We start from the raw sequence: 115,343 nt of genomic DNA, 5'->3' as shown, positions 1-115,343 counted from the left end.
ACGGTTTAATAACCCAGCGGCTCGGCAAGCACATAACTCACCTTGGCATGTTCCCATGCCAACGCGAGTCCGACGCCGTAAATCAAGTAAGTTATTAACTGTTAATGAGTTAACAGCATAACGTACTTCACCTGCGGTAACCGCTTCACATTCACAAACAAGGCTCTTATCTAGTCTATCGGTAGTTAATATCGCGGTAGCACGGTCACCATGACGATAGACTGCAGAACCACGAATGGGGGCAGGAATTGAAATAACGTTACGCAGTGCCTCTTCAGCACTATGTTGCGACCCTGGTAAAGGGGCATCTGCTGTAGTGCATTTGGCGGTATGCCCTAATTTTTCACACACTTTATCTGTTGCCCATTCTGCCATGAGGCGATAAGTCATTAATTTACCACCAGTAATTGTGATAAAGTTTTCAAGGCCATCGCGTTTCGCATGGTCCAACAACACAATACCGCGACTCACATTACGTCCAGAAGGATCATCATCGCTGGCAACTAGTGGCCTAACCCCCGCATAAGCGCGCAATATGCGTGTTTTCGCTAATGCGGGTGAGAGCATTGAACCTTCGCGGATCAAAATATCGACCTCTTCCGGTGTCACATACATATTATCAATTTGATCATATTCGATGTGTGTCGATGTTGTGCCGATCAGTGAAATCGTATCTCCAGGTACCAAAATATCCGCATCAGCAGGCTTGCGGCAGCGGTTAATAACCATGTTATTTAATCGGTGGCCTAAGATCAGAAGCGCACCTTTTGCAGGGAACATTTTGATTTTCAGATCTGCGTATTCCGCAATTTTTTGTCCCCAAATCCCCCCAGCATTAACCACAATTTCAGCATAAATATCATATTGTTGTTTAGCTTGATGATCGTAAACTGTTACACCGCGTACTTTATCACCTTCTCGAATTAGTCCGATGACTTCATGATAAGTGAGCACTTTCGCACCATGTTCGCGAGCATCCAGCATATTAGCTGCGGTTAAACGAAAAGGATCAACAGTACCATCAGGCACTCTCACAGCACCGATCAATTGGGGATTGACTGACGGCTCAAGGCGGATCGCTTCTGCGGGGTCGAGAGCATGAGCATCAATACCTACCGCTTGGCAAGCTTGAATAAATTGCTGTTGGTATTCGAGAGAATCTTCAGGCAACGTAATAAATAAACCGTCAGTTTTCTCAATACAATGATGTGCAATACGTTTTAGTATCTTGTTTTCTTCAATACACTCTCTTGCTGATTCCCCGTCCGTGACAGCATAGCGAGCACCACTATGTAGCAAGCCGTGGTTGCGTCCTGTTGCGCCTGTTGCAATATCATGCCTTTCGAGTAAAACTGCTTTCAATCCTCGGCGGGCGCAATCACGAGCAACACCTGCACCTGTTGCGCCACCACCGATAATGATGACATCCGTTTCAGTCACAGATGAGCCATTCATGTCGCATTCCTCACATTAATCAACATTACTTTTAGTATGGTCTATTTTTATAATCTATAACTAAATATAGACAAGAAACGTGCTTGATGTTTGATAAGGAACAAAAACGAAAGCAATCAAACCAAAATTAGCGATAAAAAGACAAAATTCGTGATGTTAATCACAATAATTTCATCTGTTATGGTTTCTTTTCCTCCTTAAATGACTTTAACTATGCCTCCCATAAATAAAACAGATATTTGTGCAGTAGATTACAGATAGAATGTTTTTTTATGACTATCATAAGAGCACTTATGAAAGAAATTGCTCGAAATTAAATTCGAATACTTTCGTTTTTATCACTCTATCAAGAATAAACACTCACAGTCTTTTATATAGAAAATATAAGAGATAAGAGTAAATAACGATTAATAAGCCATCGGAGGCTATATGTTAAGCATTTTTAAGCCAGCACCTCATATATCGAGGTTGCCAGCAGAAAAGATAGATCCAGTCTATCGCCGACTACGCTGGCAAATCTTTATCGGGATCTTTTTGGGTTATGCTGCCTATTATTTGGTAAGAAAAAATTTTGCCCTTGCTATTCCTGCCTTAACCGAACAAGGTTTCACAAAAGGTGAGCTAGGTTTTGCCTTATCGGGAATTTCATTTGCCTATGGTATTTCTAAATTTATCATGGGGTCATTTTCTGACCGTGCAAACCCTCGTTACTTTTTGCCAGCAGGTTTGATACTAGCCGCTTCCGTAATGCTGATTATGGGCTTTGTACCATGGGCAACTTCTGGTGTTTGGATCATGTTTGGGCTGCTATTTATATGTGGCTGGTTCCAAGGTATGGGATGGCCACCTTGCGGTCGTACTATGGTGCACTGGTGGTCACAAAAAGAACGAGGTGGTATCGTTTCAGTTTGGAACTGTGCGCATAATGTTGGAGGCGGCATTCCAGCGTTGCTATTTATGTTAGGTATGGCATGGTTTAATGACTGGAAAGCGGCATTCTATATGCCAGCTTTCGCTGCCATCATCGTTGCACTAATAGCATTCGCACTCATGCGTGATACCCCACAATCTTGCGGTCTTCCCCCAATCGAAGAATACAAAAATGACTACCCTACAGATTATAAAGCATCTGATGAGCAAGAACTAACAGCAAAAGAAATTTTCATGAAGTATGTTTTCCCAAACAAACTGTTATGGATGATTGCTATTGCGAACGTATTTGTATACTTACTACGCTATGGAATTTTGGATTGGTCACCAAGCTATCTACAAGAAGCTAAGCATTTCAACATAAAAGAATTTTCTTGGGCTTACTTCTTATATGAATATGCAGGAATTCCAGGAACATTACTGTGTGGTTGGATGTCTGATAAAGTCTTCCGCGGTAACCGCGGAGCAACAGGCGTCTTCTTCATGCTCTTAGTTACAATTGCTACGATTGTATTCTGGTTGAACCCAGCCGGTAATCCAAACGTTGATATGGCTTGTATGATAATTATCGGTTTCTTAATCTACGGCCCTGTTATGTTGATTGGCCTGCATGCTCTTGAACTGGCACCAAAAAAAGCAGCGGGGACTGCGGCTGGCTTTACTGGATTGTTTGGTTACCTTGGAGGCTCTGCTCTAGCAAGCATTATTATCGGATATACTGTTGATACCTTCGGTTGGAACGGTGGCTTTGCCGTCATGATCGGTGGCTCTGCACTCGCTGTAGTTTTACTCTTTATTGTGATGATTAGCGAATCTAAACACAAACGTGAATTAGCGAAAATGAACTAACACTTCATTAAAGATTCACGTTAACGCACTAAGCTCTGGGCTATATCAAAAAACGATATAGCCCTTTTTTTACCAAAAAAGTGACAAGGAGATACAATCATGCACTTCCCATTAAAAACATTGGTGGCAAGTATGGTTTTAGTGATGTCAGCTTCAGCGGTGGCACAAGCCGCCGAGAAAGTCGTGATCGCACACCGTGGTGCCAGTGGTTATCTACCAGAACATACATTACCAGCAAAAGCGATGGCTTATGCGCAAGGCGCCGACTTTCTTGAACAAGATTTAGTCATGACTAAAGACAATGAGTTAGTGGTACTTCATGACCATTACCTTGATCGCGTGACAGACGTCGCTGAGCGTTTTCCTAATCGAGCACGTCAAGACGGCCGCTATTATGCTATCGACTTTACTCTTGATGAAATCAAATCATTAAAGTTCACTGAAGGGTTTGATATTGTCGATGGCAAGAAGGTTCAGAGCTACCCTAACCGCTTCCCCATGGGCAAATCTGATTTTCGGATCCATACCTTCCAAGAAGAAATCGAATTTGTTCAAGGTCTGAATAAATCGACAGGGAAAAATATTGGTATCTACCCTGAAATTAAAGCCCCTTGGTTCCACCAGCAAGAAGGCAAAGATATTACGAAAAAAACACTCGAAGTCTTGAAACAGTATGGTTATACCGATAAAAACTCGAATGTTTACCTTCAATGCTTTGATGCAAATGAACTCAAGCGTATTAAGAACACCTTAATGCCTGAAATGGGGATGAATTTAAAACTTATCCAGCTGATTGCCTACACTGACTGGAACGAAACACAAGAACAGAAACCAGATGGAACTTGGGTTAACTATAGTTATGATTGGATGTTTAAACCCGGCTCAATGAAGGAAGTCGCTAAATATGCAGATGGTATTGGTCCTGACTACCATATGTTGGTTAGTGAAGATTCAACACCTAACAATATTAAACTGACGGGTATGGTAAAAGATGCCCATGCCAATAATATGGCGGTACACCCTTATACTATCCGGGTCGATAAATTGCCAAAATACGCTAAGGATGGACAACAACTCTTTGATATTATCTACAATCAAGCTGACGTAGATGGTGCATTCACTGATTTCCCTGACTTAGGTGTACAGTTTCTCCAAAAACAGAAACAGCATCCATAATCACTAAAAAGCAGATTGCAGCCCTTTGGCTGCAATCTACACTGTTAAGCGATTGTGACAGGGAAAGCAATCACATCACTGATCTTTTCAGCCTTTAACGCAATCATAATCAAACGATCGACGCCAAGAGCCACACCAGAGCACTCAGGTAAGCCATGGGTTAGCGCAGCAAGCAAATGCTCATCAATTGGATGAACAGGCAACCCCAAGGCTGCACGTCGACGGTTATCTTGCTCAAAACGCTGGCGTTGCTCTTTCGCGTCGGTTAATTCACGAAAGCCATTCGCCAATTCCATACCTTTAAAATAAACTTCAAAACGTTCTGCAACACGATGATCTTCAGTACTAATTTCTGCTAAAGATGCTTGAGTTGCAGGAAAATGATACACCACAACTGGTTTTTCTTTACCGATATGAGGCTCTACGCCCATCGTAAATAACAGTTGCAACAGTGTATCTTTATCTTCTTCGTGCTCAGCGACATTACTCAAATCCAACCGAGCAGCGACTTCTTTTAACTCGCTTTTTTCTGCCGAGAGAGGGTCGATATCTAAATGACGTAAAAAGGCTTGTTGATAAGAAAGTAATTCAGCACTTTCACAATCCAGCACCTGTTGAAGCAAGTCATCCACTTCATTAATTAAACGGTACATATCATAATGTGGGCGATACCATTCAAGCATCGTGAACTCAGGGTTGTGGTGTCTCCCTGCTTCCTCATTACGAAAACTACGACAGAGTTGGTAGATTGGTCCACTGCCCGCTGCCAATAAACGTTTCATGTGGTATTCGGGGCTGGTCATCAAATAGAGATCGACCCCTTGTGCTGCACCGGGCCCCACAAAGCGGGTATTAAAAGGTACAAGGTGAATATCTGTGATGGTCGCCTGACTCATGGCAGGAGTTTCAACCTCAAGCACACAGCGCTCTGTAAAAAAACGTCTAATTTCAGCGATGATTTTTGCTCGCTGTAGTAGGTTAGCGATGGGTGCGCTTGGCTGCCAGTCCGCTACTTCACTCATTAATATAACTCCAAAATAAACACAGTCGTGCAGTTTACTCACCTCTTGCCTGACAAACAATCCATTCGCACTAATCAAATGTAATTGATGTATAAGCTGCCGTAATAATCGCTGTAGACAAACAAAAATATAGCAAGGTGAGCGAAATAATGCGTGATTATCCTCGGCTTCAATCGATTAAGCAAAAAAACGTTTTTATACCATTAATCCTTAAGTCAACTTGAGAAAGTAATCATGATTATTTCTAATATGATGTTAACCTGATGTTATAAATGACATTCATTATTAATAAACAAATAGGTTATTATTTCGTGAAAGGAAACGTCAGAAATAACAGCACAAACATACTGTATTTAATTTTTGTGTAAATCTTTAGGACAAAAAATACAAGCTAACAACATTTTTGTTATTATTCTCTTTAGGCCAGTCGATTCCCAATCGTACAAATAGATTTTCCCTCCATCCATTTTGCTAAAGATGATGGTAATTATTTGAATTTATGTTTTTTTTACTCATCACCATACTTAAAATGCCACGTATGAAAAAACAATTAATAAAAACTTGGCATAGATCACACTTTATAGGCTAAATCACCTAAAACCCCCCTCTATATCAAATTTATCATGAGGACTATTCGCTATAATTCAAAGCATGATAAGTCATTATTAGCTATTATATTATTTACTATTAAAAAAGAGAGTTTTTGCAGTATCACATTACGTGGCACTGACAAGCAGATAGCTAAGTATCAAAAGTATTTAAAAGAATTTATCAATTTACACTTGAACAATGGAGAAGCGCAGTGCAAACCTTCAATGCCGATCTAGCGATTATCGGGGCCGGGGGCGCAGGCTTACGTGCAGCGATTGCTGCCGCAGAAGCAAATCCCAACATCAAGATTGCTCTGATCTCAAAAGTTTACCCTATGCGTAGCCATACCGTGGCTGCCGAGGGGGGATCAGCCGCAGTAACTCAGGCCCATGACTCCTATGACTATCATTTTAATGATACGGTTGCTGGTGGAGACTGGCTGTGTGAGCAAGATGTCGTCGAATATTTCGTCGAACACTGCCCAACAGAAATGACTCAACTGGAACTATGGGGCTGTCCATGGAGCCGTAAACCAGATGGTTCAGTTAACGTCCGTCGTTTTGGCGGTATGAAAATTGAACGTACATGGTTTGCAGCCGATAAAACTGGCTTCCATATGCTCCATACTCTCTTCCAAACCTCATTAAAATATCCTCAAATTCAACGCTTTGACGAACATTTTGTCCTAGATATCATCGTCGATGAAGGCCAAGTTCGCGGTCTTGTCGCACTCAACATGATGGAAGGCACAAAGGTTCAAATCCGTGCCAATTCTATCGTCATGGCAACTGGCGGTGCTGGACGTGTTTACCGCTATAATACTAATGGTGGTATTGTAACTGGTGATGGTATGGGCATGGCTTTCCGACATGGCGTACCACTGCGTGATATGGAGTTTGTTCAATATCACCCAACTGGCCTACCTGGTTCTGGTATCTTAATGACAGAAGGTTGCCGCGGCGAAGGCGGTATTCTTGTCAATAAAGATGGCTATCGCTATCTACAGGATTACGGAATGGGCCCCGAAACGCCACTCGGTAAACCTGAAAACAAATATATGGAACTCGGTCCTCGTGACAAAGTTTCACAAGCGTTCTGGCATGAATGGCGTGCTGGCCGCACAATTAGTACCCATCGTGGTGATGTTGTCTATCTAGATTTACGTCATCTTGGTGCAGAAAAACTACATGAACGCCTACCTTTCATTTGCGAACTAGCAAAAGCTTATGTCGGTGTTGACCCAGTCACTGATCCAATTCCTGTTCGTCCGACCGCTCACTATACGATGGGGGGTATCGAAACAGATCAAAACTGTGAAACTCGCATCAAAGGCTTATTTGCTGTTGGCGAATGTTCTTCTGTCGGTCTCCACGGTGCAAACCGTTTAGGCTCTAACTCATTAGCTGAGCTTGTTGTATTCGGTCGCTTAGCGGGTGAGCAAGCCGCAAAACATGCAGCAGAAGCAACCCCAGCGAATGCAAATGCTATTGAAGCACGTACTCGTGATATCGAAGATAATCTGAACAAACTTCTCAACCAAAAAGGTAAAGAAAGTTGGGCGAAAATCCGTGATGAAATGGGTATGTCAATGGAAGAAGGCTGCGGTATTTACCGTACCCCTGAATTAATGCAAAAAACCATTGATAAGATTGCAGAGTTGAAAGAGCGCTTTAAACACGTTGAAATTACCGACCATAGCAGCGTTTTCAATACCGATCTGTTGTATACCATTGAGCTTGGATTTGGCTTAGATGTTGCCGAATGTATGGCACACTCCGCACTCAATCGAAAAGAGTCTCGTGGTGCACACCAACGTCTCGACGAAGGCTGCACTGAACGTGATGATGTGAATTTCTTAAAACACACATTGGCATTCTATAACCCAGAAGGCGCACCTCGTCTTGAATACAGTGATGTGAAGATTACTAAATCTCAGCCAGCAAAACGTGTTTATGGTGCAGAAGCTGAAGCTCAAGAGAAGGCAAACAAGGAGCAAGCTAATGGATGATATGAAACACTTAAAAATGGAGATCATGCGCTACAATCCTGAAACGGATAATGAGCCCCATTTAGTGGCATATGATGTCCCTTATGATGAGCAAACCTCATTGCTGGATGCTTTAGGTTATATCAAAGATAACCTTGCGCCTGATCTGTCTTATCGCTGGTCTTGCCGTATGGCGATTTGTGGTTCTTGCGGCATGATGGTTGATAATGTTCCCAAACTGGCGTGCAAAACTTTCCTACGTGACTACCCTGAAGGGTTGAAGGTAGAACCGCTAGGCAACTTCCCGATCGAGCGTGATCTGGTGGTTGATATGACTCACTTTATTGAGCGCTTAGAAGCTATCAAGCCTTATATCATTGGTAACGATCGTAAGCCTTCAGAAGGTCCGAATAAGCAGACTCCGGCACAGATGGCAAAATACCATCAGTTCTCTGGATGCATTAACTGTGGCTTGTGCTATGCCGCATGCCCACAGTTTGGTTTGAATCCTGAATTTGTTGGTCCTGCTGCAATTACCTTGGCTGAGCGCTACAACTTAGATAACCGTGACCACGGAGCAAAAGAACGCATGCCATTATTGAACGGTGATGATGGTGTCTGGAGCTGTACATTTGTAGGCTACTGCTCTGAAGTCTGTCCTAAGCATGTTGACCCAGCAGCTGCAATCCAGCAAGCGAAAGCAGCCAGCGCGCAAGACTTTATTATCGCCATGCTGAAGCCACGATAAGGAGAATTGAAGTCATGACTACAAAACGTAAACCCTATGTAAGGGAAATGAAGGGCGACTGGTGGCAAAAGTTAGGTTTCTACCGCTTTTACATCGTACGTGAAAGTACCTCCGTTCTTCAGCTATGGTTTAGCCTTTTAGTGTTATTCGGCGTATTCGCATTAAAAGGTGGTCCAGAATCTTGGGCAAGCTTTGTTGGATTTTTAAGTAATCCAATCGTCATTATTATCAACATTATTACACTGGCTGCGACGCTACTTCATACCACAACATGGTTTAATCTAGCTCCAAAAGCCGTCAGTATTATCGTTGGTGATAAAAAAATGTCACAAGAGCCAATTGTTAAAGGTTTTTGGGCATTAACGATCTTAGTTACGGCAGCGATTTTAGCGATCGCACTGCTATTTTAATCAACGGAGGATCTGATGAATCTAACGCCTAAACGTTCCGATGAACCGGTTTTCTGGGGATTATTTGGTGCCGGTGGTATGTGGAGTGCCATTGTTGGACCTGCTATCATCATTCTCTTGGGAATATTAATCCCATTAGGTGTTGCACCTGAAATGCTAAGCTATGAGCGTATTGTCGCATTCTGCCAAAGCTTTATCGGGCGTATTTTCTTACTGCTCATGATAATTCTACCAGTATGGTGTGCTATGCACCGTATTCACCACACACTGCACGACTTTAAAGTGCATGTCCCAGCATCAAAATGGGTATTTTATGGTGGTGCGGCGATTATTAGCGTGATCGCTATTATTGGTGTCATTGCTCTGTAACAGCTTTCCTGATCCCTCATATGCCTCACCGCTATGAGGGATTTTTCATTATACTGCCTCTCATCTCCCTTTCTATTTCCACGTTATTAAGCCGCTCTCTGGCTACTGTAATGACCGTTTCTTTATCAAAACTAGCGATTTCAATAAATCTGCTATGGCATGAATGATTACCCTACATGGTGCTATCCAAACTAGATTTGACGATACCTGTATTATCCACTATTGCGTAAATCAATATGTTCGACGCAACGGCTTAACCCAACACTAGGGTGTCCTATTGGCACTCAACATCTTGGGCTATTATTTTTCTCACCAATTCTCGGGAAATGGCCCAATAAATAAGAGCATCATCCTATTCTTTTGCTCCCTGTTACAGAGTCTCATTGATAACAGATGTAACAGCCTTCTCAACCTACTGAGAGATTTAATTAATAAGGTGCCGCATTCCTGTTAAGTTAATTGCTACATCTATTATCGGCAAGATTACCAGACAATATTCACCTTATTCACCGTTTATGATTATCCCCATTTTTATGCTTACTTTTTTATGTTTGACTTGTTGTCTTGAATCAGCGAAAAATCAATAAAGAAGAAAAATAACATATCTGAGATATCACGTTAGTGTATTTCCCTCAATGATAAAACTGCTTTGATTATTACTGGTTGTGTTTTTTATCATGTAATTAATGGGTCAATTTTAATTATTAAAAAATAGAGAGGGGATCCCAATTTTAGACATTGAGATCCCCTCTATTTCATCAATAGATTTTTAATCATTTAGCAAAATGATTTAATTATCTAAAAAGTCTTTTCTCATTGGTACGAATATATCTAAAATTTCACCATTAGATAAACATTCACAGCGATGTTTCTCATTTGAAGGAATATAAACAACATCACCTTCTCCAACTTCTTTAGTCACATGCCCCACTTGATATCTAAATTTCCCTTTGAGTATATAACTCATTTGTTCATGTGGATGAGCGTGTAAGTCACCTGATGTACCGGCTGTGAAAGATAATCTTGCTATCATCATATTTTCACTGCCAGGGAACAACTTACGTCGCGTACCTGAGGCAATGTTTTTTGCCTCTATTTCCTTATCGAAAATAAACATTATGACCTTAACTTTAAATAATATAGCTGTTTAATTTGATTTTTCTAACGATTCATTATCAGGCGTAATCGGCTTAATATTTCTTAACATCACTAAATAAACCAATGCCCCTATTGCACAAGCAATACCAGATACAATTAATGCCCAAATAAACGAACCGGTTGCTGCAATAATATATCCAGTCACAATAGGTCCTAAAATACCGCCACAGTTAGAAACAGCGCTTTGCATTCCACCTAAGACCGACGTCATATTTCGTGGTGCAACATCTCCTGGTAAAGACCATATTGCTGAGGCTGCAAATGCGAGTGCCGCATAAGATAAGCACAGTAAAAACATCATTAAAGTAACAGATTCAACTAACCCCGAAAATGCGATACTGGTTGCAATCAGCATGCCGCCCACAATCGGTAATTTACGAGCAAGGTTGATATTATTATATTTAATATACAGATAATCTGTCGTCCAACCACCCAGCCATTGACCTGCGATCCCACATAGTGGTGGTAACATGGCAGCAAATCCCATTTCTTCTAAACTCATGCCTCGTTCCATCATTAAATATGCAGGGAACCAAGTAATAAAGAAATAAATGGCGTAGTCCAACATAAAGAAGCCGATACACATAGCTTGTACATTGCGATAACGGATCAACTGATACCACTTCATCGGCTGGATATTATCAATACCATCTTTTTTAATTTGCCCATCACGAATATAAGCAAGTTCTTCAGCACTAATTTTTGGGTGTTGTTCAGGATCGTGATATACCTTTAACCATGCAAAAACCCAGAGAACCCCTAATGCGCCGCAAATAATAAATGCTGATTCCCAGCCCCATTTTGCAATGATCCACACCACTAAGGGCATTGCGAACGCTGTTCCAAACTTAGAGCCACTATCAAATAATGCCGTTATTCTGCCGCGTTCACGATCTGGAAACCATTTTGCCGCAATACCACTATTACATGGATATGCCCCCGCTTCCCCCATTCCCATTAGAATTCGCGTGGAAATAAAACTCAGTGGTGTTTTGGCTAATGCTGTGGCAGCCGTTGCTAATGACCACCACAACACAGACCCTGCCAACGTTTTTCTTTGACCATATTTATCCGCAATAAAACCCGCTGGTATTTGGCATAATGCATAACTCAAGAAAAACGCCGACATTATCCATCCCATCATCTCTGGCGAAATTTGCAGTTCTTCTGAGATAGTCGGTGCTGCTGCAGACATAACAGTTCTATCTAAGTAATTAATAACAATCGCAAGCGTCATTAATATCGCTATCGAAAACCTTATTTTTGTACCTTTGTTCTTATTTTTCATCGTAACCATACCTTTTAATAAGGAGAGGAAACCAGATAGTGTTGTCACTATCTGGCTTATGTATATGAAGTTACTTAAACAAACGCTCTGGATTAACTGTGAATTTCGCTAATTTATCGATGTCTAGCTCAATACCAAGCCCCGGTAATTTTGGGATCGTTAAATACCCTTGCTCATCCACTTTAAATGGTGTTTTAACAATGCCATCAATATATTGGCTACCACCGATAAACTCGACAAAATCCACTTGTGGGAAGGCTGCTGCCATTTGTAAGTCGGCCGCCAGCCCCATTGCGGTATTCCAACCGTGTCCAACATACTTAACACCAAACTCATCAGCCAGCCATGCGATTCGACGTTGCTCTGAAATGCCGCCCACTTTCGTCACGTCAGGTTGAACAATATCGAATGCCCCCTGAGAGAGCCATGGTAAGAAAGATTGACGACGGGTTAACACTTCACCACCCGCAATCGGCACTGGGCTTTCTTTACGCAGCACTTTAAAGTCCTCAAGGTCATCCGGACGTAACGCTTCTTCAAACCAACCAACTTGATATTCCGCTAACATATGCGATGTTTGGATTGCCCATTTCAAGCCATTTGGCCAATATGCATCACTTGCGCCTGCATCAACTAACAAGTGTGATTCGTAACCTGCCGCATCCCTTGCTGCCTCAACAATTGCTCTATCTAATTTGGCATCATTGTTACGTCCAAATGGGCCCCAACCAATTTTAAATGCTTTAAAACCAAGCTTTTTATAATCAGAGATCACGTTGAACATCGTCTCTGGTTCTTCCATGAGTAAAGAGCAATACGGCTGTACTTTGGAACGATAATTACCGCCAAGTAACGTACTTACGGGGAGTCCTGTTGCTTTACCTAAAATGTCCCACAATGCAATATCAATGCCGCTAATCGTATGTGTTAACGTTCCCCCGCGCCCCATCCAAAATGTATTTTGTCTAAGTTTTTCAGACACTCTTTCTGGCTGTAATGCACTTTCACCAATACATAAAGATGCTAGTACAGGGATGGCGGCTTCAACTAAGCGACCATCAGTGAATACGCTGCCGTACCCCGTGATGCCAGCATCAGTGTGCACCGCAATAATGGCGTGGATCGAATCTTCTGGTTTGATTTCATTGGACCATCCCCCTTTTGGGCTCTCCCCAAATAAAGGCACGGCAACAATTTCAGTAATTTTTATATCTTCAAGCATGTTGTTCATGTCTTTTCCTTCTCTTGCTTAACTGAATTTGAAGCATTTAACAACATTGTAAGATTGTATACAATATTCAATTGTTGAATATGTGATCCACTCTGGGTTTATCTCCCCCTCGAAAAAATATCGTAATAGTGGGTTTTTTATTGGTTTATTGCTGGCCAATGTGATAATTTTGATGCATTAAAGGCGCAATCAACTACCAATTAATTCTTTGATTAGTAACAAATTTAATAGGCTAAACATCATGACAGTTGGAAAAGGGCAACAATCGCAGAAAATCACCTCGCAAGAAGATTACTGGAAGCCAATCAAAGCAAGGACACTCACTGATGATGTGGTAGATAAAATTGTTGAGGCGGCAACCCGTGGATTTATCCTGCCAGGGGATCGTATTGTTGAAAAAGAAATTGCAGAAAAAATGAATGTCAGCCGTGTTCCTGTTAGAGAAGCCTTAAGAGTATTAGAAAGCCAAGGGATCGTGATTAATGAGCCATTTAAAGGCATTCGAATGGCCCCTGTTTCAGAAGAGAGGCTGGATGAACTGATCGAAGTCAGAATTCTATTAGAACGACAGGCTATTAAAACCTTTATCGCCAAAAATAAGCATTTAGATCCACAATCTATCGAACAGTTAAACCAGTGTATTGTGCAAATGGCGCGAGCAGCAAAATTAGCGGATAGCTATGAATTCTCGCTTTGTGACGTGAATTTCCACCGAACATTATGCCAATTAAGCGGTAACAATACCCTAACCGCATTATGGGAAAACGTCTCTAAGCAGTTGACCATTATCATTGGGATATCAACCTTTACCAAGCCTATGGAAGAAATTATTGATGAGCACAAAGTGCTATTAGATAAAATACGCTCAGGGGATCTCAATATTCTAGAAATTGAAATCAAAGAGCATATTCGCAATCAAAATAAAGAGATTAACTTCAATCAAGCTATTGATAAAAAAAGAGAACCCAAGTAAGTAAACCTAGCACAGCTTCCTGATAAAGAAACAGTGTTAATGAGCACACAAGTGAAAACACCTAGCACCTAACCCGAAAAAGAGCATGTTGACTAATGAATAAATGTCTCAGGGAAATTATTTCTACAGGATTTGGAAATATAACGGCGAATTTGGGATCTTCAACGTACTAAAGAACACAAACCTCTAGTCTATATTTTTCGGCACATTTTCACTGATTGAAACTTTATCATCTCCCGTCAATACGGGCGCCTATTTGCCCCCGTATTGACGAGCATATTTATTTTAGCTTGAAACTTTTAAGCCAATTAAACCAATAATAATTAACCCAAGGCTAAGTAAGCGGAATATATTGGCTGATTCACCCAAGAAAATAATCCCGACAATGGCCGTACCAACAGCGCCAATACCTGTCCATATCGCATAAGCGGTTCCTGCTGGCAAATCACGCATTGCGTAAGCTAATAGCCCCATACTCGCAATAATCGCGACGATTGTAATAATACTTGGGGTAAGACGTGTAAAACCGTGAGTGTATTTTAGGCCAACGGCCCAAACAACTTCTAATAAACCGGCAAATAAGAGGATGATCCAAGCCATTGCTTTTCTCCCGAATGTAACCGGGGTCGTCCCCATTATTTAATTAACGTGTGCACTCATCCATATTTGGCTTACAGTATTGTCGACTAAGCCCGATTGTATCGGTTTATATGCTTCTATTGTCGTTCTACTGCACTTCAAACGGTTTAGAGTACATATTCAGGTCGTCCTGAAAACGTGAAGTGAAATATCATTATAAATCCTCAATTTCCCCAACTCAAGTAATAAAAAATAACAAATTAGCTGCAATCAACAATAGAAATTTACATATTTGTACTGTATTAAAATTTCTATCGCGAAATTATACAACCAGAGGTAGAGTAGAAAGCTTCACTTACGACAGCCATTGAGAGTAGCATGAGCTTCAAAGATATATTACTCGCCCTGTGTGTGGTTATCATTTGGGGTGTTAACTTCGTGATCATTAAGCTCGGCGTTACCGCGCTTCCACCATTATTATTAGGGGCATTGCGTTTTATATTCGTGGCATTTCCCGCTATTTTTTTCTTTAAACGCCCAAAGATCCCCTTCAAATTATTACTCTTGTATGGGTTAACGATTAGCTTTGGTCAATTTGCTTTCCTCTTTTGTGCCATTCGTGTCGGTATGCCCGCTGGGGTCACATCCGTTATTTTACAATCCCAAGCCTTTTTCACCTTACTCTTAGGTGCCGTCATCTTAAAAGAATCTCTACAAGCCACCCATTTCATAGGAATGTTAATTGCCGTCGTTGGGCTAACAATATTGGCTAAAGGTGCAACAGCCGGCGGCTTGGATGATATTCCATTATTAGGATTAACTTTTACGCTAATCGCAGGGCTTTCATGGGCATGTGGTAATATCACCAATAGGATGATTATGCACAATCAGCAAGAGGAAAAATGCAGTGCACTCTCCTTGGTCAGTTGGAGTGCTCTTATCCCTATTATCCCTTTCTTAATAAGCTCATGGCTATTTGAAGGTGAAGAGGCCATTGTACAAGGCCTATCTGATTTTAATTGGTCAGTATTTGGCACCATCATTTACCTTGCTTATCTATCTACTTTTGTGGGTTATGGTTTGTGGGGTGTTCTATTAGGCCGCTATGAAGCTTGGCGGGTTGCTCCTTTTTCTCTGTTGGTGCCCGTATTCGGCCTAAGCAGCAGTGCATTATTCCTTGATGAGCATATAAATAGCATACAATTTGCTGGGTTGATACTCATCATGTTTGGGCTGATTATTACCTTATTTGGTAAAAAGCTCATCCAACGGATCAGAAGCCATTAAGCCAAACTAGGCAGGGTATAGACTTTCAAGCTCTGCCTATGATTTCGCTCTTTATATGCACCAACCACACCAGCGCATAATAGCAACATAAAGAAAATAAATAGCATTTCTCACAAATCAATCGCTTTCCCTCTAGCTGAAATCGAAATAAAATCCAGTTAACTGCTATTATTTAGTGATATTAATAACAGTTATGAAATTTATTTTTACTCACTGTTAGGTTTCACGTTTTAGCTATCTTGCCTTTCCGTTAACTCTAGCTATATGTGTCAGTAATCTGCAAATACAAAAATGCAAACGGCTTAATAATAAAACGGATGGGATGGCTATGGGTAAACAATTAATTTGGATTGTGCTAGCGATATTAGGCGCTTTTGCTCTCGGTTATATCGCATTAAATCGAGGCGAGCAAATTAATGCGCTATGGATCGTCGTTGCAGCGGTTTGTGTCTATTTAATCGCATATCGTTATTACGGACTGTTTATTGCTAAAAAGGTACTACAAGTCGATTCAACACGAATGACACCCTCTATCCGTCATAACGATGGCTTAGATTACGTTCCGACAGATAAAAAAATTCTCTTCGGTCACCATTTTGCAGCAATTGCAGGAGCAGGACCACTGGTAGGCCCGGTATTAGCCGCTCAAATGGGGTATCTGCCAGGCATGTTATGGCTGCTAGCAGGGGTCGTATTAGCGGGTGCGGTTCAAGATTTTATGGTGCTTTTTGTGTCGACTCGTCGAGATGGCCGCTCACTGGGTGAATTGGTCAAAGAAGAGATGGGGAATACTGCGGGCATCTTAGCCCTTATCGCTTGCTTTATGATTATGGTGATTATCCTTGCAGTGCTTGCGATGATCGTCGTCAAAGCCCTTACACACAGCCCATGGGGCACCTATACAGTCGCCTTTACCATTCCTCTTGCGATATTCATGGGAATATATACCCGTTATATTCGCCCTGGTCGTATTGGTGAAGTGTCTATTATTGGTCTGGTATTCCTTGTATTTGCAATTATTTCAGGTGGCTGGGTTGCCGAAAGTGAAACATGGGCACCGTATTTTGACTATACCGGTGTGCAACTGACATGGATGCTTGTTGGATATGGGTTTGTTGCCGCAGTTCTGCCTGTTTGGCTACTGCTGGCACCTCGCGATTACCTTTCTACCTTTTTAAAGATTGGTACCATCATCGGGTTAGCCATTGGTATTCTTATTTTAAACCCCAATTTAGAAATGCCAGCGCTGACCAAATATATTGATGGCACAGGCCCTGTCTGGGCAGGTGATCTGTTCCCGTTTTTATTTATTACTATTGCTTGTGGTGCTGTTTCTGGTTTCCATGCTTTAATTTCATCAGGAACAACCCCCAAAATGCTTGCGAATGAGAACCAAGCTTGCTTTATCGGCTATGGCGGCATGTTAATGGAATCGTTTGTCGCGATTATGGCATTGGTTGCCGCTTGTGTGATTGATCCCGGTGTCTATTTTGCCATGAACAGCCCTATGGCGATGTTAGCACCTGCAGGTACTGAAGATGTCGTCGCTTCGGCTGCGCAAGTTGTCAGTAGCTGGGGCTTCCAAATAACACCTGAGCAGCTAACAAATATCGCCAATGAGGTCGGTGAAAACAGCATTATTTCTCGAGCAGGTGGAGCTCCAACACTGGCGGTAGGCATGGCCTATATCTTACACGGCGCCCTCGGCGGTTTAATGAATGTGTCGTTTTGGTATCACTTCGCTATCTTGTTTGAAGCGCTGTTTATTTTAACGGCTGTCGATGCGGGAACCCGTGCGGCACGCTTTATGCTACAAGATTTATTAGGCGTGATCTCACCTTCTTTGAAACGAACCGACTCACTTCCTGCAAACCTAATTGCAACAGCATTATGTGTACTTGCATGGGGGTATTTCCTTCATCAAGGTGTTGTTGACCCACTCGGTGGTATCAATACACTCTGGCCACTTTTTGGTATCGCAAACCAAATGCTAGCAGGTATGGCCTTAATGCTCTGTGCTGTAGTCCTGTTCAAAATGAAGCGTCAACGCTACGCATGGGTTGCTTTAGTGCCTACTGCATGGTTGCTTATTTGTACAATGACCGCAGGATGGGAAAAAACATTCAGTGAAGATGCGCGCGTTGGTTTCCTCGCTGTAGCCAATAAATTCCAAGCAATGATTGATAGTGGAAATATCCCATCGCAATATACTGAGTCACAACTAACACAGTTGATTTTTAATAACCGTTTAGATGCTGGGTTAACAATTTTCTTTATGATCGTTGTCGTGCTACTCGCGATATTCTCAATCCGTACAGCATTAAAAGCATTGAAATCTTCTGAGCCAACAGCGAATGAAGTTCCATATGAACCAATGCCAGCTAACTATCAGGAAATTGTTGCGAATACACGCCATCACTAATTCATCGTGTATGGACAAGATACGCTTAGATTCAACGAAAACGAGCCACCTCATCCTATTTGTGGCTCGAGTTTTCAAATAACGCTCAAGCGCTCTAAAGTTAGAAGCGAAGTAAGGAGATTAAGATGTTTGGTTCACTCGGCAATGCGGCTCGTTACCTTGGGCAAGCAGCCAAAATGATGATTGGTGTGCCTGATTATGACAATTACGTTGCTCATATGCGACTTAATCATCCAGATCAAACACCAATGACATATGAAGAGTTCTTTAAAGAGCGCCAAGATGCTCGCTATGGTGGAAAAGGCGGGTTTAAGTGCTGTTAAATTCAGCTTCTCTTTTTGGGTAAAAAAAACCGTAATGTCTTACAACATTACGGTTTTTTAGCTTCAAGCAAACAGGTATTATTTCACGCGTGAAACGTATTCGCCTGAACGAGTATCAACTTTGATCACTTCACCAATCTGAACGAACAGAGGAACTTTAACCACTGCACCCGTGCTTAAAGTCGCTGGCTTACCGCCAGTACCCGCTGTATCACCTTTCAGACCTGGGTCAGTATCTGTGACTTCTAACTCAACAAAGTTAGGTGGAGTCACCGCGATTGGGCGGCCATTCCACAGAGTCAAGATACAATCAGCTTGGTCGATCAGCCATTTAGCGTTATCACCAACCGCTTTTTCGTCCGCTGCAAGCTGTTCGAAAGTTTCGTTGTTCATGAAATGCCAAAACTCACCGTCGTTATAAAGGTAAGTTAAGTTCATATCCATGACATCTGCGGCTTCGACAGAATCAGTAGACTTAAATGTTTTTTCCAACAGTTTGTTAGAAATCAGTTTACGAATACGAACACGTGCAAACGCTTGACCTTTACCCGGTTTAACGAATTCACTATCAAGAATTGCACAAGGTTCGCCATCTAACATGATTTTAAGACCTGAGCGGAATTCATTGGTACTATAAGTAGCCATGGAGATCCTCTAATTTATACACTAAAAATGGCATAGCCAAAAAATGGTCGATATTGTAACTCAAAATACCTCATCCAGAGAAGTCTGGATACAACAACTTGCTGAAGCAATCACTAATCCTGATGAATTGCTTCAAATACTGGGGCTAGAAAGCCATCAAGCATCGAAAGATGGCAACGACGCACGTAAATTATTTCCATTACGTGTACCAAGGCCGTTTATTTCGCGCATGAAAAAAGGCGATCCACAAGACCCTCTGCTATTGCAAGTATTAACTGCAAAAGCAGAATTTGATACCTATCCGGGGTTTTCTACAGATCCATTAGATGAACAAAATAATGCGATCCCCAGTTTACTCCACAAATATCACAACCGAGCATTGATGTTGGTGAAAGGGGGCTGTGCAGTAAACTGCCGTTACTGCTTCCGCCGACATTTTCCTTATGAAGATAATAAGGGAAACAAAAATAATTGGTTGATAGCTGTGGATTATATAAAAAACCACACTGAACTCAATGAAATCATCTTTTCAGGGGGTGATCCCTTGATGGCAAAAGACAGTGAACTGGATTGGTTAATTGGGCAACTCGAAGCGATCCCCCACATTAAGCGGCTGAGGATCCACTCTCGTTTACCTGTAGTGATCCCCGAACGCATTACCACTAACCTGTGTCAGCGACTTGCCCACTCACGTCTTCAAGTGATCATGGTAACGCATCTCAACCATGCTAATGAGATAGATGATCACTTTAAAGCCGCGATGCAAAAATTAAAAAATGCCGGCGTGACCTTACTCAATCAAAGCGTACTGTTACGTGGGGTGAACAATGATGCAGATACATTGGCGAATTTAAGTAATGCGCTATTTGATGCGGGTATCCTGCCGTATTACTTGCATGTTTTAGATAAGGTGCAAGGTGCTGCGCATTTCTTAGTGAGCGACCAAGAAGCTAGGTTGCTAATACAACAATTGCTTGGGAAGGTTTCTGGCTATTTGGTGCCAAAATTAGCACGGGAGATTGGCGGAGAGCCGAGTAAGACGTTACTCGACCTAAACCTAAGACAGTGCTGAAATAAAACGCCCGCATCGTCTATACGATCGGGCGTCAAATATTCATTTTAGGGGCACTTATAAACTTGGCCGACCATTTTACTATCAACTGGGATAAAACTAGAGAGGATAGTTTCACTTGGGCTAGTCGCACCAAAAATCACATTTCCGCCCATTGCGCCTGCTTTATTACGCAGATCATTTGCCGCGCCGCGCATAGAGCTTGATTCACTATTGACACCGCTCAACCAGTTGCTTTGAGTTCCTGTGACTTGACCAAGAAGCTGGCAATCACTTCCAGGTTGGTTTTCAACAAAACGAACTTGTGAGCCCGCCGCAGTTAAATTAGTTGTTGTCGAACAACCTGCTAAAAGTAGTAATGCAGCAGCACCAAGCAATACTTTAATACGCATGTTTTCCCTCATTTATCATAGTGTTTTTGCAGCTGGTTTGAGAACCACTCATTCCCTTCTTTGTTCAATATACCGTTGCTATTAACGGCATCATTGAATTGATCTTCATTAGCGCTACTAAATTATAGTCACTCGAGCGCCTATTTACAGCCAAAATTCGCCAGATCTATATTGAGAGATATGGATAACGGTTCAAAGTATCAACAAAGGCATGACCATAAAATTTGCCCACCCTCGTCAGCAAACAAAGCTTACCATAAAACGCGTATACTCTAAATAATTCGAAACATCACATGAAATATAAAGAGCCTATAACGCTTTCACCTTTGGTTACTCACCAAACCACCTTTTGCCTTACTCCAAATATAACCTGCCGCACGGTCTTTGCGCAAAAATAAATGCACAATTATACAATTAGCAAATTCAAGGGCTTTTACTCAAAATAAGTGTATCGAAATCTTTCGCGTCATTTTAGATTATCGATATTCTTCACTTTAGACATTCGGTCGGCCTACCATCAATCAACTCAAACATATTTATTCATATAAAAAACCGGTATTGTCGGTTAATACCAACAATACCGGTTAGAAGGCTTAACAGTTCTTATTGACTGTGTGAGCGTGATGCGGCCAATTGGCTTACATCATACCGCCCATTCCACCCATACCGCCCATGCCTGCAGCACCTAAGTCAGGGCCTTCATCTTTAGGCATTTCAGTAATCATCGCTTCAGTTGTGATCATCAGACCAGCGATAGATGCAGCGAATTGCAATGCAGAACGAGTTACTTTAGTTGGATCCAAGATACCCATCTCGATCATATCACCATAAGTGTCAGTTGCTGCGTTGTAGCCTTCGTTGCCTTGAACTGCTTTAACTTTGTTAACAACAACAGAAGCTTCTTCACCTGCGTTAGTGACGATTTGACGCATTGGTGCTTCCATCGCACGCAGTGCAACGCGGATACCCACGTTTTGCTCTTCATTATCGCCTTTCAGTGAAGCCAGTTTAGCGGCAACACGTACCAGTGCAGTACCACCACCAGCAACAACACCTTCTTCAACCGCTGCGCGAGTTGCGTGCAGCGCATCGTCGACGCGAGCACGTTTTTCTTTCATTTCAACTTCAGTTGCCGCACCAACTTTAATTACAGCAACACCGCCAGCTAATTTAGCAACGCGCTCTTGCAGTTTTTCACGGTCATAATCAGAAGTTGATTCTTCGATTTGTTGACGAATTTGTGCAACACGACCTGCGATAGCAGACTCTTCACCAACACCATCAATGATAGTTGTTGTGTCTTTGTTGATGACGATACGTTTTGCTTGACCCAGATCTTCTAATGTCGCTTTTTCAAGCTCCATACCGATCTCTTCAGAGATAACAGTACCGTTAGTCAGGATAGCGATATCTTGCAGCATTGCTTTACGGCGATCACCGAAACCAGGTGCTTTAACCGCAGCAACTTTCACGATACCACGCATGGTGTTAACAACCAGTGTCGCAAGTGCTTCGCCTTCAACATCTTCAGCGATGATCAGAAGTGGTTTGCTCGCTTTAGCAACGCCTTCTAATACTGGCAGCAGTTCACGGATGTTAGATACTTTTTTATCAACTAACAGGATGAATGGGTTTTCCAGTTCAACAACACCCGTTTCTGGCTTGTTGATGAAATAAGGAGACAGGTAACCACGATCGAACTGCATACCTTCAACAACATCCAGTTCGTCTTCCAGACCAGTACCTTCTTCAACAGTGATAACGCCTTCTTTGCCGACTTTATCCATTGCTTCTGCAATTAACTTACCAACGGTTTCGTCAGAGTTTGCAGAAATTGTACCAACCTGTGCGATAGATTTAGAGTCTGAACATGGAACAGACAGTGCTTTCAGCTCTTCTACAGCTGCAACTACTGCTTTATCGATACCACGTTTCAGATCCATCGGGTTCATACCCGCTGCAACGGCTTTCAGACCTTCAGTAACAATAGCTTGCGCCAGAACTGTTGCAGTTGTTGTACCATCACCCGCTGCATCGTTAGCTTTAGAAGCAACTTCTTTCACCATCTGTGCGCCCATGTTCTCGAATTTATCTTCTAATTCGATTTCACGTGCAACAGAAACACCATCTTTAGTGATAACTGGTGAACCAAATGATTTATCAAGAACCACATTACGGCCTTTAGGGCCCAAAGTTACTTTAACTGCATCTGCTAGAATATTCACACCACGAAGCATTTTTACGCGTGCGTCATTACCAAATTTAACGTCTTTAGCTGCCATTATTTCTTTCCTTTAAATTCTTTTCGTTAGTTGAGAAGATCTAAGTGAAAATTACGCTTCAACAATCGCGAGGATGTCACTTTCTGACATGATCAGCACTTCTTCGTTGTCGATTTTTTCAGCTTTCACGCCATAACCGTCGTTAAAAATAACGATGTCGCCGACTTTCACATCCAACGCTTTGATTTCACCATTTTCAAGGATGCGACCATTACCAACGGCGAGGACCTCACCACGCGTAGATTTACCTGCTGCAGTGCCAGTCAGAACGATACCGCCTGCAGATTTTGATTCAACTTCTTTACGCTTGACGATAACACGGTCATGCAATGGACGAATTTTCATTAATAGTTCTCCTATAAATAAAGTCCACACTAGGTAAAAGGACGATACCAGTATGCCTAAATAAACCAGTACCATGTTTCAGCAGATTGGGGCTAATTGGAGTGACTTCAAGGGGGGAAGATAAAATTTTTTTGTTTTTACCTTCCCTATTTTAATGGGGGCTCTTACTTATAGCGGTTATCTTTTTCTGATTCGTTAGAATCATCGGATTTATCGAGTTTATATGATGGATCATCCTGTTTACGTTGGAATTCCCCTTCAAATGTATCACCTTGTTGAAATGGGTTATTACGCCCTGCACTAAAACCATTTCCAGTTTGGGAAAAACGGATATGTGGAATCAAACGCATGACGAACAATTTTTGCACAGGAGGTAACAATAACAGCAAACCAATAAAGTCAGTAAAGAACCCTGGCAGGATTAATAAGAAGCCAGCAAGTACCAACGCAACACTTTTAATCATTTCTGCTGCGGGGCTTTCACCTGCTGCTATTTTTTGCTGGATCTGCATGACATTTTTCATTCCCTGATTTTTGACCAGAGAAATTCCCAAACAAGATGTCAACACAACCAGTATGAGTGTTGCCAATACCCCAATTTCTGAAGCAACACGAACGAATATGACGGACTCAATATAAATGAGAAGGCATATCAATATTAGCGGTAACCAGCGCACAAGTTCTCCTTTATTTCAATCAGCTATCTCCTTCGTTCTTCTTATTGCTCAAGTATCGACCACTCTCTATTCGAGTCATGTTCTCAGAGAGTTTGCCACCTATTCACACCCAGAAGTTCGTTGGATATAGGTTAGTTCTCGCCTCTTGGAAAACCTTTGTGAACTGTATCTAAGAGACAAACAACAACATTCGCTTTTTCACATAGTATAGACATAATGATGGAGGTCACTATAACGCTTTTCAACTCATGGAGATTTCTAATTTTTTTGGTTTCATCTGTGAGTATGTTCACATATTTTGAAATCTGTTTCATAAATCAAACTATATAGTGATCTAGGTTCAAGGTAATCATTAAAGAACCGCATATCATCTACTCATAAATCAGTAGATCATCATGCTGATAATGGAGTAACAGGTGTTTAACACCTAGAATGTTTTGTTTTACGGTATATATTTTTTAAAAGCGCATAATAGACAGTAACTGTAATCTAATTAAGAAGGTTCTCATGTCAAACAATACTCGTATCGAAGAAGACCTGTTAGGTCAGAAAGAAGTCCCATCTGATGCCTATTACGGTGTTCATACTCTGCGTGCGATTGAAAACTTTTATATCAGCGACCGCACCATTAACGACGTGCCCGAATTTATTCGCGGCATGGTAATGGTTAAAAAAGCGGCAGCAATGGCGAACAAAGAACTTCACACTATTCCACGTAACATTGCAGATACCATTATCAAAGCATGTGATGTTGTACTGGATACCGGTAAATGCATGGACCAGTTCCCTGTTGACGTATTCCAAGGTGGTGCAGGTACATCACTAAACATGAATACCAACGAAGTCCTTGCAAACATTGGTCTTGAACTGATGGGTCATAAAAAAGGTGAATATGAATACCTAAATCCTAATGACCACTTAAATAAAAGTCAGTCAACCAACGATGCCTATCCGACAGGTTTCCGTATCGCCGTATACAACTCCGTTGTAAAACTGATTGAATCGGTTGAATACCTGAAAAAAGGTTTTGAGAAAAAAGCAGAAGAATACAAAGACATTCTGAAAATGGGCCGTACCCAATTGCAGGATGCTGTACCAATGACCGTTGGTCAAGAATTCCATGCCTTTGCAACGCTCTTAAAAGAAGAAGAGAAAAACCTAAAACGTAGTATTGAATTACTGTTAGAAGTGAACTTAGGTGCAACGGCAATCGGTACAGGTTTGAATACTGCGCCGGGCTACCAAAAATTGGCTGTTGAGAAATTAGCAGAAGTGACTGGCTTACCTTGTGTACCAGCAGAAGACCTGATTGAAGCGACATCTGACTGTGGTGCATACATCACCGTTCACGCTGGCCTAAAACGCCTTGCCGTTAAGCTATCTAAAATTTGTAATGACTTGCGCTTACTGTCTTCTGGCCCACGTGCAGGCCTCAAAGAGATCAATCTGCCTGAATTACAAGCAGGTTCTTCAATTATGCCAGCAAAAGTTAACCCAGTTATTCCTGAAGTGGTTAACCAAGCTTGTTTCAAAGTTATCGGTAACGATGTTTGTGTTACAATGGCAGCTGAAGCGGGTCAGCTACAGTTGAACGTAATGGAGCCAGCTATCGGTCAAGCGATGTTTGAATCCATTTCTCTGATGAACAATGCGTGCCGTAACTTAGTTGAAAAATGCATTAACGGTATCACAGTGAACAAAGAAATCTGTGAAGCGTTTGTTTTTAACTCTATCGGTATTGTTACTTACCTGAACCCATTCATTGGTCACCATAATGGTGATATCGTAGGTAAGATCTGTGCTGAAACAGGCAAGAGTGTCCGTGAAGTCGTTCTGGAGCGCGGCCTACTGACCGAAGAGCAGCTGGATGATATTTTCTCTGTTGAGAACCTAAAACACCCAGCTTATAAAGCGAAAAGATTTGATGACTAATCGTTTATGCTAACCATAAATAACTCTTAAAAATCAAGGCACGCCTCTCCTTCGGAAAGCGTGCCTTTTTAGTTTTATGCACACACAAAAAATTAACACTACAGTTTCATATTTTTAATTTTAAATTTGTCGAGGAGTAAACACTATGTTAGCCGTAGAATTTATCATTGTTCTGCTGGCCATATTTTTGGGGGCCCGTCTCGGTGGGATAGGTATCGGCTTTGCCGGTGGCCTAGGTGTACTGGTACTCGCTGCTATTGGCGTAAAACCAGGTACTATACCATTTGACGTTATCTCTATTATTATGGCTGTGATCGCTGCCATTTCTGCAATGCAAATTGCAGGTGGACTTGATTACTTAGTCGATCAGACAGAAAAACTACTGCGTCGTAATCCTAAATACATCACCATCCTTGCACCAATCGTGACCTATTTCCTAACCTTATTTGCTGGTACAGGGAATATCTCTTTAGCAACTTTACCCGTCATTGCAGAAGTGGCAAAAGAACAAGGCGTCAAACCTTGCCGCCCACTTTCAACTGCGGTTGTTGCGGCTCAAATTGGTATTACAGCGTCCCCAATCTCAGCGGCAGTTGTGTATATGGCCTCTGTGATGGAAAACTCCGCCATGGTCGGTGCAGGTAACACTGTTAGCTATATTACGTTGCTCGCTATTTTACTGCCATCCACTTTCCTTGCTATCATTTTGATGTCATTCATCATCTCTTGGACGTTTAACTCGAAACTGTCTGATGATCCTGTTTACCAAAAACGTTTAGCAGAAGGCTTAGTTGAACTGCGTGGTAGCCAAGTTAAAGCTATCAAACCTGGTGCAAAATCATCTGTATTTTTGTTCTTGCTAGGCGTTGTCGGTGTTGTTGTCTACGCTATTATCAACAGCCCAAGCTTAGAAATAGTCAAAACACCATTGATGAACACCACTAATGCTATCTTAATCATTATGCTGAGTGTAGCGACCCTCATCACTATTTTATGCCGAGTCAATACAGACGCGATCCTTAACTCAAGTACCTTTAAAGCCGGTATGAGCGCATGTATCTGTATTTTAGGTGTTGCATGGTTAGGTGATACATTCGTACAACATAATATTGATTGGATTAAAGCAACAGCGGGTGACCTGATCCATGAACATTCATGGATGCTAGCCGTGATCTTCTTCTTCTGTTCAGCTCTACTGTACTCACAAGCTGCAACAGCAAAAGCGTTGATGCCTATGGCACTCGCGCTTCATGTTAGCCCACTGACAGCTATCGCATCATTCTCAGCAGTATCTGGTCTGTTTATTCTACCAACATACCCAACACTGGTTGCTGCTGTACAAATGGATGATACCGGAACCACACGCATTGGCCGTTTTGTCTTTAACCATCCATTCTTTATTCCGGGCACTATTGCCGTGATCTTAGCTGTTACCTTCGGTTTCCTATTCGGCGGTATGATCCTGTAGTTATTGGATATTCTACCCATACAAAAACCCGCAATATTTTGCGGGTTTTCTTTTAAAAAACTAAATAGCGTTGCACGGATAACCCAGACCGTATCCTACTAGCAGATTTATTCATACGCCATTGCACAGATAGCAGGGCATGTTTAGATTTGAATGTGCAGTCATCAAGCCATAAACCGCTATCATTCACCTCATAAAAGCAATTAAGTCATCAAAACAGCTATCCGTGATGAATTAACCTATCGTCGCGCGATTAAAGCTTCTGCCCTATTTTTAACACCTTCGCCACATTATAAGCAGTCTGCTGTAAATTAATGGCGCCTTCATTTAATGCTTCGTCGAGCGCGCACAAGCGAGGCAATATGCTAAAGAAAGCATCAATGCCTTCTTGATGTAAAGCGTCCACACCTTTCCCTAACACACCACTTAATGCTATCACTGGAACATGGTATTTTGCCGCCACTTTGGCAACACCAATCGGTGCTTTCCCCCCTGCGGTTTGCCCGTCCATACTCCCTTCACCAACGATCACTAAATCAGCATCCATCATCTCTTTTTCTAAATCGACCGCTTGAATCACAATATCGATGCCCGGTTTTAGTTGTGCTCCCAAAAAGGCGGCTGCGGCGACAGATATTCCTCCAGCCGCACCACCTCCTGCTAAGTGACGGTAATCTATACCTGTTGTGCTTTTTATTACATTTGCCAGTTGATTCAGCCCACGTTCTAACATGGCAACCATTTCAGGTGTTGCCCCTTTTTGAGGACCAAATACTGTAGCGGCACCACGCTCACCAACAAGAGGGTTGTCCACATCACACGCCACATCAATGTCACAATCTTTTAAACGAGGGTCGAGACCTGAAATATCAATACTGGCGATCTTATTGAGTACTTCCCCCCCTTGGCCTAGCCGTTGTTGCTGCTCATCATAAAAAACAGCCCCTAAGGCTTGCAGCATACCAACGCCACCATCAACCGTTGCACTGCCACCAATACCTAAAATAATCTGCTGTACGCCTTTATCTAAGGCATTTTTAATTAATTGACCTGTGCCATAACTGCTGGTTAGCATCGGGTTACGCTCTTTTGGCGGAACTAACATCAATCCACTTGCAGCAGCCATTTCAATCGCTGCTGTCGTTCCTTGATGAAGCAAACCATAAGCTGCTGTTATAGGTTTATTGAGTGGATCAAATACCTCAACAGATACTCTTTCTCCGCTCGCAGCGGCAATCAGCGCATCAACCGTACCTTCCCCACCATCTGCTATGGGTAGACTTAAAAACGTTGCATCAGGAAATACCGCTTGGAAGCCTTGTTTCACGGCATCGGCAGCAGATTCTGCACTCATGCTCTCTTTGAATGAATCTGGAGCTATAATAATTTTCATGATGAGTACCTATGAAAAACACGATAATTATTTAATCGTATCATGTTGATAGCTCTCATACTGCAAATTGTCTGACAGTTACCCTGATCACACCTTACCTATTTTTGTCATCAACAATATTGCTCACAAAGCAAACTGCTATAAATCAATAATGATCATTGTTATGATGGGAAGATGAGAACAATATTGTGATGGAGCTAACAATGTCAGTACAGCGCGAACAAATTTTAAGCCATGCTCTAAACCAGTTAGAAAAACAAGGCCTCTCTGCCTCTACCGAGCATCTTCTCCATGAGATAGCCCCTGATTTCAACATGATCCGCCAATTTTGGCCTGATGATGAGGCCTTAGTGTACGATTGCCTGCGTTATCATGGGCAACAGATTGAAATTTGGCAACGTCAAACACGGTTAGATGAGTCGTTAAGCCCCCAACAAAAACTTTCCGCACGCTACCAACAGCTGTACCAACGTGTTAGCGAAGGGCGTTTCCCTGGATGTTTATTTGTCTCAGCCTGTAATCACTATCCTGATCCACAGCACCCTATCCACCAACTAAGCCGAATACAAAAAGATAACTCTTTTCTATATACCAAAGAGTTATTAGATGAATTAGATATTGAAGACCCCGTGCTCGTGGCAAATCAAATGGAATTAGTTTTAGAGGGCTGTTTGAATCGTTTACTCATTCAAAGAGATATTAAAGATGTCGAAATTGCTCAGCATCTCTCAGAGGATATTTTAACTATTGCGTTATGCCGTAAAAAAGGAGCTTTAAGTTAATAAAACAGTAATCGCGCGTTAAACCAACAATTTTTGCTGAAAAAGAAAACACTCAGTTAAAAACTGCATTTTTTTAGCAAAAATTCGTTGACGCCAACCACCTAATACGGTTTAATGCGCCCCGTTGCCCGGATAGCTCAGTCGGTAGAGCAGGGGATTGAAAATCCCCGTGTCCTTGGTTCGATTCCGAGTCCGGGCACCACTTTCACTTCTACAGTGGTTTCCTCCAATCAAGTAATCCTATAGATATCATCTAATTATCTTAAATTATCACCTTAAAATTTAGCTAAGCCAGAACAAACCTCTTTCAACTGATCGTTTTTTTTGCAAAGCCTTTTAACTTTTTAATATCAGAAGATCCCATCACGCCATATTTAGCTTTCTAAGATAGTTATTCATCTCAGACCCACCGTTCTCTCAGAAAATACACTCAGCTAGACCGTTATCATGCCATTTGACTAGAGTTGCCGCATTTTTATTTTTGAGTAAAGACCAATTCTACATTCAATAAAATAGTCGTGTGATATAGTCATGACTATAGTTCTTAAAAAACGGATCAATGTGCTTCCCGCCCCTTACAGGCTTAACTTACTGTATTCCAGGGATTTACTACATATCATACCGTTTTAATTATCGGTTCCACTGCCGCAAGTACTTCGACAACCTCATCAAGGGTCACAATTAAATAATGCTCTATAATATCATCATGTATATTCTCACTTTGCTCATGAAACCATTCTAAATAGGATGAATTTTTAACTTTATAAACCCCAGTTGTCATCTGACCATTGAAATGGTCTAGCATTTTTAATAAATCCCCTTCATCTGTTACCCTAAAGGAATATATCCACTCAAATATTAAACTTAGTTCCTCATCGGGCTTAATTAATGAAAGTGATAGGACCGCTCGATCATATTTAATAGATCTTAATTGAATACCTGATAATGGCATATCGCCAAAAACCACTAATGATTCTTGCACCGCCCATCCCTCATTTATAAAGCTTTTCTATTTTTATACTCATTTTTACTGTATGCCCCCCATCTACTCTTTCATATGATTTGTTCAGCATGATATTTTTATATCTTATACCAGTGCCGTGGTTAATCTAGCGACATACATTCCAGATTTTTAGATGTACCATCTTTATCCCATAAGGCTGGTAGCCTACCGAAAGAAGGAAGTTAAGATGAACTACATTCTATTTAAAGTACAGATTTGATAATGCTATAAAGCATCATGAATTTTTTAAACCATCCTAAGACGGTTGTTCCATTTTCTTATGGGCCTATAATAGCCATTCTGTTCGTATAAAAGCTGTCTGCTAGCTCTTCACTTCATTCTATTATTTCTGATAATTTTTTTAAACTAAGGGGAGGTTTCATAATTTCAATCTTGGTGAAAGTAATAAATAATTAATTTTCCTAATATCTATTAGATTTATTATGTCATATATTGAATACGGTAGCTGTTAGATATCGCTGCCTGATAGGTAATACACCTTCACTCATAACAACTATAATCTTGCCCTGTCACAATACTACGTTTTTTTACTTAAATTTAGCTGCATAAACTTTTTTGCTTTTTTGTCATTTAATACTCCAAAAAATTGGATTATATTCCATTATTCCCCCTTGCTTGATTAAAATAAAAACAAGAAAATATCTAAAAGAGTAGGCTTATGAAGAAAATGACGATATTATTAATACGCAACAAGAGTGACTTGTAGCATTTCGTATAAAAAGAATTTATCGTACTAAAAATCTGTTGCTTTATTCCTTACTTTTAGTATTTAATTATCATCGTAATTTTAGGAAAACTTGGATATTTCTAGGACATATAAATGGGAATAATAACAGCACTTGGTAAATCTATAGAGAATAGTCAGTTACTGCGTCTATTGCATCAAGAAATAGAACGTAATGATGTGAAACTTGATTGCCGAGATGACTTAAATGATCAACTCTTAGATATTGCTCGTTATATGAGTGACGATGAATATCTATCTGTAGTGAAAATTAAGCGTAGGGTTAATATCCTTTCGGGAATAATGGCTTTACCTGTATTAATTTTAGCTATACTTTTATTTTCAACAAGATTAGATAAATGGTTTTCAACAAATATTAGTTACATTTCTGATACTGTTTTTGACTTTTTTGTTACAAATTACTGGCTAACTATTTTTTATTGTTTTTTAATGTTTTTGCCTATCTTTTATTTTTACTTTTTACAAAAAAAATCTGAAAAACTAGCTGGGAGATTGGTGGATAAGTTTATTTCCAGAGTAAAAAATGAGTCCTGATAGTATTAGTTATGAGTAAATTTACGACAATATATACCTAATGGCTCAATGTGACGCAAATCAATGTGGAGAGGATTACCTATGATTGCCGATAGTAATATCAAAGCCTCCTTTACCTGCATGATTGGTAGTCTCTGTACATCTCAGTTTTGCGAGCATTGAGACTCAAAGAGCCACAGCCCGCAAAACTGAGGCTTCCGCCTACACTGCTGCCGGTTTGCTTCGAATCGTGCTTGTTGCTCATTTGTTGGCTACTGACCGTTAAATTGCCGTCAACATCCGCTTTAACACTTTCACCACGGGTTTGCCCCCCGTGAGGTCGGTGCCTTTACCACTGTGTAGCGTTAATTGTTTACCAGAATTGACCTCACTATCCGTGTAAAACTGGCTATTGCCTTTCTCAAAACCTTTGCCTGGGTTCACACTCCCATTGGCACTGAAATCATCCGTACCAATTCCCACTCAAAATGAGCGGCTTTTGCTTTCACTCTTACCATTCTTAGTGATACTGGTCAGGTTAATATTCTTTTTTACGGTCAGTGTGATGTTTTTATTGGCATCCAGTTGCTGTTGTCTTTTTATCGGCTCTGGCGAGAAAAACTAAGGTAGAAAATAAAAACCATTTAAGAGGCGGCGAGGAAAGCCAAATTATATGCGGTAGGCTACACCTTCAACCGAGGTAACTCCAGCTCCAGCCAGCAATTCATCCTCTGAAGTAATTAGTTTATTAAGTTAATATTTTAGATGCTAAGCACTCCCTCTTCACTCACCAAGCTAAATAGTGGATTTTCCGGTTGAGTACTCGAAGAAGCGAGGTAGTTAGGTGAATATAGCTCCTTTAGTCGAGCTACATTTCCTATTGATTGCTCTTTATATTTATGGCTTAAAGTCTGGATCTTCATCATCATTATCCCAAAATTGGAGGGGCTCCATGTAATCGCCGTTTTCAATGACTGAACACCATCCAAAATCGCTATAAAAAACGAAGAGATCAACGACCCTATACACCCCTTTACTAACGCGGCTTAATGTTATCAAAGATGGTTCATTATAAATATAATTGCCTCCAGCTCTGGCTATAACTCTTTGTTCGAATAATGCCCTATTATATTCGCTCACTTCTCCAATAATTCTTGTTGATTCAATTTCAAAAATAATTTCAAATTTATTAGATATTTGTATATGACAAGGTATTTTTTTTTGCTGTTCTAGTTTACTTAAAAATAAATTATCTGGAAATTCGATTTGTAAAATCATGTCTGCCATCCTTCAGGAACAATCACTTCACCTATAAAGTTTTTTCAAACATAGTTACTGAACTAACATATTGTTCTTCCATAGATCTATTACTGCAACAATGGGGAGCAAGCCTACTAACCACATCAATAAAAAACTTTTTACCATTTTATCTATGGTTATAACAGCAATAATCCATCCATTAGAAATTTAGTGAGATAAATCACTAGCTATACGTTCAACCCAAGCACTTACCGCAACGCCTTCAGATTTTAGAATACTAGCTACTTGCATAAATGCTATCCCTCCCGGTATCGAAGGTGCTTTATTAATCAACCCCACCATTTTTAAATTTTCATTTCCTCCCTTAATGCAGCCTTTTCTATAGGCATCTATTTTTTTTATCATTACTAGGATGCAAAGGAGTTAAAATTGATGACATCGATCTTGCATGCATTGATGTTAAAACATCAGGCTAAGCGCATAATTGGATAAGATAATCAGAGATAACACCATTCTCAGGTGCAGGAACACTCCAACATGGCTAACCACGCAACTGATAGGAGTAGTCACCATGACTAAGCGCGGTTGTATTGTAGAAACACCGACGACTAAAGAAGTGGTTAAAACCAGACAGTATACAGTGGGGTAGGCCTCCAACAGCGGTAAACCCAACCCCAGAGCGCAACTCATCTTAATCGATAACTAACTGAAAGAGATGAGCTTTGAGGTGGGCAGCCACTACATCCTCACCCGCCAAGCCGGACAGTTGATAATCCGGCTGAGTGAGGAGTGATGCGGCTTATAAGCCCTATTCATGAGTAGGGCTTATATTTTAGTTAGTTATGTTTCAATTTTTTCAATATCCAAAGACCTACCGCACTTACACTACCACCTATTATGCTAAGTTTGATCAGGCTCCATAATTCATCAATATTAAAATCAAACTCTTTTCCGTTAATTATAAACAATATAATATCAATAATTACCGAAGAAACTAAACTTGCAACAAATATGACAAGTATAAATAACGGCAGAAAAATTAATAAAAATCGAAAATTATTCATTTTTATTTCCCTGTGTCATTCTTAATTTCATCATTAATTTTATTATTTTTTTCTGTTACTACTGAGCTGGTAATATTGCCGGCTATGCCAGGTCTTTGAGCTGGTGATAAATCTTTTGATAACCCTAATTGCCCTTTATTCGCATCACCTTGTAATTTAGGGTTATATTTAGGATCAAAACCATTAGTTTTATGAAATCCCCATTGATTACCACCCCACTTTATGAGACCACCTAGTCCATAACCAATTCCTGAACTAATTCCAGACGTTCCAGCGCCTAGCAATGGATCTTCACCTTTTAATTCACTTGAAACACCACCGCCTAAGGCATTCCACCCTATAACACCATAGACAGTAGAATTTTTAGTAATTCCACCGATGTGAGTAGCAATGAGTACATCGGTGTAGTTGACTGGTTTATCGCCAAATAACTGAATTAAATAATTAGCGCTTCCACCTATACCAGCAACAATAAGTCCTGTTCCTGAGTATAACCCCAATCCAGTAACGCCAGCGGCATGTCCCGATGTTTCAAAATTACCGTCATTAATACCTTTAGCAATTTCCGCTTTACAATTTTGATCGCAATCTTTTATATCAGCAAACCAGAAACCTAGATTTCCACCGAGCCCAGCACCAGACATTGAGTTATTCTCAACCGTCGTTTTGCCTGCCTGACCGGCATTCGCCGCACTTGACGTATCACCGCCAACTAAACCGCCCGCAATACCGGCTGCCAGACTCGCAAACGCACTCACCGTCGCCTTTTCCTCTTCGGTAAGCTGGCTAGCATCTTTCTTATACAGCTCTTTCGACAACATACCAACCGCTTCGGCGATCATCGTTCCTAACGATTGTGCTCCTGCATTTTCACCTTTTGCCAGCGCTAATGCAACATTCGCAATACCGTGGGCCGCAACTTTGGCTTTATCATCTTTTACCTGCTGACCAATATAGTTCGCAATATACGGCACACTGGCATTCGCCACCGCTTTGTTCACATCACCATTTACTAACTCTTGGATTAACGCCGTACCTGATTCGACTATGCGCCGTTTGTCTCCACCGACTTGCCAGCCAGAGTCGTTGATTTCAGCCTGAATAGCATCCTCTCGCGCTTTCCCCATCAAAGTAGGATGATTTTTATTCACCGCTTCTGCTCTTTTTCTTTGTTAAAAATCGTATTCAGCTTCTTATGGGTATTCACTGTCATTTAAAGAAAGCGAACATAAGCCGTAAAATGAACTGAAGTTTGAAACGTCAAACAGATAGATGAAGAAGAGTTAAAATCAGTGACATCGATTTTTGGATGCGTTGATTTTAAAACATCAGGCTAAGCGATTGATTGGATATGATAATTAGAGATAACACCATGCTCAGGTGTGGGAACACCCCAACATGGCTAACCACGCAATCAATAGGGGTAGTCACCATGGCTAAGCGCGATTATCGTGTAAAAATACCGACAGCTAAAGAAAAAGTGGTCAAAACCAGACAGTATACAGTGGGTTACGCCCCCAACCGCGGTAAACCCAACCCCACCCGCAACTCACGTTAAGTGGTAAGTGGCTGAAAGAGATGGAGTTTGAGGGGGGGAGCCTCTTTACCCTTACCCGCCAAATCGGACAGTTGATCATCTGGCTGACTGAGGAGTGAGCGAAGTAGCTAAGGAGATCCCAGTTTAGGCTGGGGTCTCTATTTTAATCATCTGTGACTATGAAACCTTCAGTCCAACCATCACGATTCAATTTGTGAGGAAAAATACTAAAATCATCTGGATAATCAATAAAACCAGGTTGGTTTTCAACTCGCTTCTTTGCTTCTTCTGCTAGTTCCATAGTCGTGTATATTCCTATTAGTTTTTCATCCTCTGAATTCTCGTCTTCACGAATATGATATAAAAGATAAACTGTTGTCATAAATATTCCCTCAAATTACTTAGGATCTACGAAAGCCCTATCGCCCCATTTTCTTATTTTATTAAATTCTGCATTTGGCCCTTTATCATAATTTCCTTTGCCATACTTATTGTCTAATAAACGCTCAGCGAACTTATTTCCATTCTCACCAACTTTAGGCCTTTCTCCTTTAGCCCATCTAGGGACTTCTTTAGAACCTTCCTTTCCACTTATACCTAGTTTAGGTACCTTTGATTTTTCTGACAAAAGAGCTATATCGTCTAACGTCGTATTATCCGGCAAGGGTGTTATATGGGTATTATCAATACGTTCAGGTATTTGATCTCCCCCAGTGTCAGTCCGTCCTTATTCAGGTATTTGGTTACCGCCAGTATGAGTTTTAACACCGATCCGGTCGCCCCACGTCTGACCACCAAACATTCCCCTCGATAGACCTTTACCACTGATAATCTGCTCATCAATGTAAGCCACTTCAAACGGCGATAGATTCTTCATTGCCGTAGTATCGCCATTTCTTGCGGCTATAGCGGCTTCTCTGACATTTTTGATTTGATCATTTGTCAGACCAAAATTAACGCCCAACTTAGCGATTTCATTCCGGCAGCTGGTATTTTTAACACATGCAGCATAGCCTTTTTCTAAGCCTTTAGTGACTACCTTACTGACAACACTGACACTGTTATTCTCAACAACAACTCATTCCATTGCAACCCAGCCAGATAAAACCACTTTTTCCTAGTGCACTCAGTCAGTTACAAGCCGATTTCCCCAGTGCATTTTGGCATTTGGATTCGAGCTCCCCGACGTTCGTTTTTCGCCCCGGTCATCACTTTTTATCTAAGATGCAGATACGTTGAAGCTCGAAGACCAAGATATGATTTGTCATTTTTTAGATATGACAATCGCCCAAGAGAAGATTAAACAGGTGATTGCCGTCATGAAGTAAGTTATTTAAACGCGGATAAAACAGGTTGCAACCTGCTTTACCCGCTAACCACAGCAACTATACGAGGTAGTCACCATGGCTAAGCGTGATTGTCGTGTAAAAACACCGACGACTAAAGAAGAAGTGGTCAAAATCAGACAGTATACAGTGGGTTACGCCCCCAACCGCGGTAAATCCAACCCCAGCCCACAACTGATCATCAGTGGTAAGTGGCTGAATGATTTGGGATTTACGGTGGACAGCAACGTCACTCTCACTCGCCAAGTCGGACAGTTGATAATCCGGCTGGCTGAGGGTGAATGAGATCGTTAAGGAAGATCCCGACCCTGTATGGATAGGGATCTCTATCTTAGCTGCTCATTAATCGCCTTAAAAAATCGCGAGCATCCCTTTTAGCTCTACCTTTTCCTCTTAAACTTGCTTCATAGTCTTCTACTGTCAATATTTCATTTTTACTAATAGAATGGTCTATAGTTGAAAGATCAAATTCAATGACATACTTTTTATTTATTAAATATCCGTAGATTTCAACATACTGATCAATTCCTTGATATAGAATATTTGCGGAATCAATATGCGTAAATTCATTAGCTAGAAATGGAAAAATAATATTTTTTTCTATTTCCTTAAACTTTATCAATTCATCATTATTTTCATTCTTCATGTTTAATCGATTACTCCAAGTGTAGCTGTTACTAAATTTCCATGCTTGTCGGTAAGAATAGTCATTGTATTTGTGGGTTTATTGCTAAACTTATCAATTCCAATAAGTTTATCCAACGTAACTACCCTTTGGTACAATATCTCTTTCTGTCCAGTTGCTTTATTATCTGATGTTTGTATCTTACTAATCGGAACCTTTGTAACATCAGGATTTTGAAGCAATGATTTAACTTCTGATTGACTAATCGTAAATTGGCTAGCATTAGGCTTACCAGAAAAATGGCGTTTAACTAAATGTTCCCATCCAGCTTTTGCATTACCATTTTGAATATTTATACGAGACTGTGAAATAGGGTTAGCCAATTGCTCTTTATCTATTGCATGTTGAGAACCATTTGTTACTTTCGGTTTCCATACCCCACCTTCATATACAGAACCATTAGCATCGTATATCGTTTTACCATCAAACTCAGAGTTACCTTTTCCAACATTCGTAACTGTTCCATTATCTTTCGGGGGGATTACCGCTGAAAGAGATGGGCTTTAAGGTGGGCAGCCACTATCCCCTCACTTGCCAAGCCGGGCAGTTGATTATCCGGCTGGCTGAGGAGTAAGATAGCCATACAAGACTCAGTGCGGCGCTAATTTCTTTCTTTGTAAAAATATTAGCGTCTTTTATGTTCAAGATAACTGACTAAGCAAGCTACTATACTAAAGAAAAAACCAAATCCTATTCCCAAACATACATAATCTATAATGTTCTCTTTAGTAATAGAAAAAAGACTATCTTCCATTGAGTAATAGTATATTAATTCTACTAGAGTTTTTATTATTAATAGAATAAAAAAAAACATAAAAGAGAATGCAACTAAAAGTAGAATGAAATATTTAAACAATCTCATTTTTGTTCCTTGCCATTCGATTTTTTTATTTTATCTGTAACTATTTTATTCGCACCTTCCGAACCCAGAGCACCAGCGCCACTTCCAACAATACTTGGTACTACTGATACAGTTGGTGGGGCTGATATTGATGGCATTTCAACTAAATATTTTTCTTTAAGTCCATTAGACCAAGGATTGAATTGGCTATTTAAAGTATTAGTTATTCCTATTGTTCCCCAATACCCAACTGTCGATCCTACAAATGCCCCGCCCATCGAAGGCCAAGGAGATTTACCATCAATTAAACTTGAGACTCCAGCTCCTGTTGTATTGGTTGTGACGGTCCCCCAATATCCCATTCCTGGTGTGATCCCCCCTGTTAATAATGACGTTCCGAAATTTGCGTAACTAAAATCAGTATTTTCAGGGTTTTTATAAATGTTATATCCCTGCATTCCTAAGTTTGCCGTGCCTGTGGTTGTTACCCCTATCACACGATTAGCGACAGAAGTACTTCCTAACCAACTCGATACATAGAGGCTAACCGCTTTACTCATCATTGGCAAACCTAATGTAATTGTTGCTATTGCAGCCCTAAGAATTTTATTTGTTCTTTCTAAATCACTATAATTATCAATGATTGTGGTCAATTGATTGATGCTTGTTTGTGCGATATAACGATAATCTGAATTGCAGTTGCCTGAATTTAACAATGCAGTGAGTTCATTCTTTTGTTGCTCTAAATAATCTTTAGAAATTTTTGTATCTAACGCTTTTTGTAACTGTTCTTTATCCACGTTTTCAGCCATTGCGATTAGTTTCTTTTTGTCCTCATCGGTGGATGCATTATCATACTTATCAACCCAAGATGTGATTTGTTTGGCACTCAGATAGTTATTCTCAACCGTCGTTTTGCCTGCCTGACCAGTATTCGCCGCACTTGACGTATCGCCGCCCGCTAAACTGCCCGCAATACCGGCTGCTAAGCTCGCAAACGCACTCACCGTCGCCTTTTCCTCTTCGGTAAGCTGGCTAGCATCTTTCTTATACCGCTCTTTCGACAACATGCCCACCGCTTCAGCAGTCATAGCACCGAGCGATTGCGCACCTGCATTTTCACCTTTTGCCAGCGCTAATGCAACATTGGCAATACCGTGTGCAGCAACGTTGGCTTTATCATCTTCGATGTGTTGACCGATGTAGTTCGCAATATACGGCGCACTCGCATTCGCTACGGCTTTACTCACATCACCACTGGCTAAGCCTTGAACTAACGCTGTACCTGCTTCGACTATGCGCCGTTTGTCTCCACCGACTTGCCAGCCAGAGTCGTTGATTTCAGCCTGAATGGTATCCTCTCGCGCTTTTCCCATCAAAGTAGGATGATTTTTATTCACCGCTTCTGTAGCGCGAATTTTCGCCCCCGTCAACGCCACATCCGTGATTTGCTGACCTATTTCCCCAATCAACTGATTCTGCTCTATCCGCTTCTGCTCTCTCTTTCTCAAAAATGATATTCAGTTTTTCATGGGCATTCACTGTCATTTAAAAAAAGCGAGTGTGAGCCGCAAAATGAACTGAAGTTTGAAGCGGTCAAACAGATAGACGAAGAAGAGTTAAAATCAGTGACATCGATTTTTGGATGCGTTGATTTTAAAACATCAGGCTAAGCGATTGATTGGATAAAATAATTAGAGATAACACCATGCTCAGGTGCGGGAACACCCCAACATGGCTAACCAGTGCAACTAAAGGAGTAGTCACCATGGCTAAGCGCGATTGTCGTGTAAAAACACCGACGGCTAAAGAAGAAGTGGTCAAAACCAGACAGTATACAGCGGGTTACGCCCCCAACCGCGGTAAACCCAACCCCAAACCGCAACTCATCTTAATCAATGAGTAACTGAAAGATAAGAGATTTACGGTGAACAGCAACGTCACTCTCACTCGCCAAGCCGGACAGTTGATTATCCCACTGGCAGAGGGGAGTAAAACTACGTCAATATCAAGTATAGCGTTCTTTAAGTCTCACCATAGAGCGTTCTATTGTCTCTTTATTTTCTGGATGCTCAGTTATATAACTATCCTTTATGACCCGCATTAACTCAACAAATTTCTGAGGTGAAAGCGTCGAACTTTCATAGTCACCAAGGATAAAACAAGCACCATCAAACTCGCTTGGATCATCTAAATCTTGATCTAATACATATACTAACCCTTCAGAGACAACACAGCCTATCCCTCTAGATGCATCATAAATAAATTGTTGAAAACTCATTTTTTGCTCACTTAGCATGGTTTCAAGTAAATAATATAAGTCTACTCCACCACTATCTATTACGTGCTTTTTCGTATTGATTAACCAATTTATATTTATACTACTCATTGGATACTCCTAAGTGGCATTGTTATAAATGAATTACTTATCTCTCCTGTTTTAGCATCTCTCGTAACCCTAAACCAGTAACCATCAACTTTAAAAGCGTGATTGTCGTGTAAAAACACCGACGACTAAAGAAGAAGTGGTCAAAACCAGACAGTATACAGTGGGTTACGCCCCCAACCGCGGTAAATCCAACCCCAGCCCACAACTGATCATCAGTGGTAAGTGGCTGAATGCAATCGGTTTTACGGTGGGCAATCACTTTACCCTCACTCGCCAAGCTGAACAGTTGATTATCCAGTTGGCTGAGGGGTGAAGTTAGTTAAATCACTTCATTAACTATTATCCTATTTATTGTACATAAAGTAGGTCACCACTCCTAGCATTGGGCTTAATACCAGTGCTAGCTTGCATGCTTTTTTTATGTACTCAAATGAAAATGTAAATTCTGTATTCATCAGTAGCCATGTATAACTTTCTGCAAAAAAATGAAAAGACCCCCATAGCAAAAATTACAATAGCCCACATTGAAGTTAAAAAAAGAAGAAAAAATCCTTTACTATTTCTGTGCTTCATTGGCATTTTCCTGCTCTTTTTTAATTGCTTCTTGGGCTTGGCTATTAGTGATTTCAGTCGTTAAAGATGAACCTACATTCTCTCCGATCCCAGGCAGTACTGCTGGTGATAAGTCTTTTGATAACCTCATAGCCCTTTATTCGCACCACCTTGTATTCTAGGGTTATATTTAGGATCAAAACCATTAGTTTTATGAAATCCCCATTGATTACCACCCCACTTTATGAGACCGCCTAGTCCATAACCAATTCCTGAACTAATTCCAGACGTTCCAGCGCCTAGCAATGGATCTTCACCTTTTAATTCACTTGAAAGGCCGCCACCGAAAACATTCCCCCTTACGACACCATAAAGATTAGAGTTTTTAGTAATTCCACCTATGTGAGTAGCAATGAGTACATCAGTGTAATTAATGGGTTTATCTCCAGATAACTGAATGAGGTAATTAGCACTTCCACCTATACCAGCAACAATAAGTCCTGTTCCTGAGTATAAGCCCAGACCAGTAACACCAGCAGCATATCCTGATGTTTCTAAATTACCATCATTAATTCCTTTAGCAATTCCGCTTTGCAATTTTGATCGCAATCTTTTATATCAGCAAGCCAGAACCCTAGATTTCCACCGAGCCCAACACCAGACATTGAGTTATTCTCAACCGTCGTTTTGCCTGCCTGACCGGCATTCGCCGCACTTGACGTATCGCCGCCAACCGCGGTAAATCCAACCCCAGCCCGCAACTCACGCTAAGCGGTAAGTGGCTGAAAGATATGGGGTTTGAGGTGGGGAGCCTCTTTACCCTTACTCGCCAACCCGGACAGTTGATTATCCGACAGGCTGAGGGGGGATTGAAGAGCTAAAGTGGCTAAATAGCTCCCTGAATACAAAAAGGGGAGCTATTGATCGATTTATAAGTATACATTAAACATCATTTAAGCCGCTTATGATTCTTGTAAACAATGAACATATGTACGCAGCCAGTGAACACTCCTAAAGCTACACCTAAAATTATTAATTCCTTAATAACAGGAATATCAATAACAAAAACATTTAATTTCATATATCTAATTACTTCGATAATGAGCTTAAGTAATAAAAACATAACAAAAGCACCAAATGAGTAGCACATAGATATAATTAAAAAGTAATTAATTACTTTCATTCCCATCCTTTGTCTGAAGTGGTATCGTTAATTTGGCCACCTTAATAGAGGTGTTACTATACACCTCATAACTTAACAATTGATAACAATGACAAAGCAAACTCGACGTAATTTCAGTGCGGAATTTAAACTTGAAGCGGCTCAACTTGTGCTTGGCCAGAACTATTCCGTGCTCGAAGCTGCTAACGCCATGGGCATAGGTAAATCCACCCTACTCTGGACAAATGGGTTCGGCAACTAAAACAAGAACGCAAAAGTATTTTACCAAAAACCTCACCGATGACACCAGAACAAGTCGAAATTCGTGAACTGAAAAAGAAAATTGCTCGCCTTGAAGAGCATAATGAGATCTTAAAGAAGGCTACCGCCATGTAATTGAAGCTCGACAGGAAGTTATTCATTATAGTATCTTACAGTCAACTTAGGCCGCATCAATATAATGGCGGTTTAACACCCAATGAATCGGAACGATTATTTTAGAAAAGCTCTAAAACCGTGGTCAGTTTTTATTGACCACTTCACACCATGCTCAATGTGCTTTCCAACATTGCTAGCCAAGCAACTAAAGAAAAAGTTGTCAAAATCAGATAGTATACTGTGAGTTACGTCCATTACCGAGGAAAACTCAACTGATTATTATCAGTAACAACATGATATATAACCCTTTATATAGGAAGTCACTACCCTCTCACTCGCCAAGCCAGACTGTTGATTATCCAGCAAACTGAATGGGAGTAAGATTTTAAGGAAAACTTTATCAGGGCTATCCTAATCTCATAGTGCATCATGAAGTTTTTTAAACCACTCCAATATAGTCAATCCATCTTCTGAGGGTATATAATAGCAATTGTGTTCATACAAATATTTTTCAGGTAACTCTTTTCCTGACTTTATTATTTCCGATAGTTCTTTTTTTAACTTCAAAATAGATTCAGATGTTTCTCTTCTTACAAAATTATTTAATGCCTCTATATCACTAGATGCTTCACAGTCCCAATCTTGATGAAAATAACAGCCTAATAAATAATTAATTCTTTCCATATTCATCATTTCCCTACACTAGTGAGGATACGCAGTTTGAATACGATAACCATTCGGTATTAGTGGATCTTTATCTATTACAATCACTATTTTATTTGAATCAATAGATTTCGTTTGTCCTCTATAGATAACTCTACCTATAGTCCACTCCCCATTGATTAAGACATCCTAAACTAGAGTTTTCTAACTGTTTACGATAAGCCTTCGGTGGGAGGTGATTTAAACTTTAATGCGTTCGGCTAAAGTTATAATCCTGCTGCCAATACCACGCTAATTCTTTAACTTGGCTCAACGATTCAAATAAATAAACATTCAAAAACTCACGGCGGAACGAACCATTAAAACGCTCGATAAAGCCATTTTACTGTAGCTTACCGAATTGAATATAGCATAACGCTATTTGATTATTTTCACAGTAGTTCAATAAATTAACAGCAATTAGCTCTGGAGCATTATCTATGCGAATTTGTTTCGGTAGCCCTCTGTCGACTCTCAAGCGTTCAAGCACTCTAATAACTCGTTCAGCAGGCAATGACGTATCCACTTCAATTGCCAGACACTCTCGCGTTCTTTCATCAATAATATTCAATGTTCGAAATCGGCTACCACAATATAAACCATCATGCATAAAATCCAATGCCCAATGAATATTCGGTGTTTTCTCAATTATTAGTGGTCTTTTTTCACTTACTGCTAGCTAATATCGTTAGCTTCCATGCCAGAATCAGTGAGTTTTAAAATATTAACGATTTGAGTTTCAGTAAAACGGGCTTTTTTCATCATGACCTCTGCAAATTTTAGGGCAGAAAATCTAATTATAGCTGTCTTATTTTAGGGAAAGTGGACATGAACAGTAGCCTACCGAAAGAAGAAAATTAAGATGAACCACGTTCTATAACTTAAAGTTGACATTTTTAAAACCGTCATCAAAGTCATGGATAGCGATTTTAGTGTTCGCTTATCAAAAAAGCGTAAAGCTGAGTTATTCAGGAAAAAATGGGGGTAGCTGATATTACTTATTTAAACCTAGTTACTAATGCTTATTCACGAAAAAAAATCGCTGGTTATCATTTAGATGGCAACATGAAAATGAATATGGTAAAGAAATTGTTACTTCGAATCTTAAAAAGACAAAGTTCAACAATCCCTATAATCCATCACTCAAATCGAGGGCTACAGTATTGTTCATCGAACTATCTGAAAATCCATAATAATATTCAATGCTCAATGAAAGACATTTTTCATTAAACTATAAACCGCCCAATCAAGTTCATCGAGCGTTTTATACCTGAAGAGTTGTCAACCTATATCAGGGCTATTCGTGAGGTAAATAAATTAAATTAACTCCATGTATAGTTAAGAATATTCTCTTATTTAATAAATTGTGTTCAATTGCCACTGCATTAAATAGGAAAACATCGTATTATATCCATCGTTTTTTGATTCTAATACAGATGGAGTAGTAATGGAAACTAAGCAATACCCTATAAAATGGCAAAAACGTTTTGCATTTTTTGATACATATGGAGCACCAAAAACCCCTGAACACAAAGCTGCCATAAAGCAGCAACCTTATTTTGCTCGCTTTCTTATTATGTTTAATTTTTTTGCTTACTTCTTTGGACCTATCTATTTTGCAATTGTAGGATTATGGAAAAAAGCTCTAATCTTGTTAGCTATAAGCTTATGTATCACCATGCTTTTTGCAACCATTGAACTTATTATAGGTAGAGAATTCCCCAGACCAGTTTGGACAGCTATATCTCTAGGGGTATCTTTCATGTGGGGATTTACTGCAAACTATGCTTATTACCTAAAAAAAGTCAAAGGCCTTGATGGCTGGAACCCATTTGAAGGATTCAGCTTATATTAAATCAATAAGTTATCCGCTTATAACCTACCTCCAATCCCAATAGGATTTTATTCCATACAATAATGCTGCATGTAAAATGCAGCATTATAACAATAAATAAACTTGAAGATTATTTTAGATGCTTGTGAGTATCGAAATGCAGCATAAATACTCTACAAATTGACTGTGTTATAAATGAGGTATTTACAAGAATATCGTAACGGTATTCCGCCCATTCATAACCCAGTGTGCTTTAGAAAATATCGACGGCGACAATGCGGTATTTATTGTCATAGTGATATGAATATCTATTTTTTCATGCCACAGAACATCGCCAATAAATACATAAGTAAAGATGAACATTTATTATAACCTACTGTAAATAGCAATTCCTCAATGATGAAAGGACACAAATATGCCCTTCATCTATGATCAACCTCAAAAAGCATTAATAATATTAAACTAAAGATGAAAACCCTTGTACCTGTCGCCGAATAACCTCATCACCAATACGTGTTTTATAAGATAATGCAAGTGGTCTTAACATGAATGGTAGATCTTTGGTGACTTTATTACCTGCAACGCCAGTATTGCATTCCTGTACTTCTTTGTTACCGCTATATAGCAAAACACCTTGGAATAATTTTTTCTCTTCATTCGTCAACTTAGCGCCTGGCTTACTCAAACTATAACCTTGATGATAATTGATAGCTTCCCGCTTGATTTCTGCGTCCAGCATACCTGTTCTATCTTTACCACTTTTGCAATTCCAGCAAGGCACTGCACCAATTTCGTAAGCTAACATCGCGATACGTTGTGCTATTTTATAAGGCTCATTACCATCATAACGATATGATTTTTTCTTCCATATTTCCTTTATCTGCTGACATAACTCTTCTACTTTATGCCTATTACTAGCATGAGGATGTTCAGATAAATAGTGACCTACCCATCCCCCCACTTCATTATTAATAAGATAGTTACACCCTAATATTTGGGCTAAAGCGGTTTTATTTAAATTATCATTTTGGCTGATCACCTTCGGGATGGAAAATGCCAGTTCATTAACGCCAAAGTTGAATATCGCAATATCCAGTTTAACTTTAACTTCTTGGGCTTCGCCTTTCTCATTTTTGATATTCAGTTTGATAACGCCATCGTTATTTAACATCTTCCAAGCAGCAACTTGATCATCAAGCATCCCTTTCTCTTTACCTAAATATGTTAGTAAAGAGGTTGAAGCGATCCGCAATGTCACCTCTTCATGATTTAATGCTCTCTTATACAATTCAGGCTTTGCAAACAGCGCAGCCATCACGACCTCTTTTGCTCTATTTTTAGCGCCTTGTAGACGTTCGGCACTGCGCTCAGGAAGGGCGTAAGGCGATAATACTCCGTGGCGGATCCCACTAAATAAAGTGGACTGATTATTATCTTTAACCTCTGAAAGCCATAAATTAACAGCGTGAGTCGTCTCTTCTGCTGATTTCGAACAAACACCTTTCCCTTTATAGCTGTTGTCACAAAATATCTCGTGATTATCACCACAATATTTCATTTGAGATGCGGGAGTTAAGATAAATGAATATTCGCTATTTCCATAACTCAATGCTGTTTCTATTGTATGCCAATCTTTATTATTAAGATGCCTACTTAGCTCTTTTTGAAAAAGTCTCCCAACATCTTTTAAAGAGATTCTATTATTACTATTGAGCATTTCATGATGAATAATTTTAATTAATTTTTCTTCGAATTTTTTAGCCTGCAACAATTCCCTTGATTGAATTAGTCTGTTTGGTTCACACGTTAACTGCTTTAATTTATCCGATATTGTAGCTAACACTTCCGTGGATAAATCAAGGTGTTTCAATATATTTTCTGCAGTACTGAGCAGCTCCTGCTGGAAACGAATAAGATCTTTTTTATCTTGAGTTACGTTAGTGAGGTTATTTTTTCTCTCCTCTGAACTTTGACCACGAGGTAGTGTTTTTATTGCCTCTCTAACAAGCTTTTGGCTTTTTATTGTGTTGTTAACTGAATCAATATTATAAGCAAATGTCTTACTTAACTGCTCCTGCCTTCTGGATGTGACATGAGAAATTAATGGTTGGGTTTCATCTGACTTTGTTATGCAACACACACGGCTTCTCCATTGAAATAAAAATACTATTCAATCGAGAAATACCTTATAAATATATAAAAAACCGATTGTTTATTTTATTCATCATCACAATTTAAAAATAAGCTCCATCAAATTATTTGAGAAAACTCAACAAAATCCCATCATTGTCTTTAGCCAAAAGCTTAGCTAGGCTTAAAAAAGATAAACGATTATACGATGGAGCATCAAATGCCAAATATTCAATCGGATCATCACAGCTTCTTTATCTTAGCGGATGATAAACAGACTCGCCTTGCTGAAATTACCTTTGTCTATACCGGAGACGAACTCGCTATTATTGACCATACCGTCGTTGATGAAAGCTTAAAAGGGCAAGGTATTGCCAAACAATTAGTCGCAAAAGTCGTTGAAAGAATGCGTTCTGAAAAGCGTAAAATTATTCCTCTTTGCCCATTCGCCAAAGCTATTTTTGATAAAACACCTGAATACCAAGATATTCGCCACTAACCTGTTTTATTGATAAGAGGTAAAAATGAGCATACCGACCCCGAAAAATAACCTAGATTTCCAGCACATTCATGCACGTATCAAAGATGTTGGTGGGATCCCTGTCGCAAGGGTATTACCAACAAAACAACGGCGTTTAATTGGTGCTTGGTGTTTTCTCGACCATGCGGGCCCGACTGTATTTAAAGGTGACTCTGCTGGTATGCGCGTCGCGCCTCACCCACATACTGCACTGCAAACCTTCACTTGGATGCTTGAAGGTGAAATTCTACATCGGGACAGTTTAGGCTACGAACAAGTGATCCGCCCGGGCCAAGTAAATTTAATGACTGCAGGTAAAGGAATTAGCCATTCCGAAGATACCTATGGAGAAAACCGTCATTTACATGCCGTACAACTATGGATAGCACTGCCAGAAGCCGTGAAAGATATGCCCCCTCGCTTTGATCATTACCCTATTTTACCCAAATGGTCAGTTGGAGATATCGAATATCAATTACTCATTGGGGAATATGATTCTTATAAAGCCCCCACATTATCGTTTTCTTCTTTATTAGGCTTAGATATCACCACCCGCAATAGTCACTCATTATCGCTAACGCTACGCCCTGAATTTGAATATGGCATTTTTGTTATCGAAGGGGATGCGATTATCGATTCACAGCGCAGTCATCACAATGAGTTGGTCTATTTAGGCCAAGGCTTGTCGCAAGTCTCACTACAACTTTCAGCCAATAGCCACATTCTATTATTAGGTGGTGAGCCTCTGAATGAATCTGTTTTGATGTGGTGGAATTTTATTGGTCGCACAAAAGCTGAAATTACCGCAGCCGTTGCAGAATGGAACCAAGGTAGCCCTCGGTTTGGTAAAGTTATCAATGATGAACGTACGCCGACACCATCCCCCTTAATGCCATAAATATGCCAACCAAGTCGGTAAAAATGTTTATTCAATAAGTTTGATATTTGTATTGAAGTTATATCCATCAAAGATAATAAAAAGGTAGCCAATGAAGTTGCGCTACCTTTTTCTTTAAAACAAGTTAGCTCGCGGGAGTAAAGTAAATCGGAGAACCAGGACCTACGGGTAGTCCGAGTACAAATACCCAAATCACAAAGAACAGTGACCAGCCAATAAGGAAAATGATTGAATAAGGCAACATCATAGAGACCAATGTACCAATCCCGGCATCTTTCTTATATTTCACAACGATAGCCATAATTAAACCAAAATAACTCATCATTGGAGTAATAATATTGGTTACCGAGTCACCAATACGGTATGCCGCTTGGATTGTCTCTGGTGCATAACCCGCTAACATTAACATTGGCACAAAAATAGGTGCAGTCACCGCCCACTGAGCAGAAGCAGAGCCTATCATTAAGTTGATAAAGGCACAGATAATAATAAATCCAATAAACAGCACACCACCATGTAAATCGATACTGTTTAAGAAATTGGCGCCTTTCACTGCGACCACTTGCCCGATATTTGTCCAACCAAAGAAGGCAACAAACTGTGCAGCAAAGAAAATAATAACTAAATATAATCCTAGAGTACTCATTGCGTTTGCCATGGCATCTACGACATCTTTATCAGAGCGCATGGTTTTAGCGACATAGCCATATACAATGCCTGGGATCGCAAAGAAGATAAAAATGAATACCACAATGGATTTCAAGAATGGTGAATTACTGACTAATCCGGTTTCTTGATTACGTAAAATACCATTTTCTGGCACGACCATAAGGGCAAGTATGGCGGCTAATCCCCAAAAGGTCACCGATGCCCAAAACAGCGCTTTTTTCTCAAGTGGGGTTACTTCAGCATCAGCACGTAATTTATCTTCATCTTCATCAACACCGCCACCTTGGTAAGGCCCTAATTGTGGTTCAACAATTTTTTCAGTGATGAAATAACCTAAAATAGTGATTAGGAATGTACTGGCAAACATAAAATACCAGTTCGCTTCTGCCCCGACTGTATAGGTTGGATCAATAATTTGCGCAGCCTGCTGGGTAATACCAGAAAGCAGTGGGTCGACAGTACCTAATAATAAGTTGGCAGAATACCCCCCCGAAACCCCTGCAAAGGCAGCGGCAAGACCTGCTAGCGGATGGCGACCAAGTGAATGGAAGATAATCGCAGCCAGTGGGATTAGTACTACATAGCCCAATTCGGCGGCGGTATTTGACATGATCCCCGCAAACACAATTGCCACTGTCGTTAGCTTACGCGGTGCTTTGATAACCACTAAACGCATCGCCGCAGATAAAAGCCCAGCTCGTTCGGCAATCCCAACCCCTAATAAGGCAACTAACACCGTGCCAAGAGGAGCAAAGCCCGTAAAGTTAGTAACAACATTAGAAAGGATTTTACGGATACCTTCAGCGTCTAATAGACTGACAACATGAATAACCCCATCCGCAGCACGCCCTTTTGCCCCCTCTGGACGTGGATCAGCAACGCTGACTCCAAAATATTGACCAATTGCTGAGGAGACCAATAAAATTGCAGTTAAAATAATGAATAAAATGACTGGGTGAGGTAAGGCATTGCCTAACCATTCCACCGTGCGTAACAAACGGCTCCCATCTTGTTTTTTTTGTTCCATATTTTCTCCTTATAAACAAGAGAAATGGACATTACACAATGTTTTGCCATTTAGCTATTTTCAAAAATATAACGCTGATTCAACAATTTATTTATTTTTAGATTGAAACCCCATCCCTATTAAAATTTAATCATAAAATATAGAATTAAAAGTCATCATGACTTAAATAAATAATTAATTTACCCTTTAAATAAAAAACACCGATAATTAATGAAAATGTGGTTCAGATAACAGTTTTTCACTATTTACTGAGTAATTTATTCTCTTTTTAAGCGTTAAATAGCCTGACTTTTGGTCTTTTTAGTAGAAAATCACCTCCAAATATCCGTATTCATGATTAGGTTTTCCCTACTAATTACACAAAGAATAATAAACCATGTAATATTTTTATTTCCCTATTTTAGCTATCTTTATGCCATCGCTGTTATAATCAGCTTATCCTTTTCAACTAAATAAACCATTATGTCTGTTATTGATGATTGGGCAGAACGCCATATTCAAGAAGCGTTAAATAAAGGTGAGCTAAAAAATCTGAAAGGCGAAGGACAACCGCTTTTACTTGATGACGATAGCCAAGTTCCACCTGAATTACGAGCGGGTTATCGTATTTTAAAAAACTCAGGGTATTTGCCCCCCGAATTACAGTACCGAAAAGATGCACTCACGTTGGTCGATATGCTAAAAGGGCTTGCTCATGATGATCCTAATTACCAGCCTCTAAGTAAGCAACTTTCTTTATTAGAGCTCAAACTTAAACAAGCGAATATCAATACTGATTTTTTACATGGTGAGTATGAAGCGCATATCCGCCAGCGTTTTAAACCTGAATAGATAACTTGATAGCTCCTGTTCGATATTCCATAGGAGTTTTACCATAGTATTGGCGGAATGCTTGGCTAAAAGCCGAGTGTGAATCATAGCCTACAGACAATGCAACTTGCTCGATTGAATTCGCCGTCATCAGCAAGCGGCAAGCCGCTTCCATGCGCCTTTGTACAAGTAATTGCATTGCGGTGAGTTGTGTCGCCGCTTTAATTTTCCGTTGTAGCGTACTTACTGACATACAAAACGCATTCGCCATATCTTGGCAACTGAGTGGAAGATGTAAGCGTGCATCAATCCATCGGGTCACCCCATCAATCCACTGCTCTTCAGGTTTCATTTGAGCAAGCAGCAATTTTGCAATGGTCGTATGTTGTTCGAGGGGTTGAGGAAACCGCTGCAACCAATTTAATAGCCCAATAGCAGCGGGAGTTAGCGAAAAAGACGTTGCTTTGTCATCAAGTGCCCATGGAGACGTGCTTGGCATCTCTAAAACATAATTTTGGTTGCCTGATAGACCGCTAAATGCATGACTTACACCAGGTGCAATGACCACACCATTTCCCGCCGCTAATAGAAAATGCTGCCGATGCATATTAATTTCCATGCCCCCCGATAACGCAAAGACAACCTGCCATTGCTCATCGTGTTGATGAGAAATCACATCTTCGGAATATTGGCGATAATGTAATTCAGGCAATAACAAAAGCGCACTCCTCTTTACTGGTAATAGGAGGAGTATAGCCCTTTTAGGGGGAAAAATGCACTTGATCACTTAGGCAAGTAATGCCCCGTTAGGCAACGGTAGATTAAATTCAGCAAGTACTATCGCCCCTTTTTCATCCGGTGCACCTGTGATCAAAACCTCTGATTTAATACCGGCAATACGTTTAGGCTCAAAATTACAAACACATAAAACTCGTTTGCCGATCAGCTCCTCAAGGGTGTAATTTACAGTGATCTGTGCACTTGAGCGCTTCACACCTAATTCACCCAGATCGACGTCCATCACGTAGGCGGGTTTTTTAGCTTTACTGTTCACTTCTGCTTTAATAATTGTGCCAACGCGCATTTCAACGCGAGTAAAATCATCCCATTCAATGAATTGCATAAACCTTACCTGAACTTAGTTATTAATAGACTTTTAGGCTAACACAAAATTGAAATAGGCTTTTATTGCTAAACACGCATTTTTTGTCGCCAAACTGTCATGGAAAATGATACAGATTGATTGGTCGATTTTATTTTAGTTATTCAGATAGTTATAAGTACTATAAACCGATAATAACCTGCCTGCTTTTGATTACCCGCTGTTTTTATATATCCAAAATTGGCTTTATAGAGTGATAAAGCGCTAAAATATATCAGCGAAGCATCCATTCACACTAGAGAAGGTTTAATTATGTCGAATCAATATAAAATTGGTGTCATCGTTGGCAGTCTACGCACAAACTCATACAACCGCCAAGTTGCAGAAGCCTTAGTGAAGCTTTTCCCTGATCATTTCACATTTAACTTTCTCGATATCAGTGAGCTTCCTTTATATAACCAAGATGCCGATAAACAGCTACCCAGCGTTGTCGCTAACTTTAAATCACAAATTGCCGAGTGTGATGGGATTATTTTTGTCACGCCTGAATACAACCGTTCAATCCCGGGTGTATTAAAGAATGCGATTGACCACGCATCGCGCCCTGCGGGGAATAATTCATGGAATGGTAAACCAGCAGGCATTTTAGGGGTATCAACAGGCAATATCAGTACTGCAATTGCGCAGCAGCACTTACGTATCTGTCTAGCATCTTTAAATATGCCAACCATGAATCAACCTGAATGTTATTTGAAATGGTTTGAAGGTATGGTTGATGAACAACATAATTTTGCGCCGAAAAGCCAAGCATTTATTCAGGCGTGGGTGGATACTTATTGCCAGTTTGTTATCCGAAATGTTGCCAACTAATTGAGTGATATAAGAATAAACAACATCTACTTTTATCGGCTATAATCCGTATTAACAACAAAAAAGCACCGTAATTATGAAGTACTCCCATAACGTTGGGGGCTTCATTACGGTGCCTTTTGGTTTGATTAACGTCCTGCTTTTAACTTCTGGAAATACTCTTCATAAATAATGTTGGTATTGCCAACATCACTTTGCCATTCCCCTTTTTGCAATACCTCTTCACTTGGATAAAGAGACGGGTCATTAGCAATTTCCGGTGGTAGCATTTTCTTCGCTTCAAGGTTTGGCGTTGGGTAACCAATAGATTCGGCAACTTGTGCTGCAATATCAGGACGTAATAAGAAGTTGATCAACTTATGTGCCCCTTCAGGGTTTTTCGCATTGGCTGGAATAGCTAAGCTATCCATCCAGAAAATTCCCCCTTCTTTTGGCCAAATCACTTCAATCGGTAAACCTGCTTGGCGAGCAACAAAGGCTGAGCCATTCCACAGCATGCCGACATCAACCTCACCTTCGATAAACGGCGTTGCTGGGTTATCAGAGTTAAATGCAAGGATATTTGGACGTAGTTTTTGTAACTCTTTATAAGCCTCTTCAATCTCTTTAGGATCGGTTGTGTTACCTGAATAACCGAGTTTTGTGAGTGCAACTTGGAATACTTCTCGTGCATCATCCATCATTAACAGGCTATTTTTATATTCAGGTTTCCAAAAATCGGCCCAAGAGGTGATTGAGCCTGGGTCAACGGCCTCACCATTAATACCGATCCCCGTCGCTCCCCAAATATAAGGAACGGAAAAATCATTTTGTGGATCGAACTCTTTATACAGTAAATTTGGATCTAGGTTTTTAAAATTACTTAGTTTTTGTTTATCGATTTTTTGTAGCATCCCCTCTTTACTCATTTTAGAAATAAAATAAGTAGAAGGAACGACCAAATCATAAGCCCCTTCTTTATAGGTCTTAAGCTTGGTGTACATACTTTCATTTGATTCGTAGGTGGAGTAAATCACCTTGATCCCAGTTTCTTTAGTAAATTGCTCTAATAAACCGGGGGGAACATATTCTGTCCAGTTATAGAAATACAGTACGTCTTTATTTTCGTCTGCGGCGGTTGCCGTGCCAATACTTGCAGCCATTAAGCCAGCCGCTAGTAGATAGGACCATTTTTTCATTACTGAGCATCCCTCAACAAAGTGTTTTCTTATACTCGCCATATTTCAAGTGACCATTAATGACTTTATTTAGCCGCTAATCGCTTGAATTATCTTGCGTATATATATCGTATAAGCTCATCTAGAGCTCACCCTCTTCGCCAAATGGCATTAAGTATGCGAGCTACCGAACCCAATAGCTCGCGACATTTACAACACAAAAAATTATTTGAGCTATTTCGAAAACTTATCTCTCATCACCCACTGGCTCAAACAGACTAATACTAGCGACATGATCAACAATACAGTCGCCAATGCGTTAACCTCTGGGGAAACGCCCACTTTTACCATCGAGTAGATTTTTAGCGGTAAAATTTCATAGCTAGGGCCTGTAACGAAGGAGGAGACCACAACGTCATCCATCGATAAGGTAAAGCTTAATAGCCAGCCTGCCACGACCGCAGGAAACGCTAACGGCAGGATAATTTTACGTAAAATAGTAAACTCACCCGCACCAAGGTCACGCGCTGCCTCTAGCATTTTCACATCAAAATCTTTCAGCCTCGCATAGACGGTAACCACCACGAAAGGTAGACAAAAAGTAATGTGTGAAAACAGTAGCGACCAAAAACCAAGCGAAACCCCTAAAAGCATAAACAATACCAGTAGAGAAATGGCCATAACGATATCCGGCGACATCATCACAACAAATAACATACCACCGACAAAGGGTTTCCCTCTAAAACGATAACGAAACAGTGCAACTGCCGTTAACGTACCGATAATTGTCGCAAACGTGGCAGAAATAATCGCCATCGTTAATGAATGTCCTGCCGCTTGCAACAAACTATCGTTGTTGATTAACAGCTCATACCATTTGGTTGAAAAACCTTGCCAACTGATCCCAAAACGCGATTCATTGAACGAGTTCACAATCAAAATGATAATTGGAATATAAAGATAAGCGTAGACGATGGCCATAAAGCCACCTCGTAACGTGCGACCGATCATTCTTCATATGCCTTTTTATTCAATAGCTTAGCAGCTCGGTAATACACATACAGCAACAGCCCCATCATCACCGTTAAGAAGATGCTGGTTGCCGCACCAAACGGCCAATCGCGAATATTTAGGAACTGGCTCTTAATAACGTTCCCTATCAAGAGGTTTTTCGCTCCCCCCATCAGATCCGCAACATAGAACAGCCCCATCGCTGGCAGTAAAACAAGTAAGCAGCCGGCGATAATCCCAGGCATAGTCAATGGAATAATTATCTTCACAAATGTCTGGAGTTTGTTAGCACCGAGATCTCTTGCGGCTTCTAAGTAAGACTTATCCAACTTTTCAATACTGGAATAAAGCGGCATGACCATAAAGGGTAATAAAATATAGATAAGCCCTAACACAACCGCTTCAGGTGTATACATCAGACGTATCGGCTTATCGATAAGCCCTATCCACAGCAAGAAATCATTCAAGTACCCTTTCGTACTCAAAAACACTTTTAGCCCATAAATGCGAATTAAAGAGTTAGTCCAGAAAGGCACTATCAACAAAAAGAGCATTAAAGGCTGTAGGCGTTTAGGTAATTTCGCCAAAATAAAGGCAAAAGGATAACCGATAACTAAGCAGAAGAAAGTGGCGATCAGCGCCATATTCAACGAGTGGAGCATCACCTCAGCATACATGGGATCAGACAAACGGATGTAGTTATCCCATGTAAAGATCATATCAACAAGATTGGTATCACTGCGTGTTAAAAAGCTCGTACCAATGATCATGATGTTAGGCAAAAATACAAAGAGTAATAGCCATGCCACCACGCCCGTGATAATGACATTTTGTAAGATCTTGTGTTTACGCCTGATCATCCAGTACCACCTCCCAGCTTTCAACCCAAGTTACAGCAACTTTTTGGTTTAAGGAGTGGTCTACATCTGGGTCATCTTCATTGAAGAATTCGCTGACCATGATGATTTTGCCATCTTCCATCTCTACCACAGAATCTAACGTCATTCCCTTATAGTTACGTTCACGCACATAACCGATTAAACCGGGATAGTTTTCTGCATCGTTCACCTCTTCTACGCGCAAATCTTCCGGGCGTAATAAAACATGAACCGATTGGCCTTCTTGGACAGGTAAAGTGGTAAAAATGTCACATTCATGCCCTTCAACATTGGCACGAATACGTTGTTCATCAATGCGATATAAGACTTTTGCATCAAAAATATTGATTTCACCAATAAATTGAGCCACAAAGAGGTTTTTAGGCTCTTCGTAAATTTCACGCGGCGAGCCATCTTGCTCAATTTTGCCTTCACGCATAACAATAATACGATCTGACATTGCAAGGGCTTCTTCTTGATCATGGGTAACGAAAATAAAGGTGATCCCCAATTTACGTTGCAGCGCTTTTAGCTCATTTTGCATCTGCTTACGTAGCTTATAATCAAGTGCGGATAAAGACTCATCCAGCAAAAGGACTTTTGGACGATTAACGACGGCACGGGCGATCGCAACGCGCTGTTGCTGCCCACCAGAGAGTTGATTTGGTCGACGTTGTGCAAAATCCTCCAACTGCACCATACGCAATGCTTGATCAACTCGCTTTTGGATCTCGTCAGCAGGGGTTTTCTGCATACGCAAACCAAAAGCAACGTTTTCAAAAACGGTCATATGCGGGAACAGAGCGTAGCTTTGGAATACCGTATTCACAAAACGCTGCTCAGCAGGGATATCTGTAATATCCTGACCATCAAGAATAATTTTGCCTTCATCAACATCTTCTAGGCCGGCAATTAAACGTAGAACCGTTGTTTTGCCACAGCCAGAAGGGCCTAAAATGGTCAAAAACTCACCATTTTGGATGGTTAAGTCAAGCTCGGATATAATTTGTTTGCCATCGAAAGCTTTATTAAGTGCTTTCAATTCGACGAGTGGTGTCAGAGAGGTTGTCTCAGTCATTTATGCTACACTCTATCCCTATGAATAATGCAGATAGAACCGCTACCGTTAAAGACTGTGTAAGCTTATCGGAGATTTACTCTTCATACTTCCCCAGCAAAGCCCAAAACCAGTAGCGCCATTTAAATTTCATTAAGTGGTGCATGATAAACACTGTTTGTGTAAATTGAAAGCCATTTTCAGTACTTTGTTTGCATTTCATTATGAAAACGCAATGAAAGAATTCCCTTTGTCATAAAAACAAGCCACTTAACCATAGTTACACTAAGCAATAAGCCATTGTAAAACAACATAAAGCCACACTTAAGTTAGCTTTTCATTGTTCATAACAGAAAGCAACAAAGTATTTGTTATAGTTCAATAAAATATAGGCTAGAACAATCGAAAACATCCAAACATTAAAAATAAAAATGATATCGATTTGGTCATATTCTCAATGCTATTTTTACAACTGAATGTCAAAAATAGATAGCCGATAATATTCATCACATATAACCAAAATAAACCGATGTTTATTATTCTGTGACCTTCGGCAAGTTTCTAACTTAAATCAAATGTAATATCGATAATATTAATCGAAATCATATTATTCACCACATCTCGTTGAATATAATCATCTTATCAAGATAGACACGCGATATTTATTATTTCTAATGTGTGCTTATTTTGGTCTTTAACAATTTATATAACGCTGAGGGCCGCTTTAAAGTGCATCTATAAAAATAAATATGCCCTCACTGAATCTATTAACGATATTCCATTGAATTGATATGTGAGTGAACAACATGCCTAATAAAGAGTTTTTCTACCAACCCCTTTATCCTTTATCTGAGGATAAGACTGAATATTACCAATTAACGGATAAATATGTTTCTGTAGAATCCTTCGCAGGTAAGGATATATTAAAAATTGAGCCAGAGGCATTAACCGTGCTTGCCCAACAGGCTATTCATGATTCTCAATTTTTCCTAAGAACTGCACACCAAAAACAAGTTGCCGCCATCTTGTCTGATCCTGAAGCGAGTGAAAATGACAAATACGTGGCTTTACAACTCTTACGTAACGCTGAAATCTCAGCGAAAGGTATTTTGCCAAACTGCCAAGATACTGGCACAACGACGATTGTTGCTAAAAAAGGCCAACAGGTTTGGACTGACTGTAATGATGCCGAGCTATTATCTCGTGGTGTTTATCATGTTTTCCGCCAAGAAAACTTACGCTTTTCACAAAATGCCGCCTTAGATATGTATACAGAAGTCAATACAGGTACTAACTTACCTGCTCAAATTGATATTTTTGCTACCGAGGGGGATGAATACCATTTCTTGTTTGTTAATAAAGGCGCAGGATCAGCCAATAAATCGGCACTATTTCAAGAAACCAAAACGATTTTAGAACCAAACAAGCTAACAGCATTTCTTATCGAAAAAATGAAGGCATTAGGAACCACTGCTTGCCCTCCATACCATATCGCCTTTGTGATTGGTGGTACTTCAGCAGAAGCAACATTAAAAGCAGCCAAGCTTGCTTCAACGAAATATTATGACAATCTGCCTACATCCGGTAATGAACACGGCCAAGCATTTCGAGACATTGAATTAGAAAACACCCTACTTGAAGCAACTCGTCATTTTGGTTTTGGTGCACAATTTGGTGGTAAATATTTTGCGCATGATGTCAGAGTCATACGCTTACCTCGTCATGGAGGCTCCTGCCCAATTGGCTTGGCCATTTCATGTTCTTCCGATCGTAATATCAAAGCCAAAATCAATAAACAGGGTTTATGGATTGAAAAAATGGAGCAGAACCCAGCCCAATATATCCCTGAATCTTTACGCCAACATAATGAAGCTAAAGTGGTTCACATCGACCTCAATCAACCGATGAAAGCTATCTTAGCAGAGCTCAGTAAGCACCCTGTTTCAACCCGTGTTTCACTCAGCGGCCCACTCATTATTGCTCGTGACATTGCCCATATGAAACTGAAAGAGCGCTTAGATAAGGGTGAAGAACTACCACAATATTTTAAAGATCATATGGTTTATTACGCGGGTCCTGCTAAAAAACCAGAAAGTAAAGTTTCTGGCTCTTTAGGCCCCACAACGGCGAATCGCATGGATCCGTATGTCGATTTATTCCAATCCCACGGTGGTAGCATGCTCATGCTGGCAAAAGGTAATCGCACCCAAGTGGTTACTGATGCTTGCAAAAAATACGGAGGATTCTATTTAGGCAGTATTGGTGGTTCAGCAGCAATTTTAGCGCAAGAGTATGTAAAAAGTTTAAGTTGCCTTGAATACCCTGAATTGGGAATGGAAGCCGTCTGGAAAATGGAAGTTGAAGGATTGCCAGCCTTTATTTTAGTTGATGATAAAGGCAATAATTTCTTCGAACAGGTACAAGACCAAACATGTAAAAAGTGTATTAAATAATCAAAAAAATAACGGCGACCTACTCTATGGTCGCCGTTTTTGATGCGATAAATAAACAGGTATCGTCGCTAATAATAATTTATTCGTACAACTGTTGAGGCATTAAATTTCCCCGTATTTACTGTTGGCGCAACTTTTTTAATTGATGCTGTATAATTACGTGTTACTGAAGTGCTACCTGTCGCTAACGTACCGAAAAACTGGAAATAGTTGAACTTCATTCGATTATTTTTATCGTCAAAGAGCGTTAAGTTTGTACCATTTTTCAAGTCAATCGCATATTCTCCATTAAGCTGTTCAGTCGTTTCAAAATTAATATTCATTGAGAAATTATCTAAACAACCTCTTTTCACCGCTTGTACTTGAAATTGTTTTTTAAATTCTTTCCCTTGGTTAAGATCCGTTACCATTAATTGCCCAAAATCAATTTGTTGTGATTCTGGAAACACTTTAATATCGGCTCTGCATTTCAAAAAACGGATCCCACGTAATCCTGAAATTGAATATCTTAGGTTTTTAGCTCCAGGCGTAGTATTAATCCCCCCACTGCCATCAAATTGGAAAACCGTAAATTGGTTATCCCCATTATAATTCCCCGATGGTGGAACGACCCCCGTCACTTTAATATACAGGGTGAAAGTCACAGTGACCGTCACACTTTGGCCTTTACGAATAGGATTTGTGCCTAAATTGACACGCTGCTGATTTCTTTCTAACTGTTCCCCCTTGTAATTCGCCCCCAACAATAGCCCTGCACCAATCTTTTGGGAGGTCGGGTTAAAATACATATGAACAACGTCAACCGCGTTACCTAATACGTTATTGCAATAAACGGTCACCGTCATTGGGTCTGATTGCCAGATAATAGTATTTGCTGGTGTATCTGCTGGAATGGCTAATTGTCCAACAGGAACCGGAGGTTTAATAACATCACCTGTACCATATTCCACGCAATCTAATGCAAATGCTTTTGTGCTAAAAAATACCAATAACAATAAAAGCGATAATCCACTGTGCTTAATAAATCTGTGTATCATGAGTTATACACCTTATTAAAGATAGGCAATGCTCAACATAATTTGTGCTTTGATATTACCTATGGTTAAGTCTTTCCGAGGAAGGTAGCTTTCTAACATTGAGTAAAGTGTAATTTGCTGATTATCATCGAAATAAATAGAGTAATTGCGATATTCTCCATTAGGTACAATATTGCCATTTTTATCCATTAATCGGATGCCATATCCTTCTAATATCGTCTTGCCGCCAAATAAATCACGGTCTGAGCTTTTTGTTGGCTCAGAAATAAACATTAGCCGAACAACCGGTTTTCTATCATCACGATTAAAAGAGGGAAAAATGCAATCATCAAATTTTAACTTGATCTCTTGCTTAGGGCTTCTATCCCCTATTTCATTAAAGAAATTCAGAGAAATTGGTCCTAAATCAATATTTTGATCCAATGAAGAAAAACTGATCTTACAAGGCAATGAAATGACTTGCCCCGTAAAATTAAGATCGCCCTTCATCATGCTGCTATCGGCATAAACCCAGCTACTTAGCAGCAAAGAAATACAAAGGCTTATTGATATATAACAATTTCTCATTGCCAGCACCTATTTACTTTCGTTAGCCAACTGACAAACAGACGCAGCACATTGGTAAGTCAACATTTTCATACCACCATAATCATCCATATAACCTGTATATAATTGCTTAAATGGCGTTGTAGGAACTGTGACACTTTCCTTTGACATTGGAGCAATCATAACGCTTTCAAAATCAGGAAAATTATTGGTCGTGTTGCTACTTAAATACCCCAAAGTCACATAATATTTAGTTGGGTTTTCAATCAATAAACGGTTACCGGAATGAGTATATTTCAATTCTTTCGCCCAAACTTTATCGCTATTATTTTCAATTTGAGCTGGTCGATAGAACATTTTTAAGCGACTTTGAATTGCAATTTGCACCACGTTTTCTTTATTTGAAACTGGCGGGATCTCTCGGACATTCAGATAAAATAGCGATTCTCTGTCTTGGGGCAATTTATCTATTGCCTCCGTTTTAATAATTTTTATTTGGTTTTTCGTATTTGGCTCAACTCGCTGCATCGGAGGCAGCACCGTAAAAGGCTCTGCAATCTTATTTCCCTTATCATCTTCCATCCATGACTGAGCAAGATAAGGTAATGTTTTACTTTGGTTATTAATAACTAAACTGACTGATTTATCCTGACCGGGAAAAATGATCCGTGTGCGATCGATATTGATTGCGGAAAATGCGGTTTGCACACTGATAAACACGAATGAAAGGCAAACAGTGCCTTTATATAATTTATTCATAACAATTTCCTTTAAAGGCAGGGGATCAAAACTTTACTTTGTTCTTTTCCAGAAAAATTGGTAAAACTTAATTGGCATTGTTCATTTCCACCCGCCCACTTAACGGTATATTTCTCAGTAGGAGTAATCCCTGTTAAATACACAATCCCATTATCAGCAATAATGCCGACCTCTCTCCCTGAGTTGGCTTCTATAACACTGGTGCCTAATGGCGGATATTTCCCATTTCCCATACGAATAATGGCTAATATACGTTTTCCCTGATTGGCTCGAATGGTTTGATAACCTATCGCGCCCTCCGTCAAAGTCTTACCAATAATGTTGTCGTTGACATCAACATCATCAGGTAACGTATTCATATCGATATACACATCTGAATTAGAGAAACTATTTAAATTAGTCGCGACACCGATACCAAAGCGATTAGTCACCGACTGGCCATTATCAATAGAAATTCCTGCAACATCACCACTATCAATGACTACCCGAGGTTCATTACTAGTACCATTACGATGAAGCGCCGCACCATATTTCGTGGCCGTCATGGAGCCGTACCAACTTCCGCCGAAGGCTCGATAAGCATTCACATTCTCAGTCGCATTGAGATTTAATACACCATAAGCCGATGAGTACTGATAACTACCACTGATACTAGGCTCCATTCGGCCAAGTTGACGTTTATCGCCCCCAGCACGTAAGCTCCAATAGTTGTTGTTAATGTTTTCACTGTAATACGCGACTGATTGATTTAACTCTTTGCCATCATTCGCATATTGCAGGTCATAGCTGATAGAGGCGCCACTTTCTAGCGGAATAGAGAGTGATAAATACGCTTGGTTATCATCCGTTTCTTGGTACTTTATTTTATTTAATGACAATGTTGCTGACATATTTCTGATATTACCAAGGTTAAATATTTTGCTCAGACTCATGCCAAATGTCGTAGTTGATTCACTATTCCAAAATTGGTGGTGAGACGCATTAAGATATAAGGTGGCATCCAATAAACTGATATATTGGTTAAAGGATGCGGTATACACATTTTTATCTCGCCTAAAATCCAACATGCCGTTTGCAGCATCAATGTATTGCGGCATGGTTAAAAATGCTTTATCCGAGAACTTATAACCCGCAAAGGTGATCTGTGAGTTAGTGGATTCAAATCGTTTAGAATAATTTAAGCGGTAGCTATTTCCTGAATAAGTTCCCAAATTATTTAACTTCGCCTTAGCGCGTGTAATATCAAATGAAAGAGCGCCGAACTGGTTCATGTTTTGACCAATACCAACGTTAATGGCTTGATATTCGTTGTTATTAAGTGTGGCAATCACTCCCCCGAATAAGGATGTACGACTAAAAAGGCCATAAGAGGCTTCACCTGCAATAAACCGCGGTTTAGTACGTTGTGAACGGCCAAATGGGCTAGATTCCCCCACTGAAAGCTTATATAAAAATTGCCCCTGCCGTGTTAAAAAAGGCAATGATGCCGCGGTGACTTGATACTGTGTTTGGCTGCCATCTTCCTCTTGAATGGTGACATCTAACGTACCTTGTACCGCCTCGGTGATGTCCTGAATATTAAAAGGCCCTGGTGCAACACGAGCTTGTTTAATCACACGCCCATTTTGAGTAATAGTGACCATTGCATTCGTTTTGGCAATTCCTGAAATTTGTGGTGCATAACCACGCATCGAAGGGGGTAACATGCGAGTATCACTAAAAATCGACGCGCCAACAAAACGAAAACTGTCAAAGAGCTCCGTTCTTAAATATGACTCTCCTAATAAAATTTTTGCCCCTAATTCAGGGAAGGCTCTAAAGGCATAAAATTGCGTCCAATCAAATCGTTGGTTTGTTTTACCTTGTGAGCGATTATATTGATATTGATAGTCAGCACGGAAACGCCACGCACCTAAATTCACCCCCGTTGTTCCGTTGCTACTGGCGCTAAAGGTTTCATTGCTATTTTTTGGCGCAGAATAGTTAGTAAATAGATTGTAGTCTATTAATAAACCTGCAATTCCATTATCCCATTGCGATGGTGGCACCCAGTAAGGGTCATCATATTCCAACCAAGCTTGAGGGATTGAAAATAGAATATTTTGGTTTGCTTTATCGAAAACATAATTTATGTTCATTGATTTAGGCAATTCAATACACTGATTACGCTTATCCTGTAATATTTTATTCCTAATGCTCGTTTTTAAGGAAAAAAGCTCTATCATTTCAGGCGTAATACAGAGTGCTGAAGTGTCTTTATTAACTTCAATAAACTTAATGAAATATTGTCCAGATAACTTACGACCATTTAATGTAATGTCTGTAAGATATTCACCTGCAGGTACAAAATCTGGATTGGAAAATTGACTGAGATCGATGTTGTCTCTATCTTTTGCATCAATAATATTCATATTAAACTCTATTGCATTAGATACACTTGATACCGACAGTGTAAGAAAAATAGAGAATAATAATTTATTCATATTTGGTTGAAGCGACAAAAACATGATAATCCCAGTCAAATAGATAAACTAATCAAAACAAGGGGAAAAGCAACAGGCAAATAAATGCCTGTTACTGATATGTACTCAAAATAATTCACATTTTATCTAAATAACAAACGGAATAGCTTTTACCACTATCAAGAGTAATAAAACTCATTAAGCCATTACATTCTTAATAAATAATAAAATAACTTTAAGTATAATGTGAAAAATTATAGGTAATTTAAGGCGTAAGTTGCTTGAGAAATAATACTACCTGTTTCTACCTTATTACCATTTGCTTCAACGCGTGCGCTAAATGTTAATTTATTCGCACCATTCACCAGTGGCATTTCAACGCTGGTATCCCCAACTTTCATGACTGCACCGTCTGCGTTAATTAGGCGAACGCCAACACCTTTCGATGTTCCCGTGTTAGCCAATAAATCCTTTTTCGTGGTATCTGGAGTACCAGAGAATGTCACTTTCACTTTACTGACCGCAGGGAAAAGCACTTTGTCGTCTGCACCCGTCACCGCAGCCAGATCACAATTCTCTAATGCAATAGTGTACTGAACGCTTTGGCTAAATTTATTGCCCGTTTCTAATACTTTATTCGCGACTTGACCTAAATCGACATTAACTGTTCCATCGCCAGGTAAACTGCACGGTGCATTAATGACTTTACCTGTAAAGTTAATGACACCACTTCCTTGGTCAATAGCTGCATTTGCAACTCCAGTAGCACATGAAGCAACAATAGTTGTAGCTAATATGGTTTTAACAAATTTCATTTCATTTTCCTATTTAAGACAAAAGACTAACGTACATAAACTCCCTAACGATAAAAATCGTTAGGCAGAAATTTATTATTATGTTGTGGCTGAGGAAGGCTATGAAGTAGTAATATGAAGTTTATAGATAATGATTAACTACCATATGATTCACAAGGTTATTTTTAATTTCATTGTCATTTATTAATTCAACACGACCTTCTATTGAAAAGATTTCATCGTTAAAAAAACAGATCAAATCGGTTTCAAGTGCTTTAGCCAAACTAAGAAGATTATCTAATGTAATATTACATTCACCCCTTTCATAGCGTGAAACTTGCTGTTGACTGATACCAACTAATCCAGCAAGTTCAGCACCTGAAAGCCCTAATTCTTTTCTTCTTTTGCGAATTTCTTTACCAACGATCTGGTTTACATTTTTCATTTATTAAGACCCGACCTAATTTAAAATAGTCAATAATGACATGGATAAAGCAATAAAAGCTCATTTGTTTATTATTATTATTTTAATTTATCCCTACTTAAGAAATAGAGATAATCGTAAAGGTCTAATTTGGAGTGATTATAGAACGCATTGCTCGAAAGTAAAACTGTTTGTAACGATCGATACGATCAATCAAATTAGACAAAACCTATCAAAAACATCTATTAAAAAAAAGAATAATGCCTCAATAAACCTATTCATATTTTATTATGTTTTTATTATCCTCCCCAAATAATAAATCTATTTTAAACGGATGATATTTAACATTAATTCATTTTACCCCCCACCGTTGTAAACATAGAAAAGAATAGAATATTAATAACGAATTAAGAGTATTAACCAACTATACTCAATAATGCTTTTTTATTGTTGAAATATAAGAATAATTTATAAAATATATTCAAAAATTCAAATTTAATCATTCTTTTTAGATTCTAATTATTTTACCATCGCCAGTGGTTTATTTATTTTATCTTATGTGAACAAGTAAAAAATTTAGTAGCAAAATCATACTCGGTATAGGAGTATAAAATATGTTAAACATCCGCTTTATTGCTCTTATTTGCATTTTAACTTCCTTTAGTAGGGGTTAGGTGGTTTTCAATCGTTACATTTGATACAAAGTAAACTTATTAGTAGTTTTTACTAATACCCTCTCTTGTGAAAAAATATATAACCCCTTATAATCAACAACATATAATTTTTACTAAGTGTAACAAAGTAATATTGAATGTTTCTATTTGCTGTAATAGCTATATTTGGCTGACGTTAAATAGCACAAAAAGACTATTCGTTATCAACCATCAATAAGCCAAAAAACGTTAATCCTGAGTTTATTAGATAGTTTGACTTAAAACCTAAAAATTGATAGAGAGAATAGAGAGATATAAAACAATCTATTCTTAAGCTAGCACTAATGCTAACGTTCTTTGAAATATTTTTTTATCGATGCCTTTACAGATAAAGCAACAAAAAATCCAATAGCTTTGGCCGTCTTATAGAGTGAAATACTATGCTTCTAAATAAGATTGGAGTAAAAATTGGCTGATCATTTTTCACTATCATGGAAAATAAATCGCTATTTTGTGCGGAAGCCATTTAATAACCATTGGTTATCGAATAAGAGAATATCTCATTATACCTAGCTCAAATTATATGGTGTTATCTACTCATCGTAAGAGAGGAGATACCCTATGTCGACACCAATTCGAGTCGCCACCGTACAATTCCAACATAAAGCCTCTGATAAGGCTTATAACCTAAAACAGATCCATGCATTTATCGATCAGGCCGCATCTCAAGATGTGCAAATACTTGTGCTGCCAGAAATGTGCATTACAGGTTATTGGCACGTGCCTAAGCTGCCTAGCGAAGCTGTCTATCAGCTCAGTGAAACTTTACATGATAGCCCATCATTAACACCTATCCGCCAACGTGCAAAAGAGCTTAATATGATCATTGGCGTGGGGTTAATTGAAAAAGGCTTAGATGATAAATGCTATAATACTTGGGTTGCTTGTATGCCTGATGGCACGTATCACGCCCATCGGAAATTACATGCCTTTGAGCATCCAAGTATTCATTCAGGCGATAGCTACACTGTGTTTGATACGCCGTGGGGAGTGAAAGCAGGGATCTTAATATGTTGGGATAATAATTTAGTCGAGAACCCACGAGCAACCGCATTAATGGGAGCTGATATTATTTTAGCACCACACCAAACGGGGGGAACTCATTCCCGTAGCCCATACAGCATGAAGCCAATTCCTCTTCCTTTATGGGAGAACCGAGAAAAAGATCCTGAAGCATTACGAGAAGCCTTTCAAGGGGAGCATGGTCGTGGCTGGTTAATGCGTTGGTTACCTGCTCGCGCCCATGATAATGGCGTCTTTTACATTTTCAGTAATGGCGTTGGTTTAGATGACGATGAAGTCCGTACAGGTAATGCCATGATCATCGACCCATATGGTCGTATTATCAACGAAAGCGATGCTATTGATAATGATATGGTGATCGCCGAGCTAGACTTAAGCTTACTTCCAATGTCAACTGGTCGCCGCTGGATGTCAGGCCGTCGCCCTGAGTTATATAATATTTTGACAAAAACAATGGGTTATGAGCGTGATGCGCGAAGTGTGCGATTTGCTGATAAGCCTGTCGCAATTTCAAAATAACAGCAGCACATTTCCTTAAATGGATAATATACTTGTAGAGACGCCATTCAGGGTCTCTACAAGTTAACATGACTGATAAATTTACTGATGAGGCGTAATGGATACCCGATTATTACGTGCTTTTGTTGTTTTAGCTGACACGGCAAACTACCATACGGCTGCATCCCAATTGTGTATCACCCAACCCGCACTAACGAAGCAGATTAAACTGTTAGAGCAACAGCTCTCAATAACGTTATTTGAACGAGGTCGACATGGTGCACAACTGACTGAAAATGGTCGTAAGCTGCTCCCTTTTGCGCAACAAGTATTATCTCAAGCTGAGCTACTTTTTAACCGAGCAAGCGAATTGAGTACCCAATTCCCGAAATCTATTCATGTTGGATTTGGCATATCAACGTTCCAAGAAGCCTCTTTTTTCGTTGCGCGTTTGCGAGAACATTTAAAACAGACAACGATTTACTTTGATGATATGCCGTCAGATATCATGTCGCAAAAATTAGAAAATCACCAATTACAGGTTGCATTTTTACGCCGTCCTGAAATTGCATTTTCTACAGATTTTACAGTGCACCCGTTAAAACAAGAGACCTTGGCTCTCGCCATTTCGACATCACAACTCAGTGATGACCCCGTGAAACAGCTATTAATAAAGCACCCTTATTTATCGCTGCGTAAAGAAAGAGGTAGCGGACTATCACATCAAATCGAACGGTTCCTGAGCCAACAGGGGATCTCATTAGAGCCGGTACAAGAGGCTAGCGATATTCAAACCATCATCGCACTGGTTGCCGCTGGTGTGGGAGTCAGTTTAGTTCCTTATAGTTCAAGGCATATTAGCCGCCACGATGTGGCTTTTATCCCCATTGAAGACAGCCCATCGGCTATGTGGAATATTGATGTAGTTTGGTCATTAGCACTGCCTAAGCCTTGGCAAAATACCATTATGACACTACTTAAAGAAACTATGCTTCGTTTCAATCATAGCCCGAGTCTAAAATAATACTATTTAGTGATTGCTATGGTCATGTCAGGCTTCTTAATCGTAATTCCATAAAGGAAAGCGCATTCGCTTTCCTTTATTATTCGTCGCTATGCTTACCTATCAACCACAATATTTTTATTGACGATATTATCACTGCGGTTCCCCACCATCTGAGCGAACTTTTCGATAGGATCTGTTTTTAGTGCATACAATCTTTTTAATGCCAATGGGTTATCCCCTAAGCGTACTTTGCCTTGTATAGTCGTTACAGCAAGGTGCATTCCTGCTTGTTTTGCTGCGTTCATTGCCGTTTGGTTAAAACCACCAAATGGATAGGCTAAATAACGTTGCTCACGGGTAAATGGTTGTAAAGCATGCATAGAGCGTTGGAAATCTAAGAAAATAGTATGCTCTTTGCGACTAAAAATAACAGGGTTTTTACGAGCATCTAGCTTATGTAAGAAATGCGTGTGTGACTGAATATTAAACACATCTTGGCTACTTTTAATTTCCTGCTTACTCATAAATTGCAAACCATCTGCCGACCACTTTTGCGGCACACTTTTAATACGCGAAGAAATAACGAACAATGTGGCCTGTTGATGGTTATTTTTTAAAATTGGATACGCGTAGCGATAAACCGATTTCAAGCCATCATCAAACGTCAACACCACCGATTTAGCAGGCAAATTAACCGATTTATCTAAATATCCCTCAAGATCAGATAATGACAGTGTTTGGTAACCCGCCTGCTTCAAGTAATCCATTTGGGCGCGAAATGCCTCGACAGAAGTGGTCGTCGATGTATGCTGAAATTTTTTATTCTCACTTTCTTTGAGTAAGTGATGATAAGTGAGAACCGGTATCCCTTTGTCTATCTCAACCTCATCTGATTTGATATACCCTAAGCGGTCACCTAAGCGAATAGTTAACCAAGCTGTTTTTTCACCATTTTTTTCTGTTTTGATCATCCGATCCAACACGGGATAACGCAAATTACCAAATAGCATCGCGATTGGCTGGCTGTTTGCTTTTGCTGAGCGATAGATTAATGTGTTTTGTGTCGTGATCAGATAATTGTAGATAGGGTTATTTAAGTCATTTAACCTATCGTCTTCCGGTTTTAAGCGTGGTTTTAAAGGTGATACTTCTTCTGTGTTCACATAAGCATAATCATTACCAAACTGCATAGGTCGATAATCACCAGCAGGCTCATACATATAGAAACCATGTTCAGAATAAAGCTCGGCGACGGCTTTCATTTCCCCAGCAATAGGCGCAAAAATCGTCTCATTCTGTTTAATCTGCATGAGTGTTGGTGGGGTATCAGCCAATTGCCAATCTTCTGTACTTTGTGGCGGTGTTAGAGCAAATGATTTTGGGATCAATAAAAAAATGAAAATAACAAATAATATCCACGACTGATTACGCATACTCTACCCATAATAACGACCAGAGAAAAAAACCGGCTTATTCTAAACCGACTCAATAGCTATTATCCCTATACTTTACAAAAAATAATTTATCTAAATAAGATGATGACGAGAGATAACACACCCAGTGTATTCTCGTCATTGTCTCAATTCGTATAACGAATAACCAATTTTTAGTGGAGGGGGCGGTAGTGGTGGGTCGTATTCGCTATGTTGATATAGCCCTTTCATTCAGGGCTATACCACAAATTTAATCATATTTAACGATAGAAAATCGCCTTTTCAGCCGCTTTCACATCAAGCGATTGCTGCCAATTCACTAACGTCAAATGGGCAAGTTCCGCGAGTCCGACATAGAAAGGAAAATGAGCATCTGCCTGCATTTTATTAAGATAGTGCACACCCCAAGGCAATATGTGTTGAGCCAACAGTTCATTGAGTTTGGCAGGGTTATTTTCTGCCACCCATGCGACCATCATTAATAATAAGCCAAAGTGATCTTCTGGTTCATTTTGCGTTAAACAAATATCAATCTGGTTATGTTGCATCCACTCGCGTAGTTGCAATGTTGATTCACCAAAAATCACATTCTCTTTATCGAGCCAAACAGATCCCCAAGGTGGTGCTGGTAACGCATATGGGCCTATAAATAGCCGCTGATATGCGTCATCCAATGTTTCATTATCTGTCTGTATTATTGCCATTTTATCGGCGATCGCCTGCTTTTGCTCCTCAGAGCCATACGGCCACTCTTCCGCCCATTGTGGCGTTGATAGCAATGCGATAATGTCTTGGATATCATTCGGTGCATAATAAAAGGCAGCACCGAGTACGCGTGCTGTCAAAGAGATAGAATTTAAAGTTTGTTCACTCATGGTGTATTTTATTCGCTTATTATTCGATACTTAACGGCTGTTTGCCTTGATTTAACCACAAATAGTTTAAAAGGCTTAGCAGTAAATCACTAAGCCTTCTTCTCAGTTTAATTAACCGCCATACCAACGGTCATATGTAGGCCGTAAAAAACACCACGCCCCACGATTTCACCTGCGAGCACGAATAAAAAACCGATCCCCATATTAATCACAGAAGGGTTACGTTTTGCCACTAATGGCATTATCCAACAACCTAACCCCATTGCAATGGCAACGATTTTAATATCCATGAGTATTCCATAATCTGGCACTAGGTCGACCGCTTTTTGTACGGGTGTTTCTATACTTGCCAAATCAAAGCCTTGGGTGATTGCCACACATACACTGACGAGTAATGCAACCACACTCAATGCAGGAATACGGCGAATACATTGCAAATCAAACCCAGCGATACGTAACAACAGTGCAGCTAATATTGGGCCACCAAGGAATGCCGTTAAGACAAAATTTAGGGTGGTATAGCTGTTATTCCAAGTTGGAACAGTATCAATCAGGTAAACGCGAGATGTTGCAACAATAAAGACTGCTGCCATGACCATCACGACTAATAGCCATAATTTGCCGAGTGCCGCTGGCATTTTATTAAGCACCGCCAGAAGCCAGTAAAAACCACCCAAAGCAAAAAACAGCGCCCCACTCGCTACCTCATTACTCAGTGATGATGCCCCTAAGCGATTAAATGAGTTGAAAGCGCGTAACGGTGTTCCCATATGTGTCGTGGATAATAGGAAGCCTATCCCCATCAATAGCCACAAACCAAACATGCTGTAATGCACTTTACGGTTAAGCTCTGTTGACAGTTTTCCACTGAGTATCACCGCTGCCATAAAAATAAAAGCACCCGCCACGCTTTGGCCTATCACCGTGAAAAACATCAATGGCCATTCATGAATTCCCGATCCCATATTATACCTCCTCCGGGTTAGCCAGATGCCCAGTGGTATCTCCGACAGGACGGCTATTGGCATTCAATTTTAAGACAATGTTTGGATGCGTATATTTTGCCGATGGCAATGGCGCGATTTCCGCTAAAGTCCCATATTTTTCACGTAGCTCTTCAATAGGCGCCATATCCAGTGCTCGTAATGGACAAGACTCAACGCAGATAGGTTTTTTACCTTCTGCCACTCGCTCATAACAGCCATCGCATTTTGTCATATGCCCCTTCACTTCATCGAATTGTGGAGCACCGTAAGGGCACGCCATACTACAGTAACGGCAACCGATACACACCTCTTCATCGACAACAACAAAGCCATCTTCACGTTTATGCATCGCGCCACTTGGGCATACTTTAGTACAAGCAGGATCATCACAGTGGTTACAAGATATTGACAGATAATAGACAAAGATATTCTGCCCAAATACACCATCCTGCTCGGTCCAATCTCCTCCTGCATATTCATAGATGCGGCGGAAGTTAACTTCCGGAGATAAGTTTTTAAAGTCTTTGCATGCTAGCTCACAGGTTTTGCAGCCAGTGCAACGACTTGAGTCGATATAAAAACCATATTGCGTTGACATAACTGACATCCTTAAGCTTTAACAACTTCAACAAGATTAGAATGTGATGGGTTCCCTTTCGCCAAAGGCGATGGGCGTTGGGTGGTTAACACGTTAATACTTCCAGCGTGATCCACACGGTTACCATCTGGGTCATACCAAGCCCCCTCACCCAAACCAACGACACCCGGAACAATACGTGGTGTGACTTTCACTTTCACACGTACCTCGCCTCGGTCATTAAAAACGCGGACTAAATCACCATGCTTAAGATCCCGTTTTGCGGCATCTTGTGGGTTGATCCACAACTCTTGTGGGCAGGCGGCTTTCAGAACATCCACGTTGCCATAAGTAGAGTGAGTACGTGATTTATAGTGGAAACCTGTTAACTGTAATGGGTACTTATCCATAAGTGGGTCGCCATATTGCTCAAAACCCGGTGAATAAACAGGTAATGGGTGGATCACATCTCCCTCGTCTAGCTCCCACGTTTTTTGCAATTCAGCTAATTGGGAAGAGTAGATCTCAATTTTACCTGACGGTGTCGTCAGTGGGTTCGCAACGGGGTCTTCACGGAAGTTACGATAGGCAACATGATGGCCTTTCGGATCCCGTTTTTTGAAAATACCTTGTGCGCGGAACTCTTCAAATGTTGGTAATTCAGGCAATGCTTCGCGAGATTGTTCGTATAAATGACGTAACCACTCCTCTTGGGTTCGATTCTCGGTGAACTGCTCACCAACGCCCATACGCTTAGCAATTTCGCTCGTCATTTCATAGATATTGCGGCTTTCAAAACGAGGTTTAATCGCCTGATCAGCAAAAATAACGTAAGACATGTTGCCCGCCGAGGCATCCATACAGAAATCCATCTGCTCCGATGCGGTACAATCAGGCAGCAAGATATCCGCATATTTTGCTGAGGCTGTCATGTGGTTATCAATCACCACAATCATTTCGCATTTAGATTCATCCTGTAAAATTTCATGAGTGCGGTTAATCTCTGAATGCTGATTCACTAAGCAGTTTCCTGCGTAGTTCCACACCATCTTAATCGGCACATCAAGCTTATCTTTACCACGGACGCCATCGCGGGTCGCTGTCATCTCAGTGCCACGTAATATGGCATCGGTCCACATAAACATTGAGATGCTGGTTTTGACTGGATTGGTTAAGGTCGGCATACGAACAAAGGGAATGCTGTACGACCCTTCCCGAGCACCAGTATTGCCACCATTAATCCCGATATTACCGGTTAAAATAGCGAGCATGGCGATCGCGCGAGAGGCTAATTCGCCGTTAGAGCGACGTTGAGGCCCCCAACCTTGAACGATATAAGCAGGCTTCGCCATGCCGATCTCGCGGGCGAGTTTCACGATACGTGCAGCAGGGATACCTGTAATAGGAGCTGCCCATTCAGGCGTTTTTGCTTGTCCATCGGGGCCGTCACCTAAAATATAGGCTTTATAATGTGCATTTTTCGGGGCCCCAGCTGGCATTGTCGTTTCGTCGTAGCCCACACAGTACTTATCAAGAAATGGCTGATCGACTAAGTTTTCTTTGATCATCACATAGGCAAGCGCACTCACTAACGCCGCGTCTGTTCCCGGTCGAATCGGGATCCATTCATCCTCACGTCCAGCGCCTGTATCGGTATAGCGGGGATCGATAATGATCATTTTTGCATTCGATTTTTCGCGAGCTTGTTCAACATAATAGGTTACCCCGCCGCCGCTCATACGCGTCTCACTCGGGTTGTTGCCAAACATCACGACCAATTTGGAATTTTCAATATCAGAAGGACTATTACCATCAGCCCAGCCGCCATAGGTATAGTTCAGCCCTGCGGCAATTTGCGCGGTACTATAGTCACCATAGTGATTTAAATAACCGCCACAGCAATTCATTAAACGAGCAATTAATGTTGCACCCGGTGGCCATGACTTTGTCATCGTGCCACCTAACGTACCTGTACCGTAGTTTAGGTAAATAGATTCGTTACCGTAGTCATTGATTAAGCGCTTCATGTTGTTAGCGATAACATCAAAAGCCTCATCCCAACTAATACGTTTGAATTTTCCTTCACCACGTTTACCAACACGCATCATGGGGTAGCGTAGGCGGTCTGGGTTATACACGCGACGTCGCATTGAGCGTCCACGTAAGCAAGCACGTACTTGATGCAGTTCTTCATATACATCATTACCCGTGTTATCGGTTTCGACGTATTTAATTTCACCATCAACGACGTGCATACGTAATGGGCAACGGCTTCCACAGTTTACAGTACATGCACTCCAAACTACTTTCTCTTCTCCGGTGGGCGTCGCTGTTTTTTGCTCTGCGGCAGCAGAGGCGCTGAAAGGCAGAGAGAACCCTCCAGCCGCTGCTGCCAAACCCGTGATAGTTCCGGCCTTAACAAAGCCACGACGGGTAAGAGGAGCAAAAACGGATGCTTTCTCTTTTATATTTGCCATACATAACTCACTCAATTAATTTGCTTTAAATGTTAAAAAGTAAACTTCCAACAAAACGGAATAAAATATATTTAAGGTGTGTACTGCCAGTAATAGACACGATTAATCACATGGGTGAAAAATAAGATTTTGATAATTTAATGATAACAACCCATCAAATTAAGAGATTGTTTTACATCAATAAACAGACTAATAACTCACGTTATTAACCAAACTAACCTATTGAAAATATAAATAATTTATAACATTACCGATATGTACAGCAGTATATACTGATGAATTTTTATGATAAATTGATAGATGAAATCAGAATTAAATATCGATAGCTTTATTTATCAAATAATATTTTTAGTGAATTATACCTAAAAACAAAACCTCTATATTAAGTTAAAGAATAATTAACAAAAAAAATTAAACTAATAATGTTAATAAAAATGCCGATTATTCATATTTATCATGATAAAATACATAATATAAACTTTATCAATAAACAATAAACTAAAATGATAATTATTAGTATTTATTTGAGTTTTCGATAAACCAACTCTATTTGACTGATGGTACATTGAATGCAAAATTCTAAAAAAAACATTTATTTCAATATATTATGATGTTTTTCGTATGCAGATTAGCTGTTTCAATAAAATAAAAAATTAAATGGCAATATCGAAACAGAACAGTGAATATTCAATAACTCCTCTCCTATCATCGATAATACATTTATTTTTTTAATCTAAATACGTTACTTTTTATATTTAAAATGACGCCTAATATGATATTTTTACGCATATTCTTAGCATGAAATTATTTTTATTTACGAGTATTCCGAATAAAGATAAAGCGCATGTAACAAATAAGCTAAAAAGTAAAAAAACTCATATAAAACACTCAGTTAGTTAAAACATTTAGTGTTGTTAGTTATCTAAAAATGACATGAAAAACAGGATATTGATCTCAATATTTAATTTATATTACCGTCAAATATTGACTCACTAAGTAAATACCGCTATTTGTTGAATTATTGTTAACTAATATTGCGGTGGTGATAAATTGGAAATATCTCAAGATAATGTAAAAAGAACGGATGCAACGCTAGATGCCAATGCAAGATCAAAATGCATTCGAGGAATTGTTGGAGCAGCTTCTGGTAACCTAGTGGAATGGTTTGATTTCTATATCTACGCTGTTTTTGCTGCCTATTTTACTAAAGCGCTTACTCCGCAAAATATGGATCCACTGACGCAATCTATCTATGTCTGGGGGGTGTTTGCTGCAAGTTTCTTTATGCGTCCAATTGGTAGTTGGCTATTTGGTCGGATTGCTGATCGCCATGGTCGAAAGCGTTCGATGGTCGCATCCATTTATTTAATGGGGTTTAGTTCTTTCTTGTTTGCCGCCTTGCCAACTTATGAGCAAGTCGGGATGTTTGCACCATTGTTATTGCTACTCGTGCGCTTGTTGCAAGGCTTATCTGTCGGTGGCGAATATGGTGCCGTCGCAACCTATATGAGTGAACTCGGCCTTAAAGGACAACGGGGCTTTTTTGCTTCATTCCAATATGTCACATTATCCGGAGGGCAGTTATTAGCAAGCTTGCTCAGTGTTATTTTATTAGCGTTTCTCACTGAACAACAGCTACAGGATGGTGCTTGGCGTATTCCTTTTGTCATTGGGGGGATTGCAGCGATAGTCTCATTAATTGCTCGAAAACGCCTTGATGAAACCTTAAGTAATGAAGCATCAGAAGCAAAAGAGTCAGGTTCTTTAATCGCTCTTCTAAAACAGCATTGGAAATCTTTCTTTTTAGTCGTTGGTTATACTGCCGCAGGTTCTCTCTGCTTTTATATTATAACCGTTTACTCAAAGACCTATCTCACAAACATCGGTATTGATAGCAAAGTGGTTGGTTACATTATGACCGTATCACTCTTTGTGTTCATGCTGTCTCAACCTGTGTTCGGCATTATTTCTGATAAAATTGGCCGCCGAGCAGCAATGATTACCTTCACGCTATCCATGCTGCTATTTATCTACCCAGTGATGGTGATTGGCATGCGTTATTTTGCTCAGTCTCCTATCATTATCGCCTTATTACTGATTTTCTTAATGATGCTGTTAAGTTTTTACACTTCTATTAGTGGGCTAGTAAAAGCTGAAATGTTCCCACCTCATTTACGAGCGTTAGGTGTTGGGGTCTCATATGCGATAGGGAATGCTATTTTTGGCGGCTCGGCTCCCTCTGTTGCACTACAATTTAAAGCCAGCGGCGCAGAAAACGCCTTTTTTATCTATGTCATGGTTGTATTGTGTATCTGCTTATTTTGCTGCTTCCAGCTGCCTAAAGAGCCTGAGTATTTAAATGACCGCCATTAATTAACTTATACAATCAAAAGACCCCCAATCATTGGGGGTCGCTTCAAATCCTTGACGTTTTTTACCTAAATCCATTACTGCCCTGGTAATGGCACTAAATCACTTTCAATATAACGTCTGACCAAGGTGGCTAATGCAACCAGTGAATCAACGTGCGTTCTTTCCCAACCATGTGAGCTATCCAGTGCAAAACAAGCCAATGCCACGCGGATATCCCACCCTGCATCGACGGCAGCGGCACTGTCTGAGCGGTAGTGCTTAAAGGTATCTCTCACATGAGGAATATCATACTGTTGGCACAGCTTAAGTAGGTGGCGTGTGATAGCTAAATCAAATGGACCTGTTCTATCACGAAATGCCAATGTTAACGCATCATCCCGCGTTGTTTGATCGGGAGCCGACACCGAGTTATCAATGGCTAACAGTTCTTGTACTTCAGCACCAAAGCCATGCGTTCCCCCAATACCGACTTCCTCTGAAATGGTAAACATGATTTGGCAAGCCACTTCAGGCAGTACTTTATCATCCACCAGCGATTTCAATGCAGCTAATAACACTGCACAGCCCGCTTTATCATCAAGATGGCGAGAGACGATAAAACCATTATCAATAAACTCAGGCTGTGCATCGACTGCAACCATATCCCCTACATTAAAGCCATGTGCTAATAAATCAGCATGGTTATAACAAGGTGCATCAAGGCGGATTTCAAGGTTATCCCAATCGGCAATCTGGGTATCCACTTCAGTATTAAAACGGTGCCCCGATGCTTTTAACGGCAGAATAGTTCCCCGATATTGGTTGTTGTCACAAAATACTGTGACTCTCGCTCCTTCAGCGAAACGTGCGGCCCATGTTCCCGTGTTACGTAGTGCCAATCGCCCATTCGGCTTTAATTGTGTCACCATTGCACCGAGAGTATCTAAGTGTGCCGCTAGTGCCCTTTTGGGCTCACCATTGCCTAACGTAATATGTAGCACACCTCGGCGGGTGTATTGCGGTTGAAAACCTAATTCTGCGAGCCATTGATGAGTCTGCGCTACGGCATTCTCTGTCATACCTACAGGGCTAGGCGTTTGTAATAGCGTCTTTAATACAGATTTAAGATAATCTTGATCAATCATGTCATTACCTGTCTTCACTTAAAAATCGTTCTTGTAAGGTTGCTTGCAAGGCCAGCATGGCTTGTTCCGCATACGCCATATGCGCTTCCATAATCGCTTTCACTCTAGGAGCATCTTTACGGCGCATGGCGTCAATAAGTTGATATTGATAGTCAATCCCTTGTCGACGATCGACAGGTTCAGGCTTTAAGTAGATATCTTTGCAAATCGCCAAATCCTTAAGCAACCGTTGAAGAAAATGACAGATAAACACTAAAAGTACGTTATCAGAGTAGCTCGCAACAACAGCGTGAAAATCCAATTCGGCCATCCGCTGCTGCCAACGTTCGGCTTCATCAACTGGCTCATGATCATAAATCGCTATCGTGTCATACAGTTTTTGAAAACCTTCATTATCCATATTGTCGATAGCGCTAACTGCCACCACAGGCTCTAATAATTTACGTAAGGTATAAATGTCTTTTATCGAAACATCCCGTGTAAACAAATAATTAGACAGTAAACTCATCGCTCGCGCTTCTGTCATAGAATCAATAAATGCACCGCCACCAGGCCCCGTTTTCGTTTTTATCAACCCTTGGACTTCTAGCGATTTTAAAGCTTCTCGAACGGTGCTTTTACTGGCGCTATAACGCTCTATCAGATCTTTCTCTTGTGGCAGTCGATCACCTGGCATTAAATTATCCGCCATGATCGATTCTTTAATCGCATTCACAATTTCATCCGTGCGTTTAATTCGTCCTGTTTCTGTCATCGGCTGTTTCTCTGTGTTCATATTTTTCTTCCGGCCGTCGTCTGTTGTTCTATTTTTCATCTCCACACTCGCCTTTTACTCAAAAGAGAGCCTTGGCGCGCTGGTCAATAAATTCTGGGTATAACTCTGTTCAGGGGCAGCAAATAAACGATGAGTTTCCTGACATTCTAGCAAATCACCTAAATAGAGCACGGCCACTCTGTCAGCAATTGATTCAACGACGGCTAAATCATGACTTATAAATAAGTAAGATAACGAAAATTGTGTTTTTAGCTCTTGTAGCAACAACAACACTTGCGCCTGTACCGAAACGTCCAATGCGCTAACAGGCTCATCGAGAACGAGGATCTGTGCATCGGCTGCCAATGCTCGTGCAATCGCTAAACGCTGAGCTTGCCCACCCGAAAACTCATGTGGATAGCATGCCAGCGCATCCAATGGCATACTTACGGCCTCGAGTAATTCATGTAATCTATGGGTTTGTTCAGATTTATTCATCTGCTTAAGGTACTTTAAAGGTACGGATAAGGTTTCTCCGATCGTTTTACGTGGGTTCAATGATGCAACAGGATCTTGGAAAACATATTGGATAGCTTGACCGAAGGCTCGTGCTCCTTGTTTTTGCCACTGAGAACGGTTTTTTCCCAATATGCGGATCTCCCCTGATGTTTCCTGCTCCAATCCAACTAAAATACGGGCAAGAGTACTTTTCCCCGAACCGCTTTCCCCAACGATCGCCAATGTTTCACCTTCATAAAGATCTATTGAGATGTTTTTTAGGGCTTTAACTTCTCTACTTGTTGGATGAAAAAGGTTAGGTGGGCGACCAAACGTTTTTACCAATTGATTGACTTCAATGACCTTATTCATGACACCTCCTGCACCGCGTCTGGCTTAGCGCTATAAATATCTGCAACATGGGTAAGAAATGCTTTTCCTTCTCCCAGTTTTGGCACACTGGCAATCAAGCGACGCGTATAAGGGTGCTGTGGCTGATGAAGTACCGTTTGTGTTGCGCCCGTTTCTACAATTTGGCCTTGCTGCATCACCGCCACCCGATCACAAATTTGGTTAATCACCGCAAAGTCATGGGTAATAAAAAGTAGCGCAACCCCTCTTTCACGACGTAACTTATTGAGTAATTCTAAAATGCGTGCCTGTACAGTGACATCCAGTGCCGTTGTCGGCTCATCGGCAATAATTAACACCGGATCATTCGCAAGAGCCATGGCAATCCCAACACGTTGGCGTTGCCCTCCAGAAAGTTGATGGGGATAAGCGTGATAACTCTCTTTTGCTGATGGAATACCAACACTCTCAAGTAACTCAATCGCCTTATTCTTCGCTTGTTGATCGGAAAGGGATTGGTGAGCGGTGATCGCCTCTTGTAATTGTGCACCTATCGAAAACTGTGGATGCAGTGTCGTCAACGGATCTTGAAAAATATAAGAGACTCTAGCGCCACGGCGTTGCTGTAGCGCCGATAGAGATAATGACAACATCTCTTCTTCATTAACATAGATCCCACCACCGGTGATCACCGCTGGCGGGGAAGCTAATAGCCCCATAATGGACAGTGCTGTAACACTTTTACCAGAGCCACTTTCCCCTATCAGCCCTAAACACTCACCACGCGCCACTGAAAAACTGATATTTTTAACCGTTGGGCGCAATAGAGGCCCTTGACGAAAACCAACACACAGTGACTTCACTTCTAACACCGCCTTGCTGCCTTCCGTACGTGCTGGAATATCAATACGTGCGGTTTCTGTCACTGGTTGCGAGCGATGCAAAGCCCCTGATTTGAGTCTTGGATCAAGTAAATCGCGAATGCCATCACCTAATAAATTAAAGCTAATGACGATAAGAAAAATCATAATGCCGGGCACTAATGCAACATGGGGCGCCACGAACATCTGTGCTCTACCTTGCCCTAGCATTGATCCTAAGTCGGCATTCGGCGGCTGTGTTCCTAACCCTAAAAACGACAACCCCGCCGTTTCCAAAATCATCCACCCTATCGTGGTTGACATAGTCACGACAATAATAGGCAATACATTCGGTAAAACTTCCGTTAATAGAACTTGAATATGGTTTTTACCTGATAACCTTGCCGCCTGAATAAAATCACGATCGCGCAAGCCTACTGTTAGCCCTCGAATATTACGTGCAAAGAAGGGAATATTAACCAAAGCTATCGCGTATAACGCATTAAGTAAGCCCGGCCCAAGTACAGCGACAATCGCCAATGCCAGTAAAATATAAGGAAAAGCCATTAACATATCGATGCAACGCATCAATAGGGTATCAGTTCGCTGCCCAACATAGCCGGCAATTAAGCCAATTAGCGTACCTAATACGGCTGCAATTAACGTCGCAGAGATCCCCACAAGCAGTGATACCCGTGTTCCCCATAATAACCGTGACAAGATATCACGCCCAAGATGGTCGGTTCCCAACACATGACCCGAAGAAAAAACAGGTAATAATCGATTAATGAGATCCGTATTATCGGGATCAGGCAGTGGCAGCCAAGGTGCTAGTAATGCTGACAACATGATGACCAATAAGATCGCTAGCCCTAATGCAGCTAAACGATTAGTCATTAACAAAGACCAAGCCGATTGGCGATAACGTGGCTGGATAACCGGTGTAGTAATTTGGCTCATGATTTTAACCTCGGATCCAAAAGTGCCTGCATCAAATCAGCAAACAAATTAATAAATACATAGGCTGCTGCTGCAATTAAAACACCGCCCTGCACTAAAAAGAGATCACGTGTCGCAACCGCTTTGACCAACATGGCACCTAGCCCCGGCCACTGGAATACGGTTTCGATATAGACAGCACCGCCTAGAACAAAACCAGCTTGAATCCCAATAACGGGGATCACTGACACGAGCGCCATACGAAAAGCATGACGAAAAATAACTTTGCGTTCGCTAAGTCCTTTTGCTCGAGCTGTACGAATAAAATCTAAGCGCAAGACCTCTAACATCGCAGTACGAGTTAATCGAGCAATGACCCCTGTCGCAACTAAAGAGAGCGTCACTGCTGGCAGAACAAGATGGTGCAATAAGTCGCCGAACCCACCGCCTTGCCAAATCGAATACATCCCTGACGCAGGAAACCATTGCAGTTGTACCGCAAACAGCATGATCATCAATAGGCCGATCCAAAACGATGGCATCGAAATGCCCAGTAACACGGCTAGCGTGATCATTTTGTCACTCCAGCTAAACTGACGGATCGCCGAAATAATGCCTGCCAGCAACCCTAAAACAGAGCTGAGCAACAGCGCACTGCCCCCAAGAATTAAGGTGGCTGAAAAACGTTCTAATACCTCGTCAGTGACAGGACGATTGAGTACGAATGAGCGCCCAAAATCCCCCTGCAATAAATTACTTATCCAGATAAAATATTGTTGATATAGCGGCTTATCTAAACCAAGTTCCTGTTTTACCCGCGCCACATTCTCTGGTGTTGCCCATGGCCCGAGCAGTGCTTGAGCGGGGTCACCAGGGATCAACGCCATGATGAAAAATACGATAAGCGTGAGCCCAATTAAAATGGGTATCGTCGCTAAAATTCGTTTAACACAATATAGCCACATAGGTTCTTCCCCAGTAAATCTTCCCGTCGTAACCGTTGTAATGCCGAGTAAAGGCTCGCTACTTTGTTATGCCGTGAAATTAAGCCAATTGATCCGTTAATCTTTATGAACGTCTTTAAGCAATAAATTAAAATTTGGCTGTAATTTAAAATTACTGATCCGCGCACTGGCGACCGCATTTTGCTTCCAATTTGCCACAAACAGCCATGGCGCATCTTGGTGAACTCTCTTTTGTACCTGCCGATAAAGCCGTGCCCTCTCAGCCATATCGTTTGTTACTCTTGCCTTATCTAATAAGCTATCGAGTTGTTTATTCGCGTAATAGCCAGAATTAAATCCCCCTTTCTCTGGCCATGATCCAGAGTGCAGCGTCAAAAAGGGTAAGGTGTCAGGATCGTTCGTCATCCATGCCATTTCCGCCATATGTGCTTGTTTAAGCCCTGAATTCACCTTTGATAAATAGGTATTCCACTCAAAAGTCTGTATTTCAACTGACAGCCCAACGGCCTTTAGGTCGGCCTGAATCGCTGTCGCCATCGGGATCGGATCCAACATGCCAGATCCTCCCTCTGTGACATAAAAAATAATTTTTTGCCCTTCTGCTCCCGCCGCTTTAATCAATTCACGCGCTTTTTGAGGATCGTAAGGGTAAGCCTCCGTTTCAGGATCAAACGCCCAATCGAAAGCTGAAGGGATTGGCCCCTGTGCAACATCTGCGGAGCCTTGAAGGATATATTTAACGATATTCTGTTTGTTGACTGCGTAATTCACGGCTTGCCTGACACGCACATCGTCAAATGGTGGACGTGATGCATTCAACATGCCATACCAAACATGCGGGCCTGTTGCTTGATACAAGTGAAAACGTTTATCAGAGGCAAACAGTGGTACATTATCCGCGGGCACTTCAACCATCGCATCAATCCCTCCCGACAGCATTTCAGCCACGCGAGTATTAGCGTCAGTTATTGGGCGAAAAACCACATATTGCAGTGACGGTCGCCCTCCCCAGTACTGATCATTGGCTTCCACAACAACACGCTGATTCGCCGTCCACTCGGTAAATTTAAAAGGCCCTGTCCCACTTGGATGGCGACCAAAATTTTTATCGTATTGTTTAACGGCGGTTGGCGAGACAATCAAACCTGCGGGGGTTGCAAGATTGGATAAAAAAGGAGCAAACGGCTCTTTTAACCGGAAGATCACCGTGGCGTTATCGGGCGTTTCAATGTTGTCGATAACAGAAAAGAAAAATGATAAAGGAAAAGGCCCTGTATGATAGTAAGGATGCTCACGATTAAGCATACGTTCGAACGTAAACTTAACCGCTTGTGCATCTAATGGTGATCCATCATGAAAGCGAACCCCTTTGCGTAAATGAAATGTGTAAGTCAGTCCATCCTCACTCACATTCCATGATTCGGCCAGTGCAGGCTCAAGCTTTAATGAACCATCAGAATTGCGCACCAACCCCTCATAAATATTCACCAAGATCCGTGAATCATTGGCAGCCGTCGCCACCTGAGGATCTAATGATTGCGGTTCAGCCACTTGCCCTAATAACAATACATGGCTGTTTTCATCGCCCCATAGCGGAAATGAAAAAGCGAAGAGAAGTGAAACTGTGGCTACCCATCTGCGTAAACACATGCCCATATTTGTTCTCCCTGGTGTGGTGACGATGCTGTGATATGTGTCAATTTTGTTAAAATTATTCTCTTTTTCTTTATTTATGATGATAAATTAACTTTCTCGCAATAATTTATAATGATAAATTTGATCGGTGTCTAATTTATGAGGTGTAAAATGACTTTTTCTATCGTCGCTCGTTGTGCAAAAACGGGGGAAATTGGAGCAATAACCGCAACAGGTGGTCCCGCAGTAGGGGCATTAGTTCTCCATGGAGCAAGTCATCATGGTGCGATTGCCACACAAGCCATGACCAACCCCATGGCGGGTATAACGGGAGTTGAATTCCTTCGAGAGGCTATGCCAGCTAAAACCTGTTTAGATGTTTTGCTTAAAAAAGATGCCGCCCCCACATTAAGGCAATTGATCATTATTGATAAACAAGGCACCAGTGCGCATTGGACTGGACAGGCATGTTTACCTTGGTGTGGTGGCTTATCTGAAACCAATTTAGCGATTGCAGGTAATATGCTCGCAGGAGAGCATGTTTTACACGCGCTATACGATACCTACCATAAATACTCAGAATTAGCGCTAGCAAATAGGCTATTAATGGCAATGAAAGCGGGTGAAAAAGCGGGAGGTGATTATCGAGGAATTCGTTCAGCGGCACTCAAAATATGGCACCGTCGCCAATATGCAGATATTGATATTCGCGCTGATTGGTCACAACAACCTTTATCTGACTTAAACGTTATTCTGCATCAAATATGCTCAAGCGACTACGCCGATTTCTTCGCACAAATTCCCACTGGAAATGAATAGTCAGCCTCACTTAACAGCAATCACGTAATTCAACTTAGGAAATTAATACTCATAATATGAAATTATCTCTAAAATAGCCGTCAAACCTTTGACAGAATGTAACAAAATGAAACATTTTAGGCGACAATTAACTATTTCAAATAGAACAAATTAGTAAACACATTTACTCTTTTTACGTCATAATTCGAAATATAAATAAAATAACCTTCTTAAAATGACGATGTTTTCATAGATTTAAGCTCTCAATTTTCCAAAAAATTACGTGAATACCAATAGTGTAAATCAGCATTTCCAATAAAAATAAACATAACAATAGTTATAAACTATCAAAAATCACTGTTTATTAGGTATAAACATTTTTACACCTACAGCAGACTCGTTATAGTAGCGCCCAAATAGAGGCGATGAGTAGAAAACTAAATAATGGAAGAAAACAAACTCAGTACACTATCGGGTTACTTTTTACGCAAGGCAAGAAAGGAGAAGAAAATCACGGGCAAAGAATTAGCCAAATTAATGGGGATCAGCCAGCAACAAATTTCTCGCTATGAAAACGGGATAACGCCACTCACAATTGATTTACTGTATAAATTTCTATTGATCTTGGAGATTGATGGCGCAAGTTTTATACAAAAAATTTTCCACGAATACGCGAACGGTAGCAATAATAAAGAGCCTGCTCCCGTCACACCACCATCACTCAGCCAATATATCAGACACTTTATTAAAGATAAAAATAGCGCAACACGCGATGAAATACGTTATTCCAATCACAATAGAAAAAATTTAGAGACCTATTCCGTCCAGCTCAAGCCACTCAATGGCGCCAAAATAAAGAGAGTTAATTCTAAAAAGGAATAAATCGCCCTATAATAAATTACACTCCAATAATAGAGGTTTATACTAAATAAGCACTTCTACCTAAGTGAATTAATTGTCATTTCCCACTGGGTTCGCCAAACTTTTAATCCATGATTTTTCTGGCATGATGATAATAAGCACAAACTATGTATGCCAATTGGTTAAAAAATAGATAACTCAAACTGTTGCCTAAATAAAAAACCTGATTTATTGTAAGGATTACTTATTTAGATAACACTTTAACCAGCTTAGTCGTATATTTTACTTTTACCACTATGTGTGACTAAAAAAATAAACAAATTTAGGATTATTATTAGTAACAGTCGTTATTGAAAGGGTTAAACTGGATAAGAATTCGTCTTTGACTATTTTATCAACAGACAAAGAGATAAACATATCTTCATGTTTTTTAATGATAAATCAGAGGTAAAATATATTCCTAATAGGCGTTTCAATAACAAAATATATTTTTTCAACTTTATTTTAAAATAGTGTAAACCTAAAAAGACGCCACGAATTTTCCTGTTACTGAAAAAATTGAGAATTTAGTTCAAAAAAACGACAATATAAAAAACACAAACATTTAGATATTTAATTAAATGTTTTTAAACTAATACGTATTTTATCTATTTAACCTTTCAAGAGTAAAAAGAAGGATAACCACCAACCCTCATAAAATCGGATATTTCATTCCCCTACCCTTATTAACCACACAATATAGCATTGTTTAACACTTGGCTCATTCTAGTATTTTTGCTAATTACTCACTCTACGAAACAAATATCCACCGCATCTAAGTTGATTAAAAAATCACTGTACACATTATCTGACATTTCACTTTATTTTCTGCCCTCTTAAAAAGATTGAATTTTATTAAAATAGCTCGCAAACCCCTTACAGGCTTGATTATTTCTGATTATGAATATTCACATTTCTCTTACTTTTGTTAACAAATATTAACCATAGTTAACAACATCATGAAATATGATAATATGATTATCTTAAATTGTAATTATTTACTATATAAAAACTAAGGTTATTATTGAGGTTATAGATGAAAATCTCGAGAAGAAAACTACTTTTAGGGGTCGGTGCTGCGGGTGTTCTCGCAGGTGGTGCTGCGGTTGTTCCAATGATCCGCAGAGAAGGTCGGTTTGAATCCACCAAATCTCGTGTTCCTGCTGTAGCAGGCACAGAAGGTGCATTACCAAAATCCGCTGATGCCGTTATTATCGGTGCAGGCCTTCAAGGTATTATGACTGCAATTAATCTCACCGAAAGGGGGATGAACGTTGTTATTTGTGAAAAAGGCGTTGTAGGCGGCGAACAATCAGGCCGTGCTTATAGCCAAATTATTAGCTACAAAACTTCCCCAGAAATTTTTCCATTACACCACTATGGAAAAATTTTATGGACTGGCATGAATGAAAAAATCGGTGCTGATACAAGTTACCGCATTCAAGGCCGTGTTGAAGTTCCTTCTAGCGAAAAAGATCTAGAACTCACCAGAGAGTGGATCAAAAAGACAGCAGAAAACCCAGGTTTTGATACACCTTTAAGAACTCGCATGATCGAAGGTGAAGAGCTGGCAAAACGCTTACCTAATGCACAAACTCCATGGAAAATCGGTGGATTTGAAGAAGACGCAGGTAGTCTCGACCCAGAAGTGGTTACACCAACCATGGCTAACTACGCCAAATCAATCGGGATCCGTATCTATACCAACTGTGCAGTAAGGGGCATAGAAACCGCTGGCGGTAAGATTTCCGACGTTGTGACCGAAAAAGGTTCCATCAAAACATCTAACGTAGTGCTGACTGGTGGTATCTGGTCTCGCCTATTTATGGGTAACCTAGGCGTTGATGTTCCTACACTGAACGTTTACCTATCTCAACAGCGTATTACTGGCGTGCCTGGTGCACCGAGAGGAAACGTGCATCTACCAAACGGTATTCACTTCCGTGAACAAGCTGATGGTACTTATGCGGTAGCACCACGTATCTTTACCAGTTCTATCGTTAAAGATAGCTTCCTGCTAGGCCCTCGCTTTTTACACCTACTCGGAGGCGGAGAGCTGCCATTAGAATTCTCAATCGGTAAAGATCTCTTTAACTCCTTCACCATGGCAACCTCATGGAAGCTGGATGAGAAAACGCCATTTGAAGAGTTCCGTACCGCAACTAACACACCAAACAATGAGCACTTGGATGGCGTTCTAGAAAGACTTAGAAATGAATTCCCTGTGTTTAAAGACTCTAAAGTGGTTGAGCGTTGGGGCGGCACTGTTAGCCCAACTGACGATGAGATCCCAATCATTTCGAAAATCGAACAATACCCTGGCCTTGTTATCAACACCGCAACAGGTTGGGGTATGACAGAAAGTCCTGCATCTGGACAGTTGACTGCTGATCTATTGATGGATACTAAGCCTATCATCGATCCACGTCCATACAGACTTTCTCGTTTTAGCGAGTAATATAAAACGCTTTTTACGCGGGATTTGGATGCACTCTTCACTTATGCTAATTAGGTGAAGAGTGATTGGAATGGCGCGTGAATGGTTTGTAGCTTTGCTACTGCGTTTGATATATAGCTCAATAAAATAGCCTCTATGCTAACAAGCAATAGAGGCTATTTTTTTATAAAAATAAAATGACTTCGTTTAGTAATACATCGCTATCAATTTATTATCGACAGATTTAATCTCAATAGGAGTATCAAAGATATCTTCGATGATATCGACCTTCATAATGTCATTAGGCGCCCCATGATAAACTAACTTCCCTGCTCGCATAGCGATAATATGGTCGGAGTAGACAGAGGCAAAATTGATATCGTGGATCACCAAAATAATCGTTTTGCCTAACTCGTCTGCCGCGCGACGCAGCAATTTCATCATAATGACCGCGTGCTTCATATCAAGGTTGTTGAGTGGTTCATCTAACAGCACATATTCAGTGTCTTGACATAAAACCATCGCCACATAGGCTCTTTGCCGTTGACCACCTGATAGCTCATCCAAATAACGATGACGCAAGTTAGATAAATTTAAGAATTCGAGTGACTCATCGATTTTCTTTTTGTCATCAAGGGTTAAACGCCCTTTTGTATAAGGATAGCGACCAAAACCAACTAACTCTTCAACGGTTAATCGACTTGCGAACTGGTTTTCTTGTCGCAACACTGACAAATAAGTCGCTAGCTTATCACTTGGCGTTTTTACAACATCTAGCTCATTAACCTTCACATGCCCAGAATCGGCCATTAATAAGCGCCCAATGATTGATAAAAGCGTCGACTTACCTGCTCCATTAGGCCCAATAATCGATGTAATACCACTATTTTTAATCGTTGTTGTGATGTTATCTAAGACCTTAGTATCCTGATAACTTTTCGATATCTGATTAATTTCAATCATACTAAAACCTTCTTAACACCATATAAATAAAGAATATGCCGCCGATAAACTCAATCACAACAGATAGCGTACCCGCCATGTTCAAGCCGTAATCAAGGATCAATTGCCCTCCAATAAGCGCAATCACTCCTAATAAGAAAGAGACGGGCAACAGATAACGGTGCTGACTACTACCACTAATAAAATAAGCAAGGTTCGCCACCATTAACCCTAAGAAAGTTAATGGCCCTACTAATGCTGTCGATACCGCCACTAATATCGATATCAGTAATAAAATCACCGTCACTTTATGGCGATAGTTAATTCCTAAATTGATCGCATTTGCCTGACCGAGAGCTAAAACATCGAAACAATAGCGCATACGCCACAGCAAAATACCAACGACTAGCGTAATTGCTAAAGTAAAGAAGATCAGCTCAGGGGTCGCTCGTGTAAAAGTCGCAAACATACGACTTTGTAGAATTGAGAATTCATTCGGATCCATCAACCGCTGTAGTAACGTCGCCGTACTTTTAAATAACGTACCAAGAATAATACCAACCATCAAAACGAGGTTGATATTCAACTTAGCTGAAACAAATAACCAGCGATAAAGTAATACGGAGAATAGAACGAGTAGCGATGACTCTAGCAAAAACTTCCCAATATTGAGTAACCAAGACGCAGGGAAGCTATCGGTATAAAACACAAAGATTGACTGTAATAAAATAAATAACGCCTCTAAACCCATAATAGAGGGCGTCAATATCTTATTATTGGCTATGGTCTGAAAAAGAACGGTCGAGACCCCAGAAGCAAAAGCGACCAGAATCATCGTCAGCACCATATAACCTCGGTGTGGCAAAATATAAGCAAGGTTATTGCCAAGATTGATAGTCATAAAAAGTGTAATAGCTATAACCGACAGCCCCAGTAATAGCCATATTCTTTGTAATGGTGTCATCCCTTTTTTGGGTAACACCACTGATGCATTAACTTTTTGCATAACGCTGCTGCTTCAACAGTAAAAAAAGGAAAATAATGGCGCCAATAACACCTAAAATCACACTTGCAGGTATTTCGAATGGATAACGGACTAAGCGACCGACAATATCACAGAGTAAAACTAACCCTCCGCCAGCAATACAGATCCATGGCAGCGTTTTACGAATATTGTCTCCCATAATTAAACTAATGAGATTCGGGATAATCAGTCCTAAGAATGGCAATGCCCCGACAACGACAACAACAACCCCGCTTATCAGTGCAATAATCGATAAACCAATTGTCATTACCTTACGGTAATTTAGCCCCACGTTGATGGCAAACTCACGACCCATACCCGCAACCGTGAAACTATCCGCAATCCAACAAGCAAGTAATGTGAGTAAACCGACTAGCCATAAAAGCTCATAACGCCCCTGAATGATGCTAGAAAAATCCCCGCTCATCCAAGCACTTAATGACTGTAGCAGGTCAAATGAATACGCGGTAAAGATTGTCAGTGCGCTAATAACGGCTCCTAACATTATGCCGACCAGCGGCACAATCAGCGCTGATTTTAAGATAACCCTGCGCAACAGCATCATAAACAGCATTGTACCCAGCAATGCAAACCCGCTTGCCACTACCATTTTGGTCATAATATCGGCGGTAGGGAACAGTATCATCACAAATAATAAACCCAAACTCGCTGACTGTGTTGTTCCCGCCAACGAGGGTTCAACAAAACGGTTTTGGGTTAGAAGTTGCATGATAAGCCCAGCAACACTCATAGCGCTGCCTGCTAGGATCAAGGAAATAGTTCGAGGAATACGACTGATAAAAAAGATGTCTTGCATCTCTGGATCGGTGAAAAGTGAAACGGGTGACACGTCACCCGCTCCAATAAACAAACTCATCACCGCTAATACCAATAAGGCGATAATTCCAAAAAAAAGATAAAGCGTTTTCATTGATTAGTTTGTTTGGTTTTTTTCTAATGCGTTATTAACATCATCCATTAACTGAGAATAAGTTTGAATGCCACCAGCGATGTAAACGGCAGACGGATCAAGATAAGTCACTTGTTGTTTATTCCATGCCGATGTTTTTCTTACTAACGCATTGTCTAAAACTTGGGCTGCTGGCTGAGCATCTGTGCGGCCAATTGCGCTATCACGGTCAATGACAAACAACCAATCTGGATTCAGTTTGACTAGCAATTCTGCGTTAACAATGTTGCCATGTCTGCCTGTATCTTCAGTGAAGACATAAGCAGGCTCAAAGCCCAATTCATCAAAGATGAAGCCAAAACGTGAGCCTGGACCATAAGCAGAGATCTTACCGCCACTCACTAAGATCACCATCGCTTTACCTGCGGTTGGTGTTTTTTGTTTGATTTGAGCAATTTTTTCTTTGAAATCAGAAACCAGCTTTTTAGCTTGTTCTTCCTTACCGAATAGCATACCTAATTCAGTTGTGCGTTCAGTTAAGCTATCAATAAAGCGTTTATTATCAATATCCATTGAGATAGTTGGCGCAACAGCACTGAGTTTGTCGTATGCGTCGCGAGCGCGGCTACCAGCTAAAATTAAGTCAGGTTGTGCATTGCTCAGCACTTCATAAGCAGGTTCAAATAGTGTGCCTGCGTTGATGTAATCCGGAGAGTTATACTTAGATAAAAATTCAGGTAATTGAACGTTTGTTTTTGGTAGGCCAGCGACTGGGGCGCCTAAGGCATCCATAATATCCAGTGTTTCCATACTCATAACAAACACTTTTTCAGGATGGCGAGGAACTTCTGTTTTACCTTGAGCGTGCTCGATAGTGATCGTTTGTTTCTCTGCCGGTGCAGAAGTTTCTGCCTTTTCTTTAGATTGATCACAACCAGCCAATACTAAGGCTGACACTAAGACGAGCCCTGAAGTTAGTGATTTTACAAACATCCAATTTCCTCCATCTATCTCTAAATAATGTGAGTTGTCGCTTTAAGCCCGATAAATCTACCCGATTTGGTAAACGCATCAATGCTCAGCGCGGCTAGCAGCTTCTAAAAAGAACCCATAGCGCTGCCACCGACTCCACCCATAGCACAAATAATAGCGCTATCTTACCTTGTACTTAGTACAAATGATATTAGTTTACATTTGCATTCAAAAGAAATGGTAGCAAACGCACAAATTCCTAAAATAGATCTTGCCCCCTAGCACGCAAAGGCTTTCATGCTATTGTGTTTGGTTTTACCATCATAAGATACGAAAGAAGAGAGGAACCTAAGAGAAACAGGCATATTGGGTAGTGCACTAATGCCACCACAGACACCACAGACACCACAGAAATAGCACCCAGCAAAGTCGTTAGCTAGAAAAGATAAAAATTATGTTACTCATTCGTTTAAAAGTGCATTTTCCCTAGCAGAAACAAACGCCAAATAGCAATAATCGCAAATAAACATTCAAACATTGTAAAATGTGTTATTGGCAGTGCCTATTGCTGATTTTTTCAAACCCAAAACACGGAAATAGGTACCGCGCTATTATTAGACCGTGCAAAAGCCTACCGCCCTCACGTTATTCAGTTGGTCAACTCGCTTCTCATTCAGTGTGCCACTACAATATATCTCCGCATTAATTTGTTTTTAGGATAACGCTTTCAAAAGGAATAAAAATGCCCGTAACCAACCCAGACGTTTTGAAGCTCCGTTTATTAGGTGAAATGTATGATGACAGCTATTTTCCTGATCATCTGGTGAAGCAGGGTGAGGCCATTCTTCTGCGATTGTGTGAGGCACTGGAAAACAATCCACCGAACGGACTGGCGGAGTTGTATGTGCTGACACAGCAGTCAACGGAAGAATTTAACGATTTGCAAGATGCCTTTGAAGAGGCGGGCAGTGAGATTGAAACGGTTGCCCGTGATGCTATCGGCGAATCATTTTACCTGATTGCTCGGGCATACGGCTTTTTAGATGCAGATCCGGAGGAGCTGATTGCAACACGGGAGTGGTAATTAAATAACAATCATACCGTGGCCAACTAATATTGGTCACCGCATTAGGCTGTTCATAGAGCAGCCGCCCTGCTCCATAGACTCTTCTTGGCTCTCGCCAAGTAAAAATGGCTAAATGAAAGTGAAGAAGCGATAAAACGCCACATGAGAAACTTGTAGTGTTTTACATAAAAAGGATTATAGGAATCTGATTTATATGAAATACATATATAATACAATAATTATCATTTATATGTTTTTCTTATGCATGATGATAACGGTTTTTTCTATATCCGATTATGAATGGATGATTGGGGAGAGTGAAATAACAAACTTATGTCAGTTACCCATGGGAGGAAGATATACACTAGAGCCAATGTTGGTTATTTTACCGTTGCTAGTGCCATTATTTATAATTAGAAATAAGAAAATACGCTATTTATGTATTTTGATTGCTGGCTTTTATATCTATTGGTCCTTTTTCCTGAGATTTAATCTCTGCATGCCATTTTAGGTACCGTTAAACATTGTATATACGATATGGGTACTGCCTGTTTACCCTCGCCATACCCATTATATTAAAAAATGAGTTAATTGACTAAAACAGCCCGCCGCTCCCAACCTAAGCTCATCAGAGCCATGCTCAGGCACAATCACCCAGTCACCCTGAAAATTCCTATTCCTTTGGGTTTGTTTTTAACATTTCTTTTTTAAATCCCAAAATATGGTTACGTCTTAAAAACACTCAATGCTTTATAAGATAATGGCGTATGAAAATACAAAAAATTCAACTTCGAAACAGAGATGCGTAAATGGAAAAGACGTAATCAAATTGTAAAAAGGAAAAAAGCTCAAAAAACATAATACTTCATCAAAGTGATAGCATCATCCTTTTTCTTCTCTCCATGAGCGGTTATTAAGCTATCACTTCTTAGGTTGTTAATTTTACTAAGCTTGAATTTCTATCGATGGTGTAATCCAAAGGTGCTGTATCCGTTGATTGATTCTCTTATGTGATATATCGCAAATAACCACTATATTCGGTTCATTCTTTCATAAATAGCCATGTAAGATATGGTGTTAAATAACAAGTGCATTTGGAAATCACTATGACCAATTATCGTCATATACTGCTTTGTATCCTATCGGCCAGCCTATTTTCCCCAATCGGCCTTGCCAATACCCACACAGTCACAGTATTCCAGTGTGTGAATAAAAACCAAAAAAAAGTTAATATCAGCCTAGTAAATGGTCAGTACATTTATCAATTCGGCAAACTTAATCAAAAACCTGATATCACTATGGTAAGAAAGCCTGAACAATTAGCTGCACGTTATCTCACCCCTAAGGGAGATAGATTCAATGGAAAAATCTATGAGGTTGATTTTCGAAATGGCGACTATACCTATACCGTTTCCTCTTCCTATTTAGACTAAAAGCATATCGCTCATGTGGATGTATATCAAAAAGATAAATTACTTACTTCTATCTCTTGTTTGCCAAATACCATTGTTGATAACCTTCATGAACATATTTTCGATTTGCCAAGTGATGATTAAATAATGGCTCACACTATGCCAATAATAAAACACCTCGATCAACAAAGTTTTACAGAAGCGCTTTTTAATCCAGAACAACAAGGGCAGATAGCTATTATTTATTTTTCTGCCTCTTGGTGCCAGCCTTGTAAAAATATGCAACCGATCTTTGAGCAACTCCCTCTATATTTGGATAGCTCAGCCATTAATTTTGGCATCGTTGACATCGCTCAATCACCTACTCTAGCACCGATGTATGGTATTAAATCGGTGCCTTCAATCGCATTATTTAACGACTCACGTTTGGTTGCTATCGTGGCTGGGGAAGTCTCACTACAGCATGCCATAACAAAGATACGGTCTGCTCTCCCCATTGATTAATTACCTCCCCTAAGGCCCCACGATACATTAATGAAGTTCTGATTGAACATGCCGTAAACTACGTACCCACGGCTTATCACGTTGAATTGCCGAGGGTAAATTTTTCAATGCTCGTTTTGCAGAAGCTATATTAGAGAATTCACCATAAACCAATACATACCATTGGCGACCATGACGAACGGTTTCATACACTAAATAATTTGACAATTTATGGCGGCGCGCATGTTCATAGAGACCAGCTGGTGAACTGGCACTACCAATCTGCAATGTGTAATGCCGAGGGGATGCAGTGCGAGGATCGCCCCCTAAATTATACATAGGTTTCATGTCTGACGAAGGCTTCTTGGCTACTTCAACCGTTTTCTCCATTCCAGATGCCGCCTCCTCTTTAACCACGGTTTCCTTCAGTTCAATTCTAAAATGGAATATTCCATCCTTAGGCAAATTAGATAGCGTAGACGCCAACTGAGTTAGCTTTGTATCAACCCTTTTTTCAGAAACTTCAGAATTCAATGAATCAGCAACTTTCTCTTTAACGTTTGCTGATCCTTCTATTGATGGAGCCATTGGTACAGTTGCATGTTTGGCAAGCTCACCTTGTTGCTCAGGTGATAACGGGATAGCCGATGTAACTTGTTCTGTTTTTTCAGGGGAGTGATTAACAATACCAACTGGGTTTATTTGTTCTACTGACACCTGATTATTAACAAGCAGCTCCCTCCCTTTTCCCTGATTATTTAAAATATGGCGTGAAAGTAATATCCATTTCTTTGATAAGCCATTCAGTGCGTCATCATAGATTTCAATACTGCTACGAATAACATGGCTTAAGCTAGGAATAGCTGCAATTTTTGTCTGAAATTGGTTCCTTTTTAACGATTGGATAGTAGGGTCAAATATGGGCACTGAAATGATAGCCTTTTGCAGTAATACAAGATCAATTTTCGATTCTGGCTTTGGCTCTAACTTAAAGGGATGCACTCCAATATGGTCATTTGCTATTTTAGGTAACTGCTGACACAGCTTTTGATCTGGCACTGTCATGAGCACACGAGACGATGACATTGCAGTTTCTTTTTGAATGTCAGAAAGAAAATCCTTTGCAATGTCATGCACTTCCCCTTCCGCCTGTAATGCTTTTTCTAACCACCATTGCGCGCAAGCGGTATTTTGTACGCCGCCATCACCAAAATAAAATAAAATCCCTAGATGAAGCTGCCCGAGGGGATATCCTCGTATAGCTGATTGATGGATATAATAACGGCCTTTAATTAAATCGACCGGAACGCCATCACCGTTAATTAATTGCACGCCCATATCATGAATAATTTCAACGGGTGTACGCTGTGCTTGTGCAACAGACTGACACACTACTGCTCCTGCAAAAACAGTAGATAGAATAGCGAATTTAGCGATACTACAATGATGCTGTGATATAAACATGAAATAATTCCAAATAGGTAATATAAAAATAAATGGAATGCACTTTGATAATAAAATTAAGTACTATCTTTCAAATCTAAGGCCGGTCTGGTAAATAAGGGGAATTTAAAACCAATTTATACCAAACACCATTTGTACGTTTCATTGTTAATACACCAAAAAATAATGCCAGTTAATCGCAGTGAGTAGACTCAATGGATTATTCCTCGTTAATTTAAATTTTTTAAGTCACCCATGGTTAAAAATCACTGTCTAAGCTTGAGTCAGTGTTAAATTAATAATGATCAGATCGCTCAATTTTGGCAAACACTGGCAGATATCATGTTCTAATTCATTATTCCTTTTTAATCCGTTACAGCGGGGAGACTGAACTCGTTCCTAGCCCGCATAAATAAGCATTTTACCATCATGAGAGTATCCACTTCGATTATATCCTTACTAATAACCTTCAACCCATACTGGAGCAGTATTTAATAAACACCGAGCTAGTTACCACTTTCTCTAGTCCATCCCACTCGATACTTTCATATCCTAGTCTACTATCTAAGGAAATACCAAATAATATCTATTATCGTAACCCTTGTTTATTTCCTACTTAATTACCCGCTATTTTAAAATATTCATAATGCCTTATGCGTAATACGCCTCATTTAAAATGGAAGGAAGATGTGTATATTTCTCATATCATAACCCTATAACATAAAATAATTTGTCAGCATTAAAACAGTCACTCCAATTTAATAATTATGCGTTTATTTAGCAAAATCGATTTTTCTAACCATTTAAATTCATCTTAAAAATTCTTATTTCTCGCCCCCGAAACTTAAATAAAATGAATACCCTTATTTTTATTAAGTAAAAATACCAATATTTGAAATATAATATAAAAACCCTAGGTAAACCCACTAATCGATGATGATTATGTGTGATTAAAAAACGCTGTGTTTTGACATATCAAACACAGCGAAGATTGTAATATTAACGAACTAATGTCTCTGATTGCGCTAACCACTCATATTGGCCAAAAACGTCGCGCCCCTTGAGCCAACGTTGCAACATATCCAACATTAACATCACACTGACATCTTGTTTGACCTTAGTACTGTGATTACTTGGCATATAACGTACACGCTGGGCATAGCTTTTTTCGGATGTATATAATGCTAATGATAGACAGCCATCGTTAGCGCCTCCAACCGCTAAACCAATATGTGCTTTTTCTTGTTTAGCGACCTCACTAGCATGGCCTATCAGTGCTAATAAACTCTGGTCTTCTTGTTGGTTTATCACTTTACAGCCATTGAGTGGGGCCGATACTGCATTTAAAGTCCAATTGAGTAAACCTGCGCTAAACTCTTCACAAATAGCAACCCTAAGCTGTTTTTCATTTAACTCACGGCATATCACGCTAGGTAAGCCTTCAATACCCTCAAAAACTACATTTTCACCAACACCTTCTTTGATCACTTGCCATTGCGCTAACATTTCCTCTTTCAATGTTGCAGGTCCTGTGAGTTTCAATTCAATAATAGGCATAGAGGAACGGTATCCAAGTACACAACCTTCCGGAAGAGCGAGTGAATCAAATTGCTTAGCTAAACTACTCTCACTTCGTCCAAAACTGGCTAAACGTAGGCATAACGGGGGTTCGTTCAATGGATATCGTTGGCGTAATCTTGGCAAAATTTGATCATGTACCATCACTTTAAACTCTGAAGGTACGCCAGGCGTAAAAAATAACCAACAACCATTGAGCTCCATGGCAAAACCACATGCCGTACCAATCGGGTTATCCACCAATTCGGCACCTTCCGGTAACAGCGCTTGCTTACGATTCGTTTCTGGCATTACCCATTCTCTGGAAGCAAAATAGCGTTCCATAACCGTAATCCATTCAGCATGCTCAACTAAGGGCACCCCAGCAGCCGTTGCTGCCGCCAAAGTACTTAAATCATCACGAGTTGGTCCTAGTCCACCATTAACGATCAGAATATCTGCATGTTGACTTCGCGCTTGTAAAGTGTGTACTAGGTCGTTCAGATTATCACCAACTGTCGTTCGCCCACTCAGTGGGAAGCCTTCTTGAAAAAAGCAATCAGATAACCAAGCTGCGTTAGTATCAATAATTTGCCCATGCAGTACCTCATCTCCGGTACTTAACATCTCTACAATTAGCATCCATAAGCTCCAGTTTGCGAATGTTTAATGATTTTCCATTAAGCTACCCTATATTGGCATTCGCTAAAATAAATATTTGAGATAACTTCGTTAAATTTACTCATTCCTCTATTTTTCTTTGGTATGACTTTTTATTACTCACTCATGGAGGCGCTAACTAACTGCTATACAATGCATTTAATAGATGAATTTATCTAAAATTTTTGTATGTTAACTAAGTGAAATTAAGGAATTTAACGTTGTTATTAAAAAAGGATATACTTATATGAATCCACCTAAAAGCCGCCTCACTCATTTACTCATTTGCATCGGAGCATTTGTCGCTTGGTTTTTTTCTTCATTCATTATACTGTTGATGCCTAATGCACTTTTGTTACTGCAATCCCAATATGCTATCCCCGCTATATCATTGCTATTACTGTTGCCTTGCGCCTTAGTTTGTTGGTTTTTTTACCAAAATAGCTTCAAACTTATGCCTATCGGTAAAACCAATTTAAATGAATTAAAACTCCCCATCTTGGCTATATTTGGCTTAATATTTCTCAATATGCTATTGGGAGCACAAGAAGAATGGCTTGAAAGTATCAGTCACATGACTGGCTTTGCCTTTTTTCTCTATGTAATAACGATTATTATCGCAGCCCCGATTAGCGAAGAAATTATATTTAGAGGCTTTTTACTTAATGCGGGCATGTGGTATGGCACGGCTGGAAAATGGATAGCCATTATCGCTTCTTCATTTTTATTTGCTTCAATACACTCACAGTATCAATCTGTAAATACCCTTATTACTATCTTTATAATGGGCGCTATTTTATGCCATGTAAGGATCAGCACTCGCTCATTAATTGCACCAATATTACTCCACGCTTTAAATAACACGATTGCGACTATATTCATATTTGCAATGTCATTTTAGTAGTGGTAATTCGCCAGCGCTTCCGGTAAAGTTTGCCGCCTTTTCGGCGAGTAATTAACGCATTGGGGGCAAAATGTTTATTGGTTTTGACTACGGAACATCAAACTGCGCGGTCGCAATTATGGATAAGGGAAAGCCTACACTGTTACCATTAGAAGGTGATAGTGCTTATATTCCGTCAACCCTTTGCGCGCCAACTCGAGAATCTGTTTCTGAACATTTATTCCGTCATCTTAATATATTACCGTCAGATGAAGTGGGCGAACAAATACTGAGGCGTTCCATCGCATATAACCGTGAAGAAGGGATTGAACTACTTCCTGAGGATATTGTTTTTGGCCAAGCAGCATTAGAGCTATACCTAAAAGATCCTCGCGATGTCTATTATGTCAAGTCACCAAAATCCTTTCTTGGTGCTTCAGGCCTTCACGAAGTGCAACTCAGTTTCTTTGAAGATTTAGTGTGCGCCATGATGGCGAATATTAAACAAAAAGCCGAACTGCATTTACAACACACAATTACTGATACAGTCATTGGCCGCCCAATTAACTTTCATGGCCGTGGCGGTGAATTAGCTAATCAGCAAGCTGAAGCTATTCTTATTAAAGCCGCAAAACGCGCTGGGTTTAAAAATATTGCCTTTCAATTTGAGCCAGTTGCCGCTGGGCTTGAATATGAAGCGGCTTTAACGCAAGACCAAACTATATTAGTTGTCGATATCGGTGGAGGCACAACCGACTGTTCACTGATCAATATGGGGCCAAGTTATCAAGGTAAAACCGACCGAACAGCAAGTCTATTAGCTCACACTGGTCAACGTATTGGTGGTAACGACCTTGATATTTATTTGGCTTTAAAACAATTAATGGACTCATTTGGTATGAGCAGCCAAACAGTATCTGGAATTAAAATGCCGATAAGCCAGTTTTGGAATCCTATCGCGATTAATAATGTGGAAGCACAAAAAGAATTTTATGCAAAACAGAATTTAACAGCGCTCAATCGATTACGCCAAGAGGCACAAGAGCCTGAAAAATTGCTGCGTCTTATTGAGGTTTATAATGAAACCCTTGGCTATCGCTTAGTGCGCCGCGCTGAAGAAGCGAAAATTGCTTTATCAGACAGTGAAAATTACTTGGCTCATATTGAATTAATGAATGAGACTCTCGAAATTAATATTCACCGTGACCAGATGGTAGAGGCTATCGAATCACCAAAAAGTAAAATGATAGAGCTGGTTAAAGAAGCCGTGACACAAGGTGGTGTGCAACCAAACGCGATATTTATGACAGGAGGCTCTGCCCAATCCCCCGTCCTATGTCAGGCCATAAAACAAGAATTATCCAATATTCCTATTGTCCGAGGCAATGATTTTGGCTCAGTCACCGCTGGCCTCACCCGTTGGGCTGAGATCTGCTTTAGATAATCGATGCAAACGCCGTATGCCATACGGCGTTTTTTCTTTGTATAATAACTTAGATTACGTTTGGTTATCTTGGTGAACCGCTACATACCGCTGATAACGAGAAGGTTTCAACTTCGTCAAATCCACCAATACCAAGCCATCAATACAATTGTTGAAAGCAGGGTCGGTTCCAAAATCAATAAACTGTACGCCACCCGGCTCACATAGCTCGGTGTATTGCTTATATAAGGTTGGAATCGAACAGCCAATATTATTCAACAGACTTTTTAGCTTAACTAAATCTTCGTGATAATTATTCCCCGAAAACTGTGCTAATACCTGTGGTAATGAGGCAGGATACGGCTGGCGAGACTGTGCCAACGAATGATCCGCTGAGAAATAGAGGCGATAAAACGTAATTAATAGATCACGAGCGGCAATTGGCATCGTACCCGATATCGAAACAGGCCCAAATAAGTAACGATATTGCGGGTATTTTGCAAGATAAGCGCCAATACCTAACCAAAGATAGTCAAGACCACGCTTACCCCAATAAGTAGGTTGAATAAAACTACGGCCTAATTCAATCCCTTGCTCAAGTATCGGTAGCATCTCTTTATCGTAATGAAATAACGTATAACTGTAGATACTTTCGATGCCCTTTTTCTTCAACTGCTCGGCAGTAGGAATAAATCGATAAGCGCCAACAATTTCTAATGCATCTTCATCCCATAAAACGAGATGATAATAGTCATCATCATAGCTATCTAAGTCGCGCCGCCTTCCTGAACCCTCACCGACAGCACGAAAAGCAATTTCACGTAATCGACCTAATTCACGTAAGATAGGCGTTCTATCCTCATCTTTTCTACGATACAGAAAAATCGCCTTACCATCTGGGGCTGTGCCTAACCGCTCACACGCCATCAATGCTTTTTTCAATTCTAAGCGATCTTCCGGTAATGCAATGGCAGATTCACTGGTAAAAAGCCCTTTTTTTCCTTGCCCAAGAAGATAAACATGGCGGCGAAAACGTTCTGCGAGATCATGCGATCGAGTATGCCCATCATGCCAATGAGTAAATGGGATACGGCCACCAATTCGAATTTTTATTCTGCCATCACGCTGCTTAAACATTTCTCGTACGAGCAATAATGTCGATAATGGACGGTATATTAATGAGGTTAAATAAAATAGAGGGCTATTACGACCAGTAACGTGAATAGGTACAATTGGCGCACGAGCTTTGGCCGCTAAACGTAAAAAACCAGTATGCCAATGACCATCCCGGATCCCTTTCGCACTTAATCGGGAAACTTCACCAGCAGGAAATAAAATCAAAGCCCCTTGCTTATTTAAATGCTCTTGCATTGCCTCAATTTGTTTGCGGCTAGTGCGATTCCCCATATTATCAACAGGAACAAATAAGCTACTCAGTGGCTCAATATAATTCAAAAACTGATTTGCTACGATTTTAACATCTGGGCGAATTGTCGCGACCGTACGTAATATTGCTAAACCATCCAAAGAGCCTATCGGGTGATTAGCAACTAATACAAGAGGACCTTGAGAGGGAATATTTTCTAAATCGCCATCAACTAACTCACAACGAATATTAAAGTACTCGACGATTTGCTCAACCAGATCTAAACCTTTTAGGTGAGGATAATTTTCAGAAAATTGTTTAAATTCTTTTTCAAATAGCAGGAACTTTAGTAAATTCCGTTTCCAAGCGGGAGGCGCTCGGTCTGGAAATACATCTTGTAGCAAAGCATCCAAACTAAACATCTTAATTGTCTCCTAGTTTAGCTATTGCAAACCTAAGCTAGAACAATGGCAGTAGCGTGTCAATTTAATGACAAAACGGTTAAACTCATCCAATAATGACAATATCCCTATCTTATGAGTTACAAATAAAAAACATAATATATTCAATTAATTAATATTCTATAAATACAACACAGCTCAATTATGGATAAACCTTGATCCTACCACAACTATATATAGCTTAACCCTACGTTTTATGACCTTTTTAATCTATTTTGATATTTTTATTATCATACTCAATCAAAAATATTCACTCGTCATATTCTGATAATGAACTAATTTGATTAGTTTATCCTTGATTAAAAATTTACAGAGTGTTTTTTATAAAAATAAAGTAGATTACGCTATAAGATGAGGATGAAAAATAGTATTAATTTACCGCTGTTATTAGTAAACGACAAATAACAGCGATTTTATTGTTGGCAGTAACTTTACTTAGCAAATAATTCAATCAGGCAAAAGTCACTCTTTGGTTGAGTGACAAGGTTATATTGCAAAGAATTTCCATCATTTTCCACCAATAATGTTTCAAATTCTTTTAAAGTATGCGAGTTCAAACCAATAGTAACGCCAAGCTCGCCACCCGCATTAAATATTAATACCCTGTCAGCATCACTTATCCACTGCGTCACATTGTGTGTATTGAACCATTGCAGACGAGCGATGTACTTATCAGGGTTATAGATAAGATTGAAATCGCGAATAGCCTCACCTAATAGCTCAGCATACACATCACTTTCACCATGAAATGCAAAAAATTGTTTTTGACGGAGTGTTACAGGAGAATTTTTATCCACCTGCAAGGTTAGCCCTTCTCCGCCATCTAATACACCAATAATCCGTTTCCTACTCGGAAAATAAGAAAAGGCTCCAGCCGCTTTCACATCAGCAATAGAAACTCGCCAATCAAAATCGGTTAATCCTACACCGTGACTACGCGCAATTTCTAAAGTAAAACCTTGCCCATTTTTCCATGGCATTTTTTGGTAGTTTTTCGCTGTTAACACTCGGATCATGGTTTAAATCAACCTTTAAGTAATCGTGTCAGTTTAGTCAGTAAACATATACTAAAAGGCAAAACTCCTCCAGTATCAGAGTCAAAAATCATATCGTGTTAACCGACTTATCGGAGATGAGCGAAAAAGCCTCCTTGCTTAATTGAAATACCATGACTGACTTCATTATCACTGACTCATTTTAGGGAGAGTGGATATTTTTACGCGATAACAAAGCCACAACTTAATGTAGCACCTTCAATTTTTCCACATATCGTCCAACGAACAACCCAATAAACATGATCCCCAAAGCGATCAAAAACGTAGTGATAAATAATACCCACAAATTCTGATACACATAAGGTTGCACAATCCCATAAGCAAAGATTAGCAAAGGGAAATGCAGAATATAGATCGTATAAGAGCTCGGCGTTAATTGTTTACCAGGTAAATAAAACCGAACACGGTGAAAACTCATCAAATAAAATAAATAGCAGAAACTAATGCCACACAAAGTGCCATACAACGCCAACAAATATTTTTGCTTGTCGAAACTGAATGGAAAATAAAAAACGCCAACCACAGCTAATGTCAATAGTGTTAAAGCAATCAAGCTAAAACTGGTAATGAGCGTTTTCCGTTTTAATTGATACTGATGATTATGAAGCAGCGCAGCAATCACACCACAACACCAAATTAAAGCATACAAGAAAAAAGTATAATTCAATACACTAAGAGTGAGTAATAATAGAATACCGATAATCGTACACCAACGCTGGTTAGGCATCATAAATAAGGCAAACAGTGTATAGAACCAAACCTCAAATGGTAATGACCAAAATGCAAAGTTACTTGGTGGAGTATCTGTAATAAAGCCGTTGATAAACAACAATACTCCCACAAAGCTCTTAACATCCAGCGCCATTCTCGCCTGAGTCATCGTATCGCTAATAATATTAATGTCACGGCTACCACTAGCAAAAAAATAGGGAGAGATAAAATATAAAAGTAGTAAGACAAGACAGCCTAAATAAAAAGGCGGCAAAATACGATTTAACCGTGAAGTTGCATAGCGCCTTACTTTAAAGTAAGTATTTCGTTGAATATTGTAGCTAACCGACTTACAAATCAAAAAACCACTTAACGCAAAAAAAGCCATGACACAGCTATGACCAAATAAATATAGCGGCAGCATCACGATAGGCCATACTGGATATAAAAAGACTAAATATGCATGCCCAAATAATACTGTCGCGGTACAAAATCCCCTTAACATATCCAATTGTTCAGAAACATTTGGGTCAATCGGTGCAAAACGTTGGAATAATTTATTAGAGATCATCGGTATTAATGCGCCTGTGTTGAAAGTGAGCGAGGCACAAACTGCAACACGTTATCGCTGTACCACTGGGATTGCCCTTCCGGACTAAAAGGAAGGTTTTGATATTTTCCTTTCAACCAATCCTCAATATTATCGGCATAATGACGACTTGCAGGATTGGCAGACTGCCCCGCATTATTCATTACCCATACTGGATCTTGTTGGCTGAAATCAACAATTAAGCGCATTGCAGGGATCAACAAAGTATCAAAATTATCGCCCATACTATAGCTGGAAATATTGATCGTATTGAGATTTCCACCCGCTGGATAAGGGCCTCGATTCAAATAGCTATCGAGTCGTTCAATCGTCCTACGTTGTTCTTTTGGAAGATATTCCGCCATTTGTGATGACAAGCTATTCCATTGATAGCGGTGTAATTTTCCCCACTGCCAACGTGAATAATTTTTGCCAAATTGCTTTTCACCTTGTTGGTTAGCCAGTGCTAATGAATAGGCAATGATTTTCGCTTTACCGCTACGAGCCGGGTCCGATTTTTGCCAAAAAGGACTCGCATTGGCACTTTTGTCATCTTGCCAAAGCAGATGCTCAGCTTGCGCTGAATAAGACTTGGAGCTTTCAACAAACGCCTTCCACGCCTGCGGTGAATCGACGAAGCGATCTGCAAATAGTTGCTGGCTGAACTGAGCTAAAAATAAGTTATACAGCGCCGCACCGGCACTATCGGCATGCAGGTAACCATCAAATGCCAACAAGCGTTGTTGAGCTAGCCTCGCTTGTTGTTGTTCTGATTGTGGGAGTTGAGCGATCGCGTTTTGTAATGCAGGGTCTCTGAGATAAACCTGTAACTTCGTCACCATAGGATCGAATTGATCATACTGCATCTGCTGCATGCTATCTAAATTATGTCGATCCGTTGCATTCAATAGCGCTGAAATTCGTTCAAAACGTTCTGGGTGCGCCCATGTTTGAGAAAAATTAACAGGATAGCCCTTCTCTACAACTCGCTGATTTGCAGTCGCCAACCAACCTTTTCGAGTTTTAATTGAGGTTGGATAATGCTGATTAGACACCCTGCCTATCCAATCATATTCCCCTTCCCATGCCGGAGAGGGAAATAACCCAAGCCCTTTTTTGCGCAATGGATAACTTCCCGTTAATTGCCAGCCAATTTGTTGCTTATCGGCGAACAGCATATTAACGGAGATCACGCTAATTTCTTTTGCTAATTTAATGGCTTGGGAAACACTCTTTTGTTTAGGTAGATCCATTAACGCATCGATACTAATATCATCGGTAGCGGGCAGCAGGCTACTAAAGGCGATCCCGTATTGCGTTCTGACCTCAAGGGGTTGCAGCAAATAACTGCGCTCTTTCAGCGACTCATTTAGCAACACACCATGTTGCGTATGATAGACATTTTCGACTCTATCGGGGCGACCTTTTACATGAAACACGGTTTGAGTTTGCTTTACCGGATACCATTGCTGTTGATAGAGATATTCAAATCCATTGTCCGTTTCTCTGATCTGCTCCAAAAATAGATCCTGATTATCCGCCATCACCATGGTATATCCCCACGCCAGATCAGGGGTTGCACCTAATACAATCGCGGGGATCCCTGAGATCGCCGCGCCAGCCATAGATAGCTCAGGAGTTTCAATCTGAATAAAACTCCATAAAGAAGGTAAGCCGATTGGAAGGTGGGTATCATTAGCCAGTAATGTACCATTGTGTTGTGTGAGATCTGCGGTTACAGCCCAGTTATTGGATGCCATAACATCATGTAAATGAATATTTTTTAGAGATTGGCTAGCAAGTGTTAACTGGTCGATGTCTTGTTTAAACGGTTCTAAATTTAGCCCTTGCAATTTCTTTGCTTCTTGGTGAGGAAGAGGCTCATCAGGATAAGTTGGAAATAGCCAAGGTAGCATATCCGCCCCCAACTGCTGAGCAACGATTAAGCTATCAATCTCTTCATGCAGGTTTCCCGCCAAGCCGAAATTAGCGAGAGATAGAATTAAAATTGCATCATCGGGGCGCCATTTCGGAACAACATAATCTGCCGCTGATAAATCCATTGGTAGTTTATCTTGATGATTATCTAACCAAAGATTGACACCATTGGCATAAGCTTCAAGATAACGACGATTTTGTGGACTGACATTTCGATATAAAATAGTCGTCGCTTCACGAAAACCCATTTTGCGCATAAAACTATCAATGCCAATGGCCGGTTCGCCGAGGTATTCTGCTAAACGACCTTCTGCCGTGAGGCGCATCAGCTCCATATGGCTAATGCGTTCTGATGCATGAATATAACCCCATGTTAAATAAACGTCTTCAAGGTTTTGCCCTTTGATTAAAGGGACGCCCATTTGGTTATAACGTACAGTAGTGGGGGCTTTTAACCCTGCAAGAACCACTTGTCCTTCTGTTTTAGGGAGGGTATCAGCATAGTAGTTATTGAGTAAGCTGTGACAGCCAGATAGCAATAGTACCCCGCTGATAATACAAGATAAAAACAGTCCTTTGCGTTCCATCTATTGCCCCATATATCAGAACTACCACCAAAGAATTTCTCATTATAGGCATGACCTAAAGTTAAATTAAATAAGGGGATTCTTATCGTGGTATAGGGGGATTTATCTTCCACTAGCTTCAATGATGATGAATAACGTTTTATCTATTTTTGCTGATATACAGATAAGTTAAGGACGTTGAGTAATGGATATGTATAGACAACGAATGGAAAATTGAAACTTTCACAACAATACTCGAAAAAATATGTTTGCTTCGTTTAATATGACGCTAAACACGTTACCCGCACACGAGTATCTTACTTGCTAACCACAGAATGTTGGTTAGTTCTGACCTATCAGTTAATTTTACAATTATTATTAGCTTCTACGACCTTACACAATATTTACACTGGAATTTTTGAATTCTGAAAACGTTGTCAATGCTTATCAGCTGACTTAATTTTCCGTATAATCCGTTGTTTTTCTTTGCTTATTTTCTTAAAACGATTTGGCGATTACCAATAATCCATACAAATATCGTCAAATTAAATTTTTGTCGTCTTACAAACCATTTTTCTATAGCGAATTTGCAAAATAAGGTAAATAGATGGAAACTAGCTGTAAGCTGCTGCATCTGTTTGCTCAAATAAACGGTAATAACTCTAATCTGCTGAAAATAAAATAACTATGTATACTTCCAGTGCGCTACAGAATGATATTTCTAACTTGACGATATGGCGTAAAGGCGATCAAAGAGCCCCTCATAAGCCGCTATTGCTTTTATTGGTACTTTCAGAATATCGAAAGGGGCATCCCCGTCTATTTAATTATGGAAATGAAATTCACCAACAGCTATTAGAGTTGCTTATTAGTTTTGGCCCATATCGCCGAGAATACTATCCAAATATGCCTTTTTGGCGATTAAAACGGGATGGTTTTTGGGATTTACAAAATACAGAAGAATACGAACTGAAAAAAGGGAATAAGCAGCCCTCTAAAAATGAATTAATTCAGCAAAATATATTTGGCGGGTTTAATGAAGAAAGCTACCAACTTCTTCTAAAAAGGCCTACTTTGATAGATAAGTTAGCCCAACAGATTTTAAATGAGCATTTTCCTGAAAATGTACAAGATATTATCGCTAGCCGTCTCGACTTTCCACTCCATGAAATCCGCAAGGCCCGAGACCCCGCGTTTAGGCAAAATATTTTACGAGCTTACAATTATCAATGTGCTATATGCGGTTACAATTTACGTTATGATAGTGCTGTTGTTGGTTTAGAAGCCGCTCATATTAAGTGGAAACAGTTTGGTGGTCCATGCACGATTAATAATGGGATTGCTTTATGTTCACTGCATCATTCCGCTTTTGATATGGGCGCTATCGGCCTTGATGAGAATATGAAATTACTGGTCTCTAAAGGGGTTAATGGTAACCAGATGGTAGAAAAGTTATTCTGGAATTTTGCAGGTAAATTAATCTATTTGCCTAAAGATACGATGGAATACCCAAAAGATATATTTATTAATTGGCATCGTGAACAAGTTTTCAAACAATAAGAGTTGTTTTTATTGTTCAGCTCAATGTGAAAAAATATCAGATACCTAGTAGGCATTAGATATTATGCATGACACCTTATATTGTGATAACCATCTAAGGTACTGAGCGTTATTCACTCAAATACCCATAATTAAAATCGACACCCTATTAGCCAGATAACATGTAAGAACATATGTTCGAAAGTGTACAATACAAGGAGGATTGTCCAAGAAATTCACGTGGCTAATAGCCCCGAGCTAATTTCAATTAATTTATTGAACTACTGCGAAAATGATCAAATTGAGTTATACCATATTTAACCCAATAAGCCACAGTGAAATAGCGTTATCGAGCAATTCAATGAGCCGTTTCATCGTGAATGTTTAAATACCTATTTATTTGAATCAGTTAGTTAAATTCTAAGTTGGCCTGTCTCAAATAATGAGAAATGGACAACCCCAGTAACTAGATAGTGAAAATCACTACTTCAAATATGACGAAGCCTTTAACTATGCCAAAGTGGATTTGCCAGAAACAGGGGCGCAGGCAGTTTTGGAACGAGTGTAGTTATTAAATAATGAGTAATAAACATTATCGGAACAACAGATATACTCACAAAAAAGATGGTGTGGATTGGATTATATTGATATGGATTGACTGAAACATGAGGAAGGCCTTGTAAACTTAAGATTTCAGACATAAAAAAGGCGCCTTTAGTATCTTAATTTTCACTTTAGCGGAGGTAGTACTCGCACATAACACTTAACCTCGTGATCTAAATTAAAATATGAAGGTATAAATTTATTTATACCAACAGGTGAAATTCTTACTTTTTCTGATAGCTGTCTAATACAAGTAATCGCGATGCAGGTGGAACAATACATGCTTATAAGTTATCAGATAACCGACACCGTTCTAGACCCCCTATCAAAACTTAAAATCAAGTTAAATTTTATATTGAAGTTATCCTGTGAGTATGGAGAATAACGCTCTATATATAAATTTATCTTATTATAGTCAATTAAATATTATTATTTTTAGGACAGGAAATGGATGATAACTATCTAAAATTAGCCGCTTATTGGCGAAATTCACTAGCTGATGCGGAGTCAGGAAAAGGGGCTCTAGAAAAACGAGACACGAATAATTTGATTAAATGGGAAAGTGTTTCATCAGGTCGCCTTGATAGCATTATTACTGAGCGTTTTTTTTCCGATGAAAAAGATGATGTAAACACAGTAGATGTCATTTTACGCCCAAAAGTTTTTATACGGCTAATACAACATGGAAAAGAACGCCTTGCTGGCAGTCCAACATATGTCACCCCGCTTGTGACACTAGCAAAAATAAATCGAGAAGGTTTTTTATTTCCAACATCAACTACCGTCATTCCTAGAGATCTACTTGAACCGCTGTCTCATGGTTCATTCTCTATTGGTGAAATATCTGAGTACGATAAATATAAAACGACGAATACATCATCATCTATGCATTATGATGAATCTCATTTAGAAACTGAAGAAACTGAAGAAGAAAAAGAGAAAAGATATGAAGGCTATTTCCAAGGGTGGGGGTCATATTTAGATGATTCATATAAACTATTAAATAGTATCGCTGAATCTTGGATAAACACTCACGAACAGTATGAACTTGCCGATTACGGATATATACTAAAAAAAGTAGAACCTAAAGGTGCTAGTACTCATATTCTTTCTCTTTATGACCACTTACTTGTAAATAAGAAAAAAGTCCCATTATTTGAGCGGTTCGCTAACTTCACTTCTCCTGAAATCGAGCCACTAATTTCAACTGAAGATTCCTTTGTTTATCGATTAGGTCATTCTGGGGATAGGTTTCCTTTAGCGCTGGCTCAGCGAGATGCACTAGGTCATTTTCTTAATGCCAATGACGGCGATATTTTAGCAGTCAACGGCCCTCCTGGCACAGGAAAAACGACTTTACTTTTATCCATTATTGCAACGCTTTGGGCTAAAGCCGCGCTCGAACAAACAAATCCGCCAATTGTACTTGCGACTTCAACCAATAACCAAGCCGTCACTAATATCATCGAAGCATTTGGAAAGGACTTTTCCGAAGGAAATGGCGCTATGTCAGGTCGCTGGCTGCCAAATATTAAAAGTTTTGGTGCTTATTTCCCTTCAAGTACCAAGAAAGCAGAAGCAATCAAAAAGTACCAGACTGACGAGTTTTTTAAAGAAATAGAATCTAAAGAATATATTGAAAGCGCACTAGATTTTTATTTAAATAAAGCCAAATTGGCATTCCCCAATAAAGATTGTTCATCCCCTGAAAAAATTATTGCGTTATTGCATGAACAACTCTCCGAGCAGTCCAATAAGTTAGTTGAGATAAAGCAAACTTGGGATTCTCTACAAGAAATTCGAGGGAAAATCGCCCAAGTATCCGATGATATAAATTCTTATCTTAATGACCAGACCGTATTACTATCAAAAACACAATCTAAAATAGATAGGTTAAAAATTGCTTCAGTAGAATGGGATAAATATAGAGCGAATGAATCTCTATTTATTTCATTATTTTCATGGCTTCCACCAGTCGGAAAAAAGCGTTACTACCAAGTTAAGCTGTTCCTTGCTGATAAATTAGATGGCTTCGACATTGAAAAAGAACCAACTGAAATCAATGTTATTGATAGTTTAATTAAAAAATTGCTCGATAGTGAAGAGCGAAAACAAGAGGATTATCAACAACAAATTAATTATATACATCAAATAACCCAACAAGAAAAAGAGATATTGGCAAAGTGGCTCACCATTGCTTCTGAACTTGGATATAAACAGGGTGAAGAACCAAACTTGTTGCAAATTGATGAACTGGCTGACACACAAATCAGATTTCCTCTATTTTTGCTAACCACTCATTATTGGGAAGGCCGTTGGCTCATTGATGTACTCAATATTGATGATCTTAACAAGGAGAAAGGAAAAAACGGGCTTAAAACAGTAGAACGTCACTGGCAACGTAAAATGATGTTAACGCCATGTGTGGTAATGACTTGCTATATGTTACCTAACTATATGCTTTTACCCGCAAATAAAGGGCAAAAAAAGCATGAAAGAGGCTATGCATATAATATTGCTGATTTACTCATTGTCGATGAGGCCGGTCAAGTACTACCTGAAGTTGCTGCGGCCTCCTTCGCATTTGCTAAAAAAGCACTTGTTATTGGCGATACTGCACAAATACCTCCAATATGGAATATCACTCGAGCCATTGACTCCGGAAACATGTTGGAAGAAAAAATTCTGAGCGAAAATACACAAGAACAAATCAATGCAGAATATGACTCAATCACCGAACTCGGAAAGTGTTCAGCTTCTGGCAGTGTAATGAAAATTGCACAATTGTCTTCACGCTACCATTATGACTCTGATTTAGAGAGAGGTATGTATCTTTACGAGCATCGACGCTGCTTTGATAACATCATCGGGTACTGTAATGAGCTTTGCTATCAAGGAAAATTACTACCAAAAAGAGGAGATAGTGACAACCTTTTATTCCCTGCAATGGGCTATCTCCATATCGATGGAAAAGGTGAGCAAAGAAATACAGGAAGCCGTTTCAATCGATTAGAAGCAGAAATCATTTCAGCTTGGTTAATAGAAAATCGACAACGTATCGAAAATCACTATGGGAAACCTATTCAGCAAATAGTTGGAATAGTAACGCCATTCAGTGCTCAAGTTTCAACTATTAAAGATGCTCTTAGTAAACAAGGAATTACTGCTGAAACTAGTGAAAATACACTAACTGTCGGTACTGTTCACTCACTTCAAGGCGCAGAAAGAGCGATTGTTATATTTTCCCCTGTATATTCAAAACATGAAGATGGCGGTTTTATCGATAGTGATAACAGCATGCTGAATGTTGCTGTATCACGCGCTAAGGATAGTTTTCTTGTTTTTGGAGATATGGATTTATTTGAAATCCAACCCCCTTCTTCACCAAGGGGATTGCTTGCCAAATACTTATTCTTAGAGGAAAGGAATGCCTTACATTTCGAATACAAAGAAAGGCAAGACTTACAAAAATCGAATACTCAAATATACACGCTTCACGGTGTGAAAGAGCACGATGACTTTTTAAATCAAACAATTAGTAACACTGAAAAACATATTACCATTATATCCCCTTGGTTAAATTTGCAAAAACTTGAACAAGCTGGATTCATTGATTCCATGGCTCAAGCAACAGCTAAGGGTATCCAAGTAAAAGTGATCACCGATAGAAATTACAATATCCAACACTCTGATCCTGAAAAACGTAAAGAAAGAGAAGTCAATCTTCATAATGCCTTGGAACAATTAGATTCTTATGGCATTGCTACAAAGCTAGTGCGACGAGTTCATAGTAAAATTGTTATCGGAGATGATAATTTACTCTGCATTGGCTCATTCAATTGGTTTAGTGCATCTCGTGAAGCCAAGTATGAACGATATGATACCTCTATGGTTTATTGTGGTGGAAGTTTGAAAGAAGAAATTCAAGCTATCCACAACAACCTTGAACGACGGTAACATTATATATTAGCTCAGACTTGAACTGTCAGGGTTTATTGTAGAACACTATTAAACCTGACAGTCTGGTCTGAGCGAGGAGCAGACGTTTTATTTTGCAGGATGTAGTAAAGATTGTTCTTTTTTGGTGCTAAGTATT

General features: G+C 40.1%; 106 protein-coding genes, 1 tRNA gene and 4 pseudogenes (1 of these 111 running past the window's edge). 45 read left to right on the top strand and 66 right to left on the bottom strand.

Annotation, left to right across the window (positions count from 1 at the left end):
• Positions 1-1,455: the 5' portion of an anaerobic glycerol-3-phosphate dehydrogenase subunit A gene (glpA, locus tag PSF11_RS15615; protein WP_072502747.1), read on the bottom strand. Its footprint begins 201 nt before the window's first position; 1,455 of the gene's 1,656 nt are visible here — the first part of the coding sequence; it begins with the start codon at positions 1,453-1,455; its stop codon lies off the left edge, out of view.
• 429 nt (positions 1,456-1,884) lie between these two features.
• On the opposite strand from glpA, the gene glpT reads away from it, so the two are divergent.
• Together glpT and glpQ are read left to right on the top strand one after the other, a co-directional pair.
• Positions 1,885-3,234 (top strand): glycerol-3-phosphate transporter, encoded by a 1,350-nt coding sequence (gene glpT, locus PSF11_RS15610; RefSeq protein ID WP_072502746.1) that lies wholly within the window; start codon positions 1,885-1,887, stop codon positions 3,232-3,234.
• A 99-nt stretch (positions 3,235-3,333) separates the two neighbouring features.
• A complete protein-coding gene (gene glpQ, locus PSF11_RS15605) occupies positions 3,334-4,410 on the top strand; it encodes a glycerophosphodiester phosphodiesterase (protein WP_036942962.1) in 1,077 nt (358 codons plus the stop codon).
• A gap of 44 nt (positions 4,411-4,454) precedes the next feature.
• Here the strand turns inward: glpQ and epmA are convergent, their stop codons facing one another.
• On the bottom strand, positions 4,455-5,432 hold the full coding sequence (gene epmA, locus PSF11_RS15600; protein ID WP_072502745.1) for an elongation factor P--(R)-beta-lysine ligase: 978 nt from the start codon (positions 5,430-5,432) through the stop codon (positions 4,455-4,457).
• Positions 5,433-6,234: 802 nt separating this feature from the next.
• On the opposite strand from epmA, the gene frdA reads away from it, so the two are divergent.
• The 4 genes from frdA to frdD are packed head-to-tail and all read left to right on the top strand — an operon-like array spanning position 6,235 to position 9,537.
• The gene (gene frdA / locus PSF11_RS15595; RefSeq protein ID WP_004925792.1) at positions 6,235-8,031 is read left to right on the top strand and encodes a fumarate reductase (quinol) flavoprotein subunit; all 1,797 of its coding nucleotides are present in this window, start codon (positions 6,235-6,237) and stop codon (positions 8,029-8,031) included.
• Entirely contained in the window at positions 8,024-8,758 is a 735-nt protein-coding gene (locus PSF11_RS15590; protein WP_004925796.1) for a succinate dehydrogenase/fumarate reductase iron-sulfur subunit, read from the top strand. The genes frdA and PSF11_RS15590 overlap by 8 nt, the downstream gene beginning before the upstream one ends.
• Before the next feature lie 14 nt (positions 8,759-8,772).
• Positions 8,773-9,168, top strand: coding sequence for a fumarate reductase subunit FrdC (frdC, locus tag PSF11_RS15585; protein ID WP_004925800.1), 396 nt, complete (start codon positions 8,773-8,775; stop codon positions 9,166-9,168).
• A gap of 15 nt (positions 9,169-9,183) precedes the next feature.
• Entirely contained in the window at positions 9,184-9,537 is a 354-nt protein-coding gene (gene frdD, locus PSF11_RS15580; protein ID WP_004925804.1) for a fumarate reductase subunit FrdD, read from the top strand.
• 790 nt (positions 9,538-10,327) lie between these two features.
• Here the strand turns inward: frdD and PSF11_RS15575 are convergent.
• The 3 genes from PSF11_RS15575 to PSF11_RS15565 form a co-directional block, all read right to left on the bottom strand.
• Positions 10,328-10,654: a cupin domain-containing protein gene (locus PSF11_RS15575; protein ID WP_014657514.1), complete on the bottom strand. Its 327-nt coding sequence runs from the start codon at positions 10,652-10,654 to the stop codon at positions 10,328-10,330.
• A 30-nt stretch (positions 10,655-10,684) separates the two neighbouring features.
• Positions 10,685-11,983 (bottom strand): MFS transporter, encoded by a 1,299-nt coding sequence (locus PSF11_RS15570; protein WP_014657513.1) that lies wholly within the window; start codon positions 11,981-11,983, stop codon positions 10,685-10,687.
• A 70-nt stretch (positions 11,984-12,053) separates the two neighbouring features.
• Positions 12,054-13,214, bottom strand: a complete 1,161-nt coding sequence (locus tag PSF11_RS15565; protein WP_004925816.1) for a mandelate racemase/muconate lactonizing enzyme family protein — start codon at positions 13,212-13,214, stop codon at positions 12,054-12,056.
• 241 nt (positions 13,215-13,455) lie between these two features.
• Here PSF11_RS15565 and PSF11_RS15560 point away from each other — a divergent pair, with 241 nt between their 5' ends.
• Complete coding sequence (locus PSF11_RS15560) at positions 13,456-14,187, top strand: GntR family transcriptional regulator (RefSeq protein ID WP_004925825.1); 732 nt, start codon at positions 13,456-13,458, stop codon at positions 14,185-14,187.
• 285 nt (positions 14,188-14,472) lie between these two features.
• Here the strand turns inward: PSF11_RS15560 and sugE are convergent, their stop codons facing one another.
• Positions 14,473-14,787 carry a quaternary ammonium compound efflux SMR transporter SugE gene (gene sugE / locus PSF11_RS15555; RefSeq protein WP_014657512.1) on the bottom strand — a complete coding sequence of 105 codons (315 nt, stop codon included), beginning with the start codon at positions 14,785-14,787 and terminating at the stop codon, positions 14,473-14,475.
• Positions 14,788-15,144: 357 nt separating this feature from the next.
• Between sugE and PSF11_RS15550 the strand changes: the two genes are divergently transcribed.
• The 3 genes from PSF11_RS15550 (at position 15,145) to PSF11_RS15540 (ending at position 18,798) form a co-directional block, all read left to right on the top strand.
• The gene (locus tag PSF11_RS15550; RefSeq protein WP_014657511.1) at positions 15,145-16,053 is read left to right on the top strand and encodes an EamA family transporter; all 909 of its coding nucleotides are present in this window, start codon (positions 15,145-15,147) and stop codon (positions 16,051-16,053) included.
• A 328-nt stretch (positions 16,054-16,381) separates the two neighbouring features.
• Entirely contained in the window at positions 16,382-18,475 is a 2,094-nt protein-coding gene (cstA, locus tag PSF11_RS15545; protein ID WP_014657510.1) for a pyruvate/proton symporter CstA, read from the top strand.
• Positions 18,476-18,600: 125 nt separating this feature from the next.
• Positions 18,601-18,798 (top strand): YbdD/YjiX family protein, encoded by a 198-nt coding sequence (locus PSF11_RS15540; protein WP_004925837.1) that lies wholly within the window; start codon positions 18,601-18,603, stop codon positions 18,796-18,798.
• A 78-nt stretch (positions 18,799-18,876) separates the two neighbouring features.
• On the opposite strand, the gene efp is transcribed toward PSF11_RS15540, so the two are convergent.
• Positions 18,877-19,443, bottom strand: a complete 567-nt coding sequence (gene efp / locus PSF11_RS15535; RefSeq protein WP_004925840.1) for an elongation factor P — start codon at positions 19,441-19,443, stop codon at positions 18,877-18,879.
• A 43-nt stretch (positions 19,444-19,486) separates the two neighbouring features.
• On the opposite strand from efp, the gene epmB reads away from it, so the two are divergent.
• Positions 19,487-20,515 carry an EF-P beta-lysylation protein EpmB gene (epmB, locus tag PSF11_RS15530; RefSeq protein ID WP_004925842.1) on the top strand — a complete coding sequence of 343 codons (1,029 nt, stop codon included), beginning with the start codon at positions 19,487-19,489 and terminating at the stop codon, positions 20,513-20,515.
• A 47-nt stretch (positions 20,516-20,562) separates the two neighbouring features.
• Here the strand turns inward: epmB and PSF11_RS15525 are convergent, their stop codons facing one another.
• The 4 genes from PSF11_RS15525 to PSF11_RS15510 form a co-directional block, all read right to left on the bottom strand.
• On the bottom strand, positions 20,563-20,907 hold the full coding sequence (locus PSF11_RS15525; RefSeq protein WP_014657509.1) for a DUF4156 domain-containing protein: 345 nt from the start codon (positions 20,905-20,907) through the stop codon (positions 20,563-20,565).
• 638 nt (positions 20,908-21,545) lie between these two features.
• Entirely contained in the window at positions 21,546-23,189 is a 1,644-nt protein-coding gene (gene groL / locus PSF11_RS15520; RefSeq protein ID WP_004925846.1) for a chaperonin GroEL, read from the bottom strand.
• 51 nt (positions 23,190-23,240) lie between these two features.
• Entirely contained in the window at positions 23,241-23,534 is a 294-nt protein-coding gene (locus PSF11_RS15515) for a co-chaperone GroES (RefSeq protein WP_008914587.1), read from the bottom strand.
• Positions 23,535-23,698: 164 nt separating this feature from the next.
• Positions 23,699-24,211, bottom strand: a complete 513-nt coding sequence (locus PSF11_RS15510; protein ID WP_072502744.1) for an FxsA family protein — start codon at positions 24,209-24,211, stop codon at positions 23,699-23,701.
• Between the two features lie 507 nt (positions 24,212-24,718).
• Between PSF11_RS15510 and aspA the strand changes: the two genes are divergently transcribed.
• Both aspA and PSF11_RS15500 read left to right on the top strand, forming a co-directional pair.
• The gene (gene aspA, locus PSF11_RS15505) at positions 24,719-26,143 is read left to right on the top strand and encodes an aspartate ammonia-lyase (protein ID WP_004925857.1); all 1,425 of its coding nucleotides are present in this window, start codon (positions 24,719-24,721) and stop codon (positions 26,141-26,143) included.
• A gap of 145 nt (positions 26,144-26,288) precedes the next feature.
• The gene (locus PSF11_RS15500) at positions 26,289-27,611 is read left to right on the top strand and encodes an anaerobic C4-dicarboxylate transporter (protein ID WP_004925858.1); all 1,323 of its coding nucleotides are present in this window, start codon (positions 26,289-26,291) and stop codon (positions 27,609-27,611) included.
• A 253-nt stretch (positions 27,612-27,864) separates the two neighbouring features.
• On the opposite strand, the gene PSF11_RS15495 is transcribed toward PSF11_RS15500, so the two are convergent.
• On the bottom strand, positions 27,865-29,004 hold the full coding sequence (locus PSF11_RS15495; RefSeq protein WP_072502743.1) for a glycerate kinase: 1,140 nt from the start codon (positions 29,002-29,004) through the stop codon (positions 27,865-27,867).
• A 203-nt stretch (positions 29,005-29,207) separates the two neighbouring features.
• Here PSF11_RS15495 and dicD point away from each other — a divergent pair, with 203 nt between their 5' ends.
• Both dicD and PSF11_RS15485 read left to right on the top strand, forming a co-directional pair.
• The gene (dicD, locus tag PSF11_RS15490) at positions 29,208-29,786 is read left to right on the top strand and encodes a division control transcriptional repressor DicD (protein WP_036942948.1); all 579 of its coding nucleotides are present in this window, start codon (positions 29,208-29,210) and stop codon (positions 29,784-29,786) included.
• A gap of 126 nt (positions 29,787-29,912) precedes the next feature.
• A tRNA-Phe gene (locus PSF11_RS15485) sits at positions 29,913-29,988 on the top strand.
• A 414-nt stretch (positions 29,989-30,402) separates the two neighbouring features.
• Here PSF11_RS15485 and PSF11_RS15480 read toward each other — a convergent pair.
• Positions 30,403-30,768, bottom strand: a complete 366-nt coding sequence (locus PSF11_RS15480) for a hypothetical protein (protein ID WP_195848403.1) — start codon at positions 30,766-30,768, stop codon at positions 30,403-30,405.
• Positions 30,769-31,630: 862 nt separating this feature from the next.
• Here PSF11_RS15480 and PSF11_RS15475 point away from each other — a divergent pair.
• Positions 31,631-32,089, top strand: coding sequence for a DUF6097 family protein (locus PSF11_RS15475; RefSeq protein WP_072502742.1), 459 nt, complete (start codon positions 31,631-31,633; stop codon positions 32,087-32,089).
• A gap of 261 nt (positions 32,090-32,350) precedes the next feature.
• On the opposite strand, the gene PSF11_RS15470 is transcribed toward PSF11_RS15475, so the two are convergent.
• From PSF11_RS15470 to PSF11_RS15450, 5 genes are all read right to left on the bottom strand, one after another.
• On the bottom strand, positions 32,351-32,551 hold the full coding sequence (locus PSF11_RS15470; RefSeq protein ID WP_072502741.1) for a hemagglutinin repeat-containing protein: 201 nt from the start codon (positions 32,549-32,551) through the stop codon (positions 32,351-32,353).
• Between the two features lie 414 nt (positions 32,552-32,965).
• Positions 32,966-33,346 carry a hypothetical protein gene (locus PSF11_RS15465; protein WP_072502740.1) on the bottom strand — a complete coding sequence of 127 codons (381 nt, stop codon included), beginning with the start codon at positions 33,344-33,346 and terminating at the stop codon, positions 32,966-32,968.
• Positions 33,347-33,535: 189 nt separating this feature from the next.
• Positions 33,536-33,733, bottom strand: a complete 198-nt coding sequence (locus tag PSF11_RS15460; protein ID WP_040132480.1) for a hypothetical protein — start codon at positions 33,731-33,733, stop codon at positions 33,536-33,538.
• 431 nt (positions 33,734-34,164) lie between these two features.
• Positions 34,165-34,392 (bottom strand): hypothetical protein, encoded by a 228-nt coding sequence (locus tag PSF11_RS15455; RefSeq protein ID WP_014657423.1) that lies wholly within the window; start codon positions 34,390-34,392, stop codon positions 34,165-34,167.
• Positions 34,393-34,394: 2 nt separating this feature from the next.
• Positions 34,395-35,543 (bottom strand): VENN motif pre-toxin domain-containing protein, encoded by a 1,149-nt coding sequence (locus tag PSF11_RS15450; protein WP_145928229.1) that lies wholly within the window; start codon positions 35,541-35,543, stop codon positions 34,395-34,397.
• 281 nt (positions 35,544-35,824) lie between these two features.
• Between PSF11_RS15450 and PSF11_RS15445 the strand changes: the two genes are divergently transcribed.
• The gene (locus PSF11_RS15445) at positions 35,825-35,950 is read left to right on the top strand and encodes a type I toxin-antitoxin system SymE family toxin (protein ID WP_225829604.1); all 126 of its coding nucleotides are present in this window, start codon (positions 35,825-35,827) and stop codon (positions 35,948-35,950) included.
• 142 nt (positions 35,951-36,092) lie between these two features.
• Here the strand turns inward: PSF11_RS15445 and PSF11_RS15440 are convergent, their stop codons facing one another.
• The 3 genes from PSF11_RS15440 to PSF11_RS15430 form a co-directional block, all read right to left on the bottom strand.
• Positions 36,093-36,311: a DUF7336 domain-containing protein gene (locus PSF11_RS15440; protein WP_036942883.1), complete on the bottom strand. Its 219-nt coding sequence runs from the start codon at positions 36,309-36,311 to the stop codon at positions 36,093-36,095.
• A 15-nt stretch (positions 36,312-36,326) separates the two neighbouring features.
• Positions 36,327-36,557, bottom strand: a complete 231-nt coding sequence (locus PSF11_RS15435; RefSeq protein ID WP_052127989.1) for a hypothetical protein — start codon at positions 36,555-36,557, stop codon at positions 36,327-36,329.
• A gap of 99 nt (positions 36,558-36,656) precedes the next feature.
• Complete coding sequence (locus tag PSF11_RS15430) at positions 36,657-36,893, bottom strand: hypothetical protein (RefSeq protein ID WP_036942880.1); 237 nt, start codon at positions 36,891-36,893, stop codon at positions 36,657-36,659.
• A gap of 439 nt (positions 36,894-37,332) precedes the next feature.
• On the opposite strand from PSF11_RS15430, the gene PSF11_RS15425 reads away from it, so the two are divergent.
• Entirely contained in the window at positions 37,333-37,560 is a 228-nt protein-coding gene (locus PSF11_RS15425) for a SymE family type I addiction module toxin (protein ID WP_036942877.1), read from the top strand.
• A 46-nt stretch (positions 37,561-37,606) separates the two neighbouring features.
• Here the strand turns inward: PSF11_RS15425 and PSF11_RS15420 are convergent, their stop codons facing one another.
• From PSF11_RS15420 to PSF11_RS15410, 3 genes are all read right to left on the bottom strand, one after another.
• Positions 37,607-37,921: a hypothetical protein gene (locus tag PSF11_RS15420; protein ID WP_036942875.1), complete on the bottom strand. Its 315-nt coding sequence runs from the start codon at positions 37,919-37,921 to the stop codon at positions 37,607-37,609.
• 2 nt (positions 37,922-37,923) lie between these two features.
• A complete protein-coding gene (locus PSF11_RS15415) occupies positions 37,924-38,283 on the bottom strand; it encodes a hypothetical protein (protein ID WP_196712842.1) in 360 nt (119 codons plus the stop codon).
• Positions 38,284-38,818: 535 nt separating this feature from the next.
• Positions 38,819-40,312, bottom strand: a complete 1,494-nt coding sequence (locus tag PSF11_RS15410) for a VENN motif pre-toxin domain-containing protein (RefSeq protein ID WP_225829605.1) — start codon at positions 40,310-40,312, stop codon at positions 38,819-38,821.
• Between the two features lie 30 nt (positions 40,313-40,342).
• Here PSF11_RS15410 and PSF11_RS21200 point away from each other — a divergent pair.
• Together PSF11_RS21200 and PSF11_RS15405 are read left to right on the top strand one after the other, a co-directional pair.
• Positions 40,343-40,490: pseudogene (locus PSF11_RS21200) on the top strand (helix-turn-helix domain-containing protein); the annotation flags it as partial.
• Between the two features lie 79 nt (positions 40,491-40,569).
• Positions 40,570-40,707, top strand: coding sequence for a type I toxin-antitoxin system SymE family toxin (locus PSF11_RS15405; protein ID WP_145928228.1), 138 nt, complete (start codon positions 40,570-40,572; stop codon positions 40,705-40,707).
• A 102-nt stretch (positions 40,708-40,809) separates the two neighbouring features.
• Here the strand turns inward: PSF11_RS15405 and PSF11_RS15400 are convergent, their stop codons facing one another.
• The gene (locus PSF11_RS15400; protein ID WP_072502737.1) at positions 40,810-41,190 is read right to left on the bottom strand and encodes a hypothetical protein; all 381 of its coding nucleotides are present in this window, start codon (positions 41,188-41,190) and stop codon (positions 40,810-40,812) included.
• 136 nt (positions 41,191-41,326) lie between these two features.
• On the opposite strand from PSF11_RS15400, the gene PSF11_RS15395 reads away from it, so the two are divergent.
• Entirely contained in the window at positions 41,327-41,503 is a 177-nt protein-coding gene (locus PSF11_RS15395) for a SymE family type I addiction module toxin (RefSeq protein ID WP_072197233.1), read from the top strand.
• Between the two features lie 243 nt (positions 41,504-41,746).
• Here the strand turns inward: PSF11_RS15395 and PSF11_RS15390 are convergent, their stop codons facing one another.
• The 3 genes from PSF11_RS15390 to PSF11_RS21355 are packed head-to-tail and all read right to left on the bottom strand — an operon-like array spanning position 41,747 to position 42,503.
• Complete coding sequence (locus tag PSF11_RS15390; RefSeq protein WP_158514050.1) at positions 41,747-41,893, bottom strand: hypothetical protein; 147 nt, start codon at positions 41,891-41,893, stop codon at positions 41,747-41,749.
• Entirely contained in the window at positions 41,890-42,339 is a 450-nt protein-coding gene (locus PSF11_RS15385) for a hypothetical protein (RefSeq protein ID WP_072502736.1), read from the bottom strand. Before PSF11_RS15385 ends, PSF11_RS15390 begins: the two co-directional genes overlap by 4 nt.
• Entirely contained in the window at positions 42,297-42,503 is a 207-nt protein-coding gene (locus tag PSF11_RS21355; RefSeq protein WP_072502735.1) for a VENN motif pre-toxin domain-containing protein, read from the bottom strand. Before PSF11_RS21355 ends, PSF11_RS15385 begins: the two co-directional genes overlap by 43 nt.
• On the opposite strand from PSF11_RS21355, the gene PSF11_RS15380 reads away from it, so the two are divergent.
• Both PSF11_RS15380 and PSF11_RS15375 read left to right on the top strand, forming a co-directional pair.
• The gene (locus PSF11_RS15380; protein ID WP_105874310.1) at positions 42,465-42,623 is read left to right on the top strand and encodes a SymE family type I addiction module toxin; all 159 of its coding nucleotides are present in this window, start codon (positions 42,465-42,467) and stop codon (positions 42,621-42,623) included. The genes PSF11_RS21355 and PSF11_RS15380 overlap by 39 nt on opposite strands.
• Positions 42,624-43,013: 390 nt before the next feature.
• Positions 43,014-43,285: pseudogene (locus PSF11_RS15375) on the top strand (transposase); the annotation flags it as partial.
• Between the two features lie 414 nt (positions 43,286-43,699).
• Here the strand turns inward: PSF11_RS15375 and PSF11_RS15370 are convergent.
• From PSF11_RS15370 to PSF11_RS15365, 3 genes and pseudogenes are all read right to left on the bottom strand, one after another.
• Entirely contained in the window at positions 43,700-43,966 is a 267-nt protein-coding gene (locus PSF11_RS15370) for a contact-dependent growth inhibition system immunity protein (RefSeq protein ID WP_127891332.1), read from the bottom strand.
• An 18-nt stretch (positions 43,967-43,984) separates the two neighbouring features.
• Positions 43,985-44,107: an RNase A-like domain-containing protein gene (locus PSF11_RS21350; RefSeq protein WP_223854879.1), complete on the bottom strand. Its 123-nt coding sequence runs from the start codon at positions 44,105-44,107 to the stop codon at positions 43,985-43,987.
• A pseudogene (locus tag PSF11_RS15365) lies at positions 44,100-44,651 on the bottom strand (integrase core domain-containing protein); the annotation flags it as partial. The gene PSF11_RS21350 and the pseudogene PSF11_RS15365, both read right to left, overlap by 8 nt.
• A 780-nt stretch (positions 44,652-45,431) precedes the next feature.
• On the opposite strand from PSF11_RS15365, the gene PSF11_RS15360 reads away from it, so the two are divergent.
• Positions 45,432-45,839 carry a DUF2628 domain-containing protein gene (locus PSF11_RS15360; protein ID WP_004917310.1) on the top strand — a complete coding sequence of 136 codons (408 nt, stop codon included), beginning with the start codon at positions 45,432-45,434 and terminating at the stop codon, positions 45,837-45,839.
• 436 nt (positions 45,840-46,275) lie between these two features.
• Here the strand turns inward: PSF11_RS15360 and PSF11_RS15355 are convergent, their stop codons facing one another.
• Positions 46,276-47,958 (bottom strand): inositol phosphate phosphatase SopB, encoded by a 1,683-nt coding sequence (locus PSF11_RS15355; protein ID WP_072502734.1) that lies wholly within the window; start codon positions 47,956-47,958, stop codon positions 46,276-46,278.
• A gap of 198 nt (positions 47,959-48,156) precedes the next feature.
• Here PSF11_RS15355 and PSF11_RS15350 point away from each other — a divergent pair, with 198 nt between their 5' ends.
• Both PSF11_RS15350 and PSF11_RS15345 read left to right on the top strand, forming a co-directional pair.
• Positions 48,157-48,447, top strand: a complete 291-nt coding sequence (locus tag PSF11_RS15350) for a GNAT family N-acetyltransferase (protein ID WP_004917316.1) — start codon at positions 48,157-48,159, stop codon at positions 48,445-48,447.
• A gap of 25 nt (positions 48,448-48,472) precedes the next feature.
• Entirely contained in the window at positions 48,473-49,366 is an 894-nt protein-coding gene (locus PSF11_RS15345) for a pirin family protein (RefSeq protein WP_004917318.1), read from the top strand.
• Between the two features lie 124 nt (positions 49,367-49,490).
• Here PSF11_RS15345 and PSF11_RS15340 read toward each other — a convergent pair whose 3' ends face one another.
• Entirely contained in the window at positions 49,491-51,062 is a 1,572-nt protein-coding gene (locus PSF11_RS15340; RefSeq protein ID WP_004917320.1) for an AbgT family transporter, read from the bottom strand.
• Positions 51,063-51,524: 462 nt separating this feature from the next.
• On the opposite strand from PSF11_RS15340, the gene PSF11_RS15335 reads away from it, so the two are divergent.
• Positions 51,525-51,893 carry a DUF1992 domain-containing protein gene (locus PSF11_RS15335; RefSeq protein ID WP_004917323.1) on the top strand — a complete coding sequence of 123 codons (369 nt, stop codon included), beginning with the start codon at positions 51,525-51,527 and terminating at the stop codon, positions 51,891-51,893.
• Here the strand turns inward: PSF11_RS15335 and PSF11_RS15330 are convergent.
• On the bottom strand, positions 51,880-52,590 hold the full coding sequence (locus tag PSF11_RS15330; RefSeq protein WP_014657412.1) for a helix-turn-helix transcriptional regulator: 711 nt from the start codon (positions 52,588-52,590) through the stop codon (positions 51,880-51,882). The two genes, PSF11_RS15335 and PSF11_RS15330, sit on opposite strands and share 14 nt — an antisense overlap.
• Positions 52,591-52,659: 69 nt before the next feature.
• Entirely contained in the window at positions 52,660-52,995 is a 336-nt protein-coding gene (locus PSF11_RS15325) for a tRNA-binding protein (RefSeq protein WP_004917327.1), read from the bottom strand.
• 291 nt (positions 52,996-53,286) lie between these two features.
• On the opposite strand from PSF11_RS15325, the gene PSF11_RS15320 reads away from it, so the two are divergent.
• A complete protein-coding gene (locus tag PSF11_RS15320; protein ID WP_072502733.1) occupies positions 53,287-53,844 on the top strand; it encodes an NADPH-dependent FMN reductase in 558 nt (185 codons plus the stop codon).
• Between the two features lie 128 nt (positions 53,845-53,972).
• On the opposite strand, the gene potD is transcribed toward PSF11_RS15320, so the two are convergent.
• From potD to potA, 4 genes are all read right to left on the bottom strand, one after another.
• On the bottom strand, positions 53,973-55,022 hold the full coding sequence (gene potD / locus PSF11_RS15315) for a spermidine/putrescine ABC transporter substrate-binding protein PotD (protein WP_014657409.1): 1,050 nt from the start codon (positions 55,020-55,022) through the stop codon (positions 53,973-53,975).
• A 213-nt stretch (positions 55,023-55,235) separates the two neighbouring features.
• Positions 55,236-56,012, bottom strand: coding sequence for a spermidine/putrescine ABC transporter permease PotC (gene potC, locus PSF11_RS15310; RefSeq protein ID WP_004917333.1), 777 nt, complete (start codon positions 56,010-56,012; stop codon positions 55,236-55,238).
• A complete protein-coding gene (potB, locus tag PSF11_RS15305) occupies positions 56,009-56,872 on the bottom strand; it encodes a spermidine/putrescine ABC transporter permease PotB (RefSeq protein WP_004917336.1) in 864 nt (287 codons plus the stop codon). The genes potC and potB overlap by 4 nt, the downstream gene beginning before the upstream one ends.
• Positions 56,859-57,968: a spermidine/putrescine ABC transporter ATP-binding protein PotA gene (potA, locus tag PSF11_RS15300; protein ID WP_004917339.1), complete on the bottom strand. Its 1,110-nt coding sequence runs from the start codon at positions 57,966-57,968 to the stop codon at positions 56,859-56,861. The genes potB and potA overlap by 14 nt, the downstream gene beginning before the upstream one ends.
• 785 nt (positions 57,969-58,753) lie before the next feature.
• On the opposite strand from potA, the gene PSF11_RS15295 reads away from it, so the two are divergent.
• Complete coding sequence (locus PSF11_RS15295; RefSeq protein WP_004917343.1) at positions 58,754-60,400, top strand: fumarate hydratase; 1,647 nt, start codon at positions 58,754-58,756, stop codon at positions 60,398-60,400.
• Positions 60,401-60,468: 68 nt separating this feature from the next.
• On the opposite strand, the gene PSF11_RS15290 is transcribed toward PSF11_RS15295, so the two are convergent.
• From PSF11_RS15290 to PSF11_RS15265, 6 genes are all read right to left on the bottom strand, one after another.
• Positions 60,469-61,437 carry a fimbrial protein gene (locus PSF11_RS15290; RefSeq protein WP_163837140.1) on the bottom strand — a complete coding sequence of 323 codons (969 nt, stop codon included), beginning with the start codon at positions 61,435-61,437 and terminating at the stop codon, positions 60,469-60,471.
• Positions 61,438-61,452: 15 nt separating this feature from the next.
• Positions 61,453-62,004 carry a fimbrial protein gene (locus PSF11_RS15285; RefSeq protein ID WP_014657408.1) on the bottom strand — a complete coding sequence of 184 codons (552 nt, stop codon included), beginning with the start codon at positions 62,002-62,004 and terminating at the stop codon, positions 61,453-61,455.
• A 9-nt stretch (positions 62,005-62,013) separates the two neighbouring features.
• A complete protein-coding gene (locus tag PSF11_RS15280; protein WP_040132485.1) occupies positions 62,014-62,742 on the bottom strand; it encodes a fimbrial biogenesis chaperone in 729 nt (242 codons plus the stop codon).
• Between the two features lie 11 nt (positions 62,743-62,753).
• Positions 62,754-65,153 (bottom strand): fimbria/pilus outer membrane usher protein, encoded by a 2,400-nt coding sequence (locus tag PSF11_RS15275; protein ID WP_231130402.1) that lies wholly within the window; start codon positions 65,151-65,153, stop codon positions 62,754-62,756.
• 305 nt (positions 65,154-65,458) lie between these two features.
• Positions 65,459-66,019 (bottom strand): fimbrial protein, encoded by a 561-nt coding sequence (locus PSF11_RS15270; protein ID WP_004917353.1) that lies wholly within the window; start codon positions 66,017-66,019, stop codon positions 65,459-65,461.
• 121 nt (positions 66,020-66,140) lie between these two features.
• Positions 66,141-66,443: a helix-turn-helix domain-containing protein gene (locus tag PSF11_RS15265; RefSeq protein ID WP_004917356.1), complete on the bottom strand. Its 303-nt coding sequence runs from the start codon at positions 66,441-66,443 to the stop codon at positions 66,141-66,143.
• A gap of 1,253 nt (positions 66,444-67,696) precedes the next feature.
• Between PSF11_RS15265 and PSF11_RS15260 the strand changes: the two genes are divergently transcribed.
• Both PSF11_RS15260 and PSF11_RS15255 read left to right on the top strand, forming a co-directional pair.
• On the top strand, positions 67,697-68,677 hold the full coding sequence (locus PSF11_RS15260; protein WP_004917359.1) for a nitrilase family protein: 981 nt from the start codon (positions 67,697-67,699) through the stop codon (positions 68,675-68,677).
• Between the two features lie 97 nt (positions 68,678-68,774).
• A complete protein-coding gene (locus tag PSF11_RS15255; protein ID WP_040132487.1) occupies positions 68,775-69,680 on the top strand; it encodes a LysR family transcriptional regulator in 906 nt (301 codons plus the stop codon).
• A 95-nt stretch (positions 69,681-69,775) separates the two neighbouring features.
• On the opposite strand, the gene PSF11_RS15250 is transcribed toward PSF11_RS15255, so the two are convergent.
• The 5 genes from PSF11_RS15250 to dmsA form a co-directional block, all read right to left on the bottom strand.
• Positions 69,776-71,095, bottom strand: coding sequence for a polysaccharide deacetylase family protein (locus PSF11_RS15250; protein ID WP_072502730.1), 1,320 nt, complete (start codon positions 71,093-71,095; stop codon positions 69,776-69,778).
• Between the two features lie 260 nt (positions 71,096-71,355).
• The gene (dmsD, locus tag PSF11_RS15245; protein WP_004917365.1) at positions 71,356-71,970 is read right to left on the bottom strand and encodes a Tat proofreading chaperone DmsD; all 615 of its coding nucleotides are present in this window, start codon (positions 71,968-71,970) and stop codon (positions 71,356-71,358) included.
• A gap of 107 nt (positions 71,971-72,077) precedes the next feature.
• Entirely contained in the window at positions 72,078-72,935 is an 858-nt protein-coding gene (locus PSF11_RS15240; protein WP_014657405.1) for a DmsC/YnfH family molybdoenzyme membrane anchor subunit, read from the bottom strand.
• Position 72,936: 1 nt separating this feature from the next.
• The gene (locus PSF11_RS15235; protein ID WP_072502729.1) at positions 72,937-73,554 is read right to left on the bottom strand and encodes a DMSO/selenate family reductase complex B subunit; all 618 of its coding nucleotides are present in this window, start codon (positions 73,552-73,554) and stop codon (positions 72,937-72,939) included.
• A gap of 11 nt (positions 73,555-73,565) precedes the next feature.
• Positions 73,566-76,010, bottom strand: coding sequence for a dimethylsulfoxide reductase subunit A (dmsA, locus tag PSF11_RS15230; RefSeq protein WP_036942829.1), 2,445 nt, complete (start codon positions 76,008-76,010; stop codon positions 73,566-73,568).
• Positions 76,011-77,060: 1,050 nt separating this feature from the next.
• On the opposite strand from dmsA, the gene PSF11_RS15225 reads away from it, so the two are divergent.
• On the top strand, positions 77,061-78,383 hold the full coding sequence (locus PSF11_RS15225) for an MFS transporter (RefSeq protein WP_004917375.1): 1,323 nt from the start codon (positions 77,061-77,063) through the stop codon (positions 78,381-78,383).
• A 74-nt stretch (positions 78,384-78,457) separates the two neighbouring features.
• Here PSF11_RS15225 and PSF11_RS15220 read toward each other — a convergent pair whose 3' ends face one another.
• From PSF11_RS15220 to PSF11_RS15200, 5 genes are read right to left on the bottom strand one after another with little or no spacing between them, the layout of a single operon-like run.
• Complete coding sequence (locus tag PSF11_RS15220; protein ID WP_014657402.1) at positions 78,458-79,507, bottom strand: osmoprotectant NAGGN system M42 family peptidase; 1,050 nt, start codon at positions 79,505-79,507, stop codon at positions 78,458-78,460.
• Positions 79,508-79,511: 4 nt separating this feature from the next.
• Complete coding sequence (locus tag PSF11_RS15215) at positions 79,512-80,282, bottom strand: FadR/GntR family transcriptional regulator (RefSeq protein ID WP_072503014.1); 771 nt, start codon at positions 80,280-80,282, stop codon at positions 79,512-79,514.
• A 54-nt stretch (positions 80,283-80,336) separates the two neighbouring features.
• Positions 80,337-81,131, bottom strand: coding sequence for an ABC transporter ATP-binding protein (locus PSF11_RS15210; RefSeq protein WP_004917382.1), 795 nt, complete (start codon positions 81,129-81,131; stop codon positions 80,337-80,339).
• Positions 81,128-82,930 (bottom strand): dipeptide/oligopeptide/nickel ABC transporter permease/ATP-binding protein, encoded by a 1,803-nt coding sequence (locus PSF11_RS15205; RefSeq protein WP_072502728.1) that lies wholly within the window; start codon positions 82,928-82,930, stop codon positions 81,128-81,130. The genes PSF11_RS15210 and PSF11_RS15205 overlap by 4 nt, the downstream gene beginning before the upstream one ends.
• On the bottom strand, positions 82,927-83,874 hold the full coding sequence (locus tag PSF11_RS15200) for an ABC transporter permease (protein ID WP_014657400.1): 948 nt from the start codon (positions 83,872-83,874) through the stop codon (positions 82,927-82,929). The genes PSF11_RS15205 and PSF11_RS15200 overlap by 4 nt, the downstream gene beginning before the upstream one ends.
• On the opposite strand from PSF11_RS15200, the gene PSF11_RS15195 reads away from it, so the two are divergent.
• Positions 83,795-83,974, top strand: coding sequence for a hypothetical protein (locus PSF11_RS15195; protein ID WP_172955137.1), 180 nt, complete (start codon positions 83,795-83,797; stop codon positions 83,972-83,974). The two genes, PSF11_RS15200 and PSF11_RS15195, sit on opposite strands and share 80 nt — an antisense overlap.
• On the opposite strand, the gene PSF11_RS15190 is transcribed toward PSF11_RS15195, so the two are convergent.
• Positions 83,971-85,530: an ABC transporter substrate-binding protein gene (locus tag PSF11_RS15190; protein WP_004917390.1), complete on the bottom strand. Its 1,560-nt coding sequence runs from the start codon at positions 85,528-85,530 to the stop codon at positions 83,971-83,973. The two genes, PSF11_RS15195 and PSF11_RS15190, sit on opposite strands and share 4 nt — an antisense overlap.
• A 150-nt stretch (positions 85,531-85,680) precedes the next feature.
• Here PSF11_RS15190 and PSF11_RS15185 point away from each other — a divergent pair, with 150 nt between their 5' ends.
• From PSF11_RS15185 to PSF11_RS15175, 3 genes are all read left to right on the top strand, one after another.
• Positions 85,681-86,328 (top strand): DUF1028 domain-containing protein, encoded by a 648-nt coding sequence (locus PSF11_RS15185; protein ID WP_072502727.1) that lies wholly within the window; start codon positions 85,681-85,683, stop codon positions 86,326-86,328.
• Between the two features lie 423 nt (positions 86,329-86,751).
• Entirely contained in the window at positions 86,752-87,189 is a 438-nt protein-coding gene (locus PSF11_RS15180; RefSeq protein WP_072502726.1) for a helix-turn-helix domain-containing protein, read from the top strand.
• A gap of 1,054 nt (positions 87,190-88,243) precedes the next feature.
• Positions 88,244-89,665 (top strand): NAD(P)/FAD-dependent oxidoreductase, encoded by a 1,422-nt coding sequence (locus tag PSF11_RS15175; RefSeq protein ID WP_004917397.1) that lies wholly within the window; start codon positions 88,244-88,246, stop codon positions 89,663-89,665.
• A 186-nt stretch (positions 89,666-89,851) separates the two neighbouring features.
• Here the strand turns inward: PSF11_RS15175 and PSF11_RS15170 are convergent, their stop codons facing one another.
• Genes PSF11_RS15170 through PSF11_RS15155 form a run of 4 tightly spaced genes read right to left on the bottom strand, consistent with a single transcriptional unit; the run spans position 89,852 to position 93,513 of the window.
• Entirely contained in the window at positions 89,852-90,607 is a 756-nt protein-coding gene (locus PSF11_RS15170) for an iron ABC transporter ATP-binding protein (RefSeq protein WP_004917400.1), read from the bottom strand.
• A 1-nt stretch (position 90,608) separates the two neighbouring features.
• Complete coding sequence (locus PSF11_RS15165) at positions 90,609-91,592, bottom strand: iron chelate uptake ABC transporter family permease subunit (protein ID WP_004917402.1); 984 nt, start codon at positions 91,590-91,592, stop codon at positions 90,609-90,611.
• On the bottom strand, positions 91,579-92,541 hold the full coding sequence (locus PSF11_RS15160) for an ABC transporter permease (protein ID WP_004917404.1): 963 nt from the start codon (positions 92,539-92,541) through the stop codon (positions 91,579-91,581). The genes PSF11_RS15165 and PSF11_RS15160 overlap by 14 nt, the downstream gene beginning before the upstream one ends.
• 3 nt (positions 92,542-92,544) lie before the next feature.
• Complete coding sequence (locus tag PSF11_RS15155) at positions 92,545-93,513, bottom strand: siderophore ABC transporter substrate-binding protein (RefSeq protein ID WP_004917406.1); 969 nt, start codon at positions 93,511-93,513, stop codon at positions 92,545-92,547.
• Positions 93,514-94,234: 721 nt separating this feature from the next.
• Here PSF11_RS15155 and PSF11_RS15150 point away from each other — a divergent pair.
• The 4 genes from PSF11_RS15150 (at position 94,235) to PSF11_RS15135 (ending at position 96,474) form a co-directional block, all read left to right on the top strand.
• Complete coding sequence (locus PSF11_RS15150) at positions 94,235-94,576, top strand: DUF5713 family protein (RefSeq protein ID WP_004917407.1); 342 nt, start codon at positions 94,235-94,237, stop codon at positions 94,574-94,576.
• A 196-nt stretch (positions 94,577-94,772) separates the two neighbouring features.
• Positions 94,773-95,069, top strand: a complete 297-nt coding sequence (locus tag PSF11_RS15145) for a DUF2645 family protein (protein ID WP_014657396.1) — start codon at positions 94,773-94,775, stop codon at positions 95,067-95,069.
• Positions 95,070-95,664: 595 nt separating this feature from the next.
• On the top strand, positions 95,665-95,991 hold the full coding sequence (locus PSF11_RS15140) for a hypothetical protein (protein WP_223854659.1): 327 nt from the start codon (positions 95,665-95,667) through the stop codon (positions 95,989-95,991).
• Positions 95,992-96,129: 138 nt separating this feature from the next.
• Positions 96,130-96,474 carry a thioredoxin family protein gene (locus PSF11_RS15135; RefSeq protein WP_223854657.1) on the top strand — a complete coding sequence of 115 codons (345 nt, stop codon included), beginning with the start codon at positions 96,130-96,132 and terminating at the stop codon, positions 96,472-96,474.
• Between the two features lie 27 nt (positions 96,475-96,501).
• Here PSF11_RS15135 and PSF11_RS15130 read toward each other — a convergent pair whose 3' ends face one another.
• Both PSF11_RS15130 and PSF11_RS15125 read right to left on the bottom strand, forming a co-directional pair.
• Positions 96,502-97,917, bottom strand: a complete 1,416-nt coding sequence (locus PSF11_RS15130; protein WP_072502725.1) for an SPOR domain-containing protein — start codon at positions 97,915-97,917, stop codon at positions 96,502-96,504.
• Positions 97,918-98,895: 978 nt separating this feature from the next.
• A complete protein-coding gene (locus tag PSF11_RS15125) occupies positions 98,896-100,095 on the bottom strand; it encodes a nicotinamide mononucleotide deamidase-related protein YfaY (protein WP_060561454.1) in 1,200 nt (399 codons plus the stop codon).
• 472 nt (positions 100,096-100,567) lie between these two features.
• Here PSF11_RS15125 and PSF11_RS15120 point away from each other — a divergent pair, with 472 nt between their 5' ends.
• Both PSF11_RS15120 and yegD read left to right on the top strand, forming a co-directional pair.
• Positions 100,568-101,014: a CPBP family intramembrane glutamic endopeptidase gene (locus PSF11_RS15120; RefSeq protein WP_223854650.1), complete on the top strand. Its 447-nt coding sequence runs from the start codon at positions 100,568-100,570 to the stop codon at positions 101,012-101,014.
• Positions 101,015-101,087: 73 nt separating this feature from the next.
• On the top strand, positions 101,088-102,440 hold the full coding sequence (gene yegD / locus PSF11_RS15115; protein ID WP_072502724.1) for a molecular chaperone: 1,353 nt from the start codon (positions 101,088-101,090) through the stop codon (positions 102,438-102,440).
• A gap of 54 nt (positions 102,441-102,494) precedes the next feature.
• Here the strand turns inward: yegD and PSF11_RS15110 are convergent, their stop codons facing one another.
• The 4 genes from PSF11_RS15110 to PSF11_RS15095 all read right to left on the bottom strand — a co-directional run bounded on the left by PSF11_RS15110 (position 102,495) and on the right by PSF11_RS15095 (position 109,126).
• Positions 102,495-104,207, bottom strand: coding sequence for a lysophospholipid acyltransferase family protein (locus PSF11_RS15110; RefSeq protein WP_004917422.1), 1,713 nt, complete (start codon positions 104,205-104,207; stop codon positions 102,495-102,497).
• Between the two features lie 470 nt (positions 104,208-104,677).
• The gene (locus tag PSF11_RS15105) at positions 104,678-105,262 is read right to left on the bottom strand and encodes a HutD/Ves family protein (RefSeq protein ID WP_072502723.1); all 585 of its coding nucleotides are present in this window, start codon (positions 105,260-105,262) and stop codon (positions 104,678-104,680) included.
• 223 nt (positions 105,263-105,485) lie between these two features.
• Positions 105,486-106,583, bottom strand: coding sequence for an acyltransferase family protein (locus PSF11_RS15100; RefSeq protein WP_072502722.1), 1,098 nt, complete (start codon positions 106,581-106,583; stop codon positions 105,486-105,488).
• A 5-nt stretch (positions 106,584-106,588) separates the two neighbouring features.
• The gene (locus PSF11_RS15095; protein WP_072502721.1) at positions 106,589-109,126 is read right to left on the bottom strand and encodes a penicillin acylase family protein; all 2,538 of its coding nucleotides are present in this window, start codon (positions 109,124-109,126) and stop codon (positions 106,589-106,591) included.
• A gap of 666 nt (positions 109,127-109,792) precedes the next feature.
• On the opposite strand from PSF11_RS15095, the gene PSF11_RS15090 reads away from it, so the two are divergent.
• The 3 genes and pseudogenes from PSF11_RS15090 to PSF11_RS15085 all read left to right on the top strand — a co-directional run bounded on the left by PSF11_RS15090 (position 109,793) and on the right by PSF11_RS15085 (position 115,204).
• Positions 109,793-110,665 carry a phosphorothioated DNA-binding restriction endonuclease gene (locus tag PSF11_RS15090; RefSeq protein WP_036942803.1) on the top strand — a complete coding sequence of 291 codons (873 nt, stop codon included), beginning with the start codon at positions 109,793-109,795 and terminating at the stop codon, positions 110,663-110,665.
• A 219-nt stretch (positions 110,666-110,884) separates the two neighbouring features.
• Positions 110,885-111,058 (top strand): annotated as a pseudogene (locus PSF11_RS21345) (integrase core domain-containing protein); the annotation flags it as partial.
• A 636-nt stretch (positions 111,059-111,694) separates the two neighbouring features.
• Positions 111,695-115,204 carry an AAA domain-containing protein gene (locus tag PSF11_RS15085; protein WP_004917428.1) on the top strand — a complete coding sequence of 1,170 codons (3,510 nt, stop codon included), beginning with the start codon at positions 111,695-111,697 and terminating at the stop codon, positions 115,202-115,204.
• Positions 115,205-115,343 lie beyond the last annotated feature (139 nt).

The organism is Providencia sp. PROV119, from assembly GCF_028482435.1.
Lineage (GTDB): Bacteria > Pseudomonadota > Gammaproteobacteria > Enterobacterales > Enterobacteriaceae > Providencia > Providencia stuartii.
Note: the sequence above shows the minus strand (reverse complement) of the source record. Positions and strands in the feature narration are given on the sequence as shown.

What these genes read in the sequence shown, in the direction of transcription:
- dmsA (WP_036942829.1), bottom strand. Translation starts at nt 76,010, where the DNA reads ATGGCAAATATAAAAGAGAAAGCATCCGTTTTTGCTCCTCTTACCCGT.
- cstA (WP_014657510.1), top strand. Translation starts at nt 16,382, where the DNA reads ATGGGTAAACAATTAATTTGGATTGTGCTAGCGATATTAGGCGCTTTT.
- PSF11_RS15205 (WP_072502728.1), bottom strand. Translation starts at nt 82,930, where the DNA reads ATGAGCCAAATTACTACACCGGTTATCCAGCCACGTTATCGCCAATCG.
- PSF11_RS15400 (WP_072502737.1), bottom strand. Translation starts at nt 41,190, where the DNA reads ATGAGTAGTATAAATATAAATTGGTTAATCAATACGAAAAAGCACGTA.
- PSF11_RS15160 (WP_004917404.1), bottom strand. Translation starts at nt 92,541, where the DNA reads ATGAAAACGCTTTATCTTTTTTTTGGAATTATCGCCTTATTGGTATTA.
- PSF11_RS15145 (WP_014657396.1), top strand. Translation starts at nt 94,773, where the DNA reads ATGAAATACATATATAATACAATAATTATCATTTATATGTTTTTCTTA.
- PSF11_RS15425 (WP_036942877.1), top strand. Translation starts at nt 37,333, where the DNA reads ATGGCTAAGCGTGATTGTCGTGTAAAAACACCGACGACTAAAGAAGAA.
- PSF11_RS15235 (WP_072502729.1), bottom strand. Translation starts at nt 73,554, where the DNA reads ATGTCAACGCAATATGGTTTTTATATCGACTCAAGTCGTTGCACTGGC.
- PSF11_RS15500 (WP_004925858.1), top strand. Translation starts at nt 26,289, where the DNA reads ATGTTAGCCGTAGAATTTATCATTGTTCTGCTGGCCATATTTTTGGGG.
- PSF11_RS15280 (WP_040132485.1), bottom strand. Translation starts at nt 62,742, where the DNA reads ATGAATAAATTATATAAAGGCACTGTTTGCCTTTCATTCGTGTTTATC.
- PSF11_RS15290 (WP_163837140.1), bottom strand. Translation starts at nt 61,437, where the DNA reads ATGATACACAGATTTATTAAGCACAGTGGATTATCGCTTTTATTGTTA.
- PSF11_RS15190 (WP_004917390.1), bottom strand. Translation starts at nt 85,530, where the DNA reads ATGGGCATGTGTTTACGCAGATGGGTAGCCACAGTTTCACTTCTCTTC.
- PSF11_RS15325 (WP_004917327.1), bottom strand. Translation starts at nt 52,995, where the DNA reads ATGCAATTCATTGAATGGGATGATTTTACTCGCGTTGAAATGCGCGTT.
- PSF11_RS15165 (WP_004917402.1), bottom strand. Translation starts at nt 91,592, where the DNA reads ATGCAAAAAGTTAATGCATCAGTGGTGTTACCCAAAAAAGGGATGACA.
- PSF11_RS15440 (WP_036942883.1), bottom strand. Translation starts at nt 36,311, where the DNA reads ATGACAACAGTTTATCTTTTATATCATATTCGTGAAGACGAGAATTCA.
- PSF11_RS15175 (WP_004917397.1), top strand. Translation starts at nt 88,244, where the DNA reads ATGAAAATCTCGAGAAGAAAACTACTTTTAGGGGTCGGTGCTGCGGGT.
- PSF11_RS15140 (WP_223854659.1), top strand. Translation starts at nt 95,665, where the DNA reads ATGACCAATTATCGTCATATACTGCTTTGTATCCTATCGGCCAGCCTA.
- PSF11_RS15455 (WP_014657423.1), bottom strand. Translation starts at nt 34,392, where the DNA reads ATGAATAATTTTCGATTTTTATTAATTTTTCTGCCGTTATTTATACTT.
- PSF11_RS15215 (WP_072503014.1), bottom strand. Translation starts at nt 80,282, where the DNA reads ATGAACACAGAGAAACAGCCGATGACAGAAACAGGACGAATTAAACGC.
- dicD (WP_036942948.1), top strand. Translation starts at nt 29,208, where the DNA reads ATGTCAGTACAGCGCGAACAAATTTTAAGCCATGCTCTAAACCAGTTA.
- PSF11_RS15265 (WP_004917356.1), bottom strand. Translation starts at nt 66,443, where the DNA reads ATGAAAAATGTAAACCAGATCGTTGGTAAAGAAATTCGCAAAAGAAGA.
- PSF11_RS15170 (WP_004917400.1), bottom strand. Translation starts at nt 90,607, where the DNA reads ATGATTGAAATTAATCAGATATCGAAAAGTTATCAGGATACTAAGGTC.
- PSF11_RS15460 (WP_040132480.1), bottom strand. Translation starts at nt 33,733, where the DNA reads ATGATAAAAAAAATAGATGCCTATAGAAAAGGCTGCATTAAGGGAGGA.
- PSF11_RS15085 (WP_004917428.1), top strand. Translation starts at nt 111,695, where the DNA reads ATGGATGATAACTATCTAAAATTAGCCGCTTATTGGCGAAATTCACTA.
- PSF11_RS15125 (WP_060561454.1), bottom strand. Translation starts at nt 100,095, where the DNA reads ATGCTAATTGTAGAGATGTTAAGTACCGGAGATGAGGTACTGCATGGG.
- PSF11_RS15240 (WP_014657405.1), bottom strand. Translation starts at nt 72,935, where the DNA reads ATGGGATCGGGAATTCATGAATGGCCATTGATGTTTTTCACGGTGATA.
- PSF11_RS15340 (WP_004917320.1), bottom strand. Translation starts at nt 51,062, where the DNA reads ATGGAACAAAAAAAACAAGATGGGAGCCGTTTGTTACGCACGGTGGAA.
- PSF11_RS15560 (WP_004925825.1), top strand. Translation starts at nt 13,456, where the DNA reads ATGACAGTTGGAAAAGGGCAACAATCGCAGAAAATCACCTCGCAAGAA.
- epmA (WP_072502745.1), bottom strand. Translation starts at nt 5,432, where the DNA reads ATGAGTGAAGTAGCGGACTGGCAGCCAAGCGCACCCATCGCTAACCTA.
- PSF11_RS15590 (WP_004925796.1), top strand. Translation starts at nt 8,024, where the DNA reads ATGGATGATATGAAACACTTAAAAATGGAGATCATGCGCTACAATCCT.
- PSF11_RS15360 (WP_004917310.1), top strand. Translation starts at nt 45,432, where the DNA reads ATGGAAACTAAGCAATACCCTATAAAATGGCAAAAACGTTTTGCATTT.
- groL (WP_004925846.1), bottom strand. Translation starts at nt 23,189, where the DNA reads ATGGCAGCTAAAGACGTTAAATTTGGTAATGACGCACGCGTAAAAATG.
- PSF11_RS15285 (WP_014657408.1), bottom strand. Translation starts at nt 62,004, where the DNA reads ATGAGAAATTGTTATATATCAATAAGCCTTTGTATTTCTTTGCTGCTA.
- PSF11_RS15550 (WP_014657511.1), top strand. Translation starts at nt 15,145, where the DNA reads ATGAGCTTCAAAGATATATTACTCGCCCTGTGTGTGGTTATCATTTGG.
- PSF11_RS15320 (WP_072502733.1), top strand. Translation starts at nt 53,287, where the DNA reads ATGTCGAATCAATATAAAATTGGTGTCATCGTTGGCAGTCTACGCACA.
- aspA (WP_004925857.1), top strand. Translation starts at nt 24,719, where the DNA reads ATGTCAAACAATACTCGTATCGAAGAAGACCTGTTAGGTCAGAAAGAA.
- PSF11_RS15260 (WP_004917359.1), top strand. Translation starts at nt 67,697, where the DNA reads ATGTCGACACCAATTCGAGTCGCCACCGTACAATTCCAACATAAAGCC.
- PSF11_RS15565 (WP_004925816.1), bottom strand. Translation starts at nt 13,214, where the DNA reads ATGAACAACATGCTTGAAGATATAAAAATTACTGAAATTGTTGCCGTG.
- PSF11_RS15185 (WP_072502727.1), top strand. Translation starts at nt 85,681, where the DNA reads ATGACTTTTTCTATCGTCGCTCGTTGTGCAAAAACGGGGGAAATTGGA.
- PSF11_RS15090 (WP_036942803.1), top strand. Translation starts at nt 109,793, where the DNA reads ATGTATACTTCCAGTGCGCTACAGAATGATATTTCTAACTTGACGATA.
- PSF11_RS15135 (WP_223854657.1), top strand. Translation starts at nt 96,130, where the DNA reads ATGCCAATAATAAAACACCTCGATCAACAAAGTTTTACAGAAGCGCTT.
- PSF11_RS15275 (WP_231130402.1), bottom strand. Translation starts at nt 65,153, where the DNA reads ATGAATATTATTGATGCAAAAGATAGAGACAACATCGATCTCAGTCAA.
- PSF11_RS15405 (WP_145928228.1), top strand. Translation starts at nt 40,570, where the DNA reads ATGGCTAAGCGCGATTGTCGTGTAAAAACACCGACGGCTAAAGAAGAA.
- PSF11_RS15465 (WP_072502740.1), bottom strand. Translation starts at nt 33,346, where the DNA reads ATGATTTTACAAATCGAATTTCCAGATAATTTATTTTTAAGTAAACTA.
- PSF11_RS15095 (WP_072502721.1), bottom strand. Translation starts at nt 109,126, where the DNA reads ATGGAACGCAAAGGACTGTTTTTATCTTGTATTATCAGCGGGGTACTA.
- efp (WP_004925840.1), bottom strand. Translation starts at nt 19,443, where the DNA reads ATGGCTACTTATAGTACCAATGAATTCCGCTCAGGTCTTAAAATCATG.
- PSF11_RS15345 (WP_004917318.1), top strand. Translation starts at nt 48,473, where the DNA reads ATGAGCATACCGACCCCGAAAAATAACCTAGATTTCCAGCACATTCAT.
- PSF11_RS15155 (WP_004917406.1), bottom strand. Translation starts at nt 93,513, where the DNA reads ATGTTTGTAAAATCACTAACTTCAGGGCTCGTCTTAGTGTCAGCCTTA.
- glpQ (WP_036942962.1), top strand. Translation starts at nt 3,334, where the DNA reads ATGCACTTCCCATTAAAAACATTGGTGGCAAGTATGGTTTTAGTGATG.
- PSF11_RS15180 (WP_072502726.1), top strand. Translation starts at nt 86,752, where the DNA reads ATGGAAGAAAACAAACTCAGTACACTATCGGGTTACTTTTTACGCAAG.
- PSF11_RS15390 (WP_158514050.1), bottom strand. Translation starts at nt 41,893, where the DNA reads ATGAGGTTATCAAAAGACTTATCACCAGCAGTACTGCCTGGGATCGGA.
- PSF11_RS15150 (WP_004917407.1), top strand. Translation starts at nt 94,235, where the DNA reads ATGCCCGTAACCAACCCAGACGTTTTGAAGCTCCGTTTATTAGGTGAA.
- dmsD (WP_004917365.1), bottom strand. Translation starts at nt 71,970, where the DNA reads ATGAGTGAACAAACTTTAAATTCTATCTCTTTGACAGCACGCGTACTC.
- PSF11_RS15210 (WP_004917382.1), bottom strand. Translation starts at nt 81,131, where the DNA reads ATGAATAAGGTCATTGAAGTCAATCAATTGGTAAAAACGTTTGGTCGC.
- potB (WP_004917336.1), bottom strand. Translation starts at nt 56,872, where the DNA reads ATGATCAGGCGTAAACACAAGATCTTACAAAATGTCATTATCACGGGC.
- PSF11_RS15200 (WP_014657400.1), bottom strand. Translation starts at nt 83,874, where the DNA reads ATGTGGCTATATTGTGTTAAACGAATTTTAGCGACGATACCCATTTTA.
- PSF11_RS15250 (WP_072502730.1), bottom strand. Translation starts at nt 71,095, where the DNA reads ATGCGTAATCAGTCGTGGATATTATTTGTTATTTTCATTTTTTTATTG.
- PSF11_RS15575 (WP_014657514.1), bottom strand. Translation starts at nt 10,654, where the DNA reads ATGTTTATTTTCGATAAGGAAATAGAGGCAAAAAACATTGCCTCAGGT.
- PSF11_RS15195 (WP_172955137.1), top strand. Translation starts at nt 83,795, where the DNA reads ATGATGAAAAATACGATAAGCGTGAGCCCAATTAAAATGGGTATCGTC.
- PSF11_RS15540 (WP_004925837.1), top strand. Translation starts at nt 18,601, where the DNA reads ATGTTTGGTTCACTCGGCAATGCGGCTCGTTACCTTGGGCAAGCAGCC.
- PSF11_RS15420 (WP_036942875.1), bottom strand. Translation starts at nt 37,921, where the DNA reads ATGAAGAATGAAAATAATGATGAATTGATAAAGTTTAAGGAAATAGAA.
- PSF11_RS15495 (WP_072502743.1), bottom strand. Translation starts at nt 29,004, where the DNA reads ATGAAAATTATTATAGCTCCAGATTCATTCAAAGAGAGCATGAGTGCA.
- PSF11_RS15515 (WP_008914587.1), bottom strand. Translation starts at nt 23,534, where the DNA reads ATGAAAATTCGTCCATTGCATGACCGTGTTATCGTCAAGCGTAAAGAA.
- potA (WP_004917339.1), bottom strand. Translation starts at nt 57,968, where the DNA reads ATGACTGAGACAACCTCTCTGACACCACTCGTCGAATTGAAAGCACTT.
- PSF11_RS15370 (WP_127891332.1), bottom strand. Translation starts at nt 43,966, where the DNA reads ATGGAAAGAATTAATTATTTATTAGGCTGTTATTTTCATCAAGATTGG.
- frdD (WP_004925804.1), top strand. Translation starts at nt 9,184, where the DNA reads ATGAATCTAACGCCTAAACGTTCCGATGAACCGGTTTTCTGGGGATTA.
- yegD (WP_072502724.1), top strand. Translation starts at nt 101,088, where the DNA reads ATGTTTATTGGTTTTGACTACGGAACATCAAACTGCGCGGTCGCAATT.
- PSF11_RS15525 (WP_014657509.1), bottom strand. Translation starts at nt 20,907, where the DNA reads ATGCGTATTAAAGTATTGCTTGGTGCTGCTGCATTACTACTTTTAGCA.
- potC (WP_004917333.1), bottom strand. Translation starts at nt 56,012, where the DNA reads ATGATCGGTCGCACGTTACGAGGTGGCTTTATGGCCATCGTCTACGCT.
- frdC (WP_004925800.1), top strand. Translation starts at nt 8,773, where the DNA reads ATGACTACAAAACGTAAACCCTATGTAAGGGAAATGAAGGGCGACTGG.
- PSF11_RS15255 (WP_040132487.1), top strand. Translation starts at nt 68,775, where the DNA reads ATGGATACCCGATTATTACGTGCTTTTGTTGTTTTAGCTGACACGGCA.
- sugE (WP_014657512.1), bottom strand. Translation starts at nt 14,787, where the DNA reads ATGGCTTGGATCATCCTCTTATTTGCCGGTTTATTAGAAGTTGTTTGG.
- PSF11_RS15335 (WP_004917323.1), top strand. Translation starts at nt 51,525, where the DNA reads ATGTCTGTTATTGATGATTGGGCAGAACGCCATATTCAAGAAGCGTTA.
- PSF11_RS15130 (WP_072502725.1), bottom strand. Translation starts at nt 97,917, where the DNA reads ATGTTTATATCACAGCATCATTGTAGTATCGCTAAATTCGCTATTCTA.
- PSF11_RS15110 (WP_004917422.1), bottom strand. Translation starts at nt 104,207, where the DNA reads ATGTTTAGTTTGGATGCTTTGCTACAAGATGTATTTCCAGACCGAGCG.
- PSF11_RS15105 (WP_072502723.1), bottom strand. Translation starts at nt 105,262, where the DNA reads ATGATCCGAGTGTTAACAGCGAAAAACTACCAAAAAATGCCATGGAAA.
- PSF11_RS15120 (WP_223854650.1), top strand. Translation starts at nt 100,568, where the DNA reads ATGCCTATCGGTAAAACCAATTTAAATGAATTAAAACTCCCCATCTTG.
- PSF11_RS15220 (WP_014657402.1), bottom strand. Translation starts at nt 79,507, where the DNA reads ATGATTGATCAAGATTATCTTAAATCTGTATTAAAGACGCTATTACAA.
- PSF11_RS15295 (WP_004917343.1), top strand. Translation starts at nt 58,754, where the DNA reads ATGCCTAATAAAGAGTTTTTCTACCAACCCCTTTATCCTTTATCTGAG.
- glpT (WP_072502746.1), top strand. Translation starts at nt 1,885, where the DNA reads ATGTTAAGCATTTTTAAGCCAGCACCTCATATATCGAGGTTGCCAGCA.
- PSF11_RS15270 (WP_004917353.1), bottom strand. Translation starts at nt 66,019, where the DNA reads ATGAAATTTGTTAAAACCATATTAGCTACAACTATTGTTGCTTCATGT.
- potD (WP_014657409.1), bottom strand. Translation starts at nt 55,022, where the DNA reads ATGAAAAAATGGTCCTATCTACTAGCGGCTGGCTTAATGGCTGCAAGT.
- PSF11_RS15445 (WP_225829604.1), top strand. Translation starts at nt 35,825, where the DNA reads ATGGCTAAGCGCGATTATCGTGTAAAAATACCGACAGCTAAAGAAAAA.
- PSF11_RS15570 (WP_014657513.1), bottom strand. Translation starts at nt 11,983, where the DNA reads ATGAAAAATAAGAACAAAGGTACAAAAATAAGGTTTTCGATAGCGATA.
- PSF11_RS15475 (WP_072502742.1), top strand. Translation starts at nt 31,631, where the DNA reads ATGGGAATAATAACAGCACTTGGTAAATCTATAGAGAATAGTCAGTTA.
- epmB (WP_004925842.1), top strand. Translation starts at nt 19,487, where the DNA reads ATGGTCGATATTGTAACTCAAAATACCTCATCCAGAGAAGTCTGGATA.
- PSF11_RS15100 (WP_072502722.1), bottom strand. Translation starts at nt 106,583, where the DNA reads ATGATCTCTAATAAATTATTCCAACGTTTTGCACCGATTGACCCAAAT.
- PSF11_RS15350 (WP_004917316.1), top strand. Translation starts at nt 48,157, where the DNA reads ATGGAGCATCAAATGCCAAATATTCAATCGGATCATCACAGCTTCTTT.